This window comes from Methylosinus sp. LW4 (assembly GCF_000379125.1).
Lineage (GTDB): Bacteria > Pseudomonadota > Alphaproteobacteria > Rhizobiales > Beijerinckiaceae > Methylosinus.
Genome location: NZ_KB900626.1, coordinates 1,191,709 through 1,304,974, shown reverse-complemented (window position 1 = coordinate 1,304,974; position 113,266 = coordinate 1,191,709). Strand labels below are relative to the sequence as shown.

At 66.4% G+C, this 113,266-nt stretch carries 103 protein-coding genes and 3 tRNA genes (2 of these 106 running past the window's edge); 48 read left to right on the top strand and 58 right to left on the bottom strand.

The annotated features are described in order from the left end of the window. The 3 genes from METLW4_RS0106620 to METLW4_RS0106610 all read right to left on the bottom strand — a co-directional run. Positions 1-768, bottom strand: partial view of a FecR family protein gene (locus tag METLW4_RS0106620; protein ID WP_018265419.1) — the 5' portion only. It extends 168 nt beyond the left edge of the window; only the first 768 of its 936 coding nucleotides appear in the window; its start codon is at positions 766-768; the stop codon falls past the left edge of the window. Positions 769-841: 73 nt separating this feature from the next. Then, positions 842-1,342, bottom strand: coding sequence for an RNA polymerase sigma factor (locus METLW4_RS0106615; RefSeq protein WP_026191310.1), 501 nt, complete (start codon positions 1,340-1,342; stop codon positions 842-844). 96 nt (positions 1,343-1,438) lie between these two features. Further along, positions 1,439-1,834 carry a hypothetical protein gene (locus METLW4_RS0106610; RefSeq protein WP_018265417.1) on the bottom strand — a complete coding sequence of 132 codons (396 nt, stop codon included), beginning with the start codon at positions 1,832-1,834 and terminating at the stop codon, positions 1,439-1,441. A 233-nt stretch (positions 1,835-2,067) separates the two neighbouring features. Between METLW4_RS0106610 and METLW4_RS0106605 the strand changes: the two genes are divergently transcribed. Next, complete coding sequence (locus tag METLW4_RS0106605) at positions 2,068-2,535, top strand: Hsp20 family protein (RefSeq protein ID WP_018265416.1); 468 nt, start codon at positions 2,068-2,070, stop codon at positions 2,533-2,535. Between the two features lie 66 nt (positions 2,536-2,601). Here the strand turns inward: METLW4_RS0106605 and METLW4_RS27675 are convergent, their stop codons facing one another. Beyond that, a complete protein-coding gene (locus tag METLW4_RS27675; protein WP_157234940.1) occupies positions 2,602-3,564 on the bottom strand; it encodes a hypothetical protein in 963 nt (320 codons plus the stop codon). Positions 3,565-3,888: 324 nt separating this feature from the next. On the opposite strand from METLW4_RS27675, the gene gltB reads away from it, so the two are divergent. Next, positions 3,889-8,550: a glutamate synthase large subunit gene (gene gltB / locus METLW4_RS0106595; RefSeq protein ID WP_026191309.1), complete on the top strand. Its 4,662-nt coding sequence runs from the start codon at positions 3,889-3,891 to the stop codon at positions 8,548-8,550. Between the two features lie 16 nt (positions 8,551-8,566). On the opposite strand, the gene METLW4_RS0106590 is transcribed toward gltB, so the two are convergent. The 3 genes from METLW4_RS0106590 to METLW4_RS0106580 form a co-directional block, all read right to left on the bottom strand. Next, positions 8,567-9,469, bottom strand: coding sequence for a metallophosphoesterase (locus METLW4_RS0106590; RefSeq protein ID WP_026191308.1), 903 nt, complete (start codon positions 9,467-9,469; stop codon positions 8,567-8,569). Between the two features lie 79 nt (positions 9,470-9,548). Further along, positions 9,549-10,289: a hypothetical protein gene (locus METLW4_RS0106585; RefSeq protein ID WP_018265412.1), complete on the bottom strand. Its 741-nt coding sequence runs from the start codon at positions 10,287-10,289 to the stop codon at positions 9,549-9,551. Between the two features lie 131 nt (positions 10,290-10,420). Further along, a complete protein-coding gene (locus METLW4_RS0106580) occupies positions 10,421-11,860 on the bottom strand; it encodes an aspartate aminotransferase family protein (RefSeq protein WP_018265411.1) in 1,440 nt (479 codons plus the stop codon). A 553-nt stretch (positions 11,861-12,413) separates the two neighbouring features. On the opposite strand from METLW4_RS0106580, the gene METLW4_RS0106570 reads away from it, so the two are divergent. The 6 genes from METLW4_RS0106570 to METLW4_RS0106545 all read left to right on the top strand — a co-directional run bounded on the left by METLW4_RS0106570 (position 12,414) and on the right by METLW4_RS0106545 (position 14,436). Next, entirely contained in the window at positions 12,414-12,971 is a 558-nt protein-coding gene (locus METLW4_RS0106570) for a cold-shock protein (protein WP_018265409.1), read from the top strand. Positions 12,972-13,221: 250 nt separating this feature from the next. Continuing rightward, positions 13,222-13,602, top strand: coding sequence for a DUF192 domain-containing protein (locus METLW4_RS0106565; protein ID WP_245258419.1), 381 nt, complete (start codon positions 13,222-13,224; stop codon positions 13,600-13,602). Positions 13,603-13,695: 93 nt separating this feature from the next. Next, positions 13,696-13,772 (top strand) — tRNA-Pro (locus tag METLW4_RS0106560). Between the two features lie 75 nt (positions 13,773-13,847). After that, complete coding sequence (locus tag METLW4_RS0106555) at positions 13,848-14,159, top strand: ETC complex I subunit (protein WP_026191305.1); 312 nt, start codon at positions 13,848-13,850, stop codon at positions 14,157-14,159. A 13-nt stretch (positions 14,160-14,172) separates the two neighbouring features. Next, a tRNA-Arg gene (locus METLW4_RS0106550) sits at positions 14,173-14,249 on the top strand. Positions 14,250-14,359: 110 nt separating this feature from the next. Beyond that, positions 14,360-14,436: transfer RNA gene (locus METLW4_RS0106545), tRNA-Arg, on the top strand. A 21-nt stretch (positions 14,437-14,457) separates the two neighbouring features. Here METLW4_RS0106545 and METLW4_RS0106540 read toward each other — a convergent pair. The 3 genes from METLW4_RS0106540 to METLW4_RS0106530 all read right to left on the bottom strand — a co-directional run bounded on the left by METLW4_RS0106540 (position 14,458) and on the right by METLW4_RS0106530 (position 17,732). Further along, positions 14,458-15,918, bottom strand: a complete 1,461-nt coding sequence (locus tag METLW4_RS0106540; RefSeq protein WP_245258418.1) for an outer membrane beta-barrel protein — start codon at positions 15,916-15,918, stop codon at positions 14,458-14,460. Between the two features lie 172 nt (positions 15,919-16,090). Further along, positions 16,091-17,212: a cell division protein ZapE gene (gene zapE, locus METLW4_RS0106535; protein ID WP_026191304.1), complete on the bottom strand. Its 1,122-nt coding sequence runs from the start codon at positions 17,210-17,212 to the stop codon at positions 16,091-16,093. A 22-nt stretch (positions 17,213-17,234) separates the two neighbouring features. Then, positions 17,235-17,732 carry a GNAT family N-acetyltransferase gene (locus METLW4_RS0106530; protein ID WP_018265405.1) on the bottom strand — a complete coding sequence of 166 codons (498 nt, stop codon included), beginning with the start codon at positions 17,730-17,732 and terminating at the stop codon, positions 17,235-17,237. 71 nt (positions 17,733-17,803) lie between these two features. On the opposite strand from METLW4_RS0106530, the gene METLW4_RS0106525 reads away from it, so the two are divergent. Together METLW4_RS0106525 and METLW4_RS0106520 are read left to right on the top strand one after the other, a co-directional pair. Further along, positions 17,804-18,364 carry a GNAT family N-acetyltransferase gene (locus METLW4_RS0106525; protein ID WP_018265404.1) on the top strand — a complete coding sequence of 187 codons (561 nt, stop codon included), beginning with the start codon at positions 17,804-17,806 and terminating at the stop codon, positions 18,362-18,364. Between the two features lie 6 nt (positions 18,365-18,370). Beyond that, complete coding sequence (locus METLW4_RS0106520) at positions 18,371-18,901, top strand: GNAT family N-acetyltransferase (protein WP_018265403.1); 531 nt, start codon at positions 18,371-18,373, stop codon at positions 18,899-18,901. A 1-nt stretch (position 18,902) separates the two neighbouring features. Here METLW4_RS0106520 and METLW4_RS26345 read toward each other — a convergent pair whose 3' ends face one another. From METLW4_RS26345 to METLW4_RS0106505, 3 genes are all read right to left on the bottom strand, one after another. Continuing rightward, on the bottom strand, positions 18,903-20,339 hold the full coding sequence (locus METLW4_RS26345; protein ID WP_018265402.1) for a M15 family metallopeptidase: 1,437 nt from the start codon (positions 20,337-20,339) through the stop codon (positions 18,903-18,905). 53 nt (positions 20,340-20,392) lie between these two features. Further along, entirely contained in the window at positions 20,393-21,292 is a 900-nt protein-coding gene (locus tag METLW4_RS27670; protein WP_018265401.1) for a phage tail tip lysozyme, read from the bottom strand. A gap of 129 nt (positions 21,293-21,421) precedes the next feature. Further along, positions 21,422-21,895, bottom strand: coding sequence for an NUDIX domain-containing protein (locus tag METLW4_RS0106505; RefSeq protein WP_018265400.1), 474 nt, complete (start codon positions 21,893-21,895; stop codon positions 21,422-21,424). Positions 21,896-22,035: 140 nt separating this feature from the next. Here METLW4_RS0106505 and mbfA point away from each other — a divergent pair, with 140 nt between their 5' ends. Then, positions 22,036-23,007, top strand: coding sequence for an iron exporter MbfA (gene mbfA, locus METLW4_RS0106500; protein WP_018265399.1), 972 nt, complete (start codon positions 22,036-22,038; stop codon positions 23,005-23,007). Between the two features lie 9 nt (positions 23,008-23,016). Continuing rightward, positions 23,017-23,898 carry a metallophosphoesterase family protein gene (locus METLW4_RS0106495; RefSeq protein WP_018265398.1) on the top strand — a complete coding sequence of 294 codons (882 nt, stop codon included), beginning with the start codon at positions 23,017-23,019 and terminating at the stop codon, positions 23,896-23,898. Positions 23,899-23,975: 77 nt separating this feature from the next. Here METLW4_RS0106495 and METLW4_RS26340 read toward each other — a convergent pair whose 3' ends face one another. Further along, positions 23,976-24,713 (bottom strand): hypothetical protein, encoded by a 738-nt coding sequence (locus METLW4_RS26340; protein ID WP_245258417.1) that lies wholly within the window; start codon positions 24,711-24,713, stop codon positions 23,976-23,978. A gap of 453 nt (positions 24,714-25,166) precedes the next feature. Between METLW4_RS26340 and METLW4_RS0106485 the strand changes: the two genes are divergently transcribed. From METLW4_RS0106485 to mobA, 3 genes are all read left to right on the top strand, one after another. Next, entirely contained in the window at positions 25,167-30,611 is a 5,445-nt protein-coding gene (locus tag METLW4_RS0106485) for a GH36-type glycosyl hydrolase domain-containing protein (RefSeq protein ID WP_026191303.1), read from the top strand. Between the two features lie 125 nt (positions 30,612-30,736). Beyond that, entirely contained in the window at positions 30,737-31,603 is an 867-nt protein-coding gene (locus tag METLW4_RS0106480; RefSeq protein ID WP_026191302.1) for a hypothetical protein, read from the top strand. 24 nt (positions 31,604-31,627) lie between these two features. Next, positions 31,628-32,254, top strand: a complete 627-nt coding sequence (gene mobA, locus METLW4_RS0106475) for a molybdenum cofactor guanylyltransferase MobA (protein ID WP_018265394.1) — start codon at positions 31,628-31,630, stop codon at positions 32,252-32,254. Here the strand turns inward: mobA and lepB are convergent. The 3 genes from lepB to METLW4_RS0106460 all read right to left on the bottom strand — a co-directional run bounded on the left by lepB (position 32,242) and on the right by METLW4_RS0106460 (position 35,025). Then, entirely contained in the window at positions 32,242-32,958 is a 717-nt protein-coding gene (gene lepB / locus METLW4_RS26335) for a signal peptidase I (RefSeq protein WP_018265393.1), read from the bottom strand. The genes mobA and lepB overlap by 13 nt on opposite strands. 84 nt (positions 32,959-33,042) lie before the next feature. Continuing rightward, a complete protein-coding gene (locus tag METLW4_RS0106465; protein ID WP_018265392.1) occupies positions 33,043-34,074 on the bottom strand; it encodes a cysteine synthase A in 1,032 nt (343 codons plus the stop codon). Between the two features lie 69 nt (positions 34,075-34,143). After that, positions 34,144-35,025 carry an aldose epimerase family protein gene (locus tag METLW4_RS0106460; protein ID WP_018265391.1) on the bottom strand — a complete coding sequence of 294 codons (882 nt, stop codon included), beginning with the start codon at positions 35,023-35,025 and terminating at the stop codon, positions 34,144-34,146. 164 nt (positions 35,026-35,189) lie between these two features. On the opposite strand from METLW4_RS0106460, the gene recJ reads away from it, so the two are divergent. The 8 genes from recJ (at position 35,190) to METLW4_RS0106420 (ending at position 44,158) form a co-directional block, all read left to right on the top strand. Then, positions 35,190-37,010, top strand: a complete 1,821-nt coding sequence (recJ, locus tag METLW4_RS0106455; protein ID WP_018265390.1) for a single-stranded-DNA-specific exonuclease RecJ — start codon at positions 35,190-35,192, stop codon at positions 37,008-37,010. A 307-nt stretch (positions 37,011-37,317) separates the two neighbouring features. Continuing rightward, positions 37,318-38,337: a septal ring lytic transglycosylase RlpA family protein gene (locus tag METLW4_RS0106450; protein WP_018265389.1), complete on the top strand. Its 1,020-nt coding sequence runs from the start codon at positions 37,318-37,320 to the stop codon at positions 38,335-38,337. 138 nt (positions 38,338-38,475) lie between these two features. After that, positions 38,476-39,678 carry a D-alanyl-D-alanine carboxypeptidase family protein gene (locus tag METLW4_RS0106445; RefSeq protein ID WP_043332316.1) on the top strand — a complete coding sequence of 401 codons (1,203 nt, stop codon included), beginning with the start codon at positions 38,476-38,478 and terminating at the stop codon, positions 39,676-39,678. Then, positions 39,675-40,394, top strand: a complete 720-nt coding sequence (gene tmk / locus METLW4_RS0106440; RefSeq protein ID WP_018265387.1) for a dTMP kinase — start codon at positions 39,675-39,677, stop codon at positions 40,392-40,394. Before METLW4_RS0106445 ends, tmk begins: the two co-directional genes overlap by 4 nt. Then, on the top strand, positions 40,391-41,464 hold the full coding sequence (locus METLW4_RS0106435) for a DNA polymerase III subunit delta' (RefSeq protein WP_018265386.1): 1,074 nt from the start codon (positions 40,391-40,393) through the stop codon (positions 41,462-41,464). The genes tmk and METLW4_RS0106435 overlap by 4 nt, the downstream gene beginning before the upstream one ends. Before the next feature lie 9 nt (positions 41,465-41,473). Further along, entirely contained in the window at positions 41,474-41,989 is a 516-nt protein-coding gene (locus METLW4_RS0106430; protein WP_018265385.1) for a DNA-deoxyinosine glycosylase, read from the top strand. A 68-nt stretch (positions 41,990-42,057) separates the two neighbouring features. Further along, positions 42,058-43,632 carry a methionine--tRNA ligase gene (metG, locus tag METLW4_RS0106425; RefSeq protein WP_245258416.1) on the top strand — a complete coding sequence of 525 codons (1,575 nt, stop codon included), beginning with the start codon at positions 42,058-42,060 and terminating at the stop codon, positions 43,630-43,632. A 13-nt stretch (positions 43,633-43,645) separates the two neighbouring features. Continuing rightward, positions 43,646-44,158 (top strand): hypothetical protein, encoded by a 513-nt coding sequence (locus tag METLW4_RS0106420; RefSeq protein ID WP_245258415.1) that lies wholly within the window; start codon positions 43,646-43,648, stop codon positions 44,156-44,158. 6 nt (positions 44,159-44,164) lie between these two features. On the opposite strand, the gene METLW4_RS0106415 is transcribed toward METLW4_RS0106420, so the two are convergent. Beyond that, on the bottom strand, positions 44,165-44,494 hold the full coding sequence (locus tag METLW4_RS0106415; protein ID WP_018265382.1) for a CU044_2847 family protein: 330 nt from the start codon (positions 44,492-44,494) through the stop codon (positions 44,165-44,167). A gap of 61 nt (positions 44,495-44,555) precedes the next feature. Here METLW4_RS0106415 and METLW4_RS0106410 point away from each other — a divergent pair, with 61 nt between their 5' ends. From METLW4_RS0106410 to mazG, 6 genes are all read left to right on the top strand, one after another. Continuing rightward, the gene (locus METLW4_RS0106410) at positions 44,556-45,770 is read left to right on the top strand and encodes a S1 family peptidase (protein ID WP_157234936.1); all 1,215 of its coding nucleotides are present in this window, start codon (positions 44,556-44,558) and stop codon (positions 45,768-45,770) included. A 12-nt stretch (positions 45,771-45,782) separates the two neighbouring features. Further along, positions 45,783-47,258, top strand: a complete 1,476-nt coding sequence (locus METLW4_RS0106405; protein ID WP_018265380.1) for a pentapeptide repeat-containing protein — start codon at positions 45,783-45,785, stop codon at positions 47,256-47,258. Positions 47,259-47,328: 70 nt separating this feature from the next. Next, the gene (locus METLW4_RS0106400) at positions 47,329-48,129 is read left to right on the top strand and encodes a TatD family hydrolase (RefSeq protein WP_018265379.1); all 801 of its coding nucleotides are present in this window, start codon (positions 47,329-47,331) and stop codon (positions 48,127-48,129) included. Next, positions 48,126-48,923, top strand: coding sequence for an MBL fold metallo-hydrolase (locus METLW4_RS0106395; protein ID WP_018265378.1), 798 nt, complete (start codon positions 48,126-48,128; stop codon positions 48,921-48,923). The genes METLW4_RS0106400 and METLW4_RS0106395 overlap by 4 nt, the downstream gene beginning before the upstream one ends. A gap of 568 nt (positions 48,924-49,491) precedes the next feature. After that, positions 49,492-50,163, top strand: a complete 672-nt coding sequence (locus METLW4_RS0106385) for a cold-shock protein (protein ID WP_026191300.1) — start codon at positions 49,492-49,494, stop codon at positions 50,161-50,163. Between the two features lie 304 nt (positions 50,164-50,467). Beyond that, the gene (mazG, locus tag METLW4_RS0106380; protein WP_018265375.1) at positions 50,468-51,286 is read left to right on the top strand and encodes a nucleoside triphosphate pyrophosphohydrolase; all 819 of its coding nucleotides are present in this window, start codon (positions 50,468-50,470) and stop codon (positions 51,284-51,286) included. A gap of 16 nt (positions 51,287-51,302) precedes the next feature. Here the strand turns inward: mazG and METLW4_RS0106375 are convergent, their stop codons facing one another. The 9 genes from METLW4_RS0106375 to dusB all read right to left on the bottom strand — a co-directional run bounded on the left by METLW4_RS0106375 (position 51,303) and on the right by dusB (position 62,073). Next, positions 51,303-51,956, bottom strand: a complete 654-nt coding sequence (locus tag METLW4_RS0106375) for a glutathione S-transferase family protein (protein WP_018265374.1) — start codon at positions 51,954-51,956, stop codon at positions 51,303-51,305. A 10-nt stretch (positions 51,957-51,966) separates the two neighbouring features. Continuing rightward, complete coding sequence (locus METLW4_RS0106370; protein WP_018265373.1) at positions 51,967-52,293, bottom strand: DMT family transporter; 327 nt, start codon at positions 52,291-52,293, stop codon at positions 51,967-51,969. 55 nt (positions 52,294-52,348) lie between these two features. After that, positions 52,349-53,740: a GTPase HflX gene (hflX, locus tag METLW4_RS24145; protein ID WP_018265372.1), complete on the bottom strand. Its 1,392-nt coding sequence runs from the start codon at positions 53,738-53,740 to the stop codon at positions 52,349-52,351. A gap of 123 nt (positions 53,741-53,863) precedes the next feature. Continuing rightward, positions 53,864-54,133 carry an RNA chaperone Hfq gene (gene hfq / locus METLW4_RS0106360; RefSeq protein WP_018265371.1) on the bottom strand — a complete coding sequence of 90 codons (270 nt, stop codon included), beginning with the start codon at positions 54,131-54,133 and terminating at the stop codon, positions 53,864-53,866. Between the two features lie 262 nt (positions 54,134-54,395). Beyond that, positions 54,396-55,760, bottom strand: coding sequence for a nitrogen assimilation response regulator NtrX (gene ntrX, locus METLW4_RS0106355; protein WP_018265370.1), 1,365 nt, complete (start codon positions 55,758-55,760; stop codon positions 54,396-54,398). Positions 55,761-55,772: 12 nt separating this feature from the next. Beyond that, positions 55,773-58,037 carry a sensor histidine kinase NtrY-like gene (locus METLW4_RS0106350; RefSeq protein WP_018265369.1) on the bottom strand — a complete coding sequence of 755 codons (2,265 nt, stop codon included), beginning with the start codon at positions 58,035-58,037 and terminating at the stop codon, positions 55,773-55,775. Positions 58,038-58,264: 227 nt separating this feature from the next. Continuing rightward, entirely contained in the window at positions 58,265-59,743 is a 1,479-nt protein-coding gene (gene ntrC, locus METLW4_RS0106345; RefSeq protein WP_018265368.1) for a nitrogen regulation protein NR(I), read from the bottom strand. Between the two features lie 25 nt (positions 59,744-59,768). Further along, entirely contained in the window at positions 59,769-61,007 is a 1,239-nt protein-coding gene (locus METLW4_RS0106340; protein ID WP_018265367.1) for a two-component system sensor histidine kinase NtrB, read from the bottom strand. 61 nt (positions 61,008-61,068) lie between these two features. Next, positions 61,069-62,073 (bottom strand): tRNA dihydrouridine synthase DusB, encoded by a 1,005-nt coding sequence (dusB, locus tag METLW4_RS24140; RefSeq protein WP_018265366.1) that lies wholly within the window; start codon positions 62,071-62,073, stop codon positions 61,069-61,071. 147 nt (positions 62,074-62,220) lie between these two features. Here dusB and METLW4_RS0106330 point away from each other — a divergent pair, with 147 nt between their 5' ends. Further along, on the top strand, positions 62,221-63,426 hold the full coding sequence (locus METLW4_RS0106330; protein WP_018265365.1) for a bifunctional 2-C-methyl-D-erythritol 4-phosphate cytidylyltransferase/2-C-methyl-D-erythritol 2,4-cyclodiphosphate synthase: 1,206 nt from the start codon (positions 62,221-62,223) through the stop codon (positions 63,424-63,426). A gap of 55 nt (positions 63,427-63,481) precedes the next feature. Here METLW4_RS0106330 and katG read toward each other — a convergent pair whose 3' ends face one another. Further along, on the bottom strand, positions 63,482-65,659 hold the full coding sequence (gene katG / locus METLW4_RS0106325) for a catalase/peroxidase HPI (RefSeq protein WP_043332308.1): 2,178 nt from the start codon (positions 65,657-65,659) through the stop codon (positions 63,482-63,484). Between the two features lie 179 nt (positions 65,660-65,838). Here katG and METLW4_RS0106320 point away from each other — a divergent pair, with 179 nt between their 5' ends. From METLW4_RS0106320 to METLW4_RS0106310, 3 genes are all read left to right on the top strand, one after another. Continuing rightward, complete coding sequence (locus METLW4_RS0106320; RefSeq protein WP_018265363.1) at positions 65,839-66,723, top strand: hydrogen peroxide-inducible genes activator; 885 nt, start codon at positions 65,839-65,841, stop codon at positions 66,721-66,723. A gap of 160 nt (positions 66,724-66,883) precedes the next feature. Continuing rightward, on the top strand, positions 66,884-68,695 hold the full coding sequence (locus METLW4_RS24135; RefSeq protein ID WP_018265362.1) for a methyl-accepting chemotaxis protein: 1,812 nt from the start codon (positions 66,884-66,886) through the stop codon (positions 68,693-68,695). 127 nt (positions 68,696-68,822) lie between these two features. After that, complete coding sequence (locus tag METLW4_RS0106310; RefSeq protein ID WP_018265361.1) at positions 68,823-69,323, top strand: CinA family protein; 501 nt, start codon at positions 68,823-68,825, stop codon at positions 69,321-69,323. Here the strand turns inward: METLW4_RS0106310 and METLW4_RS0106305 are convergent. Further along, entirely contained in the window at positions 69,308-69,778 is a 471-nt protein-coding gene (locus tag METLW4_RS0106305) for a type II toxin-antitoxin system RatA family toxin (protein ID WP_018265360.1), read from the bottom strand. The genes METLW4_RS0106310 and METLW4_RS0106305 overlap by 16 nt on opposite strands. Before the next feature lie 113 nt (positions 69,779-69,891). Here METLW4_RS0106305 and METLW4_RS0106300 point away from each other — a divergent pair, with 113 nt between their 5' ends. Then, entirely contained in the window at positions 69,892-70,296 is a 405-nt protein-coding gene (locus tag METLW4_RS0106300) for a DUF488 domain-containing protein (protein WP_018265359.1), read from the top strand. On the opposite strand, the gene lipA is transcribed toward METLW4_RS0106300, so the two are convergent. The 4 genes from lipA to METLW4_RS0106280 all read right to left on the bottom strand — a co-directional run bounded on the left by lipA (position 70,223) and on the right by METLW4_RS0106280 (position 75,738). Beyond that, positions 70,223-71,197, bottom strand: a complete 975-nt coding sequence (lipA, locus tag METLW4_RS0106295; protein ID WP_018265358.1) for a lipoyl synthase — start codon at positions 71,195-71,197, stop codon at positions 70,223-70,225. The two genes, METLW4_RS0106300 and lipA, sit on opposite strands and share 74 nt — an antisense overlap. Positions 71,198-71,206: 9 nt before the next feature. Beyond that, positions 71,207-71,515 (bottom strand): GlsB/YeaQ/YmgE family stress response membrane protein, encoded by a 309-nt coding sequence (locus tag METLW4_RS0106290; protein WP_018265357.1) that lies wholly within the window; start codon positions 71,513-71,515, stop codon positions 71,207-71,209. Between the two features lie 201 nt (positions 71,516-71,716). Further along, on the bottom strand, positions 71,717-75,184 hold the full coding sequence (dnaE, locus tag METLW4_RS0106285) for a DNA polymerase III subunit alpha (protein WP_018265356.1): 3,468 nt from the start codon (positions 75,182-75,184) through the stop codon (positions 71,717-71,719). Positions 75,185-75,396: 212 nt separating this feature from the next. Then, on the bottom strand, positions 75,397-75,738 hold the full coding sequence (locus tag METLW4_RS0106280) for a phasin family protein (RefSeq protein WP_018265355.1): 342 nt from the start codon (positions 75,736-75,738) through the stop codon (positions 75,397-75,399). Between the two features lie 269 nt (positions 75,739-76,007). On the opposite strand from METLW4_RS0106280, the gene METLW4_RS0106275 reads away from it, so the two are divergent. Then, on the top strand, positions 76,008-77,690 hold the full coding sequence (locus METLW4_RS0106275) for a D-alanyl-D-alanine carboxypeptidase (RefSeq protein WP_018265354.1): 1,683 nt from the start codon (positions 76,008-76,010) through the stop codon (positions 77,688-77,690). Positions 77,691-77,745: 55 nt separating this feature from the next. On the opposite strand, the gene METLW4_RS0106270 is transcribed toward METLW4_RS0106275, so the two are convergent. Together METLW4_RS0106270 and METLW4_RS0106265 are read right to left on the bottom strand one after the other, a co-directional pair. Then, entirely contained in the window at positions 77,746-78,471 is a 726-nt protein-coding gene (locus METLW4_RS0106270; protein WP_018265353.1) for a DnaJ domain-containing protein, read from the bottom strand. A gap of 12 nt (positions 78,472-78,483) precedes the next feature. Beyond that, positions 78,484-79,188: a hypothetical protein gene (locus tag METLW4_RS0106265; protein ID WP_043331738.1), complete on the bottom strand. Its 705-nt coding sequence runs from the start codon at positions 79,186-79,188 to the stop codon at positions 78,484-78,486. A gap of 177 nt (positions 79,189-79,365) precedes the next feature. Between METLW4_RS0106265 and METLW4_RS0106260 the strand changes: the two genes are divergently transcribed. Next, a complete protein-coding gene (locus METLW4_RS0106260) occupies positions 79,366-79,917 on the top strand; it encodes a DUF2478 domain-containing protein (protein ID WP_018265351.1) in 552 nt (183 codons plus the stop codon). Here METLW4_RS0106260 and METLW4_RS0106255 read toward each other — a convergent pair. Both METLW4_RS0106255 and METLW4_RS0106250 read right to left on the bottom strand, forming a co-directional pair. Beyond that, positions 79,896-80,846 (bottom strand): DUF817 domain-containing protein, encoded by a 951-nt coding sequence (locus METLW4_RS0106255; RefSeq protein WP_018265350.1) that lies wholly within the window; start codon positions 80,844-80,846, stop codon positions 79,896-79,898. The two genes, METLW4_RS0106260 and METLW4_RS0106255, sit on opposite strands and share 22 nt — an antisense overlap. Before the next feature lie 6 nt (positions 80,847-80,852). Continuing rightward, complete coding sequence (locus tag METLW4_RS0106250) at positions 80,853-81,911, bottom strand: amino acid ABC transporter substrate-binding protein (protein ID WP_018265349.1); 1,059 nt, start codon at positions 81,909-81,911, stop codon at positions 80,853-80,855. Between the two features lie 97 nt (positions 81,912-82,008). Here METLW4_RS0106250 and metC point away from each other — a divergent pair, with 97 nt between their 5' ends. Both metC and METLW4_RS0106240 read left to right on the top strand, forming a co-directional pair. Next, positions 82,009-83,199: a cystathionine beta-lyase gene (gene metC / locus METLW4_RS0106245; protein ID WP_026191297.1), complete on the top strand. Its 1,191-nt coding sequence runs from the start codon at positions 82,009-82,011 to the stop codon at positions 83,197-83,199. A gap of 110 nt (positions 83,200-83,309) precedes the next feature. Beyond that, positions 83,310-83,564: a hypothetical protein gene (locus METLW4_RS0106240; RefSeq protein WP_018265347.1), complete on the top strand. Its 255-nt coding sequence runs from the start codon at positions 83,310-83,312 to the stop codon at positions 83,562-83,564. A gap of 132 nt (positions 83,565-83,696) precedes the next feature. On the opposite strand, the gene METLW4_RS0106235 is transcribed toward METLW4_RS0106240, so the two are convergent. The 7 genes from METLW4_RS0106235 to METLW4_RS0106205 form a co-directional block, all read right to left on the bottom strand. Next, positions 83,697-85,781 carry a membrane protein gene (locus METLW4_RS0106235; protein ID WP_018265346.1) on the bottom strand — a complete coding sequence of 695 codons (2,085 nt, stop codon included), beginning with the start codon at positions 85,779-85,781 and terminating at the stop codon, positions 83,697-83,699. After that, positions 85,778-88,558: a DUF4159 domain-containing protein gene (locus METLW4_RS0106230; RefSeq protein WP_018265345.1), complete on the bottom strand. Its 2,781-nt coding sequence runs from the start codon at positions 88,556-88,558 to the stop codon at positions 85,778-85,780. The genes METLW4_RS0106235 and METLW4_RS0106230 overlap by 4 nt, the downstream gene beginning before the upstream one ends. Continuing rightward, entirely contained in the window at positions 88,558-89,496 is a 939-nt protein-coding gene (locus METLW4_RS0106225) for a DUF58 domain-containing protein (protein ID WP_018265344.1), read from the bottom strand. Before METLW4_RS0106225 ends, METLW4_RS0106230 begins: the two co-directional genes overlap by 1 nt. Further along, positions 89,489-90,481 carry an AAA family ATPase gene (locus METLW4_RS0106220; protein ID WP_018265343.1) on the bottom strand — a complete coding sequence of 331 codons (993 nt, stop codon included), beginning with the start codon at positions 90,479-90,481 and terminating at the stop codon, positions 89,489-89,491. Before METLW4_RS0106220 ends, METLW4_RS0106225 begins: the two co-directional genes overlap by 8 nt. 180 nt (positions 90,482-90,661) lie before the next feature. Next, positions 90,662-91,180 (bottom strand): TadE/TadG family type IV pilus assembly protein, encoded by a 519-nt coding sequence (locus METLW4_RS26330; RefSeq protein ID WP_018265342.1) that lies wholly within the window; start codon positions 91,178-91,180, stop codon positions 90,662-90,664. Continuing rightward, the gene (locus METLW4_RS0106210) at positions 91,173-91,664 is read right to left on the bottom strand and encodes a TadE/TadG family type IV pilus assembly protein (RefSeq protein WP_157234932.1); all 492 of its coding nucleotides are present in this window, start codon (positions 91,662-91,664) and stop codon (positions 91,173-91,175) included. The genes METLW4_RS26330 and METLW4_RS0106210 overlap by 8 nt, the downstream gene beginning before the upstream one ends. A gap of 14 nt (positions 91,665-91,678) precedes the next feature. Further along, complete coding sequence (locus METLW4_RS0106205; protein WP_020493720.1) at positions 91,679-93,391, bottom strand: TadE/TadG family type IV pilus assembly protein; 1,713 nt, start codon at positions 93,389-93,391, stop codon at positions 91,679-91,681. A gap of 387 nt (positions 93,392-93,778) precedes the next feature. On the opposite strand from METLW4_RS0106205, the gene METLW4_RS0106200 reads away from it, so the two are divergent. Next, entirely contained in the window at positions 93,779-94,039 is a 261-nt protein-coding gene (locus tag METLW4_RS0106200; RefSeq protein WP_018265340.1) for a DUF6111 family protein, read from the top strand. A gap of 1 nt (position 94,040) precedes the next feature. Further along, positions 94,041-95,285 (top strand): CCA tRNA nucleotidyltransferase, encoded by a 1,245-nt coding sequence (locus METLW4_RS0106195; protein ID WP_018265339.1) that lies wholly within the window; start codon positions 94,041-94,043, stop codon positions 95,283-95,285. Here METLW4_RS0106195 and METLW4_RS0106190 read toward each other — a convergent pair. Continuing rightward, entirely contained in the window at positions 95,280-95,570 is a 291-nt protein-coding gene (locus tag METLW4_RS0106190; RefSeq protein ID WP_018265338.1) for a hypothetical protein, read from the bottom strand. The genes METLW4_RS0106195 and METLW4_RS0106190 overlap by 6 nt on opposite strands. 177 nt (positions 95,571-95,747) lie before the next feature. Between METLW4_RS0106190 and METLW4_RS0106185 the strand changes: the two genes are divergently transcribed. Further along, a complete protein-coding gene (locus METLW4_RS0106185; RefSeq protein WP_018265337.1) occupies positions 95,748-96,002 on the top strand; it encodes a hypothetical protein in 255 nt (84 codons plus the stop codon). A 65-nt stretch (positions 96,003-96,067) separates the two neighbouring features. After that, a complete protein-coding gene (locus METLW4_RS0106180; protein ID WP_018265336.1) occupies positions 96,068-97,750 on the top strand; it encodes a cation:proton antiporter domain-containing protein in 1,683 nt (560 codons plus the stop codon). Here the strand turns inward: METLW4_RS0106180 and METLW4_RS0106175 are convergent, their stop codons facing one another. Then, positions 97,751-98,410, bottom strand: a complete 660-nt coding sequence (locus tag METLW4_RS0106175) for a M15 family metallopeptidase (protein WP_018265335.1) — start codon at positions 98,408-98,410, stop codon at positions 97,751-97,753. A gap of 78 nt (positions 98,411-98,488) precedes the next feature. Here METLW4_RS0106175 and METLW4_RS0106170 point away from each other — a divergent pair, with 78 nt between their 5' ends. After that, on the top strand, positions 98,489-98,986 hold the full coding sequence (locus METLW4_RS0106170; protein ID WP_018265334.1) for a GNAT family N-acetyltransferase: 498 nt from the start codon (positions 98,489-98,491) through the stop codon (positions 98,984-98,986). A 4-nt stretch (positions 98,987-98,990) separates the two neighbouring features. Here the strand turns inward: METLW4_RS0106170 and METLW4_RS0106165 are convergent, their stop codons facing one another. The 10 genes from METLW4_RS0106165 to cckA form a co-directional block, all read right to left on the bottom strand. After that, positions 98,991-100,193 (bottom strand): DNA methyltransferase, encoded by a 1,203-nt coding sequence (locus METLW4_RS0106165; protein ID WP_018265333.1) that lies wholly within the window; start codon positions 100,191-100,193, stop codon positions 98,991-98,993. Positions 100,194-100,215: 22 nt separating this feature from the next. Beyond that, positions 100,216-101,346 carry a tRNA guanosine(34) transglycosylase Tgt gene (gene tgt / locus METLW4_RS0106160; protein ID WP_018265332.1) on the bottom strand — a complete coding sequence of 377 codons (1,131 nt, stop codon included), beginning with the start codon at positions 101,344-101,346 and terminating at the stop codon, positions 100,216-100,218. Between the two features lie 13 nt (positions 101,347-101,359). Then, positions 101,360-101,704 (bottom strand): hypothetical protein, encoded by a 345-nt coding sequence (locus METLW4_RS0106155; protein WP_018265331.1) that lies wholly within the window; start codon positions 101,702-101,704, stop codon positions 101,360-101,362. Continuing rightward, complete coding sequence (gene queA, locus METLW4_RS0106150; RefSeq protein WP_018265330.1) at positions 101,701-102,753, bottom strand: tRNA preQ1(34) S-adenosylmethionine ribosyltransferase-isomerase QueA; 1,053 nt, start codon at positions 102,751-102,753, stop codon at positions 101,701-101,703. Before queA ends, METLW4_RS0106155 begins: the two co-directional genes overlap by 4 nt. Before the next feature lie 227 nt (positions 102,754-102,980). Next, a complete protein-coding gene (locus tag METLW4_RS0106140; RefSeq protein ID WP_018265328.1) occupies positions 102,981-103,427 on the bottom strand; it encodes a peptidylprolyl isomerase in 447 nt (148 codons plus the stop codon). 84 nt (positions 103,428-103,511) lie between these two features. Continuing rightward, complete coding sequence (locus tag METLW4_RS0106135) at positions 103,512-104,063, bottom strand: peptidylprolyl isomerase (RefSeq protein ID WP_018265327.1); 552 nt, start codon at positions 104,061-104,063, stop codon at positions 103,512-103,514. A 27-nt stretch (positions 104,064-104,090) separates the two neighbouring features. Next, positions 104,091-104,591 (bottom strand): pantetheine-phosphate adenylyltransferase, encoded by a 501-nt coding sequence (coaD, locus tag METLW4_RS0106130; RefSeq protein WP_018265326.1) that lies wholly within the window; start codon positions 104,589-104,591, stop codon positions 104,091-104,093. A gap of 63 nt (positions 104,592-104,654) precedes the next feature. Beyond that, positions 104,655-104,945: a HigA family addiction module antitoxin gene (locus tag METLW4_RS0106125; RefSeq protein WP_018265325.1), complete on the bottom strand. Its 291-nt coding sequence runs from the start codon at positions 104,943-104,945 to the stop codon at positions 104,655-104,657. Positions 104,946-104,956: 11 nt separating this feature from the next. Then, on the bottom strand, positions 104,957-105,235 hold the full coding sequence (locus METLW4_RS0106120; RefSeq protein WP_018265324.1) for a type II toxin-antitoxin system RelE/ParE family toxin: 279 nt from the start codon (positions 105,233-105,235) through the stop codon (positions 104,957-104,959). 44 nt (positions 105,236-105,279) lie between these two features. Continuing rightward, a complete protein-coding gene (cckA, locus tag METLW4_RS0106115) occupies positions 105,280-107,790 on the bottom strand; it encodes a cell cycle histidine kinase CckA (RefSeq protein WP_026191295.1) in 2,511 nt (836 codons plus the stop codon). A gap of 285 nt (positions 107,791-108,075) precedes the next feature. Here cckA and METLW4_RS28825 point away from each other — a divergent pair, with 285 nt between their 5' ends. Next, complete coding sequence (locus tag METLW4_RS28825; protein WP_018265322.1) at positions 108,076-108,975, top strand: flagellar biosynthetic protein FliO; 900 nt, start codon at positions 108,076-108,078, stop codon at positions 108,973-108,975. A gap of 73 nt (positions 108,976-109,048) precedes the next feature. Here METLW4_RS28825 and dksA read toward each other — a convergent pair whose 3' ends face one another. After that, positions 109,049-109,465, bottom strand: coding sequence for an RNA polymerase-binding protein DksA (dksA, locus tag METLW4_RS0106105; RefSeq protein WP_018265321.1), 417 nt, complete (start codon positions 109,463-109,465; stop codon positions 109,049-109,051). Between the two features lie 80 nt (positions 109,466-109,545). Then, a complete protein-coding gene (locus tag METLW4_RS0106100) occupies positions 109,546-110,766 on the bottom strand; it encodes an NADP-dependent isocitrate dehydrogenase (protein WP_018265320.1) in 1,221 nt (406 codons plus the stop codon). Between the two features lie 245 nt (positions 110,767-111,011). On the opposite strand from METLW4_RS0106100, the gene METLW4_RS0106090 reads away from it, so the two are divergent. The 4 genes in view from METLW4_RS0106090 to dnaE (METLW4_RS0106075) are tightly spaced (at most 52 nt apart) and all read left to right on the top strand, a layout consistent with a single transcriptional unit that may run on beyond the window. Next, positions 111,012-111,257, top strand: a complete 246-nt coding sequence (locus METLW4_RS0106090; RefSeq protein WP_018265318.1) for a type II toxin-antitoxin system ParD family antitoxin — start codon at positions 111,012-111,014, stop codon at positions 111,255-111,257. A 1-nt stretch (position 111,258) separates the two neighbouring features. Beyond that, positions 111,259-111,570, top strand: coding sequence for a type II toxin-antitoxin system RelE/ParE family toxin (locus tag METLW4_RS0106085; protein WP_018265317.1), 312 nt, complete (start codon positions 111,259-111,261; stop codon positions 111,568-111,570). A gap of 4 nt (positions 111,571-111,574) precedes the next feature. Next, the gene (locus METLW4_RS0106080) at positions 111,575-112,402 is read left to right on the top strand and encodes an RNA methyltransferase (protein ID WP_018265316.1); all 828 of its coding nucleotides are present in this window, start codon (positions 111,575-111,577) and stop codon (positions 112,400-112,402) included. A gap of 52 nt (positions 112,403-112,454) precedes the next feature. Beyond that, positions 112,455-113,266 carry the 5' portion of a DNA polymerase III subunit alpha gene (gene dnaE, locus METLW4_RS0106075; RefSeq protein ID WP_018265315.1) on the top strand. The gene runs 2,599 nt beyond the window's last position, so only the first 812 of its 3,411 coding nucleotides appear in the window; the start codon lies at positions 112,455-112,457; the stop codon falls past the right edge of the window.

Here is a 113,266-nt window from a genome sequence, read left to right as displayed (position 1 = left end):
TGAGAGAATATCGACGACCTCGCCGAGCGGACGATCGACGAAGATGAGCTTGCCGCGCCGCCATGCGGTGGCGTCCGGCACGGCGACCGGGATGGGCGCGCTCGTCGGCGCCGCCGAGCCGAAGTCGCATTGGCGGCCTTCCTCGACGATCATTCTCTCGCCATGGCTCGCGACGGCGACCTTATGCTCGGCGACCGTCACCCGGGCGCCGTCATTCTCGAGCGCGACGTCGAAAGATGTGCCGAGCGCCGTCACCGTTCCGCCCGCCGCCGTGACGACAAAGGGCCGCGCGGCGTCCGGCGCGACATCGAAAAACGCCTCGCCTTCGAGCAGAGTGAGCGCGCGCTCTCCGGCGGCGTAATGCACGGCGATGGCCGATTTGCCGCCGAGCTGGATCTTGGAGCCGTCCGCGAGCGTGACCATGCGCGTCTCGCCGGCGGCGGTGCGGAAGTCCGCGCTCCAGAGCAGGCGCAGCGTGTCGAAGCTCGCCACGGTGGCCAGCGTCGCGGCCAGCGCGGCAGCGAACGCCATGCGCCGCCGCCGCCGCGCCGCGATCGCGTCGACACGACGCGGCTTCAAAGCCTTCACCTCGCCGCAGAGCGCGCAAATATAGGCGAAGGCCGCGGCGTTGGCCCGATCGGCGATCCAGGCCTCGAAGGCGGCGATCTCGGCGCTCGACATGTCGCCGGCGTCGCGACGCACCCACCAGGCGATGGCGGAGTCCTGCGAGGCGCTCTCCTGCGGCGCGGGATATTCGTGGGCGGCCATAGATCGAAACTCGCTCCTCACACATACAGACGAGCGACGGTCCGAATCGCGGATGCGTCGCCCGGAAATTTTTCTACCGCACCGCGCTTCGGCAGCGCTTTATGGCGATGCGCAAATGCCGGTCCACCATATTGCGGGAAATGCCGAGCCGCCGCGCGATCTCGTCCTGCGGGAGGTCATGATGCATGCGCAGCACGAAGACCTCGCGGCATTTGGGCGGCAGCGTCTCGATCGCCGACGTTAGAATGCGCGCGCGGCGATCGGCCTCCAGCGTCTCGTCCGCCGAGGGCTCCTGCGAGGGCGCGTCGCAGCTCTCCGCATCGGCCACGAAGAGCCTGCTCTCGAGCTTGCGCCGTCGCGAGAAATCCATCGCCAGATTGACGGCGGTGCGGCGCAGATAGGCGGGCGGATCGGCGATCTCCTCGGTCATGTCTCTATGCATGACGCGCAGAAACGCCTCCTGGACGATGTCCGGGGCGTGATCGGGACCGACCCGCCGCGTGAGCAGGCGCGTCAAATCGCGTTGGGTGCGCGCGAAGAGCTCGCGCAAAATCGAAAATCTCGTGTCGGGCATCGGCGCCATCCGTCGCGGCGTCGCCCGGGCGCGGGGGCGTCCGGTGCGTCGATCGGCGTATCGAAACGGCGGCCGCGATCGCGGCGCGCCGCGCGATCAGGCGAGGGGAGGGGCGCGGGACGACCAGGAGCTGGCCCAGCCGACGGGCTCGCGCCGTGGCGGCGCTGTCGAGGCATAGGCGACGAAGGCGAAAGCGACCGGCGGCGCGAGGATCGGCTCCTCGGACGGCGGCTCGGCGAGGCTCGGCAGATCGCGGCCGGAGACGCAGAGAATGCAGCAGGGCGCATGATCGCGCTCTGCCGGCGGCGCGCCGTCCCTGTGCGGCTCGCAATAGGCGGAGGCCGAGACGCCGGCCGCGCTCGCGTCATGCGCTCGGACCAGCGAGGCGGCGACGAAAGCCTGGAGCGCGAAAAGGCAAAGCGCCAGCGCCGAGACGAATGCGCGTCTCGCCGCGGAGACGTCCGACCAGCGCCGTGACCTCAGCTTCGCCATGAGTGAAACTAGCGCCGGGAAATTTCCGCGGTCAATGCGATCGTCGCGCTCGCGGCGAAAACTCGGGGCCTGTCACAAAATTGCGACACCCGCGCCGGCGCCTCTTGCAGGCCGCAAAAGGCGCTCCCACATGGAAATCAGCGCGGGCCGTAGCGGACGCGCTTCTTCCCCGGCGCGAGCGGGGACGAGCATCCCGATCGCGCTTCCACTGTCGCTTCTAGGAGGACAATGACATGCGTCACTTCGATCTTTCCCCCCTCTATCGCTCGACCGTCGGCTTCGATCGTCTCTTCTCGCTGCTCGACCAGGGGCCGGGCGCGGAGACGGCGCCGACCTATCCGCCTTATAATATCGAGCGCACCGGCGAGAACGACTATCGCGTCACCTTGGCCGTCGCCGGCTTCGCGCGCGAGGATATCTCCATCGAGACGCGCGAGAACACGCTGACCATCAAGGGCGCGAAAGACCCGCAGCCCGAGAGCGGCGGCGTCAAGCGCGAGATGCTGCATCAAGGCATCGCCGCCCGCGCCTTCGAGCGCCGTTTCCAGCTCGCCGACCATGTCGTCGTGACCGGAGCGACCCTCGCCAATGGCCTGCTGCATGTCGATCTGGTCCGCCAGATCCCCGAGGCGCAGAAGCCGCGCCGCATCGAGATCGGCGGCGGCGTTCCGGCCCAGACGATCGACGCCAAAGCCGCCTGACCGCAGGCTGAATCCTCTCCTTGCAAAAAAATCGAGGCGTCCCGAGAGGGACGCCTCTTTTTTCGTTCAGCCGCCCGGAGTCGGCTGGGCTTGCTCGCCCGCGGGCGGCGCCTTGGACTGCTCCGCCGAGACGGGGTTGGCGGGAGCCGCAGGGGCGGGCGGCGGCGGCGCGGCGGGCGTCGCCGGGACGATGGTCTGAGGCGCCGGCGCCGCCTGCTGATGGCCGACGGCGGCAGGTTCTGGCGCGGCCGCATGCGGCGGCTCGGGTGCGGCTTGGGCCGGCGCGGCGGGGGCGGCGGCTGGCGCAGGGGTGGGCGCCGGAGCAGCGCCTTGCGGCGGGGTCGGCCCGGATTGCTGCTGCGCGGGCGCCTTGTGCTCGGCGGCCGGCTTCGCGGAATGGGGAGCCGTCGGACGAAGCTGCGGTGCCGCGGCGCGCGTCGGCGGCCTGGTCGCCTCGGAGGGCGGCGAATGGGGCGGGCGCTGCGTCTCGGCGTTCTCCGGCCGGACGGCGGCCACGCCATTGGGCGCATGGGCGCGCGAAGGCCCCTCCGCGCGTCGCGCCGGACGACGGGGCTCACCGCCGAGGCCGGGCACGACCAGAGGGTCTTCCGCGGCGCCGGCGCGCGGCCCCTCATAGGGTTCTGGCCCCGGCGATCCGCGATAGGCGGCGGGCGGCGCTTCGACGAAGCCCGGTCCGACTTCCTCCGGCCCGATGCGCCAGGAGCGCAAAATCTCGCCCTCATAAGGGTCGATCAAAAAGCGCCGATAATGGCCGCGGCGGTCGACGCCCGTCGCCACCACCTGATCGCCGCGCCGGCCGAGCCCGCCGACGAGACGAAAGCCTTCCTCGCCCAAAATGCCGGCGACCGCTCGAGGCGTGGCGTTGGGCGCGGGCTCCGGGATCGGCTGGTGAAAGGCGTAGCCGAACGGACGAAAGAAGAAATCCGCCGCGGCCGGCGTCGGCGCCGCCATCGGCGCGAGGCTCGCGATCGCGAGCAAGAGCTTCGGCCGCAGTCTCGATAGCGTCATGAACCGCTCCACATCCATCTCATCGTCTGGCCCCGTCTCGATTGCCGAGCTTGGGCGACCATTGCGGCGAGCTTTGGACGCAAGCGGCGCGCGCCGGCGACGGAATGCGCCGGGAATTCGGTTTTGTAGCGGCAGATTGCTTGTGCGAGGGACGCAAATCTGGCAACAATATTTCCCGCCGATATGTCAGCCTTGCTGACCATTCTGCGCCAATGCCGCTCGCGCCACCCTGCGAGCGACGCTATGATTTCGACGACCAAGGACGGGGGAGCGGGCGCGGCGATCGGGCCGGGCGGCCCCCGGACTCGCCCGGGAGACGCCGCCATGACCGCGATCGACGCCAGAGACCCCCTCCTGCCGCAGGCTCAGGGCCTCTACGATCCGTCCAAGGAGCACGACTCCTGCGGCGTCGGCTTCGTCGCCAATCTGCACAACGCCAAGAGCCATGAGATCGTCGAGATGGGTCTGCAGATCCTGCTCAATCTCGATCATCGCGGCGCCGTGGGCGCGGACCCCAAGCTCGGCGACGGCTGCGGCATTCTCGTGCAGATTCCGCACCAGTTCTTCAAGGAAGAATGCGCGAAGCTCGGCTTCGCCCTGCCGGAGCCCGGCCATTACGCCATCGGCCAGTTCTTTCTTTCGCGCGATGACGCCGAGCGCGCCAAGGCGAAGGAATTCATCGAGGCCGCCGCCTCCGCCCAGGGCCTCGTCGTGCTCGGCTGGCGCGACACGCCGGTCGATTCGAGCGACCTCGGCGCGGCGGTGAAGGCGGTCGAGCCGGTGCATGGCCAGGTCTTCATCGGACGCGGCCCCACCGTGACCGATGACGTCGATTTCGACCGCCGCCTCTATCTCGCGCGCAAGACCGCCTCCAATGAAATCTATGCGCGGGGGCCGGCGGCGCGCGAGCATTATTCGGTTTCCGTGTCCTCGCAGACCATCGTCTACAAGGGCATGGTGCTGGTCTCGCAGCTCGGCGAATATTTCCTCGATCTGAAAGACCCGCGCTTCGTCAGCGCCCTGGCGCTGGTGCATCAGCGCTTCGCCACCAACACTTTCCCGTCCTGGCGCCTCGCGCATCCCTATCGCTTCGTCGCGCATAATGGCGAGATCAACACGCTGCGCGGCAATCTCAACTGGATGGCCGCGCGTCAGGCCTCCGTCGCCTCGCCGCTGTTCGGCAATGACATCGAAAAGCTGTGGCCGATCTCCTATGAGGGTCAGTCGGACACCGCCTGCTTCGACAATGCGCTCGAGTTTCTCGTGCAGGGCGGCTATTCGCTCGCTCATGCGGTGATGATGCTGATCCCGGAGGCCTGGTCCGGCAATCCGCTGATGGATAGCGACCGCAAGGCTTTCTACGAATATCACGCCGCGCTGATGGAGCCCTGGGACGGCCCCGCCGCCATGGCTTTCACCGACGGCCGTCAGATCGGCGCGACGCTGGACCGCAACGGCCTGCGCCCGGCGCGCTATCTCGTGACTGAGGACGGGCTCGTCGTCATGGCCTCGGAGATGGGCGTGCTGCCGATCCCGCAAGACAAGATCGTGCAGAAGTGGCGCCTGCAGCCGGGCAAGATGCTGCTCGTCGATCTCGAGCAGGGACGCATCGTCTCCGACGACGAGATCAAGAAGGAGCTGGCCTCCTCGCATCCCTATAAGCAATGGCTAGAGCGCACGCAGATCGTGCTCGAGGATTTGAAGCCCGTCGAGCCGCGCGCCTCGCGCGCCGATGTGTCATTGCTCGATCGCCAGCAGGCTTTCGGCTATTCGCAGGAGGAGCTCGATCTCCTGCTCTTCCCCATGGCCGTCACCGGCCAGGAGGCGGTCGGCTCCATGGGCACGGATACGCCGATCTCGGCGCTTTCCGACAAGCCGAAGCTGATCTACACCTATTTCAAGCAGAACTTCGCGCAAGTCACCAATCCGCCGATCGATCCGATCCGTGAGGAATTGGTGATGAGCCTCGTCTCCTTCATCGGCCCGCGCCCGAACATCCTCGATCACGAGGGCTCGGCGAAGCGCAAGCGGCTTGAGGTGCGCCAGCCGATCCTCACCAATGAGGATCTCGAGAAGATCCGCTGCATCGGCCATATCGAGGACAGCTTCGACACCAAGACTCTGGACATCACCTATGACGCTGCGACCGGCGCCGGCGGCCTGCGCGAGGCGCTGAACCGGCTCGGCGAGCGCGCCGAGAAGGCGGTGAACGGCGGCTATAACATCATCATCCTCTCCGACCGCATGGTGGGGCCGGATCGCATTCCGATTCCGGCGCTGCTCGCCACGGCGGCCGTGCATCATCACCTCATTCGCCGCGGATTGCGCACCTCGGTCGGTCTCGTGCTCGAGACGGGCGAAGCGCGCGAGGTGCATCATTTCGCTCTGCTCGCCGGCTATGGCGCGGAGGCGATCAATCCTTATCTCGCCTTTGAGACTCTCGAGGCTTCGACCGCGGAATTCCCCTCCGACGTCGACGGGCCGACGGCGATCAAGCGCTTCATCAAGGCGGTCGACAAGGGTCTGCTGAAGGTCATGTCCAAAATGGGCATCTCGACCTATCAGTCCTATTGCGGCGGGCAGATTTTCGACGCCGTGGGCCTCGCGCAGAGCTTCATCGACGAATTCTTCCGCGGCACCACGACGCGCGTCGAGGGCGTCGGCCTCGACGAGATCGCGGCCGAGACGGTGCGCCGTCACAAGGACGCTTTCGGCGACGTCGCCATCTATCGCGACGCGCTGGATGTCGGCGGCGATTACGCCTTCCGCATTCGCGGCGAGGCGCATAGCTGGACGCCGCATACGGTGTCGCTGCTGCAGCATGCCGTGCGCGCCAATGCGCAGGACAAATATCGCGCCTTCGCGCAGCATTTGAACGCGCAGGACGACAAGCTGCTCAATCTGCGCGGCCTATTCCGCGTCAAGACGGCGGAGGAGGATGGTCGCGCGCCCGTTCCGCTCGACGAGGTCGAGCCGGCGAGCGAGATCGTCAAGCGCTTCTCCACCGGCGCCATGTCCTTCGGCTCCATCTCCCGCGAGGCGCATACGACTCTCGCCATTGCGATGAACCGCATCGGCGGCAAGTCCAACACGGGCGAAGGCGGCGAGGAGCCGGAGCGCTTCAAGCCGCTGCCCAATGGCGACAGCGCGCGCTCGGCGATCAAGCAGGTCGCTTCTGGACGTTTCGGCGTGACTGCGGAATATCTCGTCAATTCCGACATGATCCAGATCAAGATGGCGCAGGGCGCGAAGCCCGGCGAAGGCGGCCAGCTGCCCGGCGACAAGGTCGACGCGGTGATCGCCAAGGTGCGCCATTCGACGCCGGGCGTCGGCCTCATCTCGCCGCCGCCGCATCACGACATTTATTCGATCGAGGATTTGGCGCAGCTGATCTTCGATCTGAAGAATGTGAATCCGCGCGCCGACGTGTCGGTAAAGCTCGTCTCCGAGGTCGGCGTCGGCACGGTCGCCGCCGGCGTCTCCAAGGGCCGCGCCGATCATGTGACCATCTCCGGCTATGACGGCGGCACGGGCGCCTCGCCGCTCACCTCCATCAAGCACGCCGGCAGCCCGTGGGAGATCGGCCTCGCCGAGACGCATCAGACTCTGGTGCTGAACAATCTGCGCGCGCGCATCGCCGTGCAGGTCGACGGCGGCCTGCGCACGGGTCGCGACGTCATCGTCGGCGCGCTGCTCGGCGCGGACGAGTTCGGCTTCGCGACGGCACCGCTGATCGCGGCGGGCTGCGTGATGATGCGCAAATGCCATCTCAACACTTGCCCCGTGGGCGTCGCGACGCAGGACCCTGTGCTGCGCAAGCGCTTCGTCGGCCAGCCCGAGCATGTCATCAACTTCTTCTTCTTCGTCGCCGAGGAAGTGCGCGAGCTGATGGCGCAAATGGGCTATCGCCGCTTCGACGAGCTGATCGGCCAGATGCAGATGCTCGACAAGGAGAAGGCGCTCGCCCATTGGAAAGCGAAGGGACTGGATTTCTCCAAGCTGTTCCACAAGCCGGCGGGCGAGGGCGCCGCGATCCGTCACAGCCTCACGCAGGATCACGGCCTCGACAAGGTGCTCGACAACAAGCTCATCGAGGCGGCGCGCGCCTCGATCGACCGCGGCGCGAAGACCTCCATCGAGACGGCGATCCGCAATGTCGATCGCTCGACCGGCGCCATGCTGTCGGGCGAGGTCGCGCGCGTCTATGGGCTCGCCGGCCTGCCGGAGGACACGATCGACATTCGCGCCTCGGGCACGGCGGGGCAGAGCTTCGGCGCATTTCTCGCGCGCGGCGTGACGCTGCGTCTCGAGGGCGAGGCGAATGATTATGTCGGCAAGGGACTCTCGGGCGGCAAGGTCATCGTCTATCCCTCGCGCGAGGCCAAGCAGATCGTGCCGGAGAAGTCGATCATCGTCGGCAACACCGTGCTCTATGGCGCCGTCGGGGGCGAGGCCTATCTGCGCGGCGTCGCCGGCGAGCGTTTCGCCGTGCGCAACTCCGGCGCCTATGCGGTCGTCGAGGGCGTCGGCGATCATGGCTGCGAATATATGACCGGCGGCGTCGTCGTCGTGCTCGGCCCGACGGGCCGCAATTTCGCGGCCGGCATGTCGGGCGGCGTGGCCTATGTGCTGGATGAGGACGGCGGCTTCGCCGAGCGCTGCAATCTCTCCATGGTCGATCTCGAGCCGGTGCGCGACGAGGAGACCGCGATGACGCAGGCCTATCATCAGAGCGGCGATCTCGAGCAGCATGGCCGCGTCGATGTGATGAGCGACATGACGCGCTTCGACGCCGAGCGTCTGAAGCATCTCATCTCCAATCATCTGCGCTACACGGGCTCGACGCGCGCGCGCGCCATCCTCGACGATTGGGAGGGCTATAAGCCGAAGTTCCGCAAGGTGATGCCGGTGGAATATCGCCGCGCGCTCACCGAGCTTCTGGCGCGCAGCCAGAGCGGCGAGAAGCTGAAAGCGGCCGGCGAGTGAGGCGGACGCGCCGGCGTCAAGCCGCCGGCGCTTCGACTCTTATGTGAAGGACTTCCGGCGGCGCTCCGAAGCGCACCGGAAGCGCCGTGCATCCCAATCCGCCGGAGACGATGAGATGCTTGTCGTCCTCGACGATATGTCCATGGACATAGCGATTGCCGTAGAGCGACGGCACGATCGGCGCCCAGCCGAAGATCCGCACCTGGCCGCCATGCGTATGCCCGCAGAGCGTCAGCGCGACGCGCTCCGGCACGCGCGGAAAAACGTCCGGCTCATGCGCCAATAGGATCACCGGATCGTCGGTCGTCACCTCGGCGAGCGTCCCCGGCAGATCGTCCAGCCCATTCCATTTGCGCCGCCCGGCGGGTATCGCGAATTGGTCGGCCAGTCCCGCGAGCCAGAAGGGGCGAGCGCCGCCGGTCAGACGCACCGCCGCATTCTCATAGACCGGAATCCCATTGTCCTCGAGCGCGGCGCGGGCGGCCGTCTCGTAGCGTCCGCGATGCTGCGTGGTTTCGTCGTCCCACATGTCGTGATTGCCGAGAATCGCATGGACGCCGAGCGGCGCCGACAGGCGGGACAGAGCGCGCGCCCATTGCGGCGCCGGAATCGGCGTCGCGAAACGATGCAGCCCGGCGACATAATCGCCGAGCAGCACGATGACGTCGGGCCGCAGCGCATTCATGCGATCGACGATCGCATCTATGCGCTCGATCGACATCCATGGCTCGCAGGCGTGCAGATCGGAGAGCGCCGCGATCTCGAGGGCGAAGCCCTTCGGCCAGACGCGCGGCGCAATGTGATAGCGGGCGACGCGCGGCGCCATCAGCGGCTCATAGCCGAAGGCGTAGGCCGCTCCCGCGAAGGCGGAAGCCGCCCCGGCGATCGCGCCTCTCAGAAAGGCGCGCCGAGTCAGCATGAGCATTGCAATTCCCTCATGAGCAGTTGCGCGACATTGAAGCCGATGAATGCGTCGGTTTCGAGTCGCGCCGATCGGCTCACCGCGCAGGGAAGGGGCCTTCGTCGAGGAAATAGCCCTGAGCTCGCGCCGAGCGCTGCGGAACAGGATCGACGGCCGTATAGGCTCCGGGCCGATAGGCGCGATCATAGGGATTGCCCGCATGCGGATAATAGGCCGACCGCACATGAGGCGTGGGAGCGATGTCGCCCGCGCGATAGCGAATGGGCTGTCGCCATTGCGTCGGCTCTTCCGTGTCCACGCGGTAGTGTTGGGGCGCGACGGAGGCGCGGGCGTAGTCCTCATGCGGATAATAGGTCGGCTCGGCATAGGCGAGGGGAGCGACTTCGTCGCCGCGATGGCGAATGGGTCGCCGCCATTGCGTCACATCTTCCGTCGGGACGCGATAGCGCTGCGGCGCGACCATGGCGTCTGCGTAATTCTCTTGCGGATGATAGGCCGGCTCCGCATAGGGGACGGCCGCCGCCTCAGCGGCGCGATAGCGAATGGGCTGCGGCCATTGCGTGGCGTCTTCCGCGGCGACGCGGTAGCGACGACGGGGCGCGATGGCGTCGCTCGGCTCCTCCTCGCGCCAATGGCGCGCCTGACGCGCGGCAGGATGAAACGGCCGAAAATTCGCCGTCGCCCGCGGCGCGAAATCATTGGGGCCGAGCCCGCGAATGACGACCGGTGGTTCGCGCGCGCCGGCGTAGGAGGACGCGGGAACGCCCGCGAGCGCGGCCAGCAGGGCCGCAGACAGAATCGTCGCACTGATACGCATAATCGACGCCTTTCGTCTCGAAGCGGAGCGCGACGGGATGGAAATATGCGCCGACGTCTCAAATCGGCGCGGCTCCCCGTCGCGCGCCTCACCGGAGCAAGGCGCGTTCCCAATTCATTAACCTTGGCGTGTCAGCCGAGCTTGGCTTTCAGCGCATGGCTCGCGAGCGTCTTGCCGAGCGACCACACCGCCCCCGGCGCGTGATGCGCGTCGGCGATGACCTTGTCGAAGGAGCGCTCGATCCAATCGCAATCGAAATCGTCGATGGTGAGCGGCGGCAGCAGCTTGATCGTGTGATTGCCATGGCCGGCGACCTGCGTCAGCACCTTGTGCTGCTCGAACAAAGGTATGCTGATGAGCTGGCAGAACAGGCCGGAGTTGACGGTCTCCAGCAGGTTCCATGCGGCTTTCAGCTTCAGCGAGCGCGGCTCGCCGAACTCGATTCCGATCATCAGGCCTTTGCCGCGCACATCGGCGACGAGCTCGTAGCGCTCGGCCATGGCGCGGAAGGACGCGAGCAGGCGCTCGCCCCTGGCGGCGGAATTCTCGACGAGCTTCTCGCTCTCCATGACCTCGAGAGTGGCGAGACCGGCGGCCATTGCGAGATCGTTCTTGCCGAAGGTGGAGCCATGCACGACCGCGCGATCCATGCGGTCGAACATTTTGTCGAAAATCCATTTGCGCGTCAGCACGGCGCCGACCGGCACATGGCCGCCCGAAAGCGCCTTGGCGACGAGCAGGAGATCGGGCTCGACGCCATAATGCTCCACGGCGAAAAATTTTCCCGTGCGGCCGAGGCCGGTCTGAATCTCGTCGGCGACGAACAGCGTCCCATATTTGCGGCAGAGCGCCGCAGCCTGCGCGAGATAGTCCTGCGCCGGCATGTTCACGCCCTTGCCTTGAATGGGCTCGACGAAAAAGGCGGCGACGTCGCGATGGCGCAGCGCCTCCTCGAGCGCGGCGAGATCGTCGAAGAGAATCTCACGCGTATCGGGGAGCAGCGGGCCGAAGCCCTTCTTGAAAATATCGTCGCCATTGAGCGACAGCGCGCCATAGGTGAGGCCGTGGAAGGAATGCGCGCAATGGAGAATGCCCGGACGGCCCGTCGCCGCGCGCGAAAATTTGATCGCCGCCTCGACCGCCTCCGTGCCCGAATTGGCGAAAAAAACTTTCTCCATATAGGGCGCGAAGCCGAGCAGCCGTTCTGCGAGCAGCCCCGCGGGCACCGATACGTCGAGCTGCACGAGATTGGGAAGCTCGGCGCCGAGCACGCTCATCAGCGCCTCGCGCAGCGCGGGATGATTGCGGCCGATCGCGAACACGCCCCAGCCGCTCAGGAGGTCGAGATAGCGCGCGCCGGCGCGATCATAGAGATATTGGCCTGCGCCGCGCACGAATCCGACGTCATAGCCGATCGTTTTCAGCACGCGCACCCACATCTCGTTGAGATGCTGCGAGTGCAATGCGAAACGCTCGTTCTCCCGCTCCGCATAGAGCGAGGCGAGATCGAAGTTCGGGGCGCCGTCACGCTGCGCCAATTCACGATCGTCTCGCGGTGTGATGAAGCTCATTCGTTCGAAGTCCGTGCTTTCAAGGGCTGCGTGCGATCTTCTCGCGGGAATTGCGGGCCGTCGGCTGCGCCACCAAGCGGCGGCGACGCACTATGTCGCGGCTTCGCGGCGGCCGCAACATACGGACGAGCATATTGCTTCGCGCCGCTCTGTCCAGCGTCGCGCGCGCCGCGAGGGGCCGAGCCGCGCGCAAATGTGACGAAAGGACGCTCTGGCGCCCAATCACGCCGCTTTCATGGCGAAGATCGAAGCCGAAACATGCGCGCGAGGGACCCGAAAAGGCGGCGATCGCGCATTGGCGACGCTCGTACGGTATTTCGCGTAACCCGCGCCGAGGTCGCGGAACGCCAAGCATTTTCGGGCTTTGTATCCACAGCGAAGGCGCACGAGACAAAAAAGTCGGTTGGAGGAAAGCGTGGCGATGATATCTTAACCACAGTGATTCACGGGCGAGCGTCGCGATTCGAGTCTTCGAAGGCGAGCGGAGCGCATTCGTTCCGAATCGGCAGGGGGAGTTGGTCTGTTGGGCGCAAAAATTTCATTCCAGAATGAGTTGAGCGCGTCGACCATCAATGTCGAAAACGGTGAAGCCGGGCTCGATCTCGTCGAAGTGTCTGGGACCATCAAATGGTTCGACGTTTCGAAGGGATACGGATTCGTCGTTCCCGATGATGGCGGCGCGGATATTCTCTTGCATGTGACGATCCTACGTCGTTCCGGGTTCCAGTCCGCCTATGAGGGCGCGCGCGTCGTCTGCGAGGCGCAGAAGCGCGTGAAGGGCATGCAGGTGTTTCGCGTCATCGGCATGGACGAGTCGACGGCCGTTCACCCCTCGCAGAACGGCGCCGCCCGCACCCATACCCAAGTGACGCCGTCGAGCGGCTATGAGATCGCCATCGTCAAATGGTTCAACCGGGTAAAAGGCTTCGGCTTCCTGACCCGCGGCGAGGGCACCGACGATATCTTCCTGCATATGGAGACGGTTCGCCGCTATGGACTCGCCGAGCTGAAGCCCGGCGACAGCGTTCTGGTGCGCTATGGCGACGGCCCCAAGGGCCTCATGGCGACCGAGGTGCGGCCGCTCGAATCGGCGCTGCCGGCTTCCCATTAGCCGAGCGACAGGCGCGTTTCCGGGCCGCTTTTTATTTCCCGACCGCAATGGCAGAATGGCCGTCGAAGCGCTGGCGTTTCGACGATGTCGTGACGCGCTCGGCGGTCTGGATGCGGCGAGGGTGAACATGTCTGGTGAGGTGTCGCGGAGCGTATTCGGCGTTATAGCCGCGTTTTTCGTCCTGATCTTTTGCGCGGCCGTCCCCGGCCACGCGAAGGAGCCGGGCGCATCTCCGCCGCCCGCGGTCAAAATGGCCATAGAGCCGATAGAGATCGTCACCGCCTCCGGCGCGCATCGGCTACGCGTCGAGGTGGCGCGCACTCCCGACCAGCGCGAGAGAGGCCTGATGTTCCGAACCTCGCTCCCCGCGGACGGCGGCATGCTGTTCGACTTCCACGAGGAGCGGCCAGTCGCCATGTGGATGAAGAACACGCCGCTGTCGCTCGACATGGTCTTCGTCTCGCGCGCCGGCAAGGTCGTCTCCCTGGCGCTCGCCGCGGAGCCCTATTCAGAGCGCGTCATCTCTTCCGGCGGCCCGGCGCTCGCGGTCATCGAGCTGGCCGCCGGCGTGGCGCAGCGCCTGTCGATCGCGGTCGGCGACACGGTCAAACATCCAATTTTCGAGAGGTAGCGCGGTCGGCGCGCGCGCTCGCGCTTGTGAGCGACGCGCCCGCGTGCTAGCGAGGCGTTCGGCGGAAATGGGCTCCGCGGCCTATACGCGAGACGGGGTATGGCGCAGCCTGGTAGCGCGGAAGTTTTGGGTACTTCAGGTCGCAGGTTCGAATCCTGCTGCCCCGACCATTGGCGCGGAGCCCCGCCACAGCGCCGATTTTTCGTTTCCGGCCGGCTCACGAGCCGGCTTTCGCCGAGGCCGATATGACCGCACGCATTCACCGCCCGTCCCCCAGCGCGACGCAATCCGGTCCCGGGCCGGCCAAGCCCTGGGTCCTCGAATATGAGAACGAGACCCCGCGCGAGCTCGATCCGCTGATGGGGTGGACCGGCACGTCGGACGCCAAGGCGCAGATCAGGCTTCGCTTCGCCACCAAGGAGGAGGCGATCGCCTATGCCGAGCGCAAGGCGCTCGTCTATCGCGTCGAGGAGCCCAAGCCCGGCGCCCCTTCGCGCCGCATCCTGTCCTATGCCGATAATTTCAAGACGCAGCGCGTCGGCCAGTGGACGCACTGACGGCCGCCGTCACGACCCCGTAGCTCAGCCGGATAGAGCAACCGCCTTCTAAGCGGTAGGTCGCAGGTTCGAATCCTGCCGGGGTCGCCAAGAAAAGCAAGCAGCGCGGTCGACGGCCGCCGGATCATTGCGAAAGGGAAGGGCGCCTCGACGACAGCGCCCGAGACGCCGCCGGCCGAACATGCTAATTTGCGAGCGCCGACTCCGTAGCTCAGCTGGATAGAGCAACTGCCTTCGAAGCAGTAGGTCGTAGGTTCGAATCCTACCGGGGTCGCCAGCCGCTCGAGACGCGCTTCCGTCACTTCAGCGTGAACGGCACGATCACATCCATCGCGAACATCCCCGTCGAGCGTCGGTAGCCGCTCGCGCCGAAGAAGGGCGCCGCGCCGGTCAGCGAGGCGTCGTAGCGCAGCTCCGGCCGCAGGGACAGGCCGGTGATCGGCAGGCCTTTGGGAATCTCCGGCGTGATCGTCAGCCCGGCGGTGATCTCGAGATAGCTGGTTCCGCGTCCCTCCGGCTGGAAGATCGCCGAGGGCGCATAGAAGCCGTGCTCGATGTTCGTGTAGTCGAAATAGCCGGGATAGGCGCCGACGAAGAAATTATTATGATCGCGCCAAAATTCGACGCGGCCGTTGATCTGCAGCGCATCGTCGATCTTGTAGGACACATATTGCGCGACGCCATAGCCATTGACGCCGCGCGGGCGACGCGGAATGAGCGCGGCGTTGAAGCCGAAAATATCCGCGAGCCGGCTCAGCGCGCCTTCGGACAGTCCCGTGATCGAGAGCGGGTTCCATCCATCGTCGCGAATGTAGTTTATGTCTGCGCTGAGAGTGAGCCGATCGGTCACTTTCCAGGTGAGCGTCACATCATTGCTGTAGGACAGCGTGCGATTGGGATCGCAGGCGCATTCGTACGGAATGTTCGGCCAGCCGACGCCGAGCGGATCGAGCTGCATCGGGTCCTCCGGCCCGATATGCGTCGTCCCCAGAATGGTCAGCCTGTCGTCGAAAGCCTTTATGCGCAGGCCGGCCTGGAAGGAGGCGGCGCTATTATTGTCGCCCGGCCAGCCGAGGCTGGCGCTGTCGCCCGACATGACGCTCGCATGGACATAGAGCCAGGAGGCGAGATCGGAGGAGATCATCACGCCGGTCTGCTTGAGCGGAATGCCGAAATTGAAAATATAGGAATGGCTGTAGAAAATGCTGTCGACCAGCTCGGCGCCCTCGAGCGTGACGAATTGGCCGATCTTCACATCGAATCCATTGTCCGTGATCCAGGGCAGATGCGCGGTCGCGAATGCCTGCAGAATGTCGAGCTGCGTGCGGTCGCGCATCGCATAATCGAGCTCGCCGAGAAAATGCGTGTAGCGCGCGTCGGAGCCGACCATCGTCTGAATTTTGAAGCCGAAGTCGAAGTCCTTCGTCGCCTTCGGATCGGGCAGGCGCTGCATGGTGAGCACGCCGGCGTTGAATTGCGGCTGATTGGCGCGATCGGTGAAGAGATGGCCCCAATTGAGCTTGTTGAACGGATTGTCGAAATTGAAGGTCGAGCCGGCCTCGACGAAGCCTGTCACCGTCAATGTGTCGAGCCAAGATGGCGGCGGCTTGCTCTTCGTGTCGGATTTTTTGTCAGCGGATGACGCGGGCGCGCGTGAAGCGGGCGATGTGGGCCATCCGAGCAGCGCGCCGGAATCGCCCTCTTGCGCCGATGCGGAGACGCCGCCGCCGGCCATGAGAACGATCATGAGAGCGGTCATGAACGGGCGCCGCCATATCGCGACCACGAGCAGGAAAGCCTCTTTTCGAAAACATCGATTGAAACGAGACGATGAAAAGCATTTTTGGCCGCGCCGAAAAAATCCGGGCGGCGAATGCGAGGCCTATCCGATTCCGGCAGAGCGCGGGAGTCGGTTATTCCACGGCCTCAGCCTACCGCGCGGCGAGATAATCGCTCGAGCGCATCTCGATCAGCCGCGACACCGTGCGCGCGAATTCCTGCGCCTCATGTCCTGTCGGCGCGTGATAGAGGTCCTGCGCCGCGCTTTCGGCGGAGAGGATGAGCCGCGTTTTCCGCTCATAGAGAATGTCGATGAGCGTGATGAATCGCTTGGCCTCGTTGCGGCGATCGAAATTCATCTTCGGAACCGCGTCGATGAAGATCGTGTCGAAGGCCTCGGCGAGCGCCGTGTAATCGGCGGCGCCGGTCGGCCGCGCGCACAGCTCCTCGAAGGAGAAGCGCGCGACGCGCCCGGCCGCCTGCGGAACGGCGATGTCTCGGCGCCCGATTCGCAGCGTCCTCGGCGCGCCCATGGCGACGCCTGTCAGCTGCAGAAACAGCGCATCCATCGCCGCGCGGGCGTCGACGTCGGCGGGCGAGAAGTAGGTCTCGCCGAGCAGCGTTTTCTCGAGACGAAAATCGGCGCGCGCGTCGAGACGCAGCTGATCGAGCCGTTCCTCGATCAGCGCGATGAAGGGCAGGAAGAGATCGCGATTGCGGCCGCCTTCGTAGAGCCGGCGCGGCTCGACATTGGAGGTCGCCACCATGATGACGCCGTCCTCGAGCAGCCGCGTGAACAGACGCGCGAGAATGGTCGCGTCGGCGATATCGGTCACGGCGAATTCGTCGAAGCAGAGCACGCGCGTCTCGCGCGCGATCTCCTGCGCCACATGCGCCAGCGGATCGGGCGCGGCGCTGCGGCGCGCGGCGAGCAGGCGCGCGTGAACCTGCGCCATGAAATCGTGAAAATGCGCGCGGCGCTTGGCGGCGAGCGGCAGCTCGGCGAAGAAGATATCCATCAGCGTCGTCTTGCCGCGCCCGACGAGGCCGTGGATATAAAGTCCGCGCGGACCGCAGCAGGGCGCACGGCGTCCGAGCAGCCCGCGCAGCCGCGCGGCGAGGCCGTTCGGCGAAGAGGCGGCGGGACGGCGCGTCAGCTCGCGCGCCAGCGTCTCCAGCCGCTCGAGCGCGGCGAGCTGCGCGGGATCGCGCTCCAGCGCGCCGCTGGCGACCTGCTTCTCATAGCGGGCGAGGAGGGGGCGCGGCGCCGTCATGCGCGGCGCCTCGTCAAAGAGATCACAGCCGCCGCATCCTGCCATTGGCCGCCGCGAAAGCGCCTTCACGCAGCTCGCAATAGAGAAGGCGGCGGGCGTCCACCGGTCCCGGCATGACGATCTTGCCATGCGGAACGCGGGCAAAGCCGAGGCGGGCGTAATAGTCGAGATCGCCGACCAGCAGCACCAAGCCGTGACCGGCGTCGCGGGCGGCGTCCAGCGATTTCTTGACCAGCGCCTCGCCGAGCCCCTGCGAGCGAAAGGCCGGCTCGACCGTCAGCGGGCCGAGCAGCAGCGCTGGAGCTTCGTCCACGAGAATGGCGGTCATGCGATTTGCGCCGACCAGCAGCGTGCCGACATGGGCGACAAAGGAGAGGGAGAGCTCGGCCCCGACGCCCTCGCGCAGCCGATACGCCGTGCGCGCATAGCGGCCAGGACCGAAAGCCCGTTCCTCGAGCTTTTCGATTTGGGGCGCATCGGCCGGCGTCTGTGGCGAGAAGCGGATGACGAGATCGATCATGGCTGCGCATAACATGGGCCGCCCGGTCGGCAAAGACCGCGATCGGCCCGAGTCTTGCTGAAAACGCGCGCATGACCGCGATCGAGATCAGACCAGCGACGCCGGCGGACGCAGAGACGATCGCCGCCCTCCATGTCGCCTGCTGGGCGGAGACCTACACGCCTCTGGCGCCGGCCGAAATTCTCGCCGAATACACGCGGGAGACGCGCCTCGCGCAATGGCGTGAGACCTTGGCCGGCGGCGGGCCGCAACAGCCGCCGCCGAGCGTGTTTCTGGCGCTGAGGGACGGCGTCGCGCTCGGCTTTTCGGCCAGCGGCGCGCAGCAGAGCGCCATTCTCGGCGAGCGCGGCTATGCCGGCGAGTTCCAGGCGATCTATCTGCTGAAGGAGGCGCAGCGCCACGGCGCCGGCCGTAGCCTCATGCGCGTCATGGCGCAGGCGCTGCGCGAGCGCGGGATCGAATGGGGGAGCCTCTGGGTGCTGCGGCATAATTTCACGGCGCGGAAATTCTACGAAAAGCTCGGCGGCCGCAAGATCGGCGTCGAAGGCGCATGGCGCGGCGTGCCGGAGGTCGCCTATGGCTGGCGCGATCTCGGCCTGCTCATCGATCCGCCGCCCGCCAAGCCTTGGTGACGAGCCTTGGCGGACGAATTCTCGCTACGCGCCGCGACGGTCGAGGATGCGAAGACGCTCGCCGCGCTCAATCTCGCCTGTTGGCGCGAGACCTATGCGAGCCTGCTGCCGGCGGAGACCTTCGCCGCCCTCACGCTCGAGGAGCGCCTCGATCATTGGCGCGGGGTTTTTCGGACGGAGGACAATATCGTCGCTCTGGCGATGGACGCCGCCGGAGAGGCGGCGGGCTTCACCCATTGGCGCGCGCATGAGCTCGCGCTCGGCGGGCGGCTCGGCCGCGGCGGCGAGATTTGCGCCATCTATCTGCGCCGCTCTGCGCTGAGACGCGGGCTCGGCGGCAGGCTGCTGCGGCTGATGGCGGCGGAGATGCGCGCCAGCGGCCTCAAATGGGCGAGCCTCGTGGTGTTGCGCGACAATCTCAACGCTCGCCAATTCTATGAGGCGATGGGCGCGCGCCGCTTCGGCCGCGAGCTCTCCTGGCGCGGCGTTCCGCAGGTCGCCTATGGCTGGCGGGACCTGCGTCGGCTGGGGCGGTAGCTCAGACGATCTGCCCGCTGGACGACGGGCGACGGCAAAATTCGAAATGCATTCCGTCGCGCGCGCTGTCCGGCCGAAAATATCCGCCCCAGGCGAATCCGAAGCTCTCGAAGATCGGCGCCAGCTCGACCACGCTGCCCACGGAGCCTTTCGGAGCGGGATCGGCGCCATAGGCGTTCCAGCGCGCATTGATGTCGAAAGCGAGGCCCCAGCTATGCGCGCTCAAATCGCGCGCGGGGTTCCAGGATTTGTGGCGCGGCACATGGCAACCGTCCCATTTCAATATGCGGTCGAGCAGGTCGCGCGCGGCGATCTCCGTAATAGCGGCGCGCAGAGGCTCGGCGATGGCCTTGTTGCAGGCGATCTCGCCATTGGGGACGAGATGCGCGAGCGCGGCTATCTCGACGGTGACGATATTGTCTTTCGCCCAGTCGTCGGTGATCTTTATGGCGCCGCGCGGCGCGCTCTCCTCATAGGCGAAGCGTCCGAAAATCTCGCGGATCTCGTCGGTCTTCAGCACTTTGAGATGCGTCGCGGGCGTCGGCGGCGCGGCCGGCGCCGCGCTTTCGGGGAGCGGAACGACGACGACGCAATTCTGATTGGTCGACAGGCCGAGCTTATGAGCGAGGCCGGGCGAGAGGTCGGCGACGCGGCCGGTATTCTCATTCGGCCCCCAATCGACCGGCTGCGCCCGCTCGGCGGCGCCCGTGCTCGGATTGACGACCGAGACCTCGATCTTTCTCAGATGAGCTTTGGGCGTGTCGTCGTAATTCCAGCGGCAGGCGATATAGAAAGCGTCGGGATCGAGGCGACGCGCCAGCCCGGTCGTTCCCGGCGGCTGCTGCGGCAGGAAAAGGCCCGGATAAGCGGGGATGTCGGACTCTTCCAGCAGAGCGAGGCCCTCGTTCGGTCCGACGCCCGGATCATGCGGGCCGCCGAAGGTCGACATTGGACCTCGAAAGGTGACGCTGCGGCCGGGGGCGACCGGCAGCGAGGGCGTCGACGAGACGGGCGGCGGCAAGGACGGCGGCGTCGCGGGAAGCGAGACCGCGCCGGTCCGCGCGAACAGCGCGGCGTCGATCTTGGGCGCTGGGACGCTGGCGAGATTGCGCGTGAACGCCTCGATGACATCCGAGCCGACATAGCCGGCGACGATCACGCCGAGGAGAATTTGCGCCGATGCAGACGGATCGACATTCATCAGCTTGGCGGGGCCGAGCGAGAGCGTCGTCGCCACTCCGGCGACGAAGCCGATCATCAGGCTCGTCGCGAGACGGGCGGCGCTGAACAAATCCTCCACAGAAGCGTCGGCGGTCTGAGCGTCGTCGTTCATCTTCTTGAGACCGGCGATCACGCGCAGCCCCTGTCCGATCGCGCCGAGCAAGCCTCCGAGCGTGAGCGCGCCGAGGACGTCGAAGAGCTGGCTGCTGTCCGTCATGACAAACCTCACCAATAAAAAAAACGCGGAAATTCGGCTGAGGCGGCGAGCGCTCAGGCGACCGCGGAAGCGCCCATCGGCGGCAGATCGTCGAAGAAAGCCAATCTTTTGCGTATTTCGAGGTCCGGCTTGGCGGGAACTTCGTAATTGCGCACCAGCGCGTCCATGATCTCGCCGGCGGAGGCGCCGTGGTCGAGCGCGCTGCATGACCGGGCGAAGCGCGGGACGCTGCGAATTTCCCATATCGCCGCGGCCGTCTGCTCGGCGACCGACATGTCTTTCGGATAGCGGCCGAACTGCTTGCGAATGGCTTCCGCGCGGCTCGGATCCCATTGCACTATGCCTTGGGAGCTGTGGTGAACATCCCAATGCTCGTCCCGCGGATTTGCGAGGGATTCGCCGGTCATATTGGCGACGAGCGCGCGCGCGGCGAGATCGCCGAGACCGAGCTGGCGCGCCGCCCCATAGGCCTCGATCTGATTTTGCCGCAGTGGGCTGAGCCTGCCGCTGGGCTTGCCGCCGCCGCTGGGAAGCTTCGGCGGCGAGACGGCGCCGCCGGGGGCGGGGGAGCCTCCGAAATTGCGCGTGAACGCCTCGAGGAAATCGACGCCCGCATAGCCGGAGGCCGCTATTCCCAAGAGAAGCTGCACATCGTCCGGCTTGATGGCGAGCAGGCGGCTTATGCCGATCGATATGCCGGCGATGACGCCGGCTATGAAGCCGACGACGAGGCTGACATTGATGCGGCTGGCGACGAAGAGATCGGCGCGGCCGGCGGGTTTCGTCAGCGCCTCGTCGTTCATCTTCTTCAAGCCGACGATGGCGCGGGCCCCTTGGCCCACTGCGCCGAGCAGGCCGGCGAGAAGAAGCGCGCCGAGGATTTGTCCGGGAGTGAGGCTCGTCGCCACATTGGCGGCGGCGCTGGCTGCGCCGGCGATCGGATTCTCCGCCATTCTGCAACCCCTTGAAAATTTGTCGCTATTGTTGCGACATCCGTGAAAACGGGAAAAATTCTCTACATATGATGACGAAATTTTGACAGTCAGGCAAGCGCATAGCCGCAGTCGAGACGCGTTTCGGCCTCACCAATAGGGAGAGACTTTCGCGCCGCCGAAAACCTCGGCTATGCGCGCCCGCGTCGCTGGAGTCGCGCCCTCGGGCAGGGCGTCGAGAGGGAAGAAGCTCGCCTCGGCGATCTCACGGTCCGGCGGGCGCGGCGCCGTCTGGCGAAAGGCGCGCGCGACGAAAAACGCCACATGGTCGCGCTTAGAGATGCCGCGGTTGAGATAGACGCCGCGCAGCTCCGCCGGGGCCTCCAGCTCAATATTGCCTTCCTCGGCCAGCTCGCGGGCGAGCGCCTGCTCCATAGTTTCGCCCGGCTCGACGCCGCCGCCGGGCAGATAATAGCCGGAGATATAGGTGTGCCGCACCAGCAGCACGCGCCGGTCCGCATCGACGACGAGGCCGCGGACGCCGAGCGTCATCGGCCGTATCACCGTCGCCGCGAGCACGATCAGCCGCGTCGTCAGCAGCGTCCGCCAGGAGGGCTCGCTCATCGATCCGGCGCTCGTGCGGCCGAGCGTTCAAATGTCTGGCGTTCCATGGTTCGACCCTCTAGAACCGCTCCAAATCGTCGCCGGCGCGACGTCGACAGCTAACTAGCGCCGCCGTTCCGCCGCGCGCAAGGAGCGTCAGATTGAAATCCTTTAGCGACCTCACGGAACGCGAAATTCTCGCCGTCGCCATCGCCTCGGAGGAGGAGGACGGCCGCATCTATCAGAGCTTCGCGGAAGACCTCTCCGAGCGCTATCCTTCCTCGGCCAGCGTCTTCGAGGAAATGGCCGAGCAGGAGGCCGCCCATCGCCACGCGCTGCTCAACCTCTATCAGAAGCGTTTCGGCCCCAATCTGCCGCCCATTCGGCGCGAGGATGTGAAGGGCTTTCTGCGTCGCCGGCCGATCTGGCTGACGCGCAATCTCTCGCTCGAGACGATCCGCAAGGAAGCGGAGGTCATGGAATATGAGAGCGCGCTCTTCTACCAGCGCGCGGCGGACCGGGCGACCGACGTCGGCGTGCGCAAGCTGCTCGGCGATCTCGCCGCGGCGGAGCAGGGGCACGAGACTCTCGCCATGCGTCTCGGGGCGCAAATCCTCACGCCCGGCGCGAAAAAGGAGGAGGATCTCGCCTATCGGCGTTTCTTCATCCTGCAATATGTGCAGCCGGGCCTCGCCGGGCTCATGGACGGCTCGGTCTCGACTCTGGCGCCGCTCTTCGCCGCAGCCTTCGCCACCCATAATAATTGGGAGACGTTTCTCGTCGGCCTCGCCGCCTCCATCGGCGCCGGCATCAGCATGGGCTTCGCCGAGGCGCTCTCGGACGACGGCTCGCTGACCGGCCGCGGCTCGCCGATCCTGCGCGGCGGCGTCTGCGGGCTGATGACGACGCTCGGCGGCCTCGGCCATACTCTGCCCTATCTCGTGCCGGATGCGATCCCCGACAGCTTCGCCATAGCGACGACCATCGCCGGCGCGGTGGTCTTCTTCGAGCTGTGGGCGATCGCCTTCATCCGCGCGCGCTACATGGACACGCCCTTCCTGCAGGCCGTGTTTCAGATCGTGCTCGGCGGCGCGATCGTGCTCGCGGCGGGCATTCTCATCGGCGGCGCGTGAGGCTGGCCAATGGCGTTTCTGCTCGCTCATCTCTCCGACGCCCATATCGGGCCGATCCCGCGGCCGAGCCTGCGCGAGCTCGCCGGCAAGCGGCTCACCGGCTACGCCAATTGGATCAATAAGCGGGCGCAGGCGCATGACATGGGCTTGCTCGGCCGGCTCGTCGAAGACATGGCGGCGCAAAAGCCCGACCATGTCGCGATGACCGGCGATATCGTCAATATCGGCCTCGACGCCGAGATAGAGGCCGCGCGGCTCTGGCTCTCCGGCCTCGGCAGCCCGGAGAATGTCAGCTTCACCCCGGGCAATCACGACGCCTATGTGCCGGCCGCCGTGCCCCGTATCGCCGAGACCTTCGCGCCTTGGACGACATCGGAGGAGGGGGCGGGCTTTCCCTATCTGCGGCGGCGCGGCGGGGTGGCGCTCATCGGGCTCGACTCGGCCGTGCCGACGGCGCCTTTCGTCGCCTCGGGCAGGCTCGGCGCGGAGCAGCGCAAGAAATTGGCGGCGCTGCTCGACAAGACCAAGGCGGAAGGGCTGGCGCGGGTCGTGCTGCTGCATCATCCGCCGCATCGCGGCGGCGCCAAGGCGTTGCGCGGCCTGGACGACGCCGCCGAGCTGGAGGCGATCATCGCCCGCCACGGCGCCGAGCTGATCCTGCATGGCCATAATCACAAGATCAGCCTGCATCGCCTGCCCGGCGCGCATGGGGAAACGCCGGTTGTCGGCGCGGCCTCCGCCTCGGCCAAGGCCGGCGCGCATTATCCCCGCGCCGCCTATAATCTCTATTCCATCGAGCGCGAGGGCGACAAAATCCTGATCTCCGCCCGCTCGCGCGGATTGGGCGCCGACGGCGAGACCATCGAGGAGCTGGACGCGCTGGCCCTCTAGAGTGTTTTCGAGCGAAGCGGGAACCGGCTCGCGTGAAGAGTCATTCCGGTTCGATTCGAACCGGAATGACCGGAGGCTCAGCGCGTCAGATAGGGGATGGCGTAGACGCCGAGCCGCCACAGCAGGAAGAAGAACGCCGCCGCGCCGGCGCCCTGCGCCAGAAATAGAATGGCGCGATAGAGCGTCTCGCCGATTCCGCCGGGCCGGGGCAGAGCGGGCAGGCTCGCCTTTGGAGCCGCCAGCCGCTTTTTCTTCGCCGCCTCCTCGGTGAAGGCGCGGGCGCCGCCCTGTCCGGCAAAGTCGAAAGCCAGCGCTTTTTCCCGCTCGATCAGCCGATGCGCCATATATTCGGTGATAGCCTCCACCACCGTCGCAATATTTTCGCTCTCGCCTATGGTGACGCGGCCGTTGCGCGTGTCCTGCAGAAAGCGATAGGTGCGGCGGTCCCGGCCCATCTCGACGAAGCCGACGTGATCGATGAAGAGGCGCGGCCGATCGCCATGCGAGACGCCTATGTCGAAGAGGTCGCAATCCTTCGGCGCCTGGGCGAGGACGGGATCCAGATGGTCCCGCAATATTTCGAGCCGGGCGATCTCGGCGTCGCGGAGATCGGCGAGAACGCCCGAGCGCTCGGCGTTGGCGAGCCGCGCCCGACGCATCGCGCCGGTCAGATTGGCGACGCGGGTCTCCTTGGTCTCCGTGGCCAGCGCGCGCTGGCCGGAGCCCCGCTCGGGCCGCCTATCCGTCACCAGCGCCGTCGGGGCGGGCGCATCGCCCGTCGTCGCCGGCTGGCCCTCCCTTTTGGATTCGTCCATCTCACTCATTCGCACGAAAGACCGCATGGCCATCTCATTCATTATACCTTCTCGCGACCGAGTTTCGACCGGAAAGAGCCGCTCACAGCGAAGCTTCGGCCGGGGCTTCGCTCTCATGTAACGAGCCATTATCGGAGGCGAGCGCGTCCTGGTTAGACCGCAAAGGCGGATAAAGCATGGCCGTCGTTACGAACGCGCCAATAGGATGTCGGGAATAATACTGATAATTCGACGCGAATATTAGACGTTTCGGCGTCTGTTCCGATGATGTTCCTTGCGCGCGTCTCGCCGACCGCGACGCGGAGAAATGCGGCGTCGACGGCCGAGCTTGCGGAGAGTCGACATTTGCGCCGCCATCCGGCAAATCTCCGGCCGACGAGAGCGGGCGCCCGCGATTCGCGCGCAGGAGGAGGCCGCAGCCCGCTGCTGGCCGCGCGCAAGCTGGAGACCCCTATGGCGCCTCACCAAGCCGGCCTGCCGACGGCAGGCGCGCGATTTGGGCGGATCGCATTCGGCGCGATCTGCTCGCTCGTTTCGGCCACGGAGGCGGGCGGCGGCCATGAGCATATGCTCGTCGCCGGCTTTTTCGCCGCGACGGCGCTGCTCCTTTTGCGCCCGGCGCAGGGGCGCATCCGCCAGGGCGTCGATTTCGCCATTGATTTCCTCGCCATTGGCGCGCTCGCCTTGCTCTGCGATCCCGCAGGCGTGCTGTGGCGCGCGCCGGAGACGCTTTCCAGCCTCTTCACTTTGACGCCGATCGGCGCGGGCTCCGCGGTCGGCCTCTATCTGCTCGGCGTCTCCATTCTTCCCGGCTCGCCTTTCGCGCTGCGCGCGGCGCTATTCCTTCTCCCATTCCTGTTCAGCCTTTTGGTCGCGCTCGGCTCGCGTGTCGTCGGCGAATTGGGCGGGCTGCTCTTCCTCGGTCTCGACGTTCCGCAGACGGCGCGCGTCATCGCGGCGCGGACGCTCATTGTTTTTCTGTTGAACGAGGCCGTCATCGTCGGCGCGCCGCTGGCGCTCGGCCGCTATCTGCCGCAGCAATGGCGTCCGCATGGCGTGCTGTTCCTCGCCGCGCTGATCGCCGCCGTCACGCCGGAGATCGCCAGCCTCGGCGCACATCCGCATGTCGCCTTTCTGCCGGCGCCGGTCGCCATCATCGTCGCGGCGCTGCTCGCCGCCGCGGCGCAGGCCGGTCTTTGGGGCGAGACCTATCTCGTCACACAGGCCATGGCGGGAATGCTGCGCGGGACGCCGTCTCTGCCGGTCATCGTGCTCAACGACTGGAAGACCGGCGCCGCCAAGGGCGCCGTCTATGGCTTCGTCTTCATGGCGCTGCTGCTGGTCGCCGGGCTCATTGTGAGCTTCCCGCCGGCGCTCGGGCTTCTCGTCGCGGCGGGTCCGGTCGGCGGCGCGCTGATCGGCGCGGCGACATTCCCGCTGCTGCGCGCCATCGTCGAGAGCACGGATTCGACCCCGCCATTCTACGCGAGGCTGCGGCTCGAATATGAGCGGACCGCCAATATCCCGCGCGGCCTCGTCGCCGGCGCGGCGGTCGGTTTCGCGCTGCTCTTCGGCCTGCCGCACGAGGACGGCGGCGCGCGCTTCCTCTTCGGCGCCGGGGCGGGGCTTCTCGCCTATGCCGGCGTGGACATGGGCTTCGATCTTTATGCGCTTCAGCAGAAGCGCCGCCAGCATTTACGCAGCTGGCGCGTCTATGCGCTGGGCGCGCTTTTGGGCGGGCTCGTCGGCGGGGCGGTAGCCTGGTATCTCGACGCCGATCAGCTCTCGACGATCGCCAAGAAATTCTTCGCCTATATCTCGCTGAGCTACGCCGCCGACGGTCGACCGGTCGCCGATTACGTCATCCGCCCGCTGTTCTCCAAATGGGGCGCGACCAATCTCGGCTTCGTCGATGGTGGCGTTCGCCTCTTTTTCGACGAGTCGCTGTCGGGCGTCATCCAATGGGTGTTCGCCGCGCCCTTGTTCTCGATCAATCTCTTCTTCCTGACGGCGCTGGTGCGCCGCAGCCTCGCGCCTTTGCGCCAGCTCGCGAGCTGGGAAGGTCTCGACATGCTGGTCGAGAACGCAGTGCGCGTGCTGCGCTGGGGCCTATGGATGGCGCCGGTCATCTATTCCTTTCTGAAGGCCTCGCCCGATCCGGCCTGGTACAATCAGGACGGCCTCATCCGCACCATCGTCGCCATATGGATGAATCACGCGCTGCCGGATCAGGATTTCCGCGCCTGGAGCCTCGACATATTCACGGCTCTGCTGGCCTATGACGCCATCCGCGTGCTGATCTGGTTCGACCATATGGGACTGCGCGTCGCGACGCTGGTGAACCTCTCCTTCGTCGGCGGCGATGTCGCGGACGAAAAGGCCGCGCGCTTCATCGGCAAGGCGCAGAAGAGCCGCGCCATACCGGAAGGATTGCGCCGCTTCGCCACCTGGGCGCCGCTGCTTTTGCCCTTCTACATTCCGCGCGGCGCGGAATGGGATCAGGCCTGGAGCGCGGCCGAGCGCATGGCGCATCTGCGCCCGCCGTCCTATTCCTACCTCATGGGCGGCTATATGGCCTATGCGGGCGCGCTCTCCATCGCGCTGGTGATTTTCCTGCTGATCCAGCTCGCCAAAGCCGGCAAGCTGCCGTTGGAAGGCGTCACCGGCGCCGGCGGCGCGCCCGGCTCCAAGCCCTTCGAGCTGACCAATGGCCTCGTCACCAGCCAATGGTTCGAGGATGGCCAGGGCGCGATGCGCGTCGAGGGCGTCGCCCGCGGCGGCCCGCCGATCGATCTCACCCGCAGGCCCGACGATCACGCGCATCCGCGCGGACGCTTTCTGTTCTTCCGCGAGGAGGGCCGCGATCTCTGGTCGCTCGGCTCCGCGCCGACCTGCGCGCGCTGCGAGAAAGTGTCGCTGGAGAGCGAGGGCTGCACTTTCCTCTACGTGCTGATGGAGCAGGGCGGCTTCGCCATAGAAGCGAAGATTGCGCTCGCGCCGGACGAGGCCGTGGAGATCACGCGCCTGCGCCTCGTCGATCTCGAGCAGCGACCGCGCAAGATCACACTCGCGACGCTTCGCGAATGGGTGCTGAACGAGACCGGCGTCGAGCAGCGGGACGCCGCCTATAACGCCATTCACATCGGCACATGGTTCGTCGGCGGGCTGAACGCCATTATCGCGCAGAACCGCCTGCTGAAGGGCGGCGCGCGGCGCGACGTCGATCGCCGCCTTTCGCCGGAGGTCGGCTTTCATGCGATCGGCGCGGCCGAAGGCACGCGGCTTCGCGTCGTCGGCTATGAGGATGTGAAGGCGCGCTTCTATGGCCTCGGCGCCGCCGGATCGCCGGACAGCCTCAGAAATGGCGATCAGCCGCGCGATCCGTCAGACGAGGGCCTGCTGTTCGGCTTCGAGCCGATCGCCAGCCTGCGCGCGGAACTGGAGATCGCGGCCGGCGGCGCGGCGGAGATCGTCATCGTCGACGGCTGGGCGCGCGACATCGCTTCGGCGACGCGCATGATCGCCGAGCACCTCGCGCGCGACGTCGATTTCGCGAGTGTGGAAACGGCGCTGGCGCGCAAGCGCGCGCTGCTGCATCCGCCGGCGCCGACCGAGCATCGCTACGCTTTCGCCGAGGACGGCCGCAGCCTGACGCTGCGCCCCGATACGACGCGGCTCTACGCCCATGTGATCGCCAATGCGGTCGGGCAGGGCGCGGTGCTCGGCAATCATGGCGATATTTATTCCTTCCACGGCAATTCGCGGCTCAACAGCCTGACGCCCTTCCGCATGGGCGAGGGCCGCATGACGCCAGCGGGACAGGCCATTTACGTCTATCACCTCGCCCGCCAGGACGCGCATTCGGCGACCTTCGCGCCGCTGCGCCGGCGCGACGCGGAGCACAGGATCGAATATGGCCTCGGCTATGCGATCTATCGTTCTAGCCGCGACGGTCTCGACCTCGAATTGACCGTCTTCGTCCCGCCGGACCAGCCGGTGGAAATCAAGCTGCTGCGCATTATCAACCGCCACGATCACGAGCGTCTGCTGCAGATCACCCCGGCGATGGAGATCGTTCTCGCCGAGACGCCGAACGAAAGCCTCGGCCGCATAGAGGCCCTCGCGGGCGAGAACAATCGCGCGCTCTACTTCCGCAACCCGGACAATAATTTCGTCCAGGGCTGGGCCTTCGTCTCCACCTCGATCGCGGCGGAGTTCGCCGAGACCTCGCGGCGACGCTTCCTCGGCCATGAGAGCCGCGACCCGGCGCTTCCCTATATGGTCGAGCATGGCCACCCCGACGCCGGCGCGCCGGAGCATCAGCGCAAGGTGGCGAGCTTCTCCGGCGCGATCGACGTTCCCGCCGAGGGCGAGTCGCTCGTCGTCGTCGCCATGGGGCAGACGCCGACGCTCGAAAGCTCCAAGATTCTCGCCGCGCTCGCCAGCGATCCGGCCTACGCCACACGCGCGCTGGAAGAAACGAAGCGCGATTGGGACGCTCGCCTCGGCGTGCTGCGGGTGAAGACCAATCGGCCGGAATTCGACCGGCTGGTGAATGACTGGCTGCCCTATCAGCTGCTCGTCTCGCGGCTCTGGGGCCGCTCCGGCCCGGCGCAGCGCTCGGGCGCGACCGGCTATCGCGATCAGCTGCAGGATGTGCTGCCGCTCATTCATCTCGCGCCGGAACTCGCCCGCGCGCAGATTTTGAAGCATGCCGCGCATCAGTTCATCGAGGGCGACGCGGTGAAATGGTGGCATGACGCGCCGGACGGCGGCTGCGGCATCGCCGACCGCACCCACGCCTCCGACCCGCATCTGTGGCTGCCCTATCTGACCGTCCGCTATGTGAAGGGAACCGGCGACGACGCCATTCTCGACGCGATCGAGCCCTTCCTCGAGGCGGAGCTGACGCCGCCCGATCGGGAAGGAAACGCCAGCGTGCCGCTGACCTCGCGCGACAAGGACACGCTGCTCGGCCATTGCGCGCGGGCGATCGACTATTCGCTGGACCGCTTCGGCGCCCATGGCCTGCCGCTGATGGGGACGGGCGATTGGGACGACGGGCTCAATCTGCTCGGCGCGCAGGGACGCGGCGAGAGCGTCTGGGTCGGCTTCTTCCTGCACGGGATTCTCGTCGATATCGCGCCTTTGTTCGAGTCGCGCGGCGACGCCGAACGAGCGGCTCGCTATCGCGCGCGCGCCGAGGCGCTGCGCGCTGCGCTCGATTCCTGCTGGCGGGGCGACCGCTTCCTGCGCGCCTATGCGGATGATGGAAGCGAGGTCGCGCCGATGAGCGCCATGACCGCCTCCTGGCCGATCCTCTCCGGCGCGGTGGATTTCGCGCGCGGCAAGGAGACGCTCGACAATGCGCTGGCGGCGCTCGCGCGGCCGGATCGCATATTGCTGGTGACGCCTTTCTTCGACGAGAACTCGCGTCCCTATCCCGGCCGCAGCGCCGAATATCCGCCGGGCGTGCGCGAGAATGGCGGCCAATATTCGCATGGCGTCTCCTGGCTGATCGACGCGCTGACGCGCCTCGCGCTGGAGGCCGCCGCCGGCGGCGATCAGGCGCAATCCGACGCGCTGTTCGCGCGCGCGTGGGACGCTTGGTTCGCCATCTCGCCGCTGTCGCGACTGACGACGCCGGAGCAGGCCGATATTTACGGCCTCGCGCCGCATCAGCAGCCGGCCGACGTCTATGAGGGCGAGGGCTATGAGGGCCGCGGCGGCTGGAGCTGGTACACGGGCGCCGCCGCGCGCATGCTGTCCGCCGCCTATGGGCTGCTCGGCCTGGAGATGATCGACGGCGAGCTCAGCCTGCGTCCCGACGCCTTCGAGCGCAAAGGCGAATTGAAGCTCGAGAGCGTCGCTTGGCGCGGAAAGAGCTTCTCCGCCTGAAGCGTATGTTTTCACCATGAATCGGCGTCCGCGGCGCGGACGCTTGTGGACAAATTGATTTCATTTTAGCGTTTCGTCGCTCGATCAGCAGCTTGCGTTCGGGCCTCGATGCGGCGTTTTTCTTCATGAGCTCATGGGCGCGTATCTGCTCCTGTGTCGCGGCGCTGTCGTTTCTACAATCGGCGGCGTGCCGCGCCGGCGCGTTTCTGCAAAAGCCGGGCGAGGGGATCGTCATCCTCTCGACCAGCTTCGCCGACGCCCATAAGGCCTATGACTCGCGCGGCAAGCTCGTCGCCGCGCCCTCCTATGCCAAATTCGAGACGCAGGCCTATGTCGAATATGGCCTCATCGACGAGATCACCTTCGTCGCCGAGTCGAGCTATATGCGTTTCCGCGGCGCCAATGAGCAGCGCCAGCTCCAGCAATTGCAATATCTGACGGCGGAAGCGATCGCCGGCGCGCCGCTCTATCTGCCGCCCGGCCTCGGCGGCGGCGCGCGTTACGAGGGACTCGGCGCGGGCTGGATCGGCGGCCGGCTGCGGCTGCTCGAATGGGGCGCGACCATTCTCTCCGTGCAAGGGAGCCTGCGCGCGGCGACGCCCGCCGCGCAGACCTATCTCGACATGAAGCGGCGATTGCAGGAGGATGTGCGTCTGCAATTGGGCTGGCCTGTCGAGATTTTCGGTCTGTCCGGCTTCAGCGACATGCAGCTCGGCTATCGCTCTCTCGGACAGAGCGGCGACGAGCTGCGCGGCGAGATGACCTTCGGCCTGCGGCCCGTCGATGGCGTGCTGCTGCTGGCCCAGAGCTTTTTCTCCTTCTCTCCCTGGAGCGGATCGGCGCCTTTCATGTCCTCGCAAAAAGCTCAGGTGAGCGCGGTCTACGACGTCACGCGCGAGGTCGCCCTGCAGCTCGGCGTTCGCGCCTCGCTGCGCGGCGTCAATGATTCCGCCGAGCGCGGCCTGCTCGGCGCCCTATGGTATAGGTTCTGAGAGGAACCGCCGGGCGAGGGGAAGATGACACGCTGTTTCGGACTCATTCTGGCCGGCGGCCAGGCGCGGCGCATGGGCGGCGTCGCCAAGCCGTTGATCGAGGTCGGCGGCGCGCCGATCCTCGAGCATCTCCTCCGCCGGCTCGCGCCGCAATGCCTGCGCCTCGCGCTCAACGCCAATGGCGATCCGAGCCGCTATGCAGATTTCCATCTGCCGATCGTGGCGGACGAGGTGAAGGGTTTCGCGGGGCCGCTCGCCGGCGTGCTCGCCGGCCTAGATCATGTCGCCGCGCATTTCCCCGATGTTCCACTCATGCTGAGCGTTCCGGCGGATACGCCTTTCGTTCCGCTCGATCTCGCGGCGCGGCTCGCGAGCGCGCGCGCCGAGACGAAGGTGGAAATCGCCGTCGCCAAATCGGCCGACCGCGTGCATCACGCCGTCGCCCTCTGGCCGGTGGCGCTGCGCGAACCGCTGCGCCACGCGCTGGTGAAGGAGGATTTGCGCAAGGTCTCGGGCTTCATCGAGCGTTACGCCAATACGCGAGTGGAATGGCCGGTCGAGCCCTACGACCCGTTCTTCAACGTCAACCGGCCGGACGATGTCGAGCAGGCCGAGCGTATCGCGGCGAGCCTACCGCCTCAACGCTCGTAGTAAGTCTTGATGCGGCCGAGAATCCTGTCGATAGGCACGAAGCCGACGCCGCCTTCCATCCTCGTCTGCCGGGAATCGGCCGAGTTGTCGCGATTGTCGCCCATCACGAAAACATGACCCGGCGGGACGACATACTGCCGCGTCCGTCCCCAGGGCGTCTCGAGCGGCTCCCCCTGGCCATCGACCGCCTCGAAATGCCAAAAGGAGCGTCCCTCGGGCAATTGCTCGGCGACCGCGACGAGGAGATAGCGGCTCGCTTCCGGCTCTATGCGCACCGGACGGCCGACGACTTGTCGCGGCACGAGCGCGCCATTGATCCACAGCTCGTTGCGTTGGAGCCGCACGCGGTCATCCGGCAGTCCTATAACGCGCGACATTCGCTCTTGTCCGCCATCGGTCACGAACATCACCGCATCGCCTCGGATGGGCCGAAGGTCCGGCCATCTGCCCCATCGCGGCGCATGATCCCAATCGTGGCTATAACGGCTGATCCCATAGGCGAGTCGGTCGAGCGTGACGAACCCGCCGCGATGGACGCTCGGCTCCATGTCGCTCGCGCTCACATAGACCCAGCGATACATCAGCCCGATCGCGATCGGGCACAATATGATCGTCAGCAGCAATAGAAAACCGAAGCTCGCGGCGCCGATGAATAATCTACGGTCGGCTGCGTCGAGCGACTTTTGTGTGTCGGCCCCGCTCATGCGCAAGCCCTCGAACGATCCGTGAAGAACATCCCATCATGCACGTCACGCTCGAGATTGCTCGATGAATCTCGTCGCGTTCCCTCACACGAACCCCGGATCGATCTTGCCCGCCCGCTCGAGCCAGGCCGGCGTCGGCAGATTCTGCCCGCGCAAAAACTCGAGATTGTAGAGCTTGGAGGCGTAGCGCGTGCCGAGATCGGCGAGGATTGTCACGATCGTATGGCCGGGGCCGAGCTCCTTGGCGAGGCGGATCGCGCCCGCCACATTGACGCCCGAGGAGCCGCCGAGCAGCAGCCCTTCATTCTCGGCGAGATCGAAGAGAATAGGCAGCGCCTCCGTGTCCGGGATCTGATAGGCGAGATCGATCGGCGCGCCCTCGAGATTGGCGGTGATGCGGCCTTGCCCGATGCCCTCGGTGATGGAGGAGCCGGCGGCCTTCAGCTCGCCGGTCGTGTAATAGGAATAGAGCGCCGCGCCGAGCGGATCGGCGATGGCGATTTTCACGGAGGGCTTGCGCTCCTTCAGCGCGATGCCGATGCCGGCGAGCGTGCCGCCCGTGCCCACCGCGCAGACGAAACCGTCGATCTCGCCGTCCGTGTCTGCGAAAATCTCCGGCCCGGTGCCGCGAATATGGGCGTCGCGATTGGCCACATTGTCGAATTGATTGGCCCAGATCGCCCCTTCCGGCGTCTCCTTCGCCAGCCGTTCGGCGAGGCGGCCGGAGAGCTTCACATAATTATTGGGATTGGCGTAAGGGACGGCCGGCACCTCGACGAGCTGCGCGCCTTGGAGACGGAGCGTGTCCTTCTTCTCCTGGCTCTGCGTCTCCGGGATGACGATGACGGTGCGAAAGCCGAGCGCATTGGCGACCAGCGCGAGGCCGATGCCGGTATTGCCGGCCGTGCCCTCGACGATGGTGCCGCCCGGCTTCAGCGCGCCGTCCGCAATGGCGGCCTGGACGATGGAGAGCGCGGCGCGGTCCTTCACCGAGCCGCCCGGGTTCATGAATTCCGCCTTGCCGAGAATGCGGCAGCCGGTGGCCTTGGACGCCGCCTTCAATTCGATGAGCGGGGTATTGCCGATCGCTTCGATGACATTGGCGGCGAATTTCATGTCGGACCCGTCCTTTACGCGCGACCAATCCGCGCTAGCCGATAGAGTGTGTGGAAGCAAGGTTTATTCCTATTCGCTCGCCCTCCGCTTCTCCAAGCGGAATGTGGCGGCATGAGTCGCCCGCTCGCCCGGCGCGAGGATTCGCATGGACGGCTTCTCATAGAGATCGCCGGAAAAATCCTCCGGGTCGCCATGGCCGGTCCAGGCTTCTATGCAGAGGAAAGGGGCCGGCGGCCGCGCCCATAGCGCGATATGGGGAAAATCCTCGAGCTCGACCGCGAGCGCCAGCCCTTCGCCATTGTCGTAAAGGAGACGCCGGCTCGCCGCGCCGAGAAAGCACAGCGCCTCCTGCTCGAGAAGCGCGGCGGAAAGCGGAAGCCGCCGCTCTTCCAACGGGATGGCGCGGCGGCGGTCGGAAAATAGCCCGCCCGGCGCGATGACCGGAACCTCGCCGCTCTCTTCTGTCTCGAAATGGATCGCATGCGCCGCCGCCGAGCCGTCCAGCGGCCAGCGAAATCCTGGATGCAGGCCGAGCGCATAGGGCAGGGGGCGCGCGTCGCGATTGGAGGTCGTGAGCGAGACGCGCAGCTCCCCCGGACGCAGCGAGAAATGCGCCTCGAGGCGGAAGGCGAAGGGATAGAGCGCGCGACTCTCCTCGTCCTCCTCGAGGCTCAAAGAGACCGCCGTCTCCGACCGCTCCAGCAGAGTGAAGCGCTTATGGCGCGCGAAGCCGTGCAGGCCGAGCGGAAAACGGGCGCCGTCGACGCGGATTCCGTCGCGCGTCCAGCCCACCACCGGAAACAGCATCGGCGCCGTTTGCGGCCAGACCTCCGGCTGCGGCTCCCAGACGAGATCGACGCCGCCGGCGCGCCAGGAGACCAGCTCGGCGCCCAGAAGGGAGATTTCGGCCCCATCGTCGGAGCCGGCCGCGAGGCGAATCGTTTCGGTCATGCCCCGATCGTAACGAGCGCGACCCTGGCCGGGGAGGGCGCGGCGGCTTTTCCGCGAGGGGAAGAACGTAAAGACGGGGGACGGCTTCTGCGCCGCATTGACCGGCCGGACCGTGGCCGCGATGCTTCTCCATCACGATTCTCGCTTCTTCCCCCGGGCCTTCGATGCTGGACAAAATCGCCGGGAGCGACCGACCGCTGTTTCTGGGGGTCGAGCGCTCGATCGCAGGCCGCGCCTGGCGCGCCCGGCTGCGCCTGCGTGACGAGGCCCAGGCGGCGGCCATCGCCCAGATTCACGGCCATGGCGACGCGCTCTCGCGCGTCCTGGCGGGGCGGGGCGTGACGCAGGAGACGGCGGCCGCTTTTCTCGATCCGACGCTGCGCGCGCTGATGCCCGATCCGCTGCTGCTGCAGGATATGGAGGCCGCCGTCGAGCGCCTCGCTCGGGCGGTGGCGGCGGGCGAGCAGATCGCCGTCTTCGGCGATTATGACGTCGACGGCGCGACCTCCTCCGCGCTTTTCGTCGAATTTTTGGAGGCGGGCGGCTGCCCGCGGCCCTTCCTCCATATTCCCGACCGCATTCTCGAGGGCTATGGCCCCAACGCCGAGGCGATCGGCGAGCTGAGGGCGCGGGGCGCGAGCCTGCTGGTGACGCTGGATTGCGGCACGACCAGCCACGCCGCGCTCGCCTCGGCCCGGGCCTCGGGGCTCGACGTCATCGTCATCGACCATCATCAGGCGCCGGAGATCCTGCCGGACGCGATCGTCGTCAATCCCAATCGGGCCGACGATCTCTCCGGCCTCGGCCATCTCTGCGCGGCGGGCGTCGCCTTTCTCGCCCTCGCGGCGCTGGCGCGCGAGCTGCGCCGGCGCGGACATTGGACCGACGCCCGGCCACAGCCCGACCTCCTCGCAGGTCTCGATCTCGTGGCGCTGGCCACGGTCGCCGACGTCGCGCGGCTGCAGGGCCTCAACCGCGCCTTTGTGGTGAAGGGCCTCGCGGTCATGCGCGGCCGCGCGCGCATCGGCCTTTCGGCGCTGCTCGACGCCGCGCGGGTGGACGGGCCGCCGCGCGCCTATCATCTCGGCTTCGTGCTCGGGCCGCGCATAAACGCCGGCGGCCGCATCGGCGACGCAGCGCTGGGCGCGCGTCTGCTGACCTTGCGCGATCCCGTTGAGGCCGCTCGCATTGCCGCCGAGCTCGACCGGCTCAACGTCGAAAGGCAAGCGCTGGAGAAGGCCACTCTGGAGGAGGCGGAGGCCGAGGCGGACCGCCAGCTGATGCGCTCCAACCGGCTCTCCTGCCTCGTGGTCGCGGGCGAGGGATGGCATCCCGGCATTGTCGGAATCGTCGCCTCGCGGTTAAAGGACAAGTTCAAGATTCCCGCCTTTGTCATTGCAAAGACAGGAGAAGTTTGCTCAGGCTCAGGTAGAGGCTCGAGTGGCGTCGATCTCGGCCGCACGGTGCGGATGGCCGTCGAGGAAGGCCTTTTGCAAAAGGGCGGCGGCCATGCGATGGCGGCCGGCGTCACGCTCGCGAGCGAGCGAATCGACTCCTTTCGCGCCTTTATGAACGACGCGCTGGAAGAGGATGTCGAGCGCGCTCGCGACGCCGACGCGCTGCTCGTCGACGGCGCGCTGACGGCGCGCGGCGCGAGCGTCGAATTCATCCGCGCGCTCGAGCAGGCGGGGCCTTTCGGCGCCGGCAATCCCGAGCCGGTCTTCGTCCTGCCGGACCAGCGCATCGTCGATGCCGCGGTGGTCGGCTCCGCCCATGTGCGGGCGCGGATCCAATCCGGCGATGGGACGAGGCTCGACGCCATCGCCTTTCGCGCCGTGGGAACGCCGGTCGGCGACACGCTGCTGCAGGGCCGCGGGCGGATGCTGCATGTCGCCGCGCGATTGGGCGCCAATGTGTTTCGCGGCGCGGAGCGGGTGGAGACGCGCATCGTCGATCTCGCGCGGCCGGATCGCGAAATATGGTGAACGCGCGAATAATCGCGAAGATATTGGCGTATCTCGCGATTTCGGCGCACGGGCGCATTGGGCGAATCTGTGGCGGGCGGCGAAGCTCCCGTCGCAATTTGGTCGCAATCGCCCTTTCTCATGCCCAAGCTCGAGGATGCGGGAGAGGGAGCGCGACGCGCGTTAACTCCCGAGTAATTCGGGCGCGAGACATTGAGGCGTGCGGTCGCGCCGAAGCAGCTCGGTTTTCGGGGCCCCGCATCGTGGCCTCCCGAGGCCGCGCCAGCGAAGCGAACCGTCCCCCATTTCGAGCGAATGCGCGCCTCACATGAGATCGAGATCGAGACTGCCGGAACTTCGCTACTCCTTCGCGCTTCTCGGCCTTTGCGCGCTCGCGGGCTGCTCGTCCGCCCCGCCGGCCGTGCACAATAAGATCGCCCGCTCGCAGGTCGATCCGCGCTATGGCGTCGCGCCGAGCCCGCGCGTCGTCGCGGATGGCGAGGAAGTGCCGCGCGGCGGCGGCTACTATATGGTGGGCAAGCCCTATCAGATCGCCGGCAAGACCTATTATCCGAGCGAGCGAGCCTATACGGCCACGGGTCTCGCCTCCTGGTACGGATCCGATTTTCACGGACGCAAAACGGCCAATGGCGAGGTGTTCGACAGCGCCTCCATCAGCGCCGCGCATCCGACCATGCCGCTGCCGAGCTATGCGCGCGTGACCAATCTGCGCAATCACCGCTCGATGATCGTGCGCGTCAATGATCGCGGCCCCTATCATGGCGGCCGCGTGATGGACGTCTCGCAGCGCGTCGCCGAGGCGCTGGATTTCCATCGCGTCGGCACGGCGCGGGTGAAGGTCGATTTCGTCGGCCGCGCCGCGCTCGAAGGCTCCGACGATCTCAAGCTGCTGGCGACATTGCGCGACGACGGCCGTCCTGCGACGCTGCCGGGCGGCGCGCCGATCATGATGGCGACCAATCTGCGCGAGACGCCGAGCCGCGTCGCGCGGCTGGAGCGCTCCGAGGAGACACAGCAGGCCGAGCGCGCCGCCGCCCGCGCCGAGGCGCGTGAGGAGGAGAGCGCGTCTCGGGCGGAAACGCAGAGCATGGCTCGCGCCGAGGCGCATGAGGAGAGGACGACTTCTCGCGCCGAAGCGCGCGAGGCCGAGAGCCCGCGCCGGACCGAGGCGCGCGCGGTCGAGAAAGAGCCGGTCTCCACCATTCCGACTCCGATCTCGGCCAAGGCGCAGGCCATGGCCAAGAGCGCGCCGCTGCCGCCCTCGCGGCCTTTCGATCTCGGAACGGCGTCGCCGCGCAATCTGCGCTTGCGGCAAGCGCTCAATTAACCTCGCCGGCGCTCCGGGCGGCCGCGCGCCGCGCGAGGCCGTTGCTTTCTGCCCTCCGACGCGCCACATTTCAACGGAACTCATTGCGTGAGGCCGTCGACGCGCTTCGACGGCGCATCGAACGAAGGCGAAAGACGCGTGCCTGTCTCCCTTCCCAAATCACTCGCCAAATCCCTCGCCCGCTGCGGCTTCGCCCTGGCGGCCGTCTTCATCGCGCCGACGGCGGCTTTCGCCGAAGGCTTCCAGACCACCGCGCCGCGCGCCATTCTGGTGGACGCCGGCACCCATACCGTGCTGCTGGAGAAATCCGCCGACGAATATGTGACGCCGGCCTCCACCGTGAAGATCATGACCGCGGAGGTCGTGTTCCACGAGATCGCCGAAGGTCGGCTGAAGCTCGACGACGAGTTCACCGTTTCCGAGCACGCCTGGCGCGCCGGCGGAGCGCCGGCCGGCGGCTCGGCCATGTTCCTCGCCGTCAACAGCAAGGCGCGGGTCGAGGATCTCATCCGCGGTCTGGTGATCGATTCCGGCAATGACGCGGCCATCACGCTCGCCGAAGGCGTCGCCGGATCGGAGGAGGCTTTCGTCGGCCGCATGAACAAGCGGGCCTCCGAGCTCGGCCTCACCCGGTCGATCTTCGGCAATCCCTGGGGGCAGGCCGGCCCGGATCAGAAGGTGACGCCGCGCGAGATGGTCCAGCTCTCCGCGCATATCATCAAGACCTATCCAGACCTCTATCGCTATTTCGGCGAGAAGGAGTTCACCTGGAACAAGATCAAGCAGCAGAACCGCAATCCGCTGCTCACCATGAGCATCGGCGCGGATGGGCTGAAGACGGGCAATATCGACGATTCCGGCTATGGCATGGTGGGCTCCGCCGTGCAGGACGACCGCCGCCTCATCGTCGCGGTCTATGGGCTGCGCACCGCCAAGGACCGCGCCGAGGAGGCGCGCAAGATCCTGCAATGGGGCTTCCGCAATTTCGAGGAGAAGTCGCTGTTCAAGGCCAATGAGACCATCGGCTCCGCCCAGGTCTATGGCGGAACCGCCGGCTCCGTGCCGCTGAGCGCGTCGAGCGATATCAAAGTGCTGCTGCAGCGCGGCGGCTCGGAGAAGCTCACCGGCAAGATCGTCTATGAGGGACCGTTGATCGCGCCGGTCGAGGCGGGGACCAAGGTCGCCAAGCTCGAAATCCGCCGCGGCTCGACCGTGGTGCTCGAGCAGCCGCTCGAAGCCGCGGAGACGATCGACAAGGGCTCGCTCGCCAGCCGCGCCTTCGACGCCGCCTATGAATACGCCGCCGGCGCCATTCACAACAAGCTGTCGAAGAAGCAATGAGCGTAGAGCCGCCGCTCGGCCCGGCGCGTGGGCAGGACAAGGGCCGCGCCGGCAAGTTCATAACGCTGGAGGGCGGCGAGGGAGCCGGCAAGTCGACGCAGATGCGTCGCTTGCAGGAGCGCCTCGCGCAGAGGGGCATAGAGGCGATCGCGACGCGCGAGCCCGGCGGCTCGCCCCATGCCGAGGCGCTGCGCGAGGCGCTGCTCGGCGGCAAGGCGGCTTCGCTCGGTCCGCTCGGCGAGGCGATCTTGTTCTCGGCGGCGCGCATCGATCATCTCGACCGTCTGATCAAGCCGGCCCTCGCTCGCGGCGCCTGGGTGATCTGCGACCGTTTCGCCGATTCCACCCGGGCCTATCAGGGCGCGCGCGGCGGCGTCGATCCGCGCCTCATCGCTTTGCTCGAGCGCGTCGCGCTGATGGGCTCGTCGCCCGATCTCACCATCATCCTCGATCTGCCGCCCGAGATCGGCCTCGAGCGCGCGCATCGGCGGCGGCCGCCGGACGAGGCGGCCGATCGCTTCGAGCGCGAGGGGCTGGAGTTTCACCTCGGCCTGCGTCAGGCCTATCTCGACATAGCGACGAGCGAGCCCGGCCGCTGTTGCGTCGTCGACGCGCTCGCGCCAGAGCAGGAGGTGGCCGAGGCCATCTGGCATGTCGTCGAAGCGCGCTTTTTTCGGCCCGAGATCGTCATTCCCTTGAAGAGCGTGATGGCGTGAAGCGCGACGCCGAGGCTCCGCCGGAAAGCGATCGTTTCGCCGATTTTCCGCATCCCCGCGAGACCCACGCCCTGCTCGGCCATGACGGGGCCGAGAGCGAGCTGCTCGACGCCTTTCGCCGTGGCAAGCTGCCCCAGGCCATTCTCATCGGAGGGCCGGAGGGGATCGGCAAGGCGACGCTGGCCTGGCGGCTCGCGCGCTTCCTGCTGGCGCATCCCGACGCCGCCGCGCCCGAGGCGGCGAGCGCGCGGTCGCTTTTCGTCGCCGAGGAGAGCGTCGTCAGCCGACGCATAGCGGCGCTGGCGCTGCCCGATCTCTTCCTGCTGCGCCGCGAGTGGAACGAGAAGACCAAGAAGCATTTCACCGAAATCCGCATCGAGGATGTGCGGCGGCTGATCCATCTCTTTCACCAGAGCTCGGGCGAGGGCGGCTGGCGCGTCGCCATCGTCGACAGCGTGGACGATCTCAACCGCTCCAGCGCCAATGCGCTGCTGAAGCTGATCGAGGAGCCGCCGGCGCGCTCGCTGTTTCTGCTGGTCGCGCATCAGCCGGGCCGCGTGCTGCCGACCATCCGCTCGCGCTGCCGCAAGCTCAATCTCGCGCCTTTGGGCGAGCCGGACGTCATCGCCGCGATCCGCGCGCTCGGCGCGCCCTTCGGCGAGGCGCCGCAGGAGACGCTCGCCGGCGCCGCGGCGGGGGCGGAAGGCTCGGTGCGCGAGGCGCTGCGTCTGCTGGACGGCGACGGCGTCGCCTTCGACACGTCGCTGCGGGCGATGTTCGCCCGCCTGCCGCAAGTGGATTGGCTCGCCGTTCATTCGCTCGCCGACCGGCTCGCCGGACGCGACAATGAGCAGGCCTATGAGACCTTCATGAGCGGGCTCTATCGCTTCCTCGATTCCGTGGTGCGGACCAAGGCTCACGAAGGCGCGAGCGCGACGAGCCTCGCCCCTTACGCGCGCGCCTGGGAGCGCATCGGCGAAGCGGCGCGCGAGACGGAAGTATTCAATTTCGACAAGCGCGGGCTCATTCTGCAGGTGTTCGCCGATCTCGAAGAAGCGGCGCGCCGATAGAGGCTTTGCGTGGACGTCATTCCGACCTCGAAAGGCTTCCCGCCCGTTTCCCGCGCCGACGCGCGCGTGCTGATCCTCGGCTCTTTGCCCGGGCAGATCTCTCTGGCGCGCGTCCAATATTACGCGCAGCCGCGCAACGCTTTCTGGCCAATCATGGGGCGGCTGTTCGGCGTCGCGCCGGAGCTTCCCTATGAGGAGCGGCTCATGCGGTTGACGGAGAGGGGCGTCGCTTTGTGGGATGTCTGCGCGCAGGGGCGGCGGCCGGGCAGCCTCGACCAGAAGATCGACGTCGCCAGCGTCGTCGCCAATGACATAGCCGGCTTTCTGGCGGCGCATCCGCAGACGGCCCTCGTCTGCCTCAATGGCGGCAAGGCGGGCGATCTCTATCGCCGGATGGTCGCGCCGACGCTCGCCGCATCGGCGCCGCCCAGCGTGATCTTGCCTTCGACCAGCCCGGCCCATGCGGCCATGAGCTTCGATCGCAAGCTCGAACATTGGCGGGCGGCGCTCGCGCATTTCGTCTAGTCAGGAATTTTGCTGCGCCGCACGCCTTCCGCTTCCCCGCCGCGGCAAAGCGCGCTAGACCCTTGCCCATGGCTGAACGTCCGACCTTCATGATCACCACCGCCATTCCCTATGCGAATGGCGCCCCGCATATCGGTCATGCGTATGAGCGCATCGCGACCGACGCTTTCGCGCGCTTCAAGCGGCTCGACGGCTTCGACGTGCTGTTCGTGACCGGAATGGACGAGCACGGCCAGAAGATGCAACGCACCGCCGAGCGCGAGGGGCTGACCCCGCAGCAGCTCGCCGACCGCACCGCCGGCCAGTTCCAGACCATGGGCGAGACGCTGAACGCGCTCGCCGACGATGTCGTGCGCACGACGCAGCCGCGCCATGCGGAGGCGGCGCTCGAGATATGGAAGCGCATGGAGGCGGCGGGCGACATTTATCTCGCCAAATACTCCGGCTGGTATTCGGTGCGCGACGAGGCCTATTACGACGAAGGCGAGATCACCGAGGTCGAGGGAAAAAAGCTCGCGCCGACCGGCACGCCTGTCGAATGGGTGGAGGAGGAGAGCTGGTTCTTCAAGCTCTCGGCCTATCAGGACAAGCTCCTCGCCCATTACGAGGCGCATCCCGATTTCATCACGCCGGAGAAATATAAAAACGAGATCGTCTCCTTCGTGAAGCGCGGCCTCACCGATCTTTCGATCAGCCGCACCACATTCGACTGGGGCGTTCCGGTCCCGCCGAAACCGCAGACCAATGCGCCGCATGTGATGTATGTGTGGGTGGACGCGCTCACCAATTACATCACCGCGACCGGCTTTCTGACCGGGGAGGGGGAGCGCGCCCGCTTTTGGCCGGCGAACGCCCATGTCATCGGCAAGGATATCACGCGCTTTCACGCGATCTATTGGCCGGCATTTTTGATGTCGGCTGGCGTGGCTCTGCCGAAGCAGATCGTCGTGCACGGCTTTCTGTTCAGCCGCGGCGAGAAAATGTCGAAGTCAGTCGGCAATGTCATCGACCCGATCGATCTCGCGCAGCGCTATGGCGTCGATCAGCTGCGCTATTTCTTCCTGCGCGAGGTGCCCTTCGGTCAGGACGGCAATTATTCGCATGAGGCGATCGTCAATCGCATCAACGCTGATCTCGCCAATGACCTCGGCAATTTGGCGCAGCGCTCTCTGTCGATGATCGCCAAGAATTGCGGCGGCGCCGTCCCGACCCCCGGCGAATTGACCGAGGCAGACCGCGCGCTGCTCGCCGACGCCTCCGCCGCGCTCGGCAAGGCGCGCGAGACGATGGACGCCTATGCGCCGCATCTGGCGCTGGCGGAGCTGTTCCGTGTCGTCGGGGACGCCAATCGCTATTTCGCCGGCGAGGAGCCCTGGGCGAAGAAGAAGACCGACCCCAAGCGCATGGAGACGATCCTCTATGTGACGGCGGAGGCGCTGCGGCGGCTCGCCATTCCGCTGCAGCCTTTCATTCCGGCCGCGGCCTCGGGCTTGCTCGATCTGCTCGCCGTTCCCGCCGATGCGCGCGATTTCGCCCATGCCGGCGAGGCGCATGCGCTGAGCCCCGGCGCGCCGCTGCCGGCGCCCGCGCCGGTGTTTCCGCGCTATGTGGAGGAGGGCGAGGCGCAAGGCGCCAAAAGCTGACGGGGAGACGCAGATGAGACGGTCGCGAGCGAGCCTCATTTTGATGGCGGCGACGGTCGCGGCCATGCTCTGCGCCGGCCCGTCGCGCGCCGAAGCCTGGATCGCCTATCGCAACGCCCGCTTCGGCGCGACGGCCGATGTGCCAAAGGGCTGGACCATGGGCGAGGCGCCGGAGAATGACGACGGCCGCGTCTTCACCTCGCCGGACAGACAGGCGGAGATCGCCGTCTATGGCGGTTATCGCGCCTTTCAGAAAGATCAGGAATTCGCCGACCGTCTCGCGCCCGGCGAGGGCGAGACCGTGACCTACGCCAAGAAGGGCAAGGATTGGGTCGTCGTCTCCGGCACGAAGGGCGACCGCATTTTCTATCGCCGCTCGCTGCTCTCCTGCCGAGGCGAGATCTGGAACAATGTCTCGATCGAATATCCTGCGTCGCAGAAGAAGAAATTCGATGCGCTGGTGACGCGCGTCTCGCGCTCGCTGCGCGCCGGGCGCAGCGACGGCCTCGTCACCGGATGCTCGTGAGGCGGCTCACGCCTCCTTCTTCGGCTGCTCCCAGGCGAGCTTGACCTTGAATTCCGCCTTGCCCTCGCCGGAGACGACCCAGAGATCGCAATCGCCGGTCAGCGACGCGCCGAACTCGATCTCGACCCTCTGCGGCTTGTCGGGGATCGCCTCGACCGCGCTGCGCAAATGCTCGACCAGCACGGAGAGCGAGCCCATCGCCTTGGCGAATTGATCGGCCGAGGCCTTCGCCGCGCGGTCGAGGGCGCCGACGGAATCGAGGCCTTTCGGCCCCTCCGCTCCGCCGAAATATATCTTCCGGCCCTCGCCGGCCTCGATTATGATATTCGCGCTCATACTATCCCTTTCTGCTATGCCTGAACGTGAAACCGCTCTCGTTTATATATTCACGGCCGATATGCGAAAAGCATTCGTCGGCTGCGGCGCTTTGATCGAAGGCGATCTCATCGTCACCTGCGCCCATGTCGTCGAGGATGCGCGCGCCCTCGCGCCCGAGGAAGGGCGTTTACGAATAGAGTTTCCCTTTCTTCGAGAGGCCGATCCGCGTCACGCGAAACTGGTCCACAGCATCGGCGGCCGCGGACAATCGCCCGATCTGGCCTTTCTGCGCGCCGACGCGACGCCCGAGGAGGCGTTGCGTCTGCCCTTGTCGCTCGACAGCTATGAGGCGGGCCGAGCGGAATTGCTGGCCTTTCTCCCGACGCGAAACACCGATGATCTGATCGAAGGCGAGATCGCGGATCGGACGAATTCGAAGAGCTGGCGCAAATTCGCCGCCACGCGGGAAAATCCCTATTTCGCCGAGAAAGGCTCCAGCGGCTCGCCGCTGTTCACGCCCAATGCGCCCAATCTGATGGGAATCCTGACGCAGGTCGATTTCGGCGGCGAGGGGCAGGGCGAGGATCTGCGCGTCGGCTATATCGTCCCCGCCTCGCTCATTCGGGCGAATTTGCCGAGAACCGAACGCCCTTCCAGCGCGCTGGCGAAACTGTCCCCACTGCAAATGACAAAGACGCCGGAGCCGACCGTCCCGCCGCGGCCGGCGATCGACAAATATGCGCCGGCCTCCGGCTATGTCGCGCTCGGCCAAGGACGCGCCGCCGAGGGCGAGGACGCCAAGGAGGTCTTCTCCGTCATCTGCCGGGTGACGTTTCGCGGCGAAATGCGCGCGACGAGCGAGAAGGGCCATATTACTTTCGGCTATCGCAGCGCCGAGCTTTTTGTCGGATGCGAGAATGGCCGCATGACGCAGCCGGCCTTTGCGACGCCGGCCGCCGATCCGACGCCGCAGCTGATCAGCGCCGCCGGCCGCGTCGAAGGCGGCGAGAGCTGGCTGATCGCCGCCACCGACGGCGGCTTTCTGAAGGGCGACATTTTCGCCGTCGCCTATGGCGGCGAGGTGGACGGACGCGTCGCTTCCGTCGAGGTCGCGAAAGGCGAGCGGCCGCGAATGCGCGGGCGCGTCGATCTCGGCCTGCAAGTGTCGGACATGGATTTCGGCGCCTGCAGCCTATTCGCCAAGAGCCAGGAAAAACAGAAGCAAGCGCTGCTGACGGCGCTGTTGGCCAAGCATGGCGACAGGCTGCTCAGAGTCGATCTCGACAGCGAATAGGATGTTTCCAAAATGGCTCTAGGCCCATCCGGCTTCTTTGGTCCGCTGCCATTCGGCGCCGCCATGCAGACCGATCCGCTTTCGCATTCGCAATTCACATTGACCGCCGATGTCGCGGCGCGCGCCGAAAAGATCATAGCGGCCGGCCCCATGTCTTTCGCGGCAATGGCGCGGCTCGGCGATCTCGATCCGCTCACCGATTTCCGCGGCCTGACGCTCGCGGGGATCGACCTTGCCGGGGAGGATTTGCGCGGCGTCGATTTTTCCGGCGCGGATTTGCGAGGGTGCAATATCAGGCGCGCGACGATCGACGCGACGACGCGTTTCGATGGCGCGCGGCTGGATGAGGAGGATGCGGCGTTTTTGGCGGGAGGGGCGCGTGCGGCGTGTTCTCATTCGGACACTGCGGCAGCTGCGGAAAGAGACGTCGCTGGTCCAACTGACGATGAATTCTGGGCGGCGATCGAGGCCGGAGATAATGCGCGTAGGACGCAGACTTTAGAGGCGGCCAAAGCCCTTTTCCTTTTCGCTGAAGGCATGTGCGAAGAGGTTTTGGCCCGCTTTCCGAAATCTATGCTGTGGCGGCGAAACTTATCTGCTTCCTTCAACAAGCTGGGCGATCTCTCGGTCGCAGCGGGCGACCGGGCGGCGGCGCGCGCCTATTTTGAGCAAGGGCTGCAACTGACAGAAACGCTGGAAGCGGAGGTGGCAGACGACGCCAAGCTGCAGCGAGACCTTTGGGTTTCCCACAATAAATTGGGCGATGTGTCCCTTGTCGCAGGCGATAGCACGGCGGCGCTGGAGCATTTTGAAAAGGGTATGAAATTGGTGGAGTCGCTGAGCGAGGCCGATCCTGACAACGTTCGGCTTCAGCGTGACTTCTCGATTTCTTGCAACAAGATTGGTTATTTGTTGCTCGAGGCAGGCGATAGCGCCGCGGCGACCCGGTATTTAGAAAAGGGGCTTTTGATCAGGGAGGCGCTATCGACGGCAGAGCCGGGCAATCCCCAATTTCGACGGGAGCTGTCGATTTCTTATAATAAAATGGGCGATCTCGCGACCGCGGTCGGTGATGGATCTGCAGCCAAAAACTATTTCGAAAAAGCGCATGCGGTAAGAGAGGCGCTGACCGAGGCTCATCCCGGCAATGCGGAGTTGCTGCGGGATTTGTCTGTTTCCTATGGTCGTTTGGGCAGCCTCGCCATCGCGGCGGACGACGAAGCCGAGGCGCGCGAATACTTCGAAAAAGGGCTTTTGGTCAGCGAGGCGCTTGCCGAGCGCGATCCTGAAAATGCGCAGTATCAGCAGGATTTGGCTGATTCCTATATCAAGCTCGCTGCGACTGGGGAGCGCCCCCTCGAGCTCTACGCCAAAGCGTGCGAGATCGTCGAGCGACTGGAACGGGAGGGCCGTCTTTCGCCGAACGACCAATGGCTGGTCGCAGACTTGCATCGTCGCCTGAAGGAAGCGGAATCCTCCTCCGAATAGAATCGTTCCAATTCCCGGCCGGGCGCGTTAAGGGTTCGGCGCCGACACGCCGAGAGTTCAGGCCGAGCCCATGCTGATCGACACACATTGCCATCTCGACTTCCCCGATTTCGCTCCCGAGCAGGAGGAGGTCGTGGCGCGCGCGCGGGCGCAGGGGGTCGCGCGTTTCGTCACCATCTCGACCCATGTCGAAAAATTCGCTGCGATCGCCGCCATAGCCGAGCGTTACGAGGATGTGTTCTGCACGGTCGGCACGCATCCCAACCACGCCCATGAGGAGCGCGAGGCGAGCGCCGCCGAGCTGGTCGAGCTGGCGCGCCACGAGAAATGCGTCGGCATAGGCGAGGCGGGGCTCGATTATCACTATGACAAAGCCCCGCGCGAGCTGGCGCATCGCGTCTTCCGCACCCATATCGCCGCCGCGCGCGAGAGCGGGCTGCCGCTCGTCATTCACTCGCGCGACGCCGACGCCGATTGCGCCGAAATTCTGCGCGAGGAAATGGGGAAGGGGGCTTTCAAGGCCCTGCTCCATTGCTTCACCAGCTCGCGCGCGCTGGCCGAGACGGCCGTCGAGCTCGGGCTCTACATCTCCTTTTCCGGCGTGGTGACGTTCAAGAACTCGGGCGAATTGCGCGAGATCGCCCGCGACGTGCCGCTGGAGCGTCTGCTCGTGGAGACCGACGCGCCCTTCCTCGCGCCCGTCCCGCATCGCGGCAAGCGCAATGAGCCGGCCTATGTCGCCGATACAGCGCGCACGCTCGCCGTGGCCAAGGGCGTCTCCTTCGAGGAGATGGCGGCGCAGACGACGGCCAATGCGCTGGCGCTGTTCTCCAAAATGACGCCGATCGAGACACGGCGGGCGGCCGAATGAGCCTCGCCGTCACAATATTGGGCTGCGGCTCCTCTGGCGGCGTTCCGCGCGTCGGCCAGGGCTGGGGCGCCTGCGATCCCGCCAATCCGCGGAATCGCCGCCGACGCTGCTCGATATTGGCGACGCGAACCGAGGGCGACGCGCGGACCAATGTGCTGGTCGACACTTCGCCCGATCTGCGCGAGCAATTGATCGACGCGAAGGTCGACCATCTCGACGCGATCCTCTTCACTCATCCGCACGCCGATCACACGCATGGCGTCGACGATGTGCGCGGCCTGGTGCTGGAGAGCGGCCGCCGCATTCCGGCCTATCTGGACGAGCCGACGGCGAAAATGCTGACGGATCGCTTCGACTATATCTTCAAGACGCCGCCCGGCAGCTATTATCCGCCGCTGCTCGACGAGCATCGCATCCATCTCGGCCGCGAGGTGACGGTGGACGGTCCCGGCGGAACCATCGAAGCCATGCCGTTCCGGCTCGACCATGGCGATATGGACGCGCTCGGCTTTCGTATCGGCGGCCTGGCCTATACGCCGGACCTCAATTCCGTGCCGCAGGAGAGCTTCCGCCATCTCGAGGGGCTCGACGTCTGGATCATCGATGCGCTGCGCCACAAGCGCCATGGCACGCATCTCTCCGTCGGCGAGGCGCTGGAATGGGTCGCCCATTTCAAGCCGCGCCGCGCGATTCTGACCGATCTGCATGTCGATCTCGACTATGACGCGCTGGCCACGACTCTGCCGGAGAATGTGACGCCGGCCTTCGACGGAATGCGGATCGAGCTGGCCTGAGCCGGGCGGCCAAATTATCCCTGAACCGATCGACCCGAGCCGCGCCATATGGCGCGTGCTAATCTGCGCGCTGTCCGCTCGTCGTCGCCGCATTCCTGTCCCGAAACCGCCTCCTGGTTCCATAATATCGATTATGCGATTTTCGTTTTTCCGATCTTCCATGATTTCAGACCATTGCGTATCGAGCATCCGGCCCCTCGCCTTCGAGGCCTCGCGCTGCTGCGGCGAGCCGAGCGCGGATGCGCGGCGCTCTTGCCGCGCTCGCGCCACTTTTCCGGGGTTCGATCACCAAGTTCTCACCCTGCGATTCGTCGCATGGTGAGCGGCGGCCTCGGGTTTTTTCGAAAATGCTGGCGAATTCATCTAGCCAGACTGGGCCGCTTCCTGGTAAAAAGGCGATTGCGCGGGACTATATGGCATTCAACTGGCACACTTACGAACGCACCAAAACCGGCTCTCCGCGAGACGCCGGCGGACGCGTGCGTCGTCGGCGCTTTTGCGCCCGGCGAGAGGCCGTGCATGTGGCTATAGCGGTCTTTTGGCGGATGGCGGAGACGAGTACCAAGACATGAGCAGCAAAGGTCGAGACTTCCGGGGACCCAGAAAGCGTGGGTTCGACGACGACCCCCCATACGGCTATGACAGCCCGCGGCCCAGCCGGCCGCCGCGGTCGCCATTCGGCGGAGGTGGTGGATTTGGCGATGCGCCGCCCCCGTCCTCGAACGAGCCCGCGATCGACGCGGTCGTGAAATGGTTCAAGCCCGAAAAAGGCTTCGGCTTCGTGGAGCTCGGCAATGGCACGGGCGACGCGTTCCTGCATATCGGCGCCGTTCAGGCTGCGGGCTATGACGCCCTGCCGCCCGGAGCGAAGCTGAAGGTGCAGGTGTCGAGCTCGGTCAAGGGCCAGCAGGTCACTCGTGTGCTCGAGGTCGATCTTTCGACCGCGACCGCAGAGCGTCCGCGCAGCAGCAGCGGTGGCAGCGGCGGCTTCGATCGTCCGCCTCGCCGCCAGGCTCCCGATCCGTCGACGGCCGTGCCGGTCTCCGGCAAGGTCAAATGGTTCGACGAGACCAAGGGCTTCGGCTTCGTGCAGTCGAATGATGGCGGGAAGGACGTCTTCGTCCATATCTCGATCCTCGGTCCCTCCGGCGTCAATCATCTCGCCGAAGGCCAGCCCGTGACGATGCAGGTCGTCGACACGGCCAAGGGTCGCGAAGCGCTGTCGATCACGCTCGACTGAGGCTTTTAAAATCAGTGGGCCGCAAGTCGTTCCCGGCTTGCGGCTACGCGCCGAAAGGCGACGACGAACTCACCTCGGATGCGCAAGTCGGGTCCGAGGCGCTGTCGTTTGCAAGGCGTAATCTGGCCCCGGACCCTCGGATCGACTGCGGAGGGCGGTTAGACCAAGGGCGCAGTCGAGATCCGGCACTCATGTTAGAGCAAAGCGTTTCGGATTCCTCGCATTTTTTTCCGCGCCCTGCTGCGTCAAAACAACGCGTCGCTCGCGCTTCTCAGCGCCCCTCCCGCCTCTTCGAGGTCCGCCGATGACGCAGGACGCGATCGCGCGCCTCCTCGGCATAATGGCGGCCTTGCGCACTCCCGGAACCGGCTGCCCTTGGGATCTCGAGCAGGACTTCGCCAGCATCGCTCCCTACACGCTCGAGGAGGCCTATGAGGTCGTCGACGCCATAGAGCGCGGCGATCTCGGCGATCTTCGCGACGAGCTCGGCGATCTGCTGCTGCAGGTGGTCTTTCACGCCCGATTGGCCGAGGAGGGCGGCGCTTTCGCCTTCGCCGATGTGGCAGAGGCGATCTCGGACAAGCTCATCCGCCGGCATCCGCATGTGTTCGGCGACAAATCCGCCGCCTCGGCGGAGGATGTCGCCCTTCAATGGGCCGAGATCAAAGCGCAGGAGAAGAGGGCTCGCGCCGAGCGCCGCGGCATAGAAGAGCCGGCCGGCCTGCTCGACGGCGTTCCGCCTGCCCTGCCCGCTCTGACGCGCGCGGTGAAGCTTCAGGAAAAGGCGGGAAAGGTCGGCTTCGATTGGGCCGACGCGCGTCTCGTGCTGGAGAAAATCCGCGAGGAGACGCTGGAAGTGGAGGCGGAGCTGGGCGTCGGCGGCGCCCCGCATGCGCCCGCCGTCGTCGAGGAAATCGGCGATCTTCTCTTTGCCGTCGCCAATCTCGCCCGCCATGTCGGCGCCGATCCAGAGCAGGCGCTGCGCGGCGCCAACGCCAAATTCGAGCGGCGCTTCCGCTATATCGAGCGCGCGCTCGCGGAAAAGGGCAAGAGCCCGAAGCAATCGACGCTCGACGAGATGGAAGCGCTGTGGCAGGCCGCCAAGGCCGACGAGCGGAAGTGATTTCGATGCGCCGAAATCACTTCTCGAATTTCTCGAGGACCCAGGGCTCGGCGCGGCCGCTTTCCACCCATTCCCGATAGGCCGGCAGCGCCTCGATCGCGCGCATATAATCCTGCGCCTGCGGCGAGACGTCGAGCCGATAGGCCGAGAATCGGCAGACGACCGGCGCGAACATGGCGTCGGCGGCAGAGAATTCGCCGAAGAGAAACGGCCCCTGCCCGCCGAAACGCGCGCGCGCGTCGCTCCAGGCGGCGTCTATGCGCGCGATATCGGCGGCGGCCGCAGCGCTCGGCGCTGCGATGGCGCCGGGCGCGCGACGAAAATTGGTGGGATATTCGCTGCGCAGCGCGGTGAAGCCGGCATGCATCTCGGCCGAGAGCGAGCGCGCCAGAGCCCGCGCCGCCGGATCGCGCGGCCAGACCGGCAGATCGGGAAAGCGCTCGGCGATGAATTCGACGATGGCGAGCGATTCCCAGACCAGAATATCGTCGGCGCGCAGCGCCGGAACCTTACCGGCCGGCGAGAAGGCGAGGAGCTTCGCCTTGGAGTCCGCCTGATAGAGCGGAACCAATATTTCCTCGAATTCGATTCCGAGCTGCTTCAGCAGCAGCCAGGCGCGCAGCGACCAGGAGGAATAGCCCTTATTGCCGATGAGCAAGGCGAGCGGCATCGAAACATCCTCAATGGGCGGTCTGGGAAAACAGGCTCAGAACGACGACGCCGGCGATGATGAGGCCCATGCCGGCCATTTCCCCGGCGTTGAGCCTCTGATGGAAAGCGAACCAGGCGACGACGGCGATCAGCGCTTGGCCGACGCCGGACCATATCGCATAGGCGACGGCGACCGGAATGCTGCGCAGCGCGAGCGACAGCAGAAAAAACGACACGCCATAGCCGATGACGACGATGACCGACGGCAGCGGCTTGGAAAAAGCCTCGCTCGCCTTGAGCGCCGAGGTGCCGACCACCTCGGAGAGAATAGCGACGATCAGATAAATTCGATCCATGATGCGTTCCGCCGGTTCCAGCGCCTCGGGACTCGAGGCGCGCCGAGAGGAGGAATTAGCGCGCGCGCCGCTTGGATGACGCCCGAGCGCGCACCTCGGCCTGCGGATAGCGGCGCGTGACCCCGTCAAATCGCTCCGGCGCGACGCGCACGATGAGCCGCGCGCGGCCATCGGCCAGCGTCTGGCGATCCAGCACCTCCGTATGGGCGTGCAGCCAGGCGATGCCGGCGCCGTCGGCGGGATCGAGCTCGACCTCGAGCTGAATGCGCCCTTCGGCGAGACGCGTCTCTATGCGCTCGAGCAGAGCGTCGAGGCCCTCCCCGGTCAGCGCCGAAACGAGAGACGGCCGATCGACGTTCTTCTTTCCACGCGCGGCGATTTTCATCGCGGCGACGATCTCGTCGTCGAGCGCGTCGATCTTGTTCCACACTTCGAGAATGCGCGTTCCCGCTTCGCCGGAAAGGCCGAGCTCGCCGAGAATGGATTCGACATCGGCGGCCTGCGCCTCCCGATCGGGATGTGAGACGTCGCGCACATGCAGGATCACATCGGCGAGCGTCACCTCCTCCAGCGTGGCGCGGAAGGCGGAGATCAGCATGGTCGGCAGATCGGAGATGAAGCCGACCGTGTCGGAGAGCAGCACTTTGGCGCCATGCGGCAGGCGAATCTGGCGAAGCGTCGGATCGAGCGTCGCGAACAGCATGTCCTCGGCCAGCACGCCGGCCTTGGTCAGCCGGTTGAACAGTGTCGATTTGCCGGCGTTGGTGTAGCCGACCAGAGCGACGACCGGATAGGGAACCTCGCGCCGCTTCTTGCGATGCAGGCCGCGCGTGCGCTTGACCTGATCGAGGTCGCGCTCGATGCGCGCCATGCGCTCCTCGATCAGGCGGCGGTCCGTCTCGATCTGCGTCTCGCCGGGGCCGCCCAGAAAGCCGAAGCCGCCGCGCTGGCGCTCGAGATGGGTCCAGCTGCGCACGAGCCGCGATTTCTGATAGGCGAGATGGGCGAGCTCGACCTGCAGCGAGCCCTCCTTGGTGCGGGCGCGGCGGCCGAAAATCTCGAGGATCAGGCCGGTGCGGTCGATGACCTTCGCGCCCCAGGCCTTCTCGAGATTGCGCTGCTGAACCGGCGAGAGCTGGCAATCCATGGTGACGAGCTCGACCTCCGCGGCTTTCACCGTCTCGGCGATCTCCTCCACCTTGCCTTTGCCGAGATAGGTCGCCGGCCGCACATCATGCAGCGAGACGCCGATCTCTCCGACGATGTCGAGCTCGATCGCCTCGGCGAGGCCGACGGCCTCCGCCAGCCGTGCGACGGGATCACGCTCCGCCCCCTGCCCGGCGCCGCTCTCCGAAGCGCGCGGCCGCGTGGGATAGGGGCCGACCACGAGCGCTTTCGTGGGCGCGCCGGCCGTCCGGTCCTCGGACGCTGATGCTTTTTCGTTCAACCTCACCTCGACCCGCCGAGCCGAGCGCCTCGGCGATTCGCCGCGCGTCTCGCCAGCCTTTTATAGTTCTCGCGCGGACTCCTACCAGAAAACGGAAAACGCCGCCTCTCGATGAATCCCCACTCAGCGATGGCGCTCCGGCGGGCTCTGCTCGCCCTCCTCGCCCGGCTCAAACATATGAATCGGATGGCCGGGCATGATCGTCGAGATCGCATGCTTGTAGACGAGCTGGGAATGCCCATCGCGCCGCAGCAGGAGGCAGAAATTGTCGAACCAGGTCACGATGCCCTGCAGTTTGACGCCATTGACCAGAAAAATCGTGAGCGGGACTTTGTTCTTCCGCACGTAATTCAAAAACGTGTCTTGCAGATTCTGCGCGCGTTCGGAGGACATCGGCTATCCTGTTCTGTTTTTCGTTATCGGGGCGATTTGCGTCGCTCTTATCGGTCCATAGCCATCCGACCGCACATTAGAGCCCGCGTCGGCGCGATGCGCAAGACGCAACTCCCTCATGCGGCCAAAGGCCTCCCCTTACGGTCCTGTAACCCGCTGTTTCGACGAGTTTACGACGAGACGAAACGCATCAACTAGAGCCAAACCGCCGCAGAGCCAATAGGAAAATTTCGCAAGATCTTGTAACGGCGAGATTTGTCGCTCATTCGATGGCGAGCGACTTCAGCTTGCGATGGAGCGCCGATCGCTCCATTCCAATGAACTCGGCCGTTCGGGAAATATTGTTGCTGAAGCGATTGAGCTGGGCGATCAGATATTCTCTCTCGAACACTTCGCGCGCCTCGCGCAGCGGCAGGCTCATCAGCTTCTCGCCGCGCACGCCGGCTGGAGTGGCGGGAACGAGCTGGCCGATCTCGGACGGCAGCATCTCGGCGGAAATCTCCGCCGTCGCGTCGCCGGCGGTCAGAATCATCAGCCGCTCCACATTGTTGCGCAGCTGGCGGATATTGCCGGGCCAATCGTGCAATTGCATCACAGCGAGCGCGTCCTCGCTGATCTTGCGGCGCGGCATGCCGGAGGTCGCCGAGACCTGCTCCATGAAATATTCGATGAGCTCGGGGATATCCTCGCGTCGCTCGGCGAGCGAGGGGATGCGAATCGGCACCACCGACAGGCGATGGAAGAGATCCTCGCGCAACGCGCCCTCCTCTATCGCCGAGGCGAGATCGCGCGCCGAGGAGGAGATGATCCGCACATCGACCTCGACGCGCGCCGTTCCGCCGACCCGCTGAAAATTCTGCTCGACCAGGACGCGCAAAATCTTCGCCTGCGTGTCCTTCGGCATGTCGGCGATCTCGTCGAGGAAGAGCGTGCCGCCATGGGCCTCCTCCAGCGCGCCGATCTTGCGCGCGCCCTCGCCGCCCTCGCTGCCGAACAGCTCTATTTCCATATTCTCCGGCGTGATCGTCGCCGCATTGATGACGACGAAGGGACCGGCGGCGCGTTGCGAGGCGGCATGGATGCAGCGCGCCGCGAGCTCCTTGCCGGAGCCCGGCTGGCCTGTGATGAGCACGCGTGAATTCACCGGCGCGACGCGGGCGATCACCTGCTGCAGCTGATGCGCCGGAAAGGAGCTGCCGACGATGCGGTCCGAGGCGCCGGCGCGCTGACGCAGCGCGCTCACCTCGCGGCGCAGATGCGAGGCCTCGAGCGCGCGCTCGGCGACGAGCACGAGACGATCCGCCTTGAAGGGTTTCTCTATGAAATCATAGGCGCCGAGCTTTATGGCGCTGACCGCTGTCTCGATATTGCCGTGACCGGAAATCATCACCACCGGCAGGTCCTTGTGCTGCTTCTGGACGATCTCCAGCACCTGCATGCCGTCGAGGCGCGAGCCCTGCAGCCAGATGTCGAGGAAGACGAGATGCGGGCGGCGCTGCTCGATCGCGGCCAGCGCGCCATCGGCGTCCTTGGCGGTGCGCACGCCATGGCCCTCGTCGCCGAGAATGCCGGCGACCAGCTCTCGGATGTCTTCTTCATCGTCGACGATGAGAATGTCGCTGACCATGTTCCTCACCATTCACGAAATCCGGGCCTGCGCCTGCGTTTCCTCCGCCGCCGCCTCGGCGAGCGGAATCAGCAGGCGCACGCAGGCGCCCGTCCCGGAGGGGGCGTCGAGCAATTCGAGTCGGCCGCCATGGTCCTCGATGATCTTGGCGACAATAGGCAGGCCGAGCCCAGTGCCCTCGGCGCGCGTCGTCATATAAGGCTCGAGCAGGCGCTGCCGGTTGAAGGCCGGAAAGCCCTTGCCATTGTCGACGACGTCGATCTCGGCCATGTCGTCGCGCACGCCGAGGCTGATGTCGATGCGCTTGGCGGCGAGCGCGCCGGCGTCCTCGCGCGCTTCTATGCCTTCAGCTGCGTTCTTCACAATGTTGGTGAGCGCCTGCGACAGCAGCCTTCGATCGAAGACGGCGAAGACCGGCGCCTCCGGCAGATTGAGCGTCATCTCCACATCGTTATGCGCGACGCGCGTCAGAAAAAAGGCTTGGCGCATGCAATCGCAGAGATCGTCGCGCACCGGCCGCGCCTTGGGCATGCGGGCGAAGGAGGCGAATTCGTCGACCATGCGCTTGATGTCGTCGACCTGGCGCACGATCGTGTCGGTGCATTGGTCGAAAACGTCGCGCTCGAAGGTGATGTGCTTGCCGTATTTGCGTTTCAGCCGCTCGGCGGACAGCTGGATCGGCGTCAGCGGATTTTTGATCTCATGGGCGATTCGCCGCGCCACATCCGCCCAGGCGGAGGTGCGCTGGGCGGTGACGAGATCGGTGATGTCGTCCAGCGTCACGACAAAATGCGCGCCGCCCTTCTGCGTGCTCGCCGAGGTGACGCGGACGGCGAGCGTCAGCTCCTTGACGCCGCGCCTTATGTTGATCTGCGTCTGAATGGCGCGCGGAAACGCTTCGACGGCGTCGGCCAGAATGGGCGCGATCTCGGGGAGCGCCTCGGCCGCGCGCGCGCCGATCGCCGCAGCGCCTTCCTTCCCCGCCCCATCCGGCCCCGCCCCGCCGATGAGCAGCTCCTCCGCCGAGCGGTTCAGCACATTGATCCGCCCTTCCGCATCGACGCCGATGACGGCGGCCGGCACGCCCGAGAGAACCGCCTCGGTGAAGAGGCGGCGCTCCTCGTTCTGGTGGTTGGCGGCCAGCAGGCGGCTCTGCTGCTGCTCGATCTCGCTGGTCATATTGTTGAAGACGGAGCCGAGCCGCGCGAGATCGCCATGCGAGCGCTCGACATTGACGCGCACGTCGAGATTGCCGGCGGAAACCTGATCCGTTGCGGCGATGAGCGCGCGAATCGGCGCCACCAGCCGATCGACGAAATCGAGCCCGACCCAAACGGCCGACAGCAGCATTATGGTGGCGAGCAAGGCGTACATGACGGTGAAGGCCCTCTTCACCGCGCCGCGATAGGCCTCGAATGCGTCATAGGTGGCGATGAGGCTCGCCGCCTGCTCCGGGAATTGCACGCCGAAAGGATCGACCGGACGCGTCACATAGAGGAATGTGTCGGGAAAGCTGGACAGCGGCCGCAGCGCGACGAAGGTGAGCCCGTCGTCGATGACGAGGCAGAGCGGCTCGCCCTTGCGCGCATCCTCGAAATCCGAGGCCGGCGGCGCAATGACGATGGCGGAGCCGTCCGCCGTCACATCGACGCGCTCCAATATCTGCCCGTCGGTCTTGACGATCGCCGCCACGGAAAAGCCGAGGAAACGCGCCCGCGAGACGAAGAACTCGTGGAACAGGCCGCGATCGGCGTTGAACATGGCGCGGGCGCGATCGAGGTCCGAGGCGGAGAGCTGCGCCTCCTGCAGCAGCGAGCGGCATTGCGTCTCGCGGAACACGCGCGCCGCCTCCGCCGTGCTGTGAACGGAGGTCTTCACCATGGCGAGGAATTGCGGGTTCAGCGCGCGCTCGAGCGTCACCGAGCCGACGATGGCGAGGGTGATCGCCGGCGTCAGCGCCAAGGCGGAAAAGAAGGCGAGGATGCGAATATGCAGCCCGGCCGCCGCAGCGCCGCGCCGCCAGGAGCCGATGAGCGTGCCCGCCTTGACGAGCACCAGAGCGACCAGAAGAACCAGCGCGACGGCGTCGGCGAAGAAGAGCGGATAGACGACGTCGCTGGTCGGCGCCACGGGCGCGAGCTCGGCCATGACGAAGAAGGTGGCGAGCGCGCAGGCGACGGCGGCGACCACCGCGATCGGCCCGAACCACAGCCGCCAGGATCGCTTCCTGGGCGCAGCCGGCGGCTCGGGCGCCTGAATGTCTCCCGCCATGGACATGCGCCTGTATAGGTCGTGGCGCCGGTAGAGGCAATCTCGCGCGCTCCCTTCTCCCGTTTACGGGAGAAGGTGGCCCCGCGCAGCGGGGGCGGATGAGGGTCCTTCGAGTTTGCTGGACAGAGTTGTTTTTTTTCAAAGCCTCGGATGAGCGGCAATGGCCCTCATCCGACCCTCGCTGACGCGAGGGTCACCTTCTCCCGCGAGCGGGAGAAGGAGTCTACGCTTCCTTAGCGCGGCGAGCGCATCAGCCGAATGTCGAGGTCGTTGACCTTCTTGCGCAGCGTGTTGCGGTTGAGGCCCAAAAGCTCCGCCGCCTTGATCTGATTGCCGCGCGTCGCAGCGAGCGCGGCGGAGATCAGCGGCACCTCTATCTCGCGAATCACGCGGTGATAGAGGCCCGGCGGCGGCAGACGATCGCCATGATCGCGGAACAGCTTGGCGAGATGCTGCTCGACCGAGGTGGAGAGCGTCACATCCTTGTCGGACGGCAGATCGGCCAGAATGGTCGTCGCCGCCGGCGACCGATCGCCGGGCGAGGCTTGACGCATCTCATGCTCGAGCTCGAGCTCCACCACCGCCTCGGTGATGACCTCCTGCGGATGCAGGGCGGCGAGTCGGCGAATGAGATTCTCCAGCTCGCGAATATTGCCGGGCCAGCGATAGCGCTTCATCCGGTCGAGCGCCGCCTGCTCGATATATTTCTGCGGCAGGCCCTCGCTCGCCGCCACCTTGAAGAAGTGATGCACGAGGTCGGCGATATCCTCGGAGCGCTCGCGCAGCGGCGGCAGGCGCAGCGGCACGACGTTGAGGCGGAAATAGAGGTCCTCGCGGAACAGGCCCTGCTGAATCAGCGCGCGCAGATCCTTATTGGTCGCGGCGATGATGCGGACATTGGTCTTGATCGGCGTGCGGCCGCCGACGGTCGTATATTCGCCCTGCTGCAGCACGCGCAAAAGCCGCGTCTGCGCCTCCATCGGCATGTCGCCGATCTCGTCCAGGAACAGGGTGCCGCCTTCGGCCTGCTCGAAACGGCCGATGGAGCGCTGATTGGCGCCGGTGAAAGAGCCCTTCTCATGGCCGAACAGCTCGCTCTCGATGAGATCGCGCGGGATGGCGGCCATGTTGATGGCGACGAAGGGGCCCTTCTTGCGCTTGCCATAGTCGTGCAGCGCGCGGGCGACCAGTTCCTTGCCCGTGCCCGACTCGCCATTGATCATGACGGTCAGATCGGTCTGCATCAGCCGCGCCAGCGAGCGATAGATCTCCTGCATCGCCTGCGAGCGGCCGACGAGGGGCATGCCCTCCATATCGTCCGGGCCGTCGATCTCGTTCTTCTTGCGCGGCTCGGCCATGGCGCGGCCGACGATGCCGACCAGCTCCTTCAGATCGAAGGGCTTGGGCAGGTAATCATAAGCGCCGCGCTCGGAGGCGCGGATCGCGGTCATGAAAGTGTTCTGCGCGCTCATCACGATGATCGGCAGATCGGGGCGCAGCTTCTTTATGCGCGGCAGCAGCTCGAAGGCGTTTTCATCCGGCATCACCACATCGGTGACGACGAGATCGCCCTCGCCCGATTGCACCCAGCGCCACAAGGTCGCGGCCGTTCCGGTGGTGCGCACCTCATAGCCGGCGCGCGAAAGCGCCTGCGCCACCACAGTTCTGATCGCGGCGTCGTCGTCGGCGACCAGAATCTCGCCGTGGGTCATCGGATTTTTCTCCAGCAGATCGTTCTCACGAGCGGCGCTCTGTCGGCGCAGGCTCTGTTCCCTCGGCGGCGGAATGTTGTCGTCTGGCTCGTCGCTCGTCCGCTCTCTTCTCCTCGTCCTTGTTGCGATACATCGGCATCAAAATACGGAAAGTGGTACGCCTCGGGTGAGATTCGCATTCGACGATGCCGCCGTGGTCATTGACGATCTTGGCCACCAGTGCAAGTCCGAGGCCAGTTCCAGAAGTCTTCGTGGTGACGAAGGGATCGAACAAATGCGCGGCTATGTCCTCGGATACGCCGCGGCCATTGTCGCGCACGCAGAATTCCAGCGGCAGCCCCACCGGGCGCTTGTCGCCGGCAGTGCGAAGGCTGACCCCCGGCCGGAAGGCGGTGGACAGCTCGATCTCGCCGTCTATCGAGTCGCCGATCGCCTCCGCCGCATTCTTGACCAGATTGAGAAAGACCTGGACCAGCTGGTCGCGATTGGCGGCGACCGGCGGCAGCGACGGGTCGTAATTCTCGATGAAGCGAATGTGGCGGGCGAAGCCGCTGCGGGCGACGCGCTTCACATGGTCCAGCACGACATGAATATTGACCTTCTCGCGCTCCAGCGGCCGCGAGTCGGAGAACACCTCCATCCGGTCCACGAGGCGGACGATGCGGTCGGTCTCCTCGCAGATCAGCCGCGTCAGCGCCCGGTCGGCGTCCCCCACCGAGCTTTCCAACAGCTGCGCGGCGCCGCGAATGCCCGATAGCGGGTTCTTGATCTCATGCGCGAGCATTGCCGCCAGCCCAGAAACAGTGCGCGCCGCCCCCCTATGGGTCAGCTGCCTGTCTATTTTATCGGCAATTGTGCGCTCTTGCAGCACGACCAGAACGCCGCCTTCGCTGTCCGGCAGCGGCGCACAATGCACATCGACGCGTCTTTCACCCTCCGCGCCGGGGCGGCCGAGGTCGATGCGATATTCATTGATCGCCGAGCCGCGCTCGCGCACCTGCTCGATCAGCGCGAGAATCGGCGAGCCGAAGGGCACGAGACGGCTCAGCTCCTGGCCGATGAGGATCGGCTTGCCGATCTCGAAAAAGGATTCCGCCGCGGCGTTGGCGTCGACGATCACGCCGTCCGGGCGGATCGCCAGGATCACATTGGGTAATGCTTCGAGGATGCAGGCGCGATTATCATCGGCGATCACGCGCAGCCGCGCGCCGACGGGCGTGGCGAGCGCGCTCTTGCGCCGGTGCGGATTGGATTCGGCGGTCATCTCGACACCTCGGAACTCCTCTGGCGCGAAGCGCGCGCCGAGCCTCTACGGGACATACGCGTCAGCAATATGCCGGAGCCGGCTCCCCTCGCGCCGGCTCGAGCGAGAACAAAAGGCGAAGAAGGCCATGAACCTCCTCGGCCGAGGACGAAGCGAGCATCGCCCGACGGAGACCAGCGCGCTGTTCCGCGTCCCCCTCCGCCTGCTCGGCATAGGCGGAGAGATGCTTGCGCGCATGGCGCAGGCCCAAATTCGCGCCCATGGCGGTCAGCAGACCGTCCAAATGCTCGAGCGCCGCCTCCATTCGCGCGACGGCGGAGGGCGCCGCGCGGCGACGCCCGGCGGCGAGAAAATGGGCGATGTCGCCGACGAGCCAGGGCCGGCCCATCGCCGCCCGCCCCACCATCACCGCATCGGCGCCGGAGGCCGCGAGCATCGCCTCGGCGTCCTGCGGCGAGGCGCAATCGCCATTGGCCACGACCGGAATTTTTACGGCGGCCTTGACCGCGGCGATCGCCCGCCAATCCGCTTTGCCCTCGTAGAATTGCGCGCGGGTGCGGCCGTGAACCGTCACCATGACGGCGCCCTCCGCCTCCACCAGCCGCGCCAGCTCGGCGGCGTTGCGGCTGGAGTCGTCCCAACCGAGCCGCATCTTGACGCTCACCGGAACGGAAACCGCGCCGACGGCGGCGCGGACCAGCTCGGCGGCGAGCGCCGGCTCGCGCATCAGCGCCGCGCCGGCGAGGCCGCCGGTCACGCGCTTGCATGGGCAGCCCATGTTGATGTCGATCAGCCTCGCTCCCGCGGCCTCGGCGTGGCGCGCCGTCTCGGCTATGCCGGCGGGATCGCGCGCCGCGATCTGCACGATATGGGCGTCTATGCCGGAGCCGTCCAGCCGCTGGCGGGCCTCGACGTCGCCGCGCGCCAGCGCGCTCGCCCCGACCATCTCGCCGACCGCCGCGGAAGCGCCGAAACGCAATGCGATCCGCCGCATGGCGAGATCGGTCACGCCGGCCATAGGCGCCAGAAAGGCGCGCCCCTCGAGATGAAGCGAACCGATGCGCAAAGGCGTGGCTCCTATGGTCTCGCCTATAAATTCATCAGTTGTCATCGTGCCTACACTATATGCAGACTGCCATACGTACGCAATGCGTACATCCCCGAGAATAGTGAAAATTGACGTGAAGCCGAAAAAGCGGGAGAGGAACCTCCTATGAGCTCATCCTCGACCATTGCGATCCTCACCGTCGCCGGCGGCCGCGGCGTGCGGGCGGGCGACAGCCTTCCAAAACAATATCGTTCGCTTCTCGGCAAGTCTGTGCTGGCGCGCACGCTCGAAGCCATGCATCGGGCTGCGCCCCAGGCTTCGCTTCTCGTCGCCATCCATGCCGACGACACGGAGCTCTATGCGCGCAGCGTCGCCGAATTATCGGACAGCGCGCGTGCGCGGCTGCTGGAGCCGGCGATCGGCGGCGCGACGCGCCAGCAGAGCGTGCGCAATGGGCTCGAGGCGCTGGCGGCCCTCTCCCCCGCGCCGGAGATTGTGCTGATCCAGGACGCCGCGCGGCCCTTCGCCGATCCGGCTCTCGTCGCCAGGGCCATAGAGGCGGCGCGAGTCCATGGCGCGGCGGTGCCGGGCCTGCCGCTGGCCGACACGGTGAAGCAGATCGACGCCGAGGGCGTCGTCATCGCCACTCCCGACCGCGCGAGCCTGCGCTTCGTGCAGACGCCGCAGTCCTTCGCCTTTCCGCTGATTCTCGAGGCGCATCGCAAGGTCGCGAGCGGCGGCGGCGAGCTCACCGACGACGGCATGGTCGCCGAGGCCGCCGGCCATAAGGTCCATGTGTTCCCGGGCGACGCCACTAATTTCAAGCTCACCACGCCGGAGGATTTCTTGCGCGCGCAAAACGCATTGCTGGGCGACCTCTCCGACATTCGCACCGGCCAGGGCTATGACGTCCACGCCTTCGGCGAGGGCAACAAGGTCTGGCTCGGCGGCGTTCCGGTGCCGCACAGCCACGGCCTCGCCGGCCATTCCGACGCCGATGTGCTCGCCCACGCCATCACAGACGCTCTGCTCGGCGCGCTGGCCGATGGCGACATCGGAAAACATTTCCCGCCCTCGGACCAGCAGTGGAGAGGGGCGCCCTCCTCCATCTTCCTGGCTTTCGCGGCAAAGCGCGTGCGCGAGCGCGGCGGGATCATCTCCCATGTCGACGCGACCATCGTCTGCGAGGCGCCCAAGATCGGCCCGCATCGCGACGCCATTCGCGAGAGCCTCGCGAAAATCATGGAGGTCGACATCGGCCGCGTGGCCGTGAAGGCCACGACCTCCGAGCGCCTGGGCTTCACCGGGCGGCAGGAGGGCATGGCGGCGCTGGCGCTGGCGACGGTGCGACTGCCGAATTCCGCTACATGAACGAATTTCGCCGGCCGAGCTCCGAGGGGGCGGAGTCCGGCCGGAGTTTCGTCGATTACGACTTACGCAAGTCGAAGCGGTCCAGATTCATCACCTTGACCCATGCGGCGACGAAGTCGCGCACGAACTTCTCTTTCGCATCGTCCGAGGCGTAGACTTCCGCCACTGCCCTCAGCTCGGAATTGGAGCCGAAGATCAGATCGACGGCGCTCGCCGTCCATTTGAGCGCGCCGCTCTTGCGGTCGCGGCCTTCATAGACGCCTTCCGTCTCGGCCGACTTCTTCCATTGCGTGGACATGTCGAGCAGATTGACGAAAAACACGTTGCTCAGCACGCCCGGCCGTGACGTGAAGACTCCCACCCGCGAATTCCCCTCATTTGCGCCGAGGACCCGCATTCCGCCGACGAGAACGGCGGTCTCGGGGACGGTGAGCTCCAGCAGGCTCGCGCGATCGACCAAGGCCTCCGCCGGCGATTTCTCGCCGCCTTTGGCGAAGTAATTGCGGAAGCCGTCGGCTTTCGGCTCGAGAACCGCGAAGGATTCGACATCCGTCTGCGCTTGCGTCGCGTCCGCGCGCCCCGTCGAGACCGGAACTTCGACCGTGACGCCGGCTTTTTTGGCGGCGGCCTCGATCGCGGCGGAGCCGCCGAGCACGATGAGATCGGCGATCGACACGCGCTTGCCGTCGACGCGCCCCTTGTCGAAGCCGGCCTTCACCTCCTCCAGCGCCGTCACGACCTTCGCCAGCTCGGCGGGGTCGTTGACGGCCCAATCCTTTTCCGGCGCGAGGCGAATGCGCGCGCCATTGGCGCCGCCGCGCTTATCCGTGCCGCGGAAGGAGGCCGCCGAGGCCCAGGCCGTTCGGATCAGCTCGGCTTCGGTGAGGCCCGAAGCGAGGATTTTCGACTTCAATCCGGCGATATCCGCGGCCTCGATCGGCTTGTAGTCGATCGCGGGCACAGGATCCTGCCAGATCAGCTCCTCCTTCGGAACCAGCGCGCCGAGATAGCGCGAACGCGGCCCCATGTCGCGATGAGTGAGCTTGAACCATGCCTTGGCGAAAGCCAGCTTGAACGCATTGGGATCGTCATGGAAGCGCTTGGCGATCTTGCTGTATTCGGGGTCGAATTTCAGCGCCAGATCGGTGGTGAACATCATCAGCGGATGCGCCTTGCCGGGCTCGTGCGCATCGGGGACGACGTCCTCCGCATCCTTGGGTTTCCATTGCGTCGCGCCGGCCGGGCTCTTGGTCTTGACCCACTCATGGCCGAAGAGATTGTCCAGATATTGCGTGGTGAAGGAGACCGGATCGACCGACCAGGCGCCTTCCAACCCGCTGGTGATCGTATCCGCGCCCTTGCCGGAGCCGCAGCGATTGGCCCAGCCGAGGCCTTGCGCCTCGATCTTCTCGCCCGCCGGCGCAGGGCCGACGCATTTGGCCGGCGATTTGGCGCCATGCGCCTTGCCGAAAGTATGGCCGCCGGCGATCAGCGCGACGGTCTCCTCATCGTTCATCGCCATGCGGCCGAAGGCTTCTCTTATGTCCTTGGCCGCGGCCAGCGGGTCCGGCACGCCATTCGGCCCCTCGGGATTGACATAGATGAGGCCCATCTGGACCGCGCCCAGGGGCTTCTCCAGCGCGCCGCTCTTGTCGCGATTATTGCCCATGAATTTGGGCGCGCCCCAATAGACGAGATCGGGCTCCCAATCGTCGCTACGGCCGCCGCCGAAGCCGAAGGTCGCAAAACCCATCTTCTCCATGGCGACATTGCCGGTCAGCACCATGAGATCGCCCCAGGAGAGCTTCTGGCCGTATTTCTTCTTCACCGGCCACAGCAGCCGGCGCGCCTTGTCGAGATTGGCGTTGTCCGGCCAGCTGTTGAGCGGCTCGAAGCGCTGCTGCGCCCCGCTCGCGCCGCCGCGGCCGTCGTGAATGCGATAGGTTCCCGCGCCGTGCCAGGCCATGCGGATGAAGAAAGGCCCGTAATTGCCATAGTCCGCCGGCCACCAGTCCTGCGAGGTCGTCAATACCGCCTCTATGTCCTTCTTCACCTCGGCGAGATCGAGCGACTGGAACGCCTTCGCATAGTCGAAATCCTTGCCGAGCGGATTCGATTCCGCGGCGTTGCGGCGCAGCGGCGAGAGATCGAGCTGGTCCGGCCACCAGAATTGATTGGGATGCGGCGCGCCCTCGGCCGAGACGGCCAGCGTCGCGCCGACGACGATCGCCATCGCCGCGGCCGTCGTCCGCAGAAATCGCCGCAAGTCGCTGCGCAAGCATGACCTTCCGGCCCTCTCCTTCATTTTTTCCATCGCATTTTCCTCCTCGTCGCGCCCCCGCTCAGCTTGCTATAAGACGCGAAATCGATTAGGTAAAATTCGATTTTCTTCGTCATCGATCAGGAAAACTGATGATAACGACCAAGCAGCTCCGCTACTTCGACGCCCTCGCCCGCACAGAGCATTTCGGCAAGGCGGCCGACCTCTGCGCCGTGACGCAGCCGGCGCTCTCCATGCAGATCAAGGAGCTGGAGGCCGAGGTCGGCGCGCAATTGGTCGAGCGGCGCGGCAAATTGGTCACGCTGACGGCCGCCGGCAGCGAGATCGCCAAGGTCGCCCGCCGAATCCTCGCCGATATTTCGGAGCTGGAGACGATGGCGGATCAGAATTTCTGTCCGCTGCGCCTCGGCATCATCCCGACGGTCGCGCCCTATGTTCTGCCGACCTTGTTCGACGCGCTCGGCGGCGGCGCGGCCGCTCTGCGGCCTCTGCATATTCGCGAGGCGCAGACGGCGACGCTGCTGGCCGAGCTGGATGACGGCCTTCTGGATCTCGTCATGCTGGCGACGCCCGTCGATCCAGAGCTCGACTCCATAGCGCTCTTCGAGGACCGCTTCTTTCTCGCCGCTCCCTCGAGCGGATTGCCGGAGGAAGCAGGCTCCGTCAGCGCGGAGACGCTGAAAGCGCAAAGGCTTCTGCTGCTCGAGGACGGCCATTGCCTGCGCGATCAGGCGCTCAGCTATTGTGAGAGCCGCAATGTGCTGAACATCGACACTTTCGGCATGACCAATCTGACGACGCTGGTTCAGATGGTCTCGGCGGGCATGGGCTGCACGCTGCTCCCGGAAATGAGCTTGCCGATCGAGACGGCGCGCGGAAACGTCCGCGTGCTGCGGATCGAGCCGCCGGAGCCGCGCCGGATCATCGGGCTGGTCTGGCGCAAATCCTCGCGCCGCGGCGACGAGTTTCGCGCCCTCGGCCGCATGATCGTGGCGTCGCGACAAAACCGTCCGTAGCGGGAGATGTCATAGAAATGTCATTAAAAATAATGGCTTGAATGGCTTAGTCTTAGTTTTTTCGAAACATGCGCCGCGGATGATGCCGCCACTCTCGGCTTTGTCTCATCGCGTTTCCGACGCCGAGCCGGCGTCTGGAAACGCTCGCGCGCGGCGTCCAATGAAAATCACATCGAGCATCGCAGGCAAGCTCGGCGCGGTCATCGCGCTGCTCGGCGCTCTCGCCCTCGGCCTCTCCCTTTTCGCCTTCTGGCAATCGCGTCACGACGCCGGCCGGATGGACGCTCTCGAGGCGAGCTATGCATTCGCCCTCCAGGCGCGCGGGCTCGCGCAATCCGTCCAGCATTCGGCCATCGTCGCCAATTCCGTCTTCGCATCCGACAGCAAGGCGGAGATCGAAGGAAAGCTCGGAACGCTGCGGCGAACGCTCGACGAGCTTCGCGCGGCGAGCGAGGCGCTGCTCGCTCGGGCGGACGGCCGCATCCCGGACGAGCGCAAGACGCGCATCGCGCTCGCCGTGCAGGAATTCGTTTCCTATCAGAACGACACTGTGGAGCTCGGTCTCTCCATTTCTCCCAAGGCGGCGCTTCTGCAGGCCAATGACGAGGCGACCATCGCCAATCGCGAGAAAATGGTCGCGGAGATGGAAACCTTCGTACGGGGAACGCTCGACGGTCTCGCCGCCGAGCGCCACGCGCGTGAGAATGTTCGCGGCCGCGAGGAGGCGCTGACGTTCGCCGTGCCCGCGGCGGTGACGAGCGTCGCTCTCATCGCCGCCATATGGATCGTCGCGACGCAGATCCGCCGCCCGTTGGCGACGATCGCGCGCGCGATGAAGCGCGCCGCCGACGGAGATTTCGACGCCAGCGTTCCATATGTCGAGCGGCGGGACGAGATCGGCGACATGGCGCGGGCGCTGCTGGCCTTCGAGGCGGCGGCGCGGGACAAGCGCCGGCTCGAGCAGGAGGCCGAGGCGCAGCGCCGAGCGGCGGCCGAGCTGCGGGAAATGGCGGAGGCGGAGCGTCGCCGCACGGCGGAAAACCAGGCGGCGGTCGTCGCCGCCCTCGCCCGCGGGCTGGAAAATCTCTCCCAGGGCGAGCTGACCTATCGGATCGACGAGGCTTTCGCCGCCGAATACGAGGCGCTGCGCCAGAATTTCAACATAGCGGTGGAGAAGTTGCGCCGCGCCATAGCGGCGGTGGCGGCCAATTCGCGCTCCGTTCTCGACGGGACGGCGGAGGCCGCCGAGGTCGCCGGCCGCCTCGCAGATCGCAGCGAAAGGCAGGCCGTCGATCTCGAGAAAGCGACCGCCGATCTCGACCGCTCGACGGCCGCGATCGGCCACACCGCCGAAACGACGGCCGAGGTTCGCGATCTCGTGCTGCGCGCCAGCGGTAGCGCGCGGCGCGGCGGCGACGTCCTGCGCGAGTCGATCGGCGCGATGAGCGCGATAGAGGCGTCGTCCCGGCAGATCGGCCAAATCGTCGACATCATCGACGAGATCGCCTTTCAGACCAATCTTCTCGCGCTCAACGCCGGCGTCGAGGCGGCGCGCAGCGGCGAGGCCGGCCGCGGCTTCGCCGTGGTCGCCTCGGAAGTACGCTCGCTCGCGCAGCGCTCCTTGCAGGCGGCGAAGGAGATCGGCCAGCTCGTCTCCACCGCTCAGATACAGGTGAAGCGCGGCGTCGGTCTCGTGAATGAGACGAGCCGCGCCTTGACGGAAGTCGCCGAGCTGACCGCGGCCTCCGACGCTCTGGTGGCGGAGGTCGCCGCAGCGGCGAAGGAGCAGGCCGCGAGCCTCGGCGGCGTCTGCCTCGCGATCGGCGAGATCGATCGGGCGACGCGCGAGAACGCCGTGATCGCGACGCGCTCCTCGCGCGCCAACGTCGATCTCACCGCCCGCACGCGCGAATTGATCGATCTGGTCGCCCGCTTGCGCGTAGCGGCGACGCGGGACGCGCGCGCGGCGTGAGGTCGGGGGTGTGGGGGGAGGTCTGCTCACGCGCCTCATCGACTCCGCCCCGGCCCGACGGCGACGCTTTGATGGCGCGGCGGGCGGTATTATGCTCGCCATCCAAGCCGTTCGAGCTCGTTGCGACATGCCCACTCCCGACCTGCCCCGCCTCGCCGAACATCTGCTCGACCTCTGCCGCGCGCAGTCTCTGCGCATCGCAACGGCCGAATCCTGCACCGGTGGGCTCGTCGCCGGGGCGATCACCGATATCGCCGGCTCCTCGGACGCCTTCGATCGCGGCTTCGTCACCTATTCCAACGCCGCCAAGGAGGAGATGCTCGGCGTCCCTCACGACATTCTCGAGCGCTATGGCGCCGTCAGCGCCGAGACGGCGCGGGCCATGGCGAGCGGCGCCGTCGAGCGCTCCTTCGCCGATATCGCCGTTTCGATCACGGGCATAGCCGGCCCCGGCGGCGGCAGCGCGGAGAAGCCCGTGGGCCTCGTCCATTTCGCCTGCCTGCGAAAAGGCTTCGGCGTGGAGCATGTCGAGCGCCGCTTCGGCCCCGAGACGCGCGAGGCGATCCGGCGGGCCGCGGTCGTTCAAGCGCTGGAGCTGATGATAGAAGCCGCTCAGCGGCGGCCATAGACCTCGCCGGCGCGCTTGACGAAAGCGTCCGAATATTTGTGGAAGGCGGAGTCGAACATCGCCCCCATCACCAGCCCGAGCGTGCGGCTGCGGAACTCGTAATTGATGTAGAAATCGACGACCGAGCGAGCGCCGCCATCCGGCCCGGCCGGCTCGTCGGCGAAGGTCCAGCGATTTTCGAGCTTCTTGAACGGGCCATCGACATATTCGACGAGGATCTCGCGCTTGTTCGGATCGCAGGTCACGCGGCTGGTGAAGCGCTCGCACACCGCCTTGAAGCCCACCTGCATCTCCGCGAGGATGACCTCCACCCCCTCCTCCGTCGTGCTGCGGCGGCGCACGCGCAGCGCCTCGCAGAGCGGCACGAATTTGGGATAGGATTCGACATCCTTGACCAAAGCGAACATGTCGTCGGCGCGGAAGTTCACGCGGCGGCGGTTGCGGAAGCTCTTCATGGGCGAAGCTATTACCACTATTGCGGAAGGCGCGAAAACGGCGTTTTCGAGCGGAAGACCTCGCCGCCCTTCGCCCTATCTGCGTCCCCAGCGGCCTCGGCCCGGGGAAAATCATGTTCAAGATCAAGCGCGCCTATGAGCCGGCGAGCGCCGAGGACGGCAAGCGCATCCTCGTCGATCACCTGTGGCCGCGCGGCCTCTCCAAAGCGAAGGCCGCGCTCGACGAATGGGATCGCCTCGTCGCGCCGAGCGACGCTCTGCGCCGCTGGTACGCCCATTCGCCCCAACGCTGGCGGGAGTTCAAGACACGCTACGCCCGCGAGCTGCGCGAAACCTGCCCGCAGGAGCTGAAGCGCCTGCGCGCGCTCGGCCGCGGCAATATGGTGACGCTGGTTTTCTCCTCGCGCGAGCCGGCGATGAACAATGCCGCCGCGCTGAAGGAGATCATCGAGACGCGCCGAGCCGCTTCTCCCGCAGCCGCTCGAAATCCGCGCCCGCATGGTGCGAGGAGCGGGTGAGCGGCGAGGCGGAGACCATGGAGAAACCCTTGGCGTAGGCGATGGTGGAAAGCGCCTCGAACTCCTGCGGCGTCACGAAGCGCGCGACCTCGTGATGCTTGCGGGTCGGCTGCAGATATTGGCCGATGGTGAGGAAGTCTACATCGGCCACGCGCAGATCGTCCATCACCTGGAGAATCTCGTTGCGCGTCTCGCCGAGCCCGACCATCAGGCCGGATTTGGTGAAGATGGCGGGGTCGAGCTCCTTGACCCGCTGCAGCAGCCGCAGCGAATGGAAATAGCGCGCGCCCGGCCGCACCGTCACATAGAGGGACGGCACGGTCTCGAGATTATGGTTGAACACATCCGGCCGCGCCGCGACGACTTTCTCGAGCGCGCCCTCCTTGCGCAGAAAATCTGGCGTCAGCACCTCGATCGTCGTCGTCGGACAGGCGGCGCGTATGGCGCGGATCGTCTGCGCGATATGTCCCGCCCCGCCGTCGTCGAGATCGTCGCGATCGACCGAGGTGACCACCACATGGGCGAGGCCGAGCTTGGCCGTCGCTTCCGCCACGCGCTCCGGCTCGGTGGGGTCGAGCGCCGCCGGCAGGCCGGTGGCCACATTGCAGAAGGCGCAGGCGCGCGTGCACACCGCCCCCATGACGAGGAAGGTCGCGTGCTTCTGCTCCCAGCATTCGCCGATATTCGGGCAGGAGGCCTCCTGGCAGACGGTGGAGAGTCCGCCGCCGCGCAGGATCGCGCCGGTCTCGCGCCAGGCCGCAGAGCCCGGCGCCTTGACGCGGATCCAGTCCGGCTTGCGCGCGAGCGGCGTGTCCGGCCGATGCGCCTTTTCCGGGTGGCGGAGCGCGGCCGCATCGCGCTTGCGCGGGTCATCGTTGAGGAGATCGAGGAGGACGGTCATGGGTTGCGCCTAATGTCTCGGCCTTTCGCCCGGCCGAAGAGGAGTCGCGCCGTCGACTCGCGCCCAGAGCGAGACGCCGATTATGGACCCGAGCATGCCGGCGAGGAAATGGCCGATCGAGTCGTCGAGAACGAGCCCGCAGAATTCGGCGAATTGCGCGCCGAGCCAAGCGCCGGCGACGCCGATCGCCATATCGGAGAAGAGCTGATCGGAGCTTCGCAGCAGCGCGCCGACGAGCCAGCCGCCGAATGCGCCGATGACGACGAGGGGAAGAAAGCCCGCGTCGAGCTTTCCGAGAAAGGCGATCGCAGCGTCCATTTCCGCCACCCCGATCGAGCGGGCTCCGCCTGCCACGGACCCTGCTACAAGATAGGCGCATCTCACGTCGACAAGAAGAGGCGCGGCGTCGCAGGCCGTCGGCGAGAGCGCCGAGGCAAAGTCGCGCATCAGCAATATTACGCAATTATCTCAATAAATAAGCATAATTACCTAATATGCTGCATTAGCTTTGGCGGAGCCTCAGACATGCTCCACGGCGAGCACGCCGGGAATGGTTTTCAGCGCCCCGGCGACATCGGCCGAGACGGAATAGCCGCCCGGCAGCTTGATCTCCACCTCGCTCGCCATGCGCTCCAGCGCGACCACGATCGAGACCTCGCCCTCGCCCCGCGTCGTGAGCCGCGACTTCAGCGCGTCGAGCGGCGCGGCGTCCTGAAGGAAGATCCGCAGCCCTTTTTGCGCCTTGGCGGCGGCGGCCGCGAGCGGCTGCACCTCGGTGATGCGCGCCCGCACATCCTCGCCCTCGAGCGCGGCGGAGAGCGTCACCAGCACGGTCGCGCCCTTCTCCAAAAGGTCGCGATATTGGTTGAGCCCCTCCTGAAACAGGATCGCCTCATATTGCCCGCTGTCGTCCGAGAGCTGGACGACGCCCATTTTGGAGCCGGACTTTGTGCGTCGCTCGGCGCGGTCGAGCACCACCGCGGCGAGCCGCCCGGCGCTCGCTCCGCGCTTCACGGCGATGATGAACTCCGTCCAGCGCGTCAGCCGCAACCGGCCGAGCACGCCCGCATAGGCGTCGAGCGGATGGCCGGAGAGGAAGAAGCCGGCGGCGTCGAATTCGCGCTTCAGCTTCTCGGAGGCCGTCCAGGGCTGGCTCTTCGGTAGGACCAGCTCCTCCTCCGCCTCCGCGCCGCCGAACAGCGCATTCTGTCCGGCCTGCCGGTCCTCGGCGCAGCGATTGGCGCAAGCGAGAATCGTCTCGATTGCGCCGACGACGCGGGCGCGGTCGGCGTCGAGCTCGTCGAAGGCGCCGCAGCAGGCGAGATTCTCCAGCACCTTCTTATTGACCTCGCGCGGATTGATCCGCCGGGCGAAGTCAGAGAGGCTGCGGAAAGGCGCGGCGCCGCGCGTCCGCACGATCGCCTCCGCCTGCCCCTCGCCGACGCCTTTGACAGCGGAGAGCGCATAGCGAATGGCGAGCTTGCCGTCGGCGCCGGGCGCGACGTCGAAATCGACGCCCGAACGGCGGATGGAGGGCGGCTCGACCGCAATGCCGAGCCGCTGCGCCTCATTGCGGAATTCGGCCAGCTTGTCGGTGTTGCCCTTGTCGAGCGTCATGGAGGCGGCCAAAAACTCCACCGGATAATGCGCCTTGAACCAGGCGGTCTGATAGGCGATCAGCGCATAGGCCGCGGCATGGCTCTTGTTGAAGCCGTAATCGGCGAATTTCGCCAGCAGGTCGAAGATATCGCTGGCCTTTTGCGCCGTGAGCCCGCGCTCCACCGCGCCGGTGACGAAGCGCTCGCGCTGGGCGTCCATCTCCGCCTTGATCTTCTTGCCCATGGCGCGGCGCAGCAGATCGGCCTCGCCCAGCGAATAGCCGGACAGGACCTGGGCGATCTGCATCACCTGCTCCTGGTAGATGATGACGCCGAATGTCTCCTTCAGGATGTGCTCGATCTTGGGGTGGATGTAGTCGGGCTCCTCGTCGCCGAGCTTCACCGCGCAATAGGTCGGGATATTGGCCATAGGACCCGGCCGGTAGAGCGCGACGAGGGCGATGATGTCCTCGAAATGATCGGCGTGCATCTCGACCAGCGCCTTGCGCATGCCGGCGCTTTCCAGCTGGAACACGCCCACCGTCTCACCGCGCCCGAGCATTTGGTAAGTCTCGGAATCGTCGAGCGGAATAGTGGCGAGATCGAAATCCGCCGCGCGCCGGCGCACGAGATCGACGGCCGTCGCCAGCACGGTCAGCGTCTTGAGGCCGAGAAAGTCGAATTTGATGAGGCCGGCCGGCTCCACCCATTTCATGTTGAACTGGGTGGCCGGCATATCGGATTTGGGATCGCGATAGAGCGGCACCAGCGCGTCGAGCGGCCGGTCGCCGATGACGACGCCAGCGGCGTGGGTCGAGGCGTTGGAATAGAGCCCCTCGAGCGCGCCGGCGATCTTGAACAGGCGGGCGACCTTCTCGTCCTCGTCGATCGCCTCGCGCAATTTCTGCTCGCCGGAGACGGCCTCGGCCAAAGTCACGGGCTTCGCCGGATTCTGCGGCACCAGCTTGGCGAGCTTGTCGACCTGTCCCAGCGGCATTTCCAGAACGCGGCCGACGCTGCGCAGCACGCCGCGCGCCAGGAAGGAGCCGAAGGTGATGATCTGCGCCACCTTCTCGGCGCCATAGCGCTCGCGGACATAGTCGATGACCTCGCCGCGCCGCGTCTGACAAAAGTCGATGTCGAAATCCGGCATCGACATGCGTTCGGGATTGAGGAAGCGCTCGAAGAAGAGGCCGAAGCGCAGAGGATCGAGATCGGTGATGGTCAGCGCATAGGCGACCAGCGAGCCGGCGCCCGAGCCGCGCCCCGGCCCCACCGGAATTCCTTGTGATTTCGCATATTTGATAAAGTCGGAGACGATCAGGAAGTAGCCCGGAAAGCGCATCTTCTCGATCGTGTCGAGCTCGAATTCGAGCCGCGCGTCATAGGATTCGCGGGTCTGCCCCGGGGCCGGCGGCTGCGCGAGGAGGCGCGCCTCGAGGCCCTCCTTCGCCTGTCGGCGCAATTCGCGCGCCTCAATATCCTCGAGGGATTCCCCTCCCCCTTCGCCGTCCAGCATGAAGCGCGGCATGATGGGCTTGCGCGTCAGCGGACGAAAGGCGACGCGCCGCGCGATCTCGACCGTCGCATCCGTCGCCTCGCGGAGATCGGCGAAGAGCGCGAGCATCTCCTTGCGCGTCTTGAAATAATGCTGCGGTGAGAGCCGCCGGCGCTCGGCGACGCTGGTCACTGTGCCCTCGGCGATGCAGAGCAGCGCGTCATGCGCCTCGAAATCCGTCGCCGTGGCGAAAAAGGGCTCGTTGGTGGCGACCAGAGGCAGGCCGCGTCGATAGGCGAGATCGAGCAATTGCGGCTCGACGCGCCGCTGCGTCGCGAGTCCGTGACGCTGGATCTCGACATAGAGCCTTCCGTCGAAGAGCGGCAGCAGCGCCTCGAGGCGGGCGAGCGCCTGCTCCGCCCTGCCCTTGGCGAAGAGCGTGTCGAGCCCGCCCTCCGAGCCGCCGGTGAGGGCGATCAGCCCCTCGCAGCTTTCGGCGAGGCTCGCCAGCGAGATGTGGGAGGCCTCGCCCTGCTCCGGCTCGAGATAGGCGCGCGAGGCGAGCCGAATGAGGTTGGAGTAGCCCTGCTCCGATTGCGCGATCAGCACGATATGGCCGCGCCCGTCGGCGCCGCCCGCGACGTTCTGCGATCCGTCGCCGAAATCGACATTGAGCTGCACGCCGGGGATCGGCTGCACGCCGGCCTTGGCGGCCTTTTCGGAAAACTCCAGCGCGCCGAAGAGATTATCGGTGTCGGTGACGGCCAGCGCCGGCATCTGGTCCTTCTGGGCCAGATCGATGACGCGCGAGAGGGTCAGCGCGCCCTCGCGCAGCGAGAAAGCGGTGTGAACATGTAGATGAACGAAGCCGACCGCGTCGATCGCGCTCATTTCGACCGCCTCCTGCGACGCCTCTCGCGTCCCCGGCGATCATATCGCGCCGCAGCGCTGGGATTCGCAATACGCGCGTCACGGCGCTCGGATTTTACGCACAGGCTACGTGATTCTACTGCGGCGCCGCAAAGCCGATAAATGAAAAGCCGGGCGGAGGAGGTCCACCCGGCTTTTCCGAGACTCTTGTCGAGGACGCGTCTGGCCGGCGATCACTCGCCCGCGGAGTAGACTTTCGTCGCCGCCGCTTCGACCGGCTTGAACGCTTCCTTGGCGAGGCTGGAATAGAGCTCGCCGAGCTTGGTCGCCTCGGCGATGAAATCTTCGTACGCGCCCTTGGCGTAATCCGACTGCAGCTGCAGAGCTTCGTCGATCTTCTTGACGCCGATCAGCTTTTCCGCGAGGAGACGGCTCTTCTCGAAGGACTTCTTCGAATAGTCGGTCGTCTCCGCCGCAATGGTCTGCCAGCCCTTGGTGAGGGCCGCCGCGGCCGCGGACGCCGCTTCGAATTGCTCCTTGCCCAGCTGCTGAACGCTTTCGAAAGTGGCAACCATCGGTTTCGTCCTCGTATCGAGCGCTATTCGGCCTTCGCCCCGTGGCGGACTCCATGCGCTCAGTTGACAGGGTCAGCTTATATGCATTGCACAATCGAAGTCAACGGCAATGTTGCGATGCAAAACCACAATCCCGGTCTGCTTTCGCCTTAACCAGGGGGTAACTTCATATCGGTAAGATTGTAATCATGTGACTTTTCGGCAACGCCCAGGCTGATCGGGCCCGCCGCGAGCGCACATGATGGGGCAAGTGAACGGGATATGCATAAATGACGAAGCGTGGCGTCGCCGGCGGGCTCGAGCGTTGGAAGTGGGTGGCGGCTCTGGCGGCTCTCGCCGCTTTATCGGCGCTCTTCGCTTTTCCGGCCGAGGCCAGACGTCATCATCATTCCGCCCGCGCCTATCATTCGCGTCACACGTTCATTCATCATGCGGCGCATCATCGCCGTGGCGGCGCGCATCTCTCCCATGCGGCGCGGCGCGGCCATTCGGAGGCCGGCGGCGGTCCCGCCTTCGCCGCCATCGTGGTCGACGCCAATAGCGGCCGCACGCTCTATGCGCGCAATGAGCACGAGCTGCGCCATCCCGCCTCCGTCACCAAGGTGATGACGCTCTATCTCCTGTTCGAGCAGCTCGAGAAGGGGCGGCTGCGGCTCGACTCGCCGCTGGTCATCTCCGCCCATGCGGCGTCGCAGGCGCCGACCAAGCTCGGCCTCGCCCCCGGCCAGACGATCGACGTCGAGAGCGCCATCAAGGCCGTCGTCACCAAATCGGCGAACGACATCGCCGCCGCCATCGCCGAGAACATCGCCGGCGACGAGGAGAGCTTCGCCGAAATGATGACGCATAAGGCGCATCAGCTCGGCATGAGCCGCACGCATTACGCCAACGCCTCCGGCCTGCCCAATGACGAGCAGATCACCACGGCGCATGATCTCTCCGTGCTGGGCCGCGCGATCCAGGACCGCTTCCCGCGCTATTATCACTATTTCTCCACCCACGCCTTCGTCTGGCGCGGCCAGTCGCATCGCAATCACAATCATCTGCTCGGGCAGATTCGCGGCGTCGACGGCATCAAGACCGGCTACACGCACGCCTCCGGCTTCAACCTGCTGACCTCGGTGCGCCGCGACGGCCATCATATCGTCGCCGTCGTCATGGGCGGCCGCACCGCCGCGGCCCGCGACCGCGTGATGGCCGGCCTCATCGCCGAGCATATCGACGATGGCGCGGCCGTCCGCACCGCGCACGCCATCACCGAGGGCGAGCCCGCTCCGGCGCCGGTCGCCCGCGTCGAGGCCGCCGAGGAGGAGAAGGACGAGGCGCCGGTCGTCGCGGCCGCCGTCACGACTCCCGTTGTTCCGGCTCCCGCCCCGCGCGCTCTGCAGCCGATGGCGCTCGCCTCGGCTCCGCCGCTTCTCGCCGTCCCAACGCCCGTGCGCGGCGACAAGATTCGCCCGGCCTTCGTCGCCGGCGGCAAAAAGGAGCCGGCGCAAGAGAGCGGCGCGCGGCGCCAGCCCGAGCCGTCCCGCCGCGATGGCGTTCATGCGACGGCGGACGGCTCGACCTCCGCCAAGGCCGGCCATGGGACGAAGGTCGCCTCGGCGACGACGCCGACCGCCCTGCCGGCGCGCATGTCGGACGCAGACCGCACGCTGGTCGCCCGCAGCGATCGCGCCGAATTGTCCAAAGCCGATCAGGCCCGTCCGATCCACTCGGGCTGGATGATTCAGATCGGCGCCACCGACGACGCCGAAAAAGCGCAGCAGCTGCTCTCGCGCGCCCGCGCCAAGGGCGTGCCGGCCACCGCCAAGGCTTTCACCGAGAAGGTGCAGAAGGGAAGAGAGACGCTCTACCGCGCCCGTTTCGCCGGGCTCGAGGAGAAGAGCGCGGAGACCGCCTGTCGCGCGCTGAAGCGCTCGGGCTTCTCCTGTTTTGCGACGAAGAATTGATCGACGGACCTATTTTTCCAAAAAGCGACGAGCATTGAGCAAACAAGGCCGAGCTTCAATGATGATGACGACGCATGAGGACATCTTTGGCTTCGTTCACCCGAGCCGCGAGATCGGTCGTCCCTCCATGGTCAGGATGAAGCTTCTTCATCAGATCGCGATGCGCCCGCGCGATGTCCTCGCGCGCCGCTCCCTTTTTGAGGCCCAGAATTTCATAGGCCTCATCTTCCGAAATCGTGCCGCCGCGGCGGCCTGGTCCGACGCCGCCCGCATCCGCGCCCCCCGCGTTGCGTCCACCGTCTCCTGTCTGACGCCAGCCGGCAAACCGGCGGTCGAGATACACCTCTAGAAGACGGGCGCCTTCGGGATCGACGCTGCGGCAGTGGCGGTAGAGCTCCATCACCGCCGGCCGTGTCAGCGCGTCGAGCCTTTTGCCTTCGTCCTTGCCGGCGAGGATCGTGCCGCGAATGGCGCCGCTCGCATGGTCGAGCTCCATCTCGATCATGGCCGATCGCACCCGCGAGACGCCCGCCCCCGCGGTGCCGTGACCGAAGCGCTTCACCCCGCGCGAGAAAGCGCCGTAGAGCCACATGCCGGCCGAGGCCAGCAGCAGGCCGATGTCGATGCGACCGCGCAAGATGAAGAACAGGCCGAGCGCGATCGTCGCCGCCCCGCCCCCCTTGCGAATGACGCGGGCCATGGCCGCCGGCGAAGCGCGCGTGAACATGCGCAATCCGTAGAGCGCGAGCAGCAATGCGAGAAATCCGATCAGAACCGGCATGAAGCGGGCTCCTCACCCCATTTGTGACAAAAGAAGACGCGCGGCGTCCTCGCCTTTTGTAGCGCGCCGTTCGAGCTCGGCCAGCCCGCCCGCCGCATAAGCCGCAGCCGCGGACAGAAGCTCGGCGAGACGACGCGGCGCCGAGGCGTCGAAAGCGGCGTAGGCCCCGCCGGTCAGCCGCGCGATCTCGCGAAAGGCGACGCCCGCCTGCGCGTCGGCGCCTTCATGAAACATGAAGGCTTTCACGCCGAGAAGGCCGAGCCGGCCGGCGAGCTCGCAGAGCTGGTCGACATTTTCCTCCATCGCGTCGCCGACGAAGACGAGAGCGCCGATGCGGCGCGCGCTCGTCTCCTCGAGCGCATGGCGCAGCACTTTGCCGATCTGCGTGCGGCCGCCGCGACAGGAGATTTTCGCCATCAGAGCCGCGAGCCCCTGCCCGCCGCCGACGAATCCCGATGCGCGGCATTCGCCGAAGCCGCGAAAGAACACGAGCTGGACGTCGAGCCCGCCGAGCGCCGCCGTCTCCTCGAACATGCGGCCCTGCAGCGATTGCGCGAGATCCCATGTCGGCTGGCGGCTCATCGTGGCGTCGAGCGCGAAGATCAGCCGGCCTCGCTCGGCCGCTGCGCCGACGCGCCGCGCCTCCCGAATGAACGCCTCCACCGCCTGCGCCCGCGCAGAGGGAGAAAGCGGCGCATTGCCTCGTTCATCGCTCACGGCTGTTCACGTCGCGTCCCTGACCGTTTATATCAGATCGGTCGCCGCCCCGGAATGACAAGAGGCGCGAGCCTCGCCGAGCAAGGCCGGCCCGCTCCGCCGAACGTCCGAGGATAGGCGAACCCGCCGCGTCTTTCGACAGAAATCGCGACGCGAGGCCCTTACCGGAAAGCCGAAATGACCCTTTACGCTTCCTTGCCCGCAACGCCCATCGCCGCCCTTCCCGGCGAGCCGAGCGTTCAGGCGCAGACGCTGATCGCCGATTTCGCGCGGCGACTCTCCGAGAGCGGAGCGCGCGTCGCCGGGGTCACTCAGGCGCGCATTCTCGACGAGGCGACGGGCCGCAGCCGCATCGTGCTGCGCGATGTCGCCGATGGCGCGCTCTATGCGATCTCGCAGGATCTGGGGGCCGGCTCTGTCGCCTGCAATCTCGACTCGAGCGAATTGGCGCTCGCCTGCGCCTCGATAGAGCGGCGCGTCGCCGAGGGCGTCGATCTCGTCGTCATCAGCAAGTTCAGCAAGCAGGAGGCCTCGCGCGGCGGCCTCGCCGACGCTTTTCGCGCTTCCATGCTGGCGAAGGTTCCGGTGGTGACGGCGGTGTCGCCGCATTACGTCGAGGAATGGCGCCAATTCGCCGGCCCGCTGGCGGAATTCCTCGCGCATGACCTCGATGCGCTCCTCGCCTGGTGGGAGCGCGCGCAAAAGGCTCAGCTCACGGGCGCGGAATGATCCGCCAAACGGCGGCGATGACGCTCGCGTGAAAGCTCCAGCGGCTCGGCGTCCGGCGCGCGCGGCCGCTTGACGGCGACGACCAGCGCATAGCTCACGATCTGCAGCAGGAACCATGAGCCGAGCTTGGCCGCGCCGACCGGCGACCAGACTGCGAGCTGGCTCGGATAGAGCCAAGTGCGCGTGAAGGTTCCGATATTCTCGGCGAGAAAGATGAAGCTCGCGGCGAGCAGCGCCGCCAGCAGCAGCGGCATCGATCGCCATGAGTGATGCACGCGGTAGAAGATCCATGTGCGCGCGAACAGCGCCGCCGTCGCCGCGAACAGCGCGATCCGCAAATCCCACAGGTAATGGTGCAGGAAGAAATTGGCGTAGATCGCCGCGGCGAGCGCCGCGACCATCCATATCGGCGGATGGCGAATGAAGCGGAAATCGAACACCACCCAGGCGCGCATCATATAGCTGCCGATCGCCGCATACATGAAGCCGGTGAAGAGCGGAACGCCGCCGATGCGGAAAAAGGCCGGATCGGGGTAGATCCAGGAGCCGACCGCCGTCTTGAAGACCTCCATCGCCGTTCCGACGAGATGAAACAGCAGGATCACCTTGGCTTCCTGCAGGGTCTCGAAACGCGTCGCGAGCAGCAGCGCCTGAATGGCGAGCGCGGCGAGGAAGAGAAAATCATAACGCGCGAGGGCAAATTCGCGCGGATAGACGAAATGCGTCGCGATCAGCAGCCCGACCATCAGAAAACCGAACAGGCACGACCACGCCTGCTTCACGCCGAAGCGTAGAAACTCGTATGTGAGACGGCGCAATGGCCGCTGCGAGGCCCAGCGCGCGAGGCGCGCCTCGGCGATGGCGAAGCGCGCCAATGGCGCCCATTGCGCCGCTGCGCTGGCGCGAGGATCGAAAAAGCCAGGGTCCATATCCGCTCACCGCACTGGCGGCGCATACATCAGCCCGCCCTTCGTCCACAGCGCATTGAGCCTTCGCTCGAGGCCGATGGGCGAGCCGGCGCCGAGATTGCGCTCGAACACTTCGCCGTAATTGCCGACATGCTTGACGATGCGATAGGCCCAATCGGCCTCGAGCCCCAACCCGTCCACACGGCCTCCGTCGACGCCGAGCAGGCGCCGCACGCGCGGATCGGCCGATTTCAGCTGCTCGTCCGCATTGGCGGAGGTCACGCCCAGCTCTTCCGCATCGACCATGGCGAAATGTGTCCAGCGCACGATGTCGAACCATTGGTCGTCGCTCTGCCGCACGATCGGGCCGAGCGGCTCCTTGTCGATGAGCTCGGGCAGGATCGCATGATCGGCCGGCGTCGAGAGTTCCTGCCGCTTGGCGGCGAGCGTCGAGAGATCGGCGGTCAGCGCCTCGCATTTGGCGTCGGAATAGGCCTTGGCCGCCTCCTCGAATGTCGGGAACAGCTTGGGCTCGATCGGCTTCATGCCCTCGCGATGAAAATCGACGAGATCGAGCTCGAAGGGCGTGCCCTGCTGTACGCAGACGGAGAGGCCGCCGAGATCGCGCAAGGCGGCGATGGATTTTTTGCGCGCGAGAAAGCCCTGCCCGTCGAAAAAGCTGATCGCCGTATAGGAGAGCCCCTGCCCGGCGTCGCGCGACAAGGTGAAAGCCGCGCCGCGCGCCAGCAGATCGACGACGCCCGATTGCAGCGCCTTAACGCGATCCTTGGCGGAGAGCGTCACGAAGCGCATTTTTTCGGGATCGTCGAAAATGGCGGCGGCGAGCGCGCGGCAGAAATCGACGTCGAAGCCGCTCCAGCGGCCGGCCTCGTCCTGATGCGCAAAGCCCGGCAGGCCATTGCTCGCGCCGCAGATCAGAAAGCCGCGCTTTTGCGCCTGCTCGAGCGTCGAGGCCTCGGCGCCCGCGGCGAGCAGCACGGCGCTCGCGATGAGAATATTGCGGAACAGGCGAGAGATCATGTCCGACTCTGGATTGGGCTCGGGCGATCGGCGATCATTGGACAATTGCTCCTCTTTCGCCCATGTCCTGCGCGAACAGTCTATACTGCGGCGCGGACGAGGCCGCCGCAATCGCGTTCGCAGAAAGGCCGATAGGCGAGACATGAGCGAGACTAGAGGACAATCTGGGCGAAAAAAGAAAAGCCGCACCCGCTTGGCCCATGCCGGGCGTCGGCCCTCCGAGCAATTCGGCTTCGTCAACACGCCGATCTATCGCGGCTCCACCGTGCTGTTTCCCGATACGGCGTCGCTGCTCGCCAATCGCGGCGCCTATACTTACGCCACTAAAGGCACGCCGACGACGCGCGCGCTCGAGGAGGCCTGGATCGATATCGCCGGCGCGGCGGAGGCCGTCGCCGTCCCCTCCGGCCTCGCGGCGATCACCCTCGCTCTGCTGACGGCGCTGAAGGCCGGCGACCATCTGCTCGTCACCGATTCCTGCTATCTGCCGGCGCGCATGTTCTGCGACACCGTGCTGAAGCGGCTCGGCGTCGAGACCACCTATTATGATCCGCGCATCGGCGCCGATATCGCCGCGCTGATGCGGCCGAACACCACGGCCATATTGACCGAGTCGCCCGGCTCGCAGACGCTCGAGGTGCAGGACATTCCCGCCATCGCCGAGGTCGCCCATGCGCGCGGCGCCTGCATCGTCCTCGACAACACTTGGGCGACGCCTCTCTTTTTTCCGCCGCATGAGCGCGGGGTCGATCTCGCCATAGAGGCCGGCACCAAATATCTCGCGGGCCATTCCGATCTTCTTCTCGGCCTCGTCTCGGCGAATGAGAAATGGGCCAAGCGTCTGCGCGCCACCTACAACGCCTTCGCCATCTGTCCCGGGCCGGAGGATTGCTTTCTCGCGCTGCGCGGCCTGCGCACGATGGAATTGCGATTGCGCGAGGCCGAGCGCGCCGGCCTCGAGATGGCGCGCTGGCTCGCCGCGCGCGAGGAGGTCGCGGAGGTGATCCATCCGGCGCTCGAGAACCATGCCGACCACGCTTTGTGGAAGCGCGACTTTCTCGGCTCGACCGGCTTGTTCTCCTTCGTCTTGAAGCCGGTTCCCCCGGAGGCCGTCGCCGCAATGCTGGATGGGCTCGAGCTGTTCGGCCTCGGCTATTCCTGGGGCGGCTTCGAGAGCCTCGCCCTGCCCTTCGATTGCGCCTCCTATCGCACCGCGACCGAATGGGCGCCCGGCGGTCCGGCGATAAGGCTCTCGATCGGGCTCGAGGATATCGATGATCTGAAGGAGGATCTCGACGCCGGCTTCGCGCGGCTGCGCGCCGCAAAAGCGTAAGCATCGCATTGAATAGGTAGTTCCCCTTGATTTCGCATATGCGCGAAAGCGCATACTTACGCATCGGAGCGCGACGGAGTGTCGCGGGCGAACTCGAGGGGAACGGTTCGATGCGTGGTGAAGCTTTCGATCTGTCGCCCACCTCCAATGAGGTCATGTCCGGCGTTCGGCATTCGGCGCAGCACGAGGCGCTGCTGGCGTCCTATCTGCTCGGGCTCGGCCATGGGCCCGCCGTGGTGCGCGATCTCATCGTCTCCGATCTCGACGGCTTTCTGGACCTCGGGCTGCAGCGCCGCGCGGCGGATCAGCTCGTCGTGCTGCGCGCCTTTCTCGCGCGCTTTCCAGAAATGACGCGCTCGAGCTGAGCTTTCTTCTTGCGCTGAGAAAATCGGCTCCTATTCTCTTCTCAGATCGAGCGCCGCGGACGCGGCCGCTCGCATGAGACGCCCCGACCTCGGATGAACAGGCGGGGCGTTTTCGCGTCAGCGACGCCCTTCTTATCCCCGCCGCCCTTCCCACGCCCAAGCCAGCACGATCATTCCGAGCAGCGCCGCGAGGCCCCAGAGGCCGATCGCGAGCGGCGCCGTCTCGACGCCCTTCAGCTCGCTCGCGCCGGTGCGCTTCACGCCGATGTAATCGGCGCCGCCGAAGACAGAAGCTTCGCGCATCTCCACGATGCGGGGCAGCGTGACGGCGCCGCTCGCGTCTTTCGACAGACGTCGCACCGTGCCGCCGCTGGCCTCGGCGAGCGGCTTCAGCTTCTCGGTGGTGGAGACCACCTCGCGAAACTCGCGCGGATTCTCCGGGCCGACATTGACCAGCGCCGTCAGCTCGCCGCTCTGAAAGCGATAGAGCCCCATTTCCTTCGCCGCATGATGCGCGCGCGCGAGGCCGGGCTCCGCGGGCGCGAGCGCGATCTGCGATGTCGCGCCGGAGGGCGTCGTCATCGTCACCGTGTCCATCTTCTCCTCGAGGCTCTGGCGCTCGATGGCGATGTCATGGCCATGGGCGCTGGCGCGCAGCGCCTCCTCCTCGAGATCGGGCTCCTTCATCAGCCAATGGGCGAGGCGGCGCATCAGATCGACATGCGGGCCGCCGCCCTCATAGCCGCGCGCCCACAGCCACATCTGATCGGTGAGCAGAGCGGCGACGCGGCCCTTGCCCTCGCGCGAGAGCACGAGCAGCGGCTTGTCATTGGCGCCGGTGAGGATGGAATTGCCCTTCACCACTTCGGCGTCGACCTGGCGGAACCATTCGCCCCAGGCGGGAGGACTGCTCCGCGCGCCCTCGAGCCCGCGCGTGACCGGATGCTTCTCGCCATCCTTGCTCACATGGGCGCGAAAGGCGCGCTCATAGAGCGAGCCGTCCGGCCGCGCCGGAATGATGCTCTCCAGCGGCGAATAATAGAGCCCCTGCACTGTCGCGAAATCCGGCCCCGTCGCGACGAGAAAGGCGCCGCCATTGTCGACATAGCGCAGGATATTGTCGAAATAGACGGAGGGCAGGATCGTCTGGTTCGAGTAGCGATCGAAGATGATGAGATCGAACTCGTTGATCTTGCGCCCGAAGAGATCGGCCGTCGGAAAGGCGATCAGCGACAGCTCGTGCGGCGGCGTGCCGTCGAGCTTCTCCGGCGGCCGCAGAATGGTGAAATGCACCAGATCGACATTGGCGTCGGAGCGCAGAAGATTGCGCCAGCTGCGCTCGCCGGGATGCGGCTCGCCGGAGACGAGCAGAACTTTCAGCTTGTCGCGCACGCCCTCTATGGTGACGACGGCCTTGTTGTTGACGGCGGTCAGCTCGCCGGGGAGCGCCTCCACCTCCAGCTCGACGACATTGGCGCCGCCATGCTCGACGCGCAGCGGAATGTCGACGATCTCGCCGGCGCGCGCGACGATGGGCTCGAGCGCCTGCCCGTCGCGGCGCGTCGTGATGACGACCGGCTCCGTCCCGCCGAGATTGCTGTCGACGACGCGGGCGCGGATCGTCTGATCCTTGCCGACAATGCCGAAGCGCGGCGCCTCGACCAGCTCCAGCCTGCGATCACGCTCGCCCTCATGGCCGGTGACGAGCACATGCAGCGGCGCCTTGAAGCCGAGCGCGGCCGCGTTCGCCGGAATGTCGTGAACGATTCCGTCCGTCACCATGATCGCCGCGCCGATGCGCTCGCGCGGAACGTCCTTCAGCCCCTCTTCCAGAGCCTGAAACAATCTCGTCCCATCGGCCTCTGCGCCGGGACGCGCCGCGTCGATGAAGCGCGGCTCTATGTCGCCGAGCTTTTGCAGCGCCGGCTCCAGCGCGGCCTTCGCCGCCTCGGTCTGCGCCATGCGCTCGCCGAAGCTCTGGCTCTCGCTGCGATCGAGCACGATGGGAACGATGGTTCTCAGCGGCTCGCGCTGCTCGCGCAGCAATGACGGATCGGTGAGCGCCAGCAGCACCAGCGCCAGCGTCGCGAGGCGCAGAGCCGCGCCGCGTCCGCCGGCGCGCAGCGACAGCAGCGCGACGATGATCGCCGCCACGCTCAGCGCGGCGAGCGCGGGCCAGGGCAGCAGCGGCGTGAAGGAGAAGGACAGCTCGCTCATTGGCCGAGCCGCTCCAAGAGGTCGCGGACATGGACCTGATCGGATTTGTAATTGCCGGTCAGCGTGTACATCACCAGATTGACGCCGCCGCGGATCGCGAGTTCGCGCTGACGCGCGCCGCCCGGCGTCAGCGTGTAGAGCGGCTGGCCGGTGCGATCGGCCGCCCAGGCGCCGGCGAGATCATTCGAGGTTATCACCACGGAAGATACGCTGTCGGTCGCGCGCACGGGGCGCGCGGGATCGTCCTTGCTCTCTTGCGGCAGCGCCTCCACCCAGGTCTTGCCGTTGATCGTGCGGCCGTAGAATCCGTCGAGCAGATAGAAGGTCTTGGTGATGACGTGATCGCGCGGCGTGACCTCGAGCGGCGGAATGTCGAGATTGCGCGTCAGATCGCGCAGCCATTGCGTCTCCGGCGTCGGCGGTCCGCCCTCATGCGCGGTGAGCGCGTCGCGCGTGTCGAAGACGATCGTGCCGCCCTGCTTCAGATAGACGCCGACCTTGGCGATGGTCTGCGCCGACGGCAGCGGCGCGGCAGCGACGATCGGCCAATAGAGCATAGGATAGAAGGCCAATTCGTCGCGCGCCGGATCGACGCCGACCGGCGCGCCGGGCGCGAAGGATGTGCGCTGATTGAGCGCGCGCGACAGCGCCTCGAGGCCGAGCTTGCTGGTCTCGTCGGTGCGGGCGTCGCCGGAGACGACATAGGCGAGCCTCGTGGTCAGCGCCGCCTCGCGGTCGCGCGGCGAGACGGCGGCGGGCGCATCCTTGGCGCGGGCGCCCTGCGGCGCAGCGCTCAGCACCGCGAGCGCGCACAAAGCGCCTAGGGCGATCGGCGCGGCGCGGCGCAATGCGCCGGACATGGACAGCAAGATCAGCCAATCGGCGAGCAGGGCGACAAAGACCAGCGCGAGCAGATAGGGGCGCAGATCGATCGGCGCGCCGGCGCGCAGCGCCGAGACCGAGAGCCCCTGCCCCGAAAAATCGAAGGCGCGCAATTCGTCGCTCACGCGCAGCGGCTGCACGGCGACGGGGGCGTCGGCGGCGCCGTAGAAGCCCGGCGGATGCTCACGGCTCGCGCCGCCGTCATAGTCGCCGGCGATCGGTCGGGCGCTCGGCGGCGGCGCGCCGAGACGGCCGCGTCCGTCCAGAGTGAGGAGCGGCGCCAGCGCCGGCGCGTCGCTGCGCGCTCCGTCCTCGGCCCGCCGCGCCGCGGCCTCCCCGCTTTCGGCGGCGATCCTGTGCAGCATGTCGATGAAGAGGCCGGAGATCGGCAGATTGGACCAAGCGGCGTCGGCGCTGACGTGGAACAGCACGATGAGCCCCTTGCCGCGCCGCTCGGCGGTGACGAGCGGCGTGCCGTCGGTGAGCGCGGCCCAGGTCTTCGCCGGGAGGCCCGGCTCCGGCTCGGCGAGAACCTGGCGCGTCACCGTCACCTCATCGGGAATGGCGAGCCCGTAGAATGGACTCGCCGCATCGAAGGGCGCGAGCTTTTTCGGCGTGTCCCAGGACATGGCGCCGCCGAGCACGCGGCCATTGCGGCGCAAGCGCACGGGGGTGAGATCGTCGTCGCCATTGGCGAGGCGCGCGCCGGCGAAGCGCAAGAGCACGCCGCCCTCGTCGACGAAACGGGCCAGCGCCTCATGCGCGCCCTGCGGCAGCACGCCGACATCGGCGAGGGCGACGATATTGGGCTGCTCGGCGATGAGGCCTGGGAGAGGATCGGCGGCGCCCGGCCGCGGCTCGCGCACCTCGGCGAAAGGCGCGAAGGCCTTTTGCAGATAGAATTGCGGCTCCAGCAAAGGCTGCGCGAGATCGGCGCTCGCGCCGCTCAGCACGGCGACGCGGCGAACCTTGGAGCGCCCGTCGAGCAGCGCCACGGCGCCGGCCGAAGCCTCGCCGTCGAGGCGAAGCAGCGACGCCTCATTGCGCAATTCGATCGGCAGATCGAAGCGCGCTTTCGCTTTGTCTCCCACGCCGAATTCGAAATGCGCTTGCGCCAGCACGCGTCCCTGCTGATCGAAAGCGGAAATGGAGCCGGACGCCGGCGCGGCGGCGGAGGCGCGCGTCACCTCCACCTCGAGGCCTGCGGCCGTGTTCCGCGGCGCGACGAGCGCGCGCGGAACATGATCGCTGGCCAATGTCTCGACTTTCGCGCCAGCTGCGGCCGCCGAGGTCAGAGCCTCGGCAAATTGGCGTGCTCCGCCCTGCGCCAGCCCATCTGCGATCCAGACGATGCGCCCATTTGGATGGGCGGCGGCGAATTCTGCGAGCCTCGCGGCGGCGGCGGCGCGATCCGGCGCATAGGGCTGCGGCGCGAGCGCGCGCAGGCGCTCGTCGATCTTGCCGCCGTCCTCCGGCGTCGGCGCGGCGTCGGCCTGCGACATGGGCAGCACAGCGATCGTCGCGCCGGAACGCGCGGCGTCGGCGGCGAGCGCGCGCGCCGCCTCGATGCGGGCGTCGAAATCCGGCGCCGCCGGCCAGCCGTCGTCGATCGCGATCAGCAGCGGCGCGCTGGAAAAAGCGGCCGTCGCCACTGGCGTCAGCGCAGGGCCGGCCATGGCCAGAACGGCGAGGCCGGCGAGCGTGAGGCGCAGCGCCAATAGCTGCCAGGGCGTTCGGGAAGGCGTCTCCTCGCGGCGCAGCAGATCGAAGAGCAGGCGGATCGGCGGGAACACGATCTCGCGCGGGCGGGGCGGCGTCACCCGCAGCAGAAAATAGATAGCCGGCAGAGCCAGCAGCCCGAACAGGGCGAGCGGCGCGGCGAAAGTGAGGCCCATCAGACGCGCTCCAATCCAGAGGCGAGCGCAAAGCTCAAAGAAAGCGCCGCCTCCGCCGCCGGCCGGTCTGTGCGGTGGATATGCAGCGAGAAGCCGACATCGGCGGCGGCTTTGGCGATCTCGTCCCTATGCCGCGCGAGACGTTCCACATAAGCGTCGCGCCAGGATTGGGCGCGGCCGGCGCGCAGCTGCGCGCGGCTGTCCGTGTCGAGAAAGATCGTCTCGCCTTCGAAGGGAAAGGTCTCCTCCACCGGATCGGCGATCATCAGCAGCGCGCCCGCCGCGCCATTTCCGGCGAGCGTCGTCAGACGTTCGGAAAGCGCCTGCGGATCGCAGAGGAAGTCGGAGATGAGCAGAGCCTTGGCGCCGCCGGGCAGCGCCGCCGCCTCCGGCAATTCGCCGCGCGCCGCGCCGCCCGCTGCGACGAGCGCCTGCGCGAGGCGCTCGATAATGTCGCGCGTCGACATCGGATGGGTGAGGCCGAGCAGACCCACGCGCTCGCCGCCGCGCATCAGCACATCGGCGAGCGCGAGGCCGAGCGTCAATGCGCGATCGAGCTTGGGCTCCATCGCCAGCGAGGAGACGAAGCCCATCGAGGGCGAGCAGTCCATCCACAGAAAATAGGAATGGGCGGCCTCCCATTCCCGCTCGCGCACGAAGAGCCGATCGTCGCGCGCCGAGCGGCGCCAGTCGATGCGATGCGCCGCCTCGCCGGCGCCGAAGGGCCGGAACTGCCAAAAATTCTCGCCCGTCCCGGCGCGCCTTCGGCCATGCGCGCCATGGACGACGGTCGCCGCGACTTCCCGCGCGCGGATGACGATATCCGGCAGCCGGCTGGCGAGCTCTGCGGCGTCGACGCCGCGCGCGCTCGGCCCGAGCCGGGCGGATACATCGAAAGCCTCGGTGGAAACCGCCGGTGTCGCCGCCACCTCAGCCAATCCTCGCGACGAGCTTCTCGACGAGGCCGGCGATGGTCTTGCCCTGCGCGCGCGCGGCGAAGGTCAGCGCCATGCGATGGCGCAGCGCCGGCGCGGCGAGCGCGGCCACATCGTCCAGCGAGGGCGACAGCCGCCCGGCGAGCAGCGCGCGCGCGCGCGTGGCGAGCATGAGGGACTGCGCCGCGCGCGGGCCGGGGCCCCAGGCGACATGCGGCGCGATCTCGGGATCGCCCTCCCCCGGCCGCGCGGCGCGCACGAGATCGAGTATCGCGTCGACGACCTTGTCGCCGACCGGCAATTGCCGCACCAGCCTCTGCGCCGCGATCAGCTCCTGCGCGGAGAGAGTCTTTCGCGCCTCGATCACGCGGTCGCCGGTCGTCTCCAGCAATATGCGCCGCTCACTGGCGCGATCGGGATAGTCGACGTCGATCTGGAGAAGAAAACGATCGAGCTGCGCCTCCGGCAGAGGATAGGTTCCCTCCTGCTCCAGCGGATTTTGCGTCGCCAGCACATGGAAGGGCCGCGGCAGATCATGGCGCTCGCCGGCGACGCTCACATGATATTCCTGCATCGCCTGCAGCAGCGCCGATTGCGTGCGCGGCGAGGCGCGGTTGATCTCGTCCGCCATCAGCAATTGCGCGAAGATCGGGCCTTTGACGAAGCGGAAGACACGCTTTTTATCGGCGGTCTCCTCGAGCACCTCGGAGCCCAGAATATCGGCCGGCAGAAGATCGGGCGTGAATTGCACGCGCCGCTCGTCGAGGCCGAGCACGCGGCCCAATGTCTCGACGAGCTTGGTCTTGGCGAGCCCGGGCACGCCGACGAGCAGGCCGTGTCCGCCGGCGAGCAGAGTGACGAGCGCCTGCTCGACCGCCTCCTCCTGGCCGAAGATCACGGTGGAGACGGCGGCGCGGGCGCGGCCGATCTCTTCCAGGACACGCTCGGCTGCGGCGGCGGGAGCGCTCGCCAAATCTTGCTCGGTCATTGACTGTCCTTCGCTCGGCGACGACGGCCGCGTCGCAGTTTCCCCCTAGGATAAGCCGGAAAGGACGCTTGTCGACGTTAAAGAATGATTAATTTTGGCCGGGGGCGCGGCGCGCCCGGACAGAGGGGCTCGCCGGCAAAAATGGCTTTTTGACGCTCGGAGAGCCAAAGCCGCCCGCGCTCAGAGCGAATAGCGCGAGGACAAAGAGACGCTGATCCCGATCAGGAGATTATAGACATAGACGCTCTGCGCGACGATGCGCGTGTCGCCGCTCATCATATTGGTGGCGATGCCCGAATTATTGGCGGTCGGCGCCGTCGTCGTCTGATAGAGGACGGATTCCGAGATCGCGCCGCTGGTCATGGATTTGGCGAGATATCGCACCGAGACATTGAGGTTGGCGGGCGCCGTCGCGCCTTGCATCACGAAAATAATATTCCCGAGCACGGTTTTCGCGCCGGTCGACAGCGAGGCGTTGGCGGTCGAGGTCGCCGGCGTGACGAGCGTCTGCGCCGTCCAGGCGAGGGATTCGGTCATTTGCGCGACATTGCGATAGGCGAGCAAGGCGCGGCAGCTCTCGACGACGCCGAGCAGCAGCATGACGAGAACCGGCGCGAGCAATCCGAACTCCACCGCGACGATGCCGCTTCGCGCGCGCGGTCCACGAAAGCCAAAACGTGCGAGAGCGCGCTCACGCATTGGGCGTCACCGTGACGACGGAATAGTCGATCTTCTTGTTCACTATGCTCGACCAGACATTGTTGGCGAGCAGATTGAACGGCACGAGGCTGGTGCGCTTGGCGACGACGCGGACCAGCACGGCCGAGGACGCCCCCGGCAGCGAGAAGCTGTCCGCCGTCGGCTGCGTCGGCATGGAGGCCATGGCCGTCGTCGAGAGCGGCGAGACGGAGACGATCACATCCGTCGCCTTCTGCATCACCATATTCGCGCCGAGCACAATGGTCTTCGCCGAGGCGGCGTCGGTCGGCGGCGAGGCGGACGAGCTGATCGCGCGCGCGAGCAGAAAGGCGCCGGTCTGCACCGCGCTCATTTCCATATAGTTGACGCCGAGCTGGATCACCGAGATCACGGTGAAGATCAGCACAGGCGACAAGAAAGCGAATTCGACGACGCTCGCGCCGGAGCGATCACGCGTGAAAGCTCCGCGCGCCTTCTGCTTCACTCGCCCTCGCTGCTTCACTCGCCCGCCTCCGTCGCGGCGGCGATCCGCGCGTCTCTCGCGGTCGCGAGCCATATGTCCTCGATCATGATCGGCGCGCCATTGCGAATGGCGTGAGACTGCATCTTCATATGGCCGTCGGCGTCGATCGTCTTTTTCCAATTGGCGTCGATCGCGGTGACGCCGAGCGCGGCGAGAGTCTCGATCTCGCCGTGCTGCACGATTCCGTCGCCGTCGTCGATCCATACGGCGAGGCCGTCGAGATCGCGGCCCGTGAGGACGCCGGAGCCGCTATGGTCGAGCTTTGCGAGCGTCTCGAATCCATCCGACGTCGTGTCGGTCGGGCCGAAGAGACGCGCGGAGGACATGTCCGTCTCGGCGCGGCCGTCGCGATTGTCGACGAGAAAGCCTTGCCCATTGCCGGTGAGCCATTCGACGCGCGTCGGACCGTCCGGCGTGCGCAGCGAGACCGTGCGTCCGACCGTCGGACGAATGGCGTCGATCGCGGTGGAGACGCCGGTCGTCTCTATGCGTCCGAGGCCGATGAGATCGAGCGCGATGGGCGAGCTGATGTCGTTGCAGGCGCCGTTGAGATCTTCCCAGACGGCGTCCGTATGGCTCTTCACATAGACGAGCTTCCATCCGGCGCCGACGACGTCGGTCATCATCGTGCCGAATTTTCCGGCCGCGACATTGAAGAGATAGGCCTGCTCGTCGGTCGTGGTGTAGACGGCGCTTCCGGCGCCTGTCACCTGCGTCACCGAGGCGGAAGCGGCGAAGCCCTTCGACACGTTGAATGTCACCGTATAGGGGCCGGATTTGGCGCCGTTGAGCACGGTCGTCGTGAGCGTGAGGGTGGAGAGTCCGGCGGAGGGAGACGGCGAGAGGGAGACGGTTCCCGAATAGCTGGAATTGCTCATCGTCTCCGTGCGCGCAGAGCGCACATAGGCGCTGGCGGAACAATAGGCGCTGCTGGAGCTCGAAGAGGACGAGTTGCTGCTCGAGCTGGACGAGCTCGCCGTGTAGGGAAGAGCGTCCTCGCAGAATTGCGGCATGCTTCCGTCCTTGTTGACGTCATGGACGAAGACGGTGGTGGCGGTCGCAGTGGTCGCGGGGATGAGGTAATCGGCGCTGATGACATTGCGCGAGAGCAGCTGCGTGGCGTTGGACGCGTCGAGGCTGGCGTAGCTCACGACATATTGCGTGGGGCTCGACGCCTGCGACAACGCCGCCAGCTTGCTCATCGTGAGCGTCTGGCCGGCGACATTGTTGGCGGCGTAGATATAGGAGCCGCTCGTGCATTGATATTGCGTCGTCGAGGTCTTGGGGCATTGCGCGCGCACGGCTAGATCGGAGCCGCGATAGCCTAGCGCCGCGCCGAAGGTGGAACGCACCGTCTGCGTCAAGGCCAGCGAATAGGTCGAGCCTGCGTCGGTGAGCGAGACGGAAGCGCTGGAGGTCGACGAATTGGAGCCGAGCTCGCCCGTGGCGTAGCGCTGCGCCATGGCGACGACGTCGGTCGAGGTCGGGTAATTCACCGTCGAGGCGCTGGAAATCTGGCGGCAGGTCGCATCGGCGACGCGCTTCAATCCCGCTTGCGTGTTCTGCACGCGATAAGTGTCGATCCCGAGCCCCACCGCACCCACCAGAGCGAGCGCGGAAATGCCGAATATGATGGCGACGGAGCCGAAGGAATCATCGGCGAAAGAACGAGGCGCCGGTTTGCGCATGCGGGACTCCAAAATGCGACGAAACGCGCGCGAACGAGCGCTCCATCGAAGCGACGAGGAGGACAGGCCGGAGTCCAACCGGCTCGACGGTGATGGCTTCATGCCGCGGATTTGAATCCGCACCGTCGTCTAGGAGCGAATGGGAGACACTCGCGGAAGCCCGGAACACGAGGGGCTCGGGAAATATTGGAAGCGAGAATGGCCCCAAAACCTTTTCAAAAAATTGAGACGGCTCCCGACAAAGAGTTTCCGAACGCGGCTAATTATTTGTAACTGCGCTGAACTTCGCCGCGCTCGGCGCGCCGTCGCGGCGTGCTATGATCGCGCGAGGTTCGGCGCGGCGATTCCCCTCCCGGTGAAAAATCGCCCTTCGTGCGAGGCGTCCCAATGTGGCGGGTCATCGGTCAGCCGGCTTTGCTCTTCGTCACGCCCTTCGTCGCCTATGCGCTCTATCTTTTGGCGCGGCGGCGCTGGCCTTTTGTGGCGACGCTTTGGACGCGCGGCGTCGTCTCGACGTTGACGATCGCCGGCCTCGCCGTCGCCGTGGCCGGCTTCGTGTTTCTCGCTCTGCTGTCGCCGCGCAATGAAGGGACCTATGTCCCGGCGCATATAGAGGACGGCCGGCTCGCGCCCGGCCGCTTTCAGTGATTTGCCGATCCGACTGCTCGACAATCCCAAGATCATCCGCCTGCTCGAGGCGCTGCGCGCGACCGGCGGCGAGACGCGCATCGTCGGCGGCGCCGTGCGCGATTCGCTGCTCGGCCGGCCGCCGCATGAGATCGACCTCGCCACCACCGCTCTGCCCGAAGCAGTGATCGCGGCGGCCGCGGCGGCCGGGCTCAAGAGCGCGCCGACCGGCATAGATCACGGCACTGTGACGATCGTCGTCGAGGGCACGCCCTTCGAGGTGACAACCTTGCGCGAGGATGTCGAGACCTTCGGCCGCCACGCCAAGGTGCGCTTCGGCGATGATTTCGAGAAGGACGCGCTGCGCCGCGACTTCACCATCAATGCGCTGTCGCTCTCGCCGGACGGGCAGATTCACGATTACACCGGCGGGCGCGCGGATATAGAGGCGCGCCGCGTGCGCTTCATCGGCGATCCGGCGACGCGCATCGCCGAGGATCATTTGCGCGTGCTGCGCTTCTTCCGCTTTCACGCCGCTTTCGGCGAGGGTCCGCTGGACCCCGCCGGGCTGCATGCGGCGATTGTCGCCCGCGCGAGCCTCGCCAAGCTCTCCGGCGAGCGCATCCGCGCCGAGACGCTAAAGCTGCTCGCCGCTCGGCGGGCGGTCGAGGTTGCGCGCGAAATCTCGCAGGCGGGCGTGCTCGAGGTCGTGGTCGGCGCGAGCTTTCCGGCGCGGCTCGAGCGTCTGGCCGCGGTCGAGGCGGCGCTGTCCCACGTCGCCGATCCGCTGCTGCGCCTCTGCGCGCTCTGCGTTCTCGTCCCGGAGGACGCCGATCGGCTGCGCGATCGGCTACGGCTCTCCAACGCCGAGCATCGCCGTCTCGCCCATGCGGCGCGCCTGCTGGAAGGGCTCCATGGCGCGGCCTCGCCGCCGCGGGAGCTGGAGCTTCTGCGCCTCCTCTTCGAGCAGGGCCGCGCCGCCGCGCGCGACGCGCTGGCTCTTGCACATGCGGAGAGCCCCGCCGCCGCCGATGCGGAATTCTGGTTGCGCGGCGCGCGCTTTCTCGCCGAGACGCCGGCGCCGGATTTTCCGGTGAAGGCGGCCGATCTCATGGCGCGCGGACTTTCACCCGGCCGCGCGCTGGGAGCCGTGCTGAAGGAGCTGCAGGCGAAATGGATCCGCGCCGGCTTCCCTCGCGATCCGGCGACGGTGACGCGGCTCGTCGAAGAGGCGGCGCGCGAGGCGCTGCGCCCGTCGAGGCTATAGCAGGCTGCGTCCGAACATCAGCACCGCCACGAACAGTCCGAGCATGGCGAGCACGAATAGAAGATCGGCGATCAGCTCATAATTCAGCAGCGTCCGCAGCTGTAGCAGGGAAGCGAAGGAGAAGAGGCAGGCGCCGACGAAGCCGACCGCGGAGACCATGGCCACCTCGTCGAGCAGCGTGCTGTCGCTGACCTTGCTGATCTTGAGGCCGGTGATCAGCACGAAGCAGATGCCGAGCAGATTGGAGGCCGCGGTCAAAATATGCGGCTGGCGATTTTGAGACATTTTCCGTATCTGGCTCCGCTGGGACGCTCGGCCAAATCCTAGGGCGTCGCCGGGCCGGGGCCAGAGGCGCCGGCGGATATCCGCGACGGCGGAAAATCTGCCGCGCATCGCTGCGCGCGGCTTTTCTTTTCGCCGCCGGGCGCGCTATCATTCTTTCGTCGGCCGCGGGAGTTGCGTATGAGCGTCGAGACCAGACAGCCGAGAGATGTGGCGCGTCGCCTCGCCGATCGCGCCCGCAGCGTCAAGAGCGCGCGCAGCGACGGCTGGCGCCGGGAGACCTTCACGCTCGAGCGCGGCGAGGCCCGCGCCAAGGCGCGCGAATGGTTCGACCTCTATCCCAAAGCCGCCTATATGACCGAGATCGAGTTCTGGCGAGAGCTCGAGGACGGCCGCATCGAATTCACCATTCGTCGCCTGCCCAGCGCCGACTGACCTCCCCTCCTTTCCTCTGGCGCTCGAATTGCTCTATTCGAGGGTCTCGCTTTTCAGGAGGGAAGATGCAACACGGCGTCGATCTCATCACGACCCTCGCCGCCGCGCTCGGCCTCGCGCTGTTCATGGGGCTCATCGCCGCCAAGCTGCGGCTCTCCCCGCTGGTCGGCTATCTCTTCGCCGGAATAGCGATCGGCCCGGCGACGCCCGGCTTCGTCGCCGATGTCGCCCTCGCCGATCAGCTCGCCGAGATCGGCATTATTCTGCTGATGTTCGGCGTCGGCCTGCATCTCTCGCTCGAAGACCTCCTCTCCGTCCGCCGCATCGCCGCGCCGGGAGCGGTGGTGCAAATGGCCATAGCGACGGCGCTGGGCGTCGGCGTCGCCACCTATTGGGGCTGGCATTTCGGCGCGGCGCTGATCTTCGGCCTCTCGCTCTCCTGCGCCAGCACCGTCGTGCTGCTGCGCGCGCTGGAGGAGCGCGGCGAGATGGACACGATCAACGGCCGCATCGCCGTCGGCTGGCTCGTCGTCGAGGATTTGGCGACCGTGCTGCTGCTGGTGCTGCTGCCGCCGGCCGCCGGCCTGCTCGGCGGCGGCGATCCAGACGCCATGGCGGGCGAGACGAACCTTTGGCCGATCGTCGGCCTGACGCTCGCCAAAGTGGCGGCCTTCGTCATTTTGATGCTGGTGGTCGGGCGCTGGCTGTTCCCGCGCCTCCTGTTCTGGGTGGCGGGCGTCGGCTCGCGCGAGCTGTTCACGCTCTGCGTCGTGGCCACGGCGATCGGCGTCGCCTATGGCTCGGCCAAGCTCTTCGACGTCTCCTTCGCGCTGGGCGCTTTTTTCGCCGGCATGATGATGCGCGAATCCGAGTTCAGCCATCGCGCCGCCGATGAATCCCTGCCGCTGCGCGACGCTTTCTCCGTCCTGTTCTTCGTCTCGGTCGGCATGGCCTTCGATCCGCGCGCTTTCGTCGAGGAGCCTTGGCGCGTGCTCGCCGTCGTCGGCATTGTGATGGTTGGCAAGACGCTCGCCGCCGTCGGCCTCACCCTCGCGCTGCGCTATCCGCTGGACACGGCGCTGACCGTCGGCGCCAGCCTGGCGCAGATCGGCGAATTCTCTTTCATTCTGGCCGGGCTCGGCGTCTCGCTCGGCCTCATCTCGCCAGACGGCCGCAATCTGATCCTCGCCGGCGCGCTGGTCTCCATCGCGCTCAACTCGCTGGTCTTCGTGTCCATAGAGCCGATCCGCGCGCGGCTCGGACAAAGAGCGCGCTCGCTCGATCCGCTGGCGGAATTGCCGCCCGACGTCGACGATTCCCGCCTCGCCGGCCAGATCGTGCTGGTCGGCTATGGCCGCGTCGGGAGCCGCATCGGCGAGAAGCTGCTGGAATGGGGCGCGCCTTTCGTCGTCATCGAGCAGAATCGCGAATTGGTGGAGGCGCTGCGGTCACGAGATATCGCCGCCGTCTGCGGCGACGCCTCCGAGCCCGCCGCTCTGGCGCAGGCCCATATCGCGCGGGCGCGCGCGCTGATCGTCTCGACGACGCCCGACAGCTGCGACCTGCAGAAAACGATCGCGGCGGCGCGGAGGGTCAATCCCGCCGTCGACGTGGCGCTGCGCGCGCGCGACGAGGCGGAGGCCGAGCTGCTGGAGAGTCAGAACATCGGCCGGGTGTTCTCGCCGGAGACGGAGCTCTCGCTCGGCATGCTCGGCTATTTGTTCGAGCGGCTCGGCAAGAGCGGCTGATTACTCGATCTCGACGTCATAGCTCGGCGCCTCGCCCGCGCCGGCGAAGGCGAAATGCCACCATTCGGTCGGCAGATTGTGAAAGCCATGGATGCGCATCAGCGTCTCGAGGCGGCGGCGATGCTCCTGCGCCTGCGCACTCACATCCTTGTTCGCGGTCCAGGAGCGCTCGTCGAAATAGTCGAAAGGCGTGCCGAAATCCCAGCCCAGCACGCCGAGATCGACGGCGAGCCCGGTGGAATGCGATGATTTTTCGGCGATATAGCCGCGCGCGAACAGATCGCGCTTGTTCTCATGCGGATAATATTGCGCCTTCATGCTCTCGTCCGGGCCTTTCGCCCAATCGATGAAAGCGGCGACGGCGCGACGCGGGCGGTAACAATCATAGAGAATGAGCTCGAAGCCTTGGCGCTTCGCCTCGCCCTGCACGGCGATGAGCGCCTTGGCGGCGTCCTCGCGCAGCCAGCATTGCGCGGCCTTGTAACCCGGCACGGGACGGCCGGTGAAATTATCGGCGCCGGCGTAGCGCATATCCTGCACGATCTGCGGCGCGAGATCGGCCAGCCGCACAAAGCCCGGCGGAAGCGTGGCCGCAGCGGCGGCGCAAGCGACGCAGGCGCCGGCGGCGGCGGCGATATCGCGGGTGGTTTTGGAGGTCATGAGGCGGCTCGGCGTTGACGGTGGCGCGGCATGCCGACACTATTAGCCTAGGGACCGGCCCGATCAAAGGCGTCGCACATGCTCATTCGAGACGAGAGCGCAGCAGATCGCGTCGCGGTGCGCGAAGTTCACAGCGCCGCCTTCCGAGACCATCCATTCAGCAAGGGGCGCGAGGGAGAGCTCGTCGACGCGCTGCGCGAGGCCGGCGCTCTGACCATCTCGCTCATCGCCGAGGCCGGATTCATCGTCGGCCATGTCGCGATCTCGCCTGTCACGATCGACGGAACTACGGTCGGCTGGTTCGGCCTCGGACCGGTCGCCGTGCTGTCAGAGCATCGGCGCCAGGGCGTCGGCGCCACGCTTATCGACGCCGGTCTGGCGCGGCTCCGCGCCGCCGGCGCCGCCGGATGCGTCGTCTTCGGCGAGCCGAAATATTATGGCCGCTTCGGATTCCGGTCCCATGCCGGACTTCGCTTCGTTGGAGGTCCGCCGGAACTTTTCATGGCCCTGCCATTTGCAGCGCCAATCCCGAGCGGCGCTGTCGATTATCATCCATCATTCGCGCTGGTCGACTGAGACGCTAAATCCGCCTCAGCGTCACCACGCGGTTCGTGTTGGTGCCCTTGGCGTTATTGCCGACGCCCCAGCAATTGCTGGTCTTGGTAAAGCTCTGGCTGTTGACCAGCACAAAGAGCCGTTCGAAAGGCAAGCCCTCCGCCGCGCGCCAGACGAGCCGCTCCAGCAGGACCTTTCCGCCGCGCACCTCGCCGACCTCGAAGGCGACATGCCCGCCGGGCGCGACGATGCGCGCGAATTCCGTGAGGCAGGCGCGCACCATCCGCTCCCATTCCGCCTCGCTGCGATGCGCGGAAATGCGCACCGTATCCGTATCGACGCCGGCGAACCAATTGCGCAGCCAATTGTCGCTCGCATATTGCACGACATCCAGAAAGGGCGGCGAGGTGACGACGAGCCGCACTTCCGCGTCGCCGGCATAGGGCGCGCGCCAGGCTTCGCTGGTGGCGAGCACGGCGGGCGGATGCGGCGGCGGCGCGCCATCGGCGAGCAGCGCGCGCGATTTGCGCAGGATCAGCGTCGCCACGTCGCGCAAGGGCGGCGTCTGCTCGCGCTTGGCGTTGATCTTGGCCTGCGCCTCGATGGAAACCGCCTGGTTCGGCGGCAACGAATAGACCGAGAAAAAGCCGGGCGAGTGGCCGGTCAGGCGATTGATCGCGACCATGCGAATCCAATCGTCGACCTCATCCGTGTCGCGCTCGAGCAAATGGCGACGCAGCGCGCAGAGGCGGCGCAAAGTCTCGGGATGATAGAAGACGAGAAGATCGCTTCGCTCGATCTCGCCTTGCTCCCAAGGGATTTCGGCGAGGCGATTCTCTATGGCCACGAGCGACAGCGGCGACAGGCGCGGGCGCGTTAGCAGAATGGAGAGCGGATTGATATCCGCGCCCATGGGTCGCCGCCCTTGCAGCGCCGCCTCGAGCGGCGTCGTGCCGCGGCCCATGAAGGGATCGAGCACCGCGTCTCCCGGCGAGGTGAGGCGCGAGATGAAAAAGCCCGGCAGCTGCGGCTTGAAGCAGCCGCGATAGCTGATCTCGTGCAGAGAATGCGCCTGCCTCTGCGCCGAGGTCCAGAATTCATTGACGAGATAGAGGAGCCCTTCCTCCTCTATCCGCCGCGTCGGCGCGCCGAAAGCGTCGAAGGCGAGCAGCTCTGCTTGAAGAGTATCGGTCGAGCAGGCGAGATTGCGAGCGAGCGCTTGGGGCATGAATCACCCTTGTTCACGCCGACTATAGCGCCTTCGCCTCTCCGCGCGCCCAGCCTTCCTTCGTCTGCGCAATGAAATCGGCGAGACGCCCCTGCTCTATCGCCTCGCGCAGGCCCGCCATCAGCTCCTGATAATAGGCGACATTGATCTCGGTCAGCAGCATCATGCCGAGGATTTCTTGCGCCTTCACCAAATGATGCAGATAGGCGCGGGAATAATCGCGCGCCGAGGCGCAGGCGGCGCCGTCGTCGAGCGGCGCGGGATCGTCGGCATGACGCGCATTACGAAGATTTACGCGGCCGAAGCGCGTGTAGGCGAGGCCATGGCGCCCGGCGCGCGTCGGCATCACGCAATCGAACATATCGACGCCGCGCAGCACGGATTGCACGATATCATCCGGCGTGCCGACGCCCATGAGATAACGCGGCTTCTCCTCCGGCAGATGCGGAATGACGATGTCGAGCATCGCCAGCATCACATCCTGCGGCTCGCCGACCGCGAGGCCGCCTATGGCGAGACCATGGAAATCCATGGCGGCCAGCGCCTTCGCGCTCTCTATGCGCAGCGGCGGCGAGGCGCCGCCCTGCACGATGCCGAACAGCGCCTTGCCTCTGGCGTCACCGAACGCCTTGCGCGAGCGCTCCGCCCAGCGCAGCGACAGACGCATGGCGCGCTCGGCCTCCGCATCCGTGCAAGGCAGGCGCACGCATTCGTCGAATTGCATGTGAATGTCGGAGTCGAGCAGGCGCTGAATCTCCATCGAGCGCTCGGGCGTCAGCATGTGGCGCGAGCCGTCGATATGCGATTGAAAGGCGACGCCCTCCTCGTTCAGCTTGCGCAGCTTCGACAGCGACATCACTTGAAAGCCGCCGGAATCGGTGAGGATCGGATGCGGCCAATTCATGAATTTATGCAGGCCGCCGAGCGCGGCGACGCGCTCCGCGCCGGGGCGCAGCATCAGATGATAGACATTGCCGAGCACGATATCGGCGCCGGTCGCGCGCACATCCTGCGGAAACATCGCCTTGACCGTCGCCGCCGTGCCCACGGGCATGAAGGCCGGCGTGCGTATGTCGCCGCGCGGCGTCGAGACGAGGCCGCGCCGCGCCGCGCCGTCCTTCGCCAGCAGCCGAAAAGAAAATTGCTCGGTCATGCGTCTCTCTCACTCAGCTCTTGGCGCCGAGAGACGCCACTTTGACGATCTCATAAACACCGAAATCGCGCTCGTTCCAATGCATGGTGAAGCGCTCGCCGACCTTGATGACGATGCTGCGCAGATCGGTGCGCCACGCTTCCGCCGCGCCGACGCCGAAATCCAGAGCGCCGTCGCGCCGCAGCACGAAAGGCCGGCATTTGCCGCCCGAAAGATCGCAGGCGCCGAATGTCTCCCAATGCGAGATCACGCGGCGGCTGTCGGCGTCTATGCGCAGATCGAGCGTCAGAGGACATTCGGTGCGATCGTCGCGCCAGAGCGCCAGCACGCGCACATCGAGGAAAGCCGGCTCGCTCATTTGCGCAGCAGCAGGCAAGCGTCGCCGTAGGAATAGAAGCGATAGCCGCGATCGATTGCATGGGCGTAGGCCTCGCGCATGCGCTCGAGGCCGGCGAAGGCGCAGATCAGCATGAACAAGGTCGAGCGCGGCAGATGGAAATTGGTGAGCAGCGCGTCGACGGCGCGAAAGCGATAGCCGGGCGTGATGAAGATCGCCGTGTCGCTCGCGAATTCCGCGAGCGTTCCGTCCTCGCGCGCAGCGCTCTCCAGCACGCGCAACGCGGTCGTTCCCACAGCGACGATGCGCCCTCCCCGCGCGCGCGTCTCGTTCAACGCGCGCGCGGTGGCGGCGTCGACGCGGCCCCATTCGGAATGCATCTTATGCTCGGCCGTATCCTCGACCTTCACCGGAAGAAAGGTGCCGGCGCCGACATGCAGCGTCACGCGATGCAGCGCGACGCCCTTCGCCTGCAGCTCCTCGACGAGGCGCGGCGTGAAATGCAGGCCCGCGGTCGGCGCGGCGACGGCGCCGGCATTGGCGGCGAACAGGGTTTGATAGTCGGTCTCGTCGCGCGCGTCGGCGGCGCGTTGGCCGGAGATATAGGGCGGCAGCGGCATGACGCCGGCGGCCTCCACGGCTTCGTCCAGCGCGGCGCCCGCGAGCGCGAAGCCGAGCAATATCTCGCCATTCTCGCCCTTCTCGAGCGCTGTCGCCGTGAGCGCGCCATCCGCGCCGAAGCGCACGGTCTCGCCGAGAGCGAGCTTCTTCGCCGGCTTGACCAGCGCGCGCCAACGATCGGCAGCGACGCGTTCTATGAGCGTCGCCTCGATATGAGCGCGCGTTTCGCCGCGCGCGCGAAAGCCGGAAAGGCGCGCATGAATAACGCGCGTGTCGTTGACGACGAGCGCGTCGCCGGGCGCGAGGAAGTCCGGCAGATCGCGAATAGAGCGGTCGAGAAAGTCGCCGTCCGGCGGCGCGACGAGCAGACGCGCGCTGTCGCGCGGCTCGGCGGGGCGCAGCGCGATCCGGTCTCGCGGAAGCTCGAAATCGAAGAGATCGACGCGCATGGGTGTTTTTGCGAAGCCTGCGTGCGCGACTCCTTCTCCCACTCGTGGGAAAAGGTGGCCCTCGCGTCAGCGAGGGTCGGATGAGGGCGCCGCCGCATGGACAATGCAATCGGCGCCGCCTCGAAATTCGATCGGCGATGGAGAGAGCCCTCATCCGACCCGGCTGCGCCGGGCCGCCTTCTCCCGCGAGCGGGAGAAGGAAGCGCGCGCTCGCAAAGACAGCTAACTCAGGCCAGCGAGGCCTTGACAATCTTGTCCGGGTCCTTGACCGGCTCGCCACGCTTGATCTTGTCGACATTCTCCATGCCGGAGATCACCTCGCCCCACACCGTATACTTCTTGTCGAGGAAGCGGGCGTCATCGAAGCAGATGAAGAATTGCGAATTGGCGGAATCCGGGTTCTGCGCGCGCGCCATGGAGCAGGTGCCGCGCACATGCGGCTCGGCGTTGAACTCCTGCTTCAGATCGGGATATTTAGAGCCGCCGGTGCCGGTGCCGTGCGGACAGCCGGTCTGCGCCATGAATCCGTCGATGACGCGGTGGAACACGATCCCGTCATAGAAGCCTTCGGAGACGAGCTTCTTGATATGCGCCACATGGTTGGGCGCGAGATCGGGACGCAGCTTGATCAAAACGTCGCCCTGCGTCGTCTCGAGCTTCAGATTTTCGGACATGTTCACTCCTGTCGGTTTTACATTTTCGCCCGGCGAAGCAATCCGAGGGCCGCGGCGCTCGGATCGCAGCGCGAGAAGGCGCGATCAGCTATTGTCGCCGGCGAGGCGCAGCTTGATGATCTTGTCGGGGCTCGACACCTTGCCATTGTCGGCCTTGTCGCCCTTCTTGATCTTGTCGACGACATCCATGCCGGAGACGACCTCGCCGATCACCGTATATTGCTCCTCGAGATAGCGCGCCGGCGCGAGGCAGATGAAGAATTGCGAATTGGCCGAGTCCGGATTCTGGCTGCGCGCCATGCCCAGAGTGCCGCGCACGAATTTCTCCTTGGAGAATTCGGCGGGGATGTTCGGCAGGTCGGACTTGCCCATGCCCGTGCCGGTCGGATCGCCGGTCTGGGCCATGAAGCCGTCGATGACGCGGTGGAAGACGATTCCATCATAGAAATGACGCTTGGCCAAGGTCTCGATCTGCGCCACATGCTTGGGCGCTATGTCGGCGCGCAGCTTGATGACGATGCGGCCGTCCTTGGTGTCGAGATAGAGCGTGTGCTCGGGCGCGTCCTCGGCGCGGGCTGCGCAGGTGGAAGCGGCGGCGAGAGCGGCGAGCGTGAAGCTGCGGCGATCGATAGGCAATCGAGCCTCCCTTTGCGTTGTTTTCTGTCAGCGTCTGGAGAGCGCGCGGCGCAGAGCCTCCGCCGCCTCCGGCGGAACAAAGGCCGAAACATCGCCTCCGAGCGAGGCGATCTGCCGCACGAGCGTCGCGGTTATGTGCCGGACCGCTGGAGACGAAGGGTGAAAAATGGTCCTGATCTCCGGCGCCATGGCGAGATTCATCCCCGCCATCTGCATTTCATAGTCGAAATCGGAGCCGTCGCGCAATCCGCGCAGGATCAGCCCGGCGCCACGCTCGCGCGCCGCCTCCACCGCGAGCCCGGCGAAGGAGACCACCTCGAAATGGCAGGACGCCGCCTCCGCGAGCCCGGCGCAAACGGCTTCGATGAGCGCGACGCGCTCATCGAGCGGGATCAGAGGCGTCTTGCCCGGATGCGCGCCTATGGCGATGACGAGCCGGTCGCAGAGGCTCGCCCCGGCCCGGATCACATCCAAATGGCCGAGTGTCAGCGGATCGAAGGAGCCGGTGTAGAGGGCGGTGCGGGTCATGACGCGGATATAGGCGATTTTCTGGGCGTCGTCAGGGCGTGAGCGCTCATCGACCTTTTGACGTCATGCGGATTTTGGGAAGAGCCGCTCGACCTTGATCGACCCGGCTCTAGCGCGCACCAGTGAGAGGTCATGGTTCGCCTGCAGACGAAGCCAAGCATCGGCCGTGCTTCCGAGCGCGGCCTCCAGGCGGAACGCCATCTCGGGCGTTATCGCCGATCGCCCGGCTATGACATTATGCAGCTGTTGCCGGGTGACGCCGAGAGCTTTTGCCGCCTCACTCACAGAAACGCCCATTTCCTCGATGCTGTCTCCGATGGTCTGCCCCGGATGAGGAGGGTTTTTCATCGCCATATCAGCCTCGCTCAGTGATAGTCGACGAGGTCGACATCTGAGACCTCTCCCTTTTCCAAACGAAAAACGATCCGCCAATTCGCGCGAACCGTGATCGACCAGAGGCCATGCAGCTCGCCTTTGAGCGCATGCAGCCGAAAAGTCGCCAAATCCATGTCGGCCGGAACTTCGGCAATGTCCAGCAGAGCGAGGATCTGCTTGATCTTGCGCAGCTGGTCAGCGCTGACGCCCTTTGGATCGTCCTGCTCGAACAGCCGCTTCAGACCCTTGTGCCGAAAGCTCGCGATCACTCGACCCAGCCGCCATTGTAAAACATCGATTTACATTTGTCAGCTCACCCCAGGCTCGCCTTCACTGTCTCGATGAGCTGCTTCAGGCTGAAAGGCTTGGGCAGAAAGCCGAAATCGCCTTCGGGCAAATTCTTGGCGAAAGCCTCCTCCGCGTAGCCCGAGACGAACACCACTTTCGCCGTCACGCCGCGCTTGCGCAATTCGGCGAACATGGCCGGGCCGTCCATCTCCGGCATCACCACGTCGGAGACGATGAGGTCGATGCGCTGGCCCTCGCGCTCCACCACTTCCAGCGCCTCGAGGCCAGAGGCGGCCTCCATCACCTTATAGCCGCGCGAGCCCAGCGCGCGCGCCGCGAAAGCGCGGACGGCGTCCTCGTCCTCCACCAGCAGGATCGTGCCCTGCCCCGTGTAATCGGCGGCGGGCTTGGCGGCCTCGGGCTTGGCGGCGACCTCGCCGACCTCTGGCACATGGCGCGGCAGGAAGATGCGAAACACTGTTCCGCGTCCGAGCTCGCTGGCCGGGAAAACGAAGCCGCCCGACTGCTTGACGATGCCGAACACCATCGACAGGCCGAGGCCCGTGCCTTTGCCGACCTCCTTGGTGGTGAAGAAGGGCTCGAAAATCTTGGCCATCACATCCGGCGCTATGCCGGCGCCATTGTCTTCGACCTCGATCAGCACATATTCGGCCGGCGTCAGCGAAGCCTCGCCGAAGGCGGCGCATTCGCCCGCGGCGACATTGCGCGTGCGCAGCTGGATGCGCCCGCCCGATTCCGGCATGGCGTCGCGGGCGTTCACCACCAGATTGATGATGACCTGCTCGAATTGATTGATGTCGGCCTTCACGAACCACAGATCGCGGCCGTGCTTCAGATCGACCTCGACCTTCTCGCCGACGAGACGGCGCAGGAGCAATTGCAGCTCCGACAGCACGTCGCCGAGCTGCAGCACTTGCGGGCGCAAGGTCTGGCGGCGCGAGAAGGCGAGCAGCTGGCGGGTGAGGCCGGCGGCGCGATTGGCCGTCTGCTTGATCTGGATAATGTCCTGGAAGGACGGATCGGTCGGCCGGTGATTGGCGAGCAGCAGGTCCGAATAGCCGATGATGGCGGTGAGCATATTGTTGAAATCATGCGCGACACCGCCGGCGAGCTGGCCGACCGCCTGCATTTTCTGCGATTGGGCGAAGCCCTCCTGCAGCTTGCGATGCTCGGTGGTGTCGAGCGCGTAAATGGTCGCGCCCTTTTTGCCGGCGTCCTCCGACGGCGCGACGAAGAAGCGCGCCGAGCGCGTCGGCAGTCCATCCTCCTCCTGCAGCGCGGCGTCGATGGGCGGCACGTCGCCGCGATTGTCCAGAGCGGCGGCGATCGCCTCCTTCAGCGCGGTGCGGTCGCGCTCGACGACGCTGGCCAGCACCGGCCAAGCGGCGGCGCCCTTCAGAGCCTGCGGCAGCAGCTTGGCGAAGGCGGCGTTGGAGCGCGTGACCTTGCCGTCGGGATCGATGGCGGCGATGGCCATGGGCGTCGAATTGAAGAAGCGCGCGAAACGCACCTCGGCGGCGCGCAAATCCTCCTCCGGCTCCTCACCGGCGGTGCGATTGAGCACCAAGGTCCGCGAGGCGCCCGGCGCGCCGTCCTGGCCGAAGGCGACGCGATGCAGCAGCCGCACCGGCAGAGAGCGGCCGTTGCGGCGCTTCAGATCGAGGTCGATCTGCGCAGTGCGCACCTCGCCCGAGCCGCCGGTGATGGCGGTGAGCAGAGTCGAGCCATTATTGGCGACGATATCGGCGAGCGAGACGCCGCCCGAGCCGACCTGGGTGAGGTCGTAGCCGAGCCAGCCCGCCAGCGTCTTGTTCATATAAGAGATCGCCCCGTCCGGGCCGGCCGAGAAAAAGCCCGCCGGCGCATGGTCGAGGAAGTCGATCGCGTGCTGGAGTTCCTGGAAGACATTCTCCTGGCGCTGGCGATCGGCGGTGGCGTCGACGACTGTCCACAGATTCGTGTGGCGCGCGCCGTCGCGCTCGAGCGGACGCACGCGAATGCGATACCAGCCGACCTCGGCGTCCCCGGTCAGCGGCGGAACGAGCCGCACATCCTCGACATGGGCGCGCCGGGCGCGGGCCGCCTGAGCGAGGCGATAGATCGCCTCCGACACTTCCGCCGGCCCCGAGAACAGACGCTCGACGGTCAGCAGTCCAGCCGGATCGCGCGAGCCGCACAGCTCGAGATAGGCGTCATTGGCGTAGACGATCTGCGTGTCGCCCTCGGTGACGAGCAGCCCCTCGGAGAAGGAATCGGCGATCTGACGGGCGACGTCGAGCCGCGCGGAACGGCCCGGAAAGCGCAAAAATCCAACGGCATAGGCGAAGGCGCAGAAAACGCCGGCGACGGCCAGCAGCGCCAGCAGGCCGACGGCGAATTTGGGCGCGACCGGCGCCGGCAGCAGCGAGGCCACGACGATCGAGCCCACCAGGGCGATGGCGAGCGCGAGGACCAGACCGACATTGCCGGGGCGTTCGGTGCGGTCATAGGCGGGCGGCGCCGTCCTGTCGGTCACGGGAATGGTCTCGTGAATCGTTGCATGGGCCGCCTCATTGGCCGCGTCTCGGGCCGTGTCTCGCCGTCGGATGGGCTCCTGCGCCCACAAACGCTGCGGCGCAGGCAGAATCAGGCGGAACAATGGCCCCGGCCGGGGCTCATGGCAATGTCCTTGCGCATTTTCCGCAAGCGCGAATCGCGACGAATGCACTATTAACCATTGCTTAACCTTTGAGGCGCGCTTGCGTCCAACGCTGATAGACTGCATTCTCGCGCCGCGTCACGACGAAAGAAAAATCGATTCATGCCGTCCAGCATCACACAGTCGCAGCTCCTGCCGATACTCGCCGCAATTGTCGCGTTCCTGTTCGCGGCGCTGCTGCTCGTCTATATCTACCGGCTCTTGTTCGGACGACGCATCAAGGCTCCAGGGCCGCGCAACCGGCCGCGCCGGCTCGATATCGTCGATACTTTCGATGTCGACGGCGACCGGCAGCTCGTCATCGTGCGCCGCGACAATGTCGAGCATCTCCTGCTCATCGGCGGGCCGAATGATCTCTTGGTCGAGGCGTCGATCAGCCGGGTCGAGGCCCGCGAGCAGCGCCCGCGCGAGAAGGAGGCGCCCTCCGCCGGCCCCGGCTGGCCGCTCGGCCCGGGCGCCGCGCCTCAGGCGCCGGCTCCCGCCCCTGCGCCGGCGGCCCCTTCTTTTCCGCCCTCGCTCGGCCCGGCCGCTCCGCCCGTGGAGAGCGAAGCTCCCAAGCCGCCGCCGGTCGAGCAGGCGCCGCCGCCCGGCCTCGCGCCGCTGCCGCCGGATTTGTTCGGCCCGCCGCCCACCAAGCCCGCTCCGCCGCCTGCGCCCGAGGCTCCCGCCCGCGCCGGAACGCCGCGCTTCACGCCGCAGCGCCCGCCCTTCACCCCGACGCCGCGCCCGCCACGGCCGGCTCCGCCGCCCTTCCTGGCGCGCACGGCCAAGCCGCCGGTCCCGCCGCCGGCCGCAGAGGTCCCGCCTCCGCCGCCGCACGCGCCCGAGGAGCCGCCGCATCAGCCTGCGCCCGAGCCGCCGCCGCCGGAGCCCGTGGCTGTCGAGCCGCCGCCGCCGCCCGCGCCGGAGGAGCCCGCGCCGCCGCCCGCGCCCGTCGATCCGCTCGACTCGCTGGAGGCCGAAATGGCCCGTCTGCTGGGCCGGCCGGAATCCAAGCCCTGAAAATAAAACAGCGCCCGCGGAAATTTTCCGCGGGCGCTTTGTTTTGCTGCTGACCGAAAAAGAAGAGAAGCCGTCAGTCGTCCCGATAGACGCGCTCACGGCGCTCATGCCGCTCCTGCGCCTCGATCGACAGAGTGGCGATCGGCCTCGCGTCGAGACGCTTCAGCGAAATCGGCTCGCCCGTCTCCTCGCAATAGCCATAAGTGCCGTCCTCGAGCCGCGCCAGAGCGGAGTCGATTTTGGAGATCAGCTTGCGCTGCCGGTCGCGCGCACGTAGCTCTATCGCCCGATCGGTCTCCGAGGAGGCGCGATCGGCGAGGTCGGGGTGGTTCTCGTTCTCGCTCTGCAGAGTGGCGAGCGTATCGCGGCTCTCCTGCAGTATCTCGTCCTTCCACGCGAGCAGCTTGCGCCGAAAATACTCGCGCTGCCGATCGTTCATGAAATCTTCTTGCTCGGACGGTCTGTAGCTCGCGTCTAGATCCACCGCCATTGCCGCGAATCCTCCCTAAGCCTGAACGCGGCGTCTATATAGCCGCGCCGCTCGGGTAGCACAATCACTTCGTCGCGCGCTCATTTGCCGAGCGAAAGCGCGGCTGCGAGATTGGAATCGATCTTGTCGAGGAAGCCGGTGGTCGACAGCCATTTCTGATTATGGCCGACGAGCAGCGCCAGATCCTTGGTCATGAAGCCCTGCTCCACGGTGGAGACGCAGACCTGCTCGAGCGTCAGCGCGAAGCGCGCCAGCGCCTCATTGCCGTCGAGCTTGGCGCGATGCGCGAGCGCGCGCGTCCAGGCGAAGATGGAGGCGATGGAATTGGTCGATGTCTCGTGACCCTTCTGATGCTCGCGATAATGGCGCGTCACCGTGCCATGCGCGGCCTCCGCCTCGACGGTCTTGCCGTCCGGCGTCATCAGCACGCTGGTCATCAGGCCGAGCGAGCCAAAGCCCTGCGCCACCGTGTCCGACTGCACGTCGCCGTCGTAATTCTTGCAGGCCCACACATAGCCGCCCGACCATTTCAGCGCCGAGGCGACCATATCGTCGATGAGGCGATGCTCATAGGTGAGGCCCTGCGCCTGGAACTGCGCCTTGAACTCGGCGTCGAAGACTTCCTGGAACAAATCCTTGAAGCGCCCGTCATAGGCTTTCAAAATCGTGTTCTTGGTCGAGAGATAGAGCGGGAATTTGCGGTTCAGCGCGTAGTTCATCGAGGCGCGCGCGAACTCGCGGATCGACTCGTCGAGATTGTACATCGCCATTGCGACGCCGGCGCCGGGGAAGCGGAACACTTCCTTCTCGATCACCGTCCCATCGTCGCCCTCGAATTTCATCGTCAGCCGGCCCTTGCCGGGCGTGCGGAAATCGACGGCGCGATATTGATCGCCGAAGGCGTGGCGGCCGATGACGATCGGCTGCGTCCAGCCGGGCACGAGGCGCGGGACGTTCTTGGCGATGATCGGCTCGCGGAAGATGACGCCGCCCAGAATATTGCGGATCGTGCCATTGGGCGACTTCCACATCTCCTTCAGGCCGAATTCCTGCACGCGGGCTTCGTCCGGCGTGATGGTGGCGCATTTGACGCCGACGCCATGAGTCTTGATCGCCTCGGCGGCGTCGATCGTCACCTGATCATTGGTGGCGTCGCGGTTCTGAATGGAGAGATCGTAATAGAGCAGCTCGAGATCGAGGTAAGGATGGATGAGCTTGTCCTTGATATAGGCCCAGATGATCCGAGTCATCTCGTCGCCGTCGAGCTCGACGACCGGATTCGCGACCTTGATCTTGCTCATGAAATGCCTCTCCCCGCGTGAGCCGCCGGCCTTATAGCGCGCGCCTGCCGCAAGGCAAAGCAGGCGCCATAGGCAAATCTGCGTCGCGCAGTCGCGTTCGCGCTTTTCTGAAAGGCGATTTTGATCGACGGCTGCCGAATGTTCAGGCGCCGACGCTCACGGCGCGCTCGCCGAGAGAAATTCGACCGGCGCTTCCAATAGCACGATATGCGCATATCGTGCTATAAAGCCCCGAGGAGGCGCCCATGAACGTATCCGTCGGCAAGCACTGGGAAGAGTTCATCGATTCCCTCGTCAAGCAGGGCCGCTACGCTTCGGCGACCGAGGTGATGCGCGAGGGCCTGCGCCTCGTCGAGGAGCGCGAAGCAAAACTAAAGGCGCTGCGCGAGACGATAGAGGCGTCGCTCGCCGAAGGGGGCGAGCACAGCGACGAAGAGGTGGCCGCTTATCTCGATAAGAGAGCCCAGGAACTGAAAGCGCGAGGATATTGATTTGCGCCGACTCGTCTATTCGAGCGCGGCGCGACGAAGCCTCGGCGATCTTCTCGAATATCTGACAATCGAAATGGGTGCGGAAGCGCTCGCTTCGCCGATCGTGCGGCGCATTCGGGACAAATGCGTGAAGCTCGCGGAACTGCCCGCCATTCTCGGCAGGCCTCGCGACGATCTCGCGCCCGGCCTGCGCAGCTTTCCTTTCAGAGGTTTCGTGATCTTTATGCGCTATAGCGACGACAGGCTCGATATCATCGACATCGTGCACTCACGGCGGGACGCCGACGCCGTGATGGGCGAGACCGAGCATTGATCCCGTGACCGGCGCCGGAACCGACCACACCAAGCAGAGTCTCGAGGGCGGGCCGACCATTGTGCTCGTGCGGCCGCAGCTCGCGGTCAATATCGGCATGTGCGCGCGCGCCATGGCCAATTTCGGGCTCTCCGATCTGCGGCTCGTCGCGCCGCGCGAGGGTTGGCCGACGCGCGATCCTGTCTATCGCGAGGCCTCTTACGCCGCCGCCGCCGGGGCCGCACATCTGCTCGATTCGGCCAAGCTCTATGAGAGCGTGCGCGAGGCGATCGCCGATCTCTCCTTCGTCTATGCGGCGACGGCGCGCGGGCGTGGACAAGTGAAGCCCGTGGTGACGCCCGCAACGGCGATGTCCGATACCGTCCTGCGCATCAAATCGGGCGAGCGCCATGGCGTGATGTTCGGCCCGGAGCGCACTGGCCTCGACAATGACGATGTCGCGCTCGCCGATTCGATCCTCACCTTTCCGGTCAATCCCGCCTATGCCTCGCTCAATCTGGCGCAGGCTGTGCTGCTCACCGGCTATGAATGGTTCCGCTACGCCCATGGCGAGACGCTGCCCTTCGACGTCGTCGAGCGCTCGCCTCCCGCCACCCGCGAGATGACGCTCGCCTTCTTCGACTATTTGGAGAAGCATCTCGACGAGCGGCAGTTTTTCCGGCCAGAGACGAAGAAGCCGGTGATGTCGCGCAATCTGCGCAACATGTTCCACCGCATGAACATGACCGAGCAGGATGTGCGCACGCTCTGGGGCGTGGTGGTGCGGCTGGTGGAAGGCCCGCGGCGCGAGCCGAAGAAGGCGGGGCGGCGCAAGAAAGACGAGCAGAGCTGACCGGCGCGCGGGAGAAGGAGCGGCGCGCATCGGTTGCTGATATGATCCCTATATGTCCCGCTACGCCGAGCTCGCGACTGCGACCAATTTCTCCTTCCTGCGCGGCGCCTCGCATCCCGAGGAGATGGTCGCGCAGGCGATGGCGCTCGGCCATGTCGGCATTGGCGTGGCCGATCGCAATTCGCTCGCCGGCGTCGTGCGCGCTCATTCCTATCTGCGCGAGCATGCGGCCGAAGCACCGGGCTTTCGCCTCGCCATTGGCGCGCGTCTCGTCTTCGCCGACGAGACGCCGGATATTCTCTGCTATCCGAAAGATCGCGCCGCTTACGGGCGTCTCTGCCGGCTGCTGACGCGCGGCAATATGCGCGCGCAGAAGGGTGCTTGCCGCCTCTTCCTCGACGATCTCCTGGAATTTTCCGAAGGCCAGCAGCTCATCGCGATGGAGGGCGCGGCGCTCCCTCCCGCCCTGCTCGCGGCTGCATGCGGCCGGCTGTGGCTGGCGGCGACCGCGCTCTATGGCGTCGACATGCGCTCGGCGCTGGCCGGCCGCATCGCGCTCTCGCGCGAGACGGGCCTGCCGCTCATCGCGGTGAACGAGGCGAATATGCATGTCCCCGAGCGGCGCCCGCTCGCCGACGTTCTCGCCTGCGTGCGCGAGAAGACGACGCTCGACAATGCCGGCTATCTCCTCTCCGCCAACGCCGAGCGCGCGCTGAAGAGCGGCGCGGAAATGGCGCGGCTTTTCGCCCAAACGCCGCAGGCGCTCGAGGAGACGGGGCGCTTTCTGGAAGGCCTCTCCTTCAGCCTCGACGCGCTCGCGCATAATTATCCGAGCGAGCTGCGCGAAGGCTTTTCCAGCGAGCA

Bases quoted from the DNA above. Each gene is read 5' to 3' on its own strand.
- METLW4_RS0106615 (WP_026191310.1), bottom strand. From the start codon at position 1,342: ATGCCCGACACGAGATTTTCGATTTTGCGCGAGCTCTTCGCGCGCACC.
- METLW4_RS0106610 (WP_018265417.1), bottom strand. From the start codon at position 1,834: ATGGCGAAGCTGAGGTCACGGCGCTGGTCGGACGTCTCCGCGGCGAGA.
- METLW4_RS0106605 (WP_018265416.1), top strand. From the start codon at position 2,068: ATGCGTCACTTCGATCTTTCCCCCCTCTATCGCTCGACCGTCGGCTTC.
- METLW4_RS27675 (WP_157234940.1), bottom strand. From the start codon at position 3,564: ATGACGCTATCGAGACTGCGGCCGAAGCTCTTGCTCGCGATCGCGAGC.
- gltB (WP_026191309.1), top strand. From the start codon at position 3,889: ATGACCGCGATCGACGCCAGAGACCCCCTCCTGCCGCAGGCTCAGGGC.
- METLW4_RS0106590 (WP_026191308.1), bottom strand. From the start codon at position 9,469: ATGCTGACTCGGCGCGCCTTTCTGAGAGGCGCGATCGCCGGGGCGGCT.
- METLW4_RS0106585 (WP_018265412.1), bottom strand. From the start codon at position 10,289: ATGCGTATCAGTGCGACGATTCTGTCTGCGGCCCTGCTGGCCGCGCTC.
- METLW4_RS0106580 (WP_018265411.1), bottom strand. From the start codon at position 11,860: ATGAGCTTCATCACACCGCGAGACGATCGTGAATTGGCGCAGCGTGAC.
- METLW4_RS0106565 (WP_245258419.1), top strand. From the start codon at position 13,222: ATGGCCATAGAGCCGATAGAGATCGTCACCGCCTCCGGCGCGCATCGG.
- METLW4_RS0106555 (WP_026191305.1), top strand. From the start codon at position 13,848: ATGACCGCACGCATTCACCGCCCGTCCCCCAGCGCGACGCAATCCGGT.
- METLW4_RS0106540 (WP_245258418.1), bottom strand. From the start codon at position 15,918: ATGACCGCTCTCATGATCGTTCTCATGGCCGGCGGCGGCGTCTCCGCA.
- zapE (WP_026191304.1), bottom strand. From the start codon at position 17,212: ATGACGGCGCCGCGCCCCCTCCTCGCCCGCTATGAGAAGCAGGTCGCC.
- METLW4_RS0106530 (WP_018265405.1), bottom strand. From the start codon at position 17,732: ATGATCGATCTCGTCATCCGCTTCTCGCCACAGACGCCGGCCGATGCG.
- METLW4_RS0106525 (WP_018265404.1), top strand. From the start codon at position 17,804: ATGACCGCGATCGAGATCAGACCAGCGACGCCGGCGGACGCAGAGACG.
- METLW4_RS26345 (WP_018265402.1), bottom strand. From the start codon at position 20,339: ATGACGGACAGCAGCCAGCTCTTCGACGTCCTCGGCGCGCTCACGCTC.
- METLW4_RS27670 (WP_018265401.1), bottom strand. From the start codon at position 21,292: ATGGCGGAGAATCCGATCGCCGGCGCAGCCAGCGCCGCCGCCAATGTG.
- METLW4_RS0106505 (WP_018265400.1), bottom strand. From the start codon at position 21,895: ATGAGCGAGCCCTCCTGGCGGACGCTGCTGACGACGCGGCTGATCGTG.
- METLW4_RS0106495 (WP_018265398.1), top strand. From the start codon at position 23,017: ATGGCGTTTCTGCTCGCTCATCTCTCCGACGCCCATATCGGGCCGATC.
- METLW4_RS26340 (WP_245258417.1), bottom strand. From the start codon at position 24,713: ATGGACGAATCCAAAAGGGAGGGCCAGCCGGCGACGACGGGCGATGCG.
- METLW4_RS0106485 (WP_026191303.1), top strand. From the start codon at position 25,167: ATGGCGCCTCACCAAGCCGGCCTGCCGACGGCAGGCGCGCGATTTGGG.
- METLW4_RS0106480 (WP_026191302.1), top strand. From the start codon at position 30,737: ATGAGCTCATGGGCGCGTATCTGCTCCTGTGTCGCGGCGCTGTCGTTT.
- mobA (WP_018265394.1), top strand. From the start codon at position 31,628: ATGACACGCTGTTTCGGACTCATTCTGGCCGGCGGCCAGGCGCGGCGC.
- lepB (WP_018265393.1), bottom strand. From the start codon at position 32,958: ATGAGCGGGGCCGACACACAAAAGTCGCTCGACGCAGCCGACCGTAGA.
- METLW4_RS0106465 (WP_018265392.1), bottom strand. From the start codon at position 34,074: ATGAAATTCGCCGCCAATGTCATCGAAGCGATCGGCAATACCCCGCTC.
- METLW4_RS0106460 (WP_018265391.1), bottom strand. From the start codon at position 35,025: ATGACCGAAACGATTCGCCTCGCGGCCGGCTCCGACGATGGGGCCGAA.
- recJ (WP_018265390.1), top strand. From the start codon at position 35,190: ATGCTGGACAAAATCGCCGGGAGCGACCGACCGCTGTTTCTGGGGGTC.
- METLW4_RS0106450 (WP_018265389.1), top strand. From the start codon at position 37,318: ATGAGATCGAGATCGAGACTGCCGGAACTTCGCTACTCCTTCGCGCTT.
- tmk (WP_018265387.1), top strand. From the start codon at position 39,675: ATGAGCGTAGAGCCGCCGCTCGGCCCGGCGCGTGGGCAGGACAAGGGC.
- metG (WP_245258416.1), top strand. From the start codon at position 42,058: ATGGCTGAACGTCCGACCTTCATGATCACCACCGCCATTCCCTATGCG.
- METLW4_RS0106420 (WP_245258415.1), top strand. From the start codon at position 43,646: ATGAGACGGTCGCGAGCGAGCCTCATTTTGATGGCGGCGACGGTCGCG.
- METLW4_RS0106415 (WP_018265382.1), bottom strand. From the start codon at position 44,494: ATGAGCGCGAATATCATAATCGAGGCCGGCGAGGGCCGGAAGATATAT.
- METLW4_RS0106410 (WP_157234936.1), top strand. From the start codon at position 44,556: ATGCGAAAAGCATTCGTCGGCTGCGGCGCTTTGATCGAAGGCGATCTC.
- METLW4_RS0106405 (WP_018265380.1), top strand. From the start codon at position 45,783: ATGGCTCTAGGCCCATCCGGCTTCTTTGGTCCGCTGCCATTCGGCGCC.
- METLW4_RS0106400 (WP_018265379.1), top strand. From the start codon at position 47,329: ATGCTGATCGACACACATTGCCATCTCGACTTCCCCGATTTCGCTCCC.
- METLW4_RS0106395 (WP_018265378.1), top strand. From the start codon at position 48,126: ATGAGCCTCGCCGTCACAATATTGGGCTGCGGCTCCTCTGGCGGCGTT.
- METLW4_RS0106385 (WP_026191300.1), top strand. From the start codon at position 49,492: ATGAGCAGCAAAGGTCGAGACTTCCGGGGACCCAGAAAGCGTGGGTTC.
- mazG (WP_018265375.1), top strand. From the start codon at position 50,468: ATGACGCAGGACGCGATCGCGCGCCTCCTCGGCATAATGGCGGCCTTG.
- METLW4_RS0106375 (WP_018265374.1), bottom strand. From the start codon at position 51,956: ATGCCGCTCGCCTTGCTCATCGGCAATAAGGGCTATTCCTCCTGGTCG.
- METLW4_RS0106370 (WP_018265373.1), bottom strand. From the start codon at position 52,293: ATGGATCGAATTTATCTGATCGTCGCTATTCTCTCCGAGGTGGTCGGC.
- hfq (WP_018265371.1), bottom strand. From the start codon at position 54,133: ATGTCCTCCGAACGCGCGCAGAATCTGCAAGACACGTTTTTGAATTAC.
- ntrX (WP_018265370.1), bottom strand. From the start codon at position 55,760: ATGGTCAGCGACATTCTCATCGTCGACGATGAAGAAGACATCCGAGAG.
- METLW4_RS0106350 (WP_018265369.1), bottom strand. From the start codon at position 58,037: ATGTCCATGGCGGGAGACATTCAGGCGCCCGAGCCGCCGGCTGCGCCC.
- ntrC (WP_018265368.1), bottom strand. From the start codon at position 59,743: ATGACCCACGGCGAGATTCTGGTCGCCGACGACGACGCCGCGATCAGA.
- METLW4_RS0106340 (WP_018265367.1), bottom strand. From the start codon at position 61,007: ATGACCGCCGAATCCAATCCGCACCGGCGCAAGAGCGCGCTCGCCACG.
- METLW4_RS0106330 (WP_018265365.1), top strand. From the start codon at position 62,221: ATGAGCTCATCCTCGACCATTGCGATCCTCACCGTCGCCGGCGGCCGC.
- katG (WP_043332308.1), bottom strand. From the start codon at position 65,659: ATGGCGATCGTCGTCGGCGCGACGCTGGCCGTCTCGGCCGAGGGCGCG.
- METLW4_RS0106320 (WP_018265363.1), top strand. From the start codon at position 65,839: ATGATAACGACCAAGCAGCTCCGCTACTTCGACGCCCTCGCCCGCACA.
- METLW4_RS24135 (WP_018265362.1), top strand. From the start codon at position 66,884: ATGAAAATCACATCGAGCATCGCAGGCAAGCTCGGCGCGGTCATCGCG.
- METLW4_RS0106310 (WP_018265361.1), top strand. From the start codon at position 68,823: ATGCCCACTCCCGACCTGCCCCGCCTCGCCGAACATCTGCTCGACCTC.
- METLW4_RS0106305 (WP_018265360.1), bottom strand. From the start codon at position 69,778: ATGAAGAGCTTCCGCAACCGCCGCCGCGTGAACTTCCGCGCCGACGAC.
- METLW4_RS0106300 (WP_018265359.1), top strand. From the start codon at position 69,892: ATGTTCAAGATCAAGCGCGCCTATGAGCCGGCGAGCGCCGAGGACGGC.
- lipA (WP_018265358.1), bottom strand. From the start codon at position 71,197: ATGACCGTCCTCCTCGATCTCCTCAACGATGACCCGCGCAAGCGCGAT.
- METLW4_RS0106290 (WP_018265357.1), bottom strand. From the start codon at position 71,515: ATGGACGCTGCGATCGCCTTTCTCGGAAAGCTCGACGCGGGCTTTCTT.
- dnaE (WP_018265356.1), bottom strand. From the start codon at position 75,184: ATGAGCGCGATCGACGCGGTCGGCTTCGTTCATCTACATGTTCACACC.
- METLW4_RS0106280 (WP_018265355.1), bottom strand. From the start codon at position 75,738: ATGGTTGCCACTTTCGAAAGCGTTCAGCAGCTGGGCAAGGAGCAATTC.
- METLW4_RS0106275 (WP_018265354.1), top strand. From the start codon at position 76,008: ATGACGAAGCGTGGCGTCGCCGGCGGGCTCGAGCGTTGGAAGTGGGTG.
- METLW4_RS0106270 (WP_018265353.1), bottom strand. From the start codon at position 78,471: ATGCCGGTTCTGATCGGATTTCTCGCATTGCTGCTCGCGCTCTACGGA.
- METLW4_RS0106260 (WP_018265351.1), top strand. From the start codon at position 79,366: ATGACCCTTTACGCTTCCTTGCCCGCAACGCCCATCGCCGCCCTTCCC.
- METLW4_RS0106255 (WP_018265350.1), bottom strand. From the start codon at position 80,846: ATGGACCCTGGCTTTTTCGATCCTCGCGCCAGCGCAGCGGCGCAATGG.
- metC (WP_026191297.1), top strand. From the start codon at position 82,009: ATGAGCGAGACTAGAGGACAATCTGGGCGAAAAAAGAAAAGCCGCACC.
- METLW4_RS0106240 (WP_018265347.1), top strand. From the start codon at position 83,310: ATGCGTGGTGAAGCTTTCGATCTGTCGCCCACCTCCAATGAGGTCATG.
- METLW4_RS0106235 (WP_018265346.1), bottom strand. From the start codon at position 85,781: ATGAGCGAGCTGTCCTTCTCCTTCACGCCGCTGCTGCCCTGGCCCGCG.
- METLW4_RS0106230 (WP_018265345.1), bottom strand. From the start codon at position 88,558: ATGGGCCTCACTTTCGCCGCGCCGCTCGCCCTGTTCGGGCTGCTGGCT.
- METLW4_RS0106220 (WP_018265343.1), bottom strand. From the start codon at position 90,481: ATGACCGAGCAAGATTTGGCGAGCGCTCCCGCCGCCGCAGCCGAGCGT.
- METLW4_RS26330 (WP_018265342.1), bottom strand. From the start codon at position 91,180: ATGCGTGAGCGCGCTCTCGCACGTTTTGGCTTTCGTGGACCGCGCGCG.
- METLW4_RS0106205 (WP_020493720.1), bottom strand. From the start codon at position 93,391: ATGCGCAAACCGGCGCCTCGTTCTTTCGCCGATGATTCCTTCGGCTCC.
- METLW4_RS0106200 (WP_018265340.1), top strand. From the start codon at position 93,779: ATGTGGCGGGTCATCGGTCAGCCGGCTTTGCTCTTCGTCACGCCCTTC.
- METLW4_RS0106190 (WP_018265338.1), bottom strand. From the start codon at position 95,570: ATGTCTCAAAATCGCCAGCCGCATATTTTGACCGCGGCCTCCAATCTG.
- METLW4_RS0106185 (WP_018265337.1), top strand. From the start codon at position 95,748: ATGAGCGTCGAGACCAGACAGCCGAGAGATGTGGCGCGTCGCCTCGCC.
- METLW4_RS0106180 (WP_018265336.1), top strand. From the start codon at position 96,068: ATGCAACACGGCGTCGATCTCATCACGACCCTCGCCGCCGCGCTCGGC.
- METLW4_RS0106175 (WP_018265335.1), bottom strand. From the start codon at position 98,410: ATGACCTCCAAAACCACCCGCGATATCGCCGCCGCCGCCGGCGCCTGC.
- METLW4_RS0106170 (WP_018265334.1), top strand. From the start codon at position 98,489: ATGCTCATTCGAGACGAGAGCGCAGCAGATCGCGTCGCGGTGCGCGAA.
- METLW4_RS0106165 (WP_018265333.1), bottom strand. From the start codon at position 100,193: ATGCCCCAAGCGCTCGCTCGCAATCTCGCCTGCTCGACCGATACTCTT.
- tgt (WP_018265332.1), bottom strand. From the start codon at position 101,346: ATGACCGAGCAATTTTCTTTTCGGCTGCTGGCGAAGGACGGCGCGGCG.
- METLW4_RS0106155 (WP_018265331.1), bottom strand. From the start codon at position 101,704: ATGAGCGAGCCGGCTTTCCTCGATGTGCGCGTGCTGGCGCTCTGGCGC.
- queA (WP_018265330.1), bottom strand. From the start codon at position 102,753: ATGCGCGTCGATCTCTTCGATTTCGAGCTTCCGCGAGACCGGATCGCG.
- METLW4_RS0106140 (WP_018265328.1), bottom strand. From the start codon at position 103,427: ATGTCCGAAAATCTGAAGCTCGAGACGACGCAGGGCGACGTTTTGATC.
- coaD (WP_018265326.1), bottom strand. From the start codon at position 104,591: ATGACCCGCACCGCCCTCTACACCGGCTCCTTCGATCCGCTGACACTC.
- METLW4_RS0106125 (WP_018265325.1), bottom strand. From the start codon at position 104,945: ATGGCGATGAAAAACCCTCCTCATCCGGGGCAGACCATCGGAGACAGC.
- METLW4_RS28825 (WP_018265322.1), top strand. From the start codon at position 108,076: ATGCCGTCCAGCATCACACAGTCGCAGCTCCTGCCGATACTCGCCGCA.
- dksA (WP_018265321.1), bottom strand. From the start codon at position 109,465: ATGGCGGTGGATCTAGACGCGAGCTACAGACCGTCCGAGCAAGAAGAT.
- METLW4_RS0106100 (WP_018265320.1), bottom strand. From the start codon at position 110,766: ATGAGCAAGATCAAGGTCGCGAATCCGGTCGTCGAGCTCGACGGCGAC.
- METLW4_RS0106090 (WP_018265318.1), top strand. From the start codon at position 111,012: ATGAACGTATCCGTCGGCAAGCACTGGGAAGAGTTCATCGATTCCCTC.